The organism is Idiomarina sp. ST20R2A10, assembly GCF_051842345.1.
Classification (GTDB): Bacteria; Pseudomonadota; Gammaproteobacteria; order Enterobacterales; family Alteromonadaceae; genus Idiomarina; species Idiomarina loihiensis.
Map to the genome: position 1 here is coordinate 230,515 of NZ_JBNIEY010000002.1, position 115,343 is coordinate 345,857.

General features: G+C 47.9%; 99 protein-coding genes and 1 tRNA gene (2 of these 100 only partly in view). 46 read left to right on the top strand and 54 right to left on the bottom strand.

The window, feature by feature from the left end; all coding sequences use genetic code 11:
* On the bottom strand, nucleotides 1-623 hold the 5' portion of the coding sequence (locus ACP7H9_RS05285) for an AI-2E family transporter (RefSeq protein ID WP_011235395.1). The gene continues 424 nt to the left of window position 1, outside the view; only the first 623 of its 1,047 coding nucleotides appear in the window; it begins with the start codon at nucleotides 621-623; the stop codon falls past the left edge of the window.
* A gap of 111 nt (nucleotides 624-734) precedes the next feature.
* Between ACP7H9_RS05285 and ACP7H9_RS05290 the strand changes: the two genes are divergently transcribed.
* The gene (locus ACP7H9_RS05290; protein WP_114981693.1) at nucleotides 735-2,423 is read left to right on the top strand and encodes an EAL domain-containing protein; all 1,689 of its coding nucleotides are present in this window, start codon (nucleotides 735-737) and stop codon (nucleotides 2,421-2,423) included.
* Nucleotides 2,423-4,687, top strand: coding sequence for an EAL domain-containing protein (locus ACP7H9_RS05295; RefSeq protein ID WP_034822209.1), 2,265 nt, complete (start codon nucleotides 2,423-2,425; stop codon nucleotides 4,685-4,687). Before ACP7H9_RS05290 ends, ACP7H9_RS05295 begins: the two co-directional genes overlap by 1 nt.
* Here ACP7H9_RS05295 and ACP7H9_RS05300 read toward each other — a convergent pair.
* The 3 genes from ACP7H9_RS05300 to ACP7H9_RS05310 form a co-directional block, all read right to left on the bottom strand.
* Entirely contained in the window at nucleotides 4,680-5,249 is a 570-nt protein-coding gene (locus ACP7H9_RS05300; RefSeq protein ID WP_034822207.1) for a gamma-glutamylcyclotransferase, read from the bottom strand. The two genes, ACP7H9_RS05295 and ACP7H9_RS05300, sit on opposite strands and share 8 nt — an antisense overlap.
* Before the next feature lie 85 nt (nucleotides 5,250-5,334).
* Entirely contained in the window at nucleotides 5,335-6,888 is a 1,554-nt protein-coding gene (locus ACP7H9_RS05305) for a methyl-accepting chemotaxis protein (RefSeq protein WP_114981691.1), read from the bottom strand.
* 146 nt (nucleotides 6,889-7,034) lie between these two features.
* On the bottom strand, nucleotides 7,035-8,954 hold the full coding sequence (locus ACP7H9_RS05310; protein WP_114981690.1) for a hypothetical protein: 1,920 nt from the start codon (nucleotides 8,952-8,954) through the stop codon (nucleotides 7,035-7,037).
* 168 nt (nucleotides 8,955-9,122) lie between these two features.
* On the opposite strand from ACP7H9_RS05310, the gene ACP7H9_RS05315 reads away from it, so the two are divergent.
* The 3 genes from ACP7H9_RS05315 to ACP7H9_RS05325 all read left to right on the top strand — a co-directional run bounded on the left by ACP7H9_RS05315 (nucleotide 9,123) and on the right by ACP7H9_RS05325 (nucleotide 12,665).
* Nucleotides 9,123-9,611 carry an Mpo1 family 2-hydroxy fatty acid dioxygenase gene (locus ACP7H9_RS05315; RefSeq protein ID WP_034822170.1) on the top strand — a complete coding sequence of 163 codons (489 nt, stop codon included), beginning with the start codon at nucleotides 9,123-9,125 and terminating at the stop codon, nucleotides 9,609-9,611.
* The gene (locus ACP7H9_RS05320) at nucleotides 9,608-10,879 is read left to right on the top strand and encodes a mechanosensitive ion channel family protein (protein ID WP_439222316.1); all 1,272 of its coding nucleotides are present in this window, start codon (nucleotides 9,608-9,610) and stop codon (nucleotides 10,877-10,879) included. Before ACP7H9_RS05315 ends, ACP7H9_RS05320 begins: the two co-directional genes overlap by 4 nt.
* Nucleotides 10,880-10,970: 91 nt before the next feature.
* The gene (locus tag ACP7H9_RS05325; RefSeq protein WP_439222317.1) at nucleotides 10,971-12,665 is read left to right on the top strand and encodes an alkaline phosphatase D family protein; all 1,695 of its coding nucleotides are present in this window, start codon (nucleotides 10,971-10,973) and stop codon (nucleotides 12,663-12,665) included.
* A gap of 66 nt (nucleotides 12,666-12,731) precedes the next feature.
* Here the strand turns inward: ACP7H9_RS05325 and ACP7H9_RS05330 are convergent, their stop codons facing one another.
* Nucleotides 12,732-15,089, bottom strand: coding sequence for a TonB-dependent receptor (locus ACP7H9_RS05330; RefSeq protein WP_439222318.1), 2,358 nt, complete (start codon nucleotides 15,087-15,089; stop codon nucleotides 12,732-12,734).
* A 190-nt stretch (nucleotides 15,090-15,279) separates the two neighbouring features.
* Between ACP7H9_RS05330 and ACP7H9_RS05335 the strand changes: the two genes are divergently transcribed.
* Together ACP7H9_RS05335 and kynU are read left to right on the top strand one after the other, a co-directional pair.
* Entirely contained in the window at nucleotides 15,280-16,119 is an 840-nt protein-coding gene (locus ACP7H9_RS05335) for an alpha/beta hydrolase family protein (RefSeq protein WP_439222319.1), read from the top strand.
* Nucleotides 16,116-17,363 carry a kynureninase gene (kynU, locus tag ACP7H9_RS05340; protein WP_439222320.1) on the top strand — a complete coding sequence of 416 codons (1,248 nt, stop codon included), beginning with the start codon at nucleotides 16,116-16,118 and terminating at the stop codon, nucleotides 17,361-17,363. Before ACP7H9_RS05335 ends, kynU begins: the two co-directional genes overlap by 4 nt.
* Nucleotides 17,364-17,433: 70 nt before the next feature.
* On the opposite strand, the gene ACP7H9_RS05345 is transcribed toward kynU, so the two are convergent.
* Nucleotides 17,434-18,843 (bottom strand): YdgA family protein, encoded by a 1,410-nt coding sequence (locus ACP7H9_RS05345; RefSeq protein WP_286824584.1) that lies wholly within the window; start codon nucleotides 18,841-18,843, stop codon nucleotides 17,434-17,436.
* A gap of 187 nt (nucleotides 18,844-19,030) precedes the next feature.
* Between ACP7H9_RS05345 and ACP7H9_RS05350 the strand changes: the two genes are divergently transcribed.
* Nucleotides 19,031-19,570, top strand: a complete 540-nt coding sequence (locus tag ACP7H9_RS05350) for a DUF3750 domain-containing protein (RefSeq protein ID WP_286824586.1) — start codon at nucleotides 19,031-19,033, stop codon at nucleotides 19,568-19,570.
* Nucleotides 19,571-19,641: 71 nt separating this feature from the next.
* Nucleotides 19,642-21,825 carry an OsmC domain/YcaO domain-containing protein gene (locus ACP7H9_RS05355; protein ID WP_286830534.1) on the top strand — a complete coding sequence of 728 codons (2,184 nt, stop codon included), beginning with the start codon at nucleotides 19,642-19,644 and terminating at the stop codon, nucleotides 21,823-21,825.
* A 2-nt stretch (nucleotides 21,826-21,827) separates the two neighbouring features.
* Here ACP7H9_RS05355 and ACP7H9_RS05360 read toward each other — a convergent pair whose 3' ends face one another.
* From ACP7H9_RS05360 to ACP7H9_RS05395, 8 genes are all read right to left on the bottom strand, one after another.
* Nucleotides 21,828-22,778 carry a VWA domain-containing protein gene (locus tag ACP7H9_RS05360; protein WP_272989076.1) on the bottom strand — a complete coding sequence of 317 codons (951 nt, stop codon included), beginning with the start codon at nucleotides 22,776-22,778 and terminating at the stop codon, nucleotides 21,828-21,830.
* Nucleotides 22,778-23,836 (bottom strand): VWA domain-containing protein, encoded by a 1,059-nt coding sequence (locus ACP7H9_RS05365; RefSeq protein ID WP_439222321.1) that lies wholly within the window; start codon nucleotides 23,834-23,836, stop codon nucleotides 22,778-22,780. Before ACP7H9_RS05365 ends, ACP7H9_RS05360 begins: the two co-directional genes overlap by 1 nt.
* Nucleotides 23,837-23,849: 13 nt before the next feature.
* Complete coding sequence (locus ACP7H9_RS05370; protein ID WP_011235411.1) at nucleotides 23,850-24,620, bottom strand: MotA/TolQ/ExbB proton channel family protein; 771 nt, start codon at nucleotides 24,618-24,620, stop codon at nucleotides 23,850-23,852.
* Between the two features lie 137 nt (nucleotides 24,621-24,757).
* Nucleotides 24,758-26,740: a PEGA domain-containing protein gene (locus ACP7H9_RS05375; RefSeq protein ID WP_166635844.1), complete on the bottom strand. Its 1,983-nt coding sequence runs from the start codon at nucleotides 26,738-26,740 to the stop codon at nucleotides 24,758-24,760.
* Nucleotides 26,741-26,780: 40 nt separating this feature from the next.
* The gene (locus ACP7H9_RS05380) at nucleotides 26,781-28,214 is read right to left on the bottom strand and encodes a tetratricopeptide repeat protein (RefSeq protein ID WP_439222322.1); all 1,434 of its coding nucleotides are present in this window, start codon (nucleotides 28,212-28,214) and stop codon (nucleotides 26,781-26,783) included.
* A 21-nt stretch (nucleotides 28,215-28,235) separates the two neighbouring features.
* A complete protein-coding gene (locus ACP7H9_RS05385) occupies nucleotides 28,236-29,519 on the bottom strand; it encodes a hypothetical protein (protein WP_439222323.1) in 1,284 nt (427 codons plus the stop codon).
* 20 nt (nucleotides 29,520-29,539) lie between these two features.
* Nucleotides 29,540-30,079, bottom strand: a complete 540-nt coding sequence (locus tag ACP7H9_RS05390; RefSeq protein ID WP_227016321.1) for a hypothetical protein — start codon at nucleotides 30,077-30,079, stop codon at nucleotides 29,540-29,542.
* Nucleotides 30,080-30,206: 127 nt separating this feature from the next.
* A complete protein-coding gene (locus ACP7H9_RS05395; RefSeq protein WP_243734116.1) occupies nucleotides 30,207-30,593 on the bottom strand; it encodes a LysR substrate-binding domain-containing protein in 387 nt (128 codons plus the stop codon).
* A gap of 72 nt (nucleotides 30,594-30,665) precedes the next feature.
* Here ACP7H9_RS05395 and ACP7H9_RS05400 point away from each other — a divergent pair, with 72 nt between their 5' ends.
* Nucleotides 30,666-31,283, top strand: coding sequence for a DMT family transporter (locus ACP7H9_RS05400; RefSeq protein ID WP_235598947.1), 618 nt, complete (start codon nucleotides 30,666-30,668; stop codon nucleotides 31,281-31,283).
* A gap of 252 nt (nucleotides 31,284-31,535) precedes the next feature.
* Complete coding sequence (locus ACP7H9_RS05405) at nucleotides 31,536-32,477, top strand: NYN domain-containing protein (RefSeq protein ID WP_034822182.1); 942 nt, start codon at nucleotides 31,536-31,538, stop codon at nucleotides 32,475-32,477.
* Nucleotides 32,478-32,576: 99 nt separating this feature from the next.
* On the opposite strand, the gene ACP7H9_RS05410 is transcribed toward ACP7H9_RS05405, so the two are convergent.
* The 7 genes from ACP7H9_RS05410 to ACP7H9_RS05440 form a co-directional block, all read right to left on the bottom strand.
* Nucleotides 32,577-32,652, bottom strand: a tRNA-Ile gene (locus tag ACP7H9_RS05410).
* A gap of 45 nt (nucleotides 32,653-32,697) precedes the next feature.
* Entirely contained in the window at nucleotides 32,698-34,116 is a 1,419-nt protein-coding gene (locus ACP7H9_RS05415) for a sensor histidine kinase (RefSeq protein WP_034822135.1), read from the bottom strand.
* Nucleotides 34,117-34,134: 18 nt separating this feature from the next.
* Nucleotides 34,135-34,911 (bottom strand): amidohydrolase family protein, encoded by a 777-nt coding sequence (locus tag ACP7H9_RS05420; protein WP_011235426.1) that lies wholly within the window; start codon nucleotides 34,909-34,911, stop codon nucleotides 34,135-34,137.
* A gap of 25 nt (nucleotides 34,912-34,936) precedes the next feature.
* Nucleotides 34,937-36,766 carry an RNA polymerase sigma factor RpoD gene (gene rpoD / locus ACP7H9_RS05425; RefSeq protein WP_034822133.1) on the bottom strand — a complete coding sequence of 610 codons (1,830 nt, stop codon included), beginning with the start codon at nucleotides 36,764-36,766 and terminating at the stop codon, nucleotides 34,937-34,939.
* 102 nt (nucleotides 36,767-36,868) lie between these two features.
* Entirely contained in the window at nucleotides 36,869-38,614 is a 1,746-nt protein-coding gene (dnaG, locus tag ACP7H9_RS05430; protein WP_114981667.1) for a DNA primase, read from the bottom strand.
* A 139-nt stretch (nucleotides 38,615-38,753) separates the two neighbouring features.
* On the bottom strand, nucleotides 38,754-38,969 hold the full coding sequence (gene rpsU / locus ACP7H9_RS05435; RefSeq protein ID WP_011235429.1) for a 30S ribosomal protein S21: 216 nt from the start codon (nucleotides 38,967-38,969) through the stop codon (nucleotides 38,754-38,756).
* Nucleotides 38,970-39,025: 56 nt separating this feature from the next.
* Nucleotides 39,026-39,784, bottom strand: a complete 759-nt coding sequence (locus tag ACP7H9_RS05440) for a glycosyltransferase (protein WP_114981666.1) — start codon at nucleotides 39,782-39,784, stop codon at nucleotides 39,026-39,028.
* A gap of 210 nt (nucleotides 39,785-39,994) precedes the next feature.
* Between ACP7H9_RS05440 and ACP7H9_RS05445 the strand changes: the two genes are divergently transcribed.
* On the top strand, nucleotides 39,995-41,323 hold the full coding sequence (locus ACP7H9_RS05445) for a serine/threonine protein kinase (protein ID WP_286823218.1): 1,329 nt from the start codon (nucleotides 39,995-39,997) through the stop codon (nucleotides 41,321-41,323).
* Here ACP7H9_RS05445 and tgt read toward each other — a convergent pair.
* From tgt to metK, 11 genes are all read right to left on the bottom strand, one after another.
* Nucleotides 41,299-42,414: a tRNA guanosine(34) transglycosylase Tgt gene (gene tgt / locus ACP7H9_RS05450; RefSeq protein ID WP_016341397.1), complete on the bottom strand. Its 1,116-nt coding sequence runs from the start codon at nucleotides 42,412-42,414 to the stop codon at nucleotides 41,299-41,301. The genes ACP7H9_RS05445 and tgt overlap by 25 nt on opposite strands.
* A gap of 31 nt (nucleotides 42,415-42,445) precedes the next feature.
* On the bottom strand, nucleotides 42,446-43,501 hold the full coding sequence (gene queA / locus ACP7H9_RS05455; protein ID WP_286830538.1) for a tRNA preQ1(34) S-adenosylmethionine ribosyltransferase-isomerase QueA: 1,056 nt from the start codon (nucleotides 43,499-43,501) through the stop codon (nucleotides 42,446-42,448).
* Nucleotides 43,502-43,594: 93 nt separating this feature from the next.
* A complete protein-coding gene (locus ACP7H9_RS05460; protein ID WP_286823180.1) occupies nucleotides 43,595-44,866 on the bottom strand; it encodes an inorganic phosphate transporter in 1,272 nt (423 codons plus the stop codon).
* Between the two features lie 14 nt (nucleotides 44,867-44,880).
* Complete coding sequence (locus ACP7H9_RS05465) at nucleotides 44,881-45,561, bottom strand: TIGR00153 family protein (protein ID WP_011235435.1); 681 nt, start codon at nucleotides 45,559-45,561, stop codon at nucleotides 44,881-44,883.
* Between the two features lie 91 nt (nucleotides 45,562-45,652).
* Nucleotides 45,653-47,575: a methyl-accepting chemotaxis protein gene (locus ACP7H9_RS05470; RefSeq protein ID WP_439222324.1), complete on the bottom strand. Its 1,923-nt coding sequence runs from the start codon at nucleotides 47,573-47,575 to the stop codon at nucleotides 45,653-45,655.
* Between the two features lie 118 nt (nucleotides 47,576-47,693).
* Complete coding sequence (locus ACP7H9_RS05475; RefSeq protein ID WP_439222325.1) at nucleotides 47,694-48,479, bottom strand: DUF481 domain-containing protein; 786 nt, start codon at nucleotides 48,477-48,479, stop codon at nucleotides 47,694-47,696.
* Nucleotides 48,480-48,516: 37 nt separating this feature from the next.
* Nucleotides 48,517-49,581: a class II fructose-bisphosphate aldolase gene (gene fba / locus ACP7H9_RS05480; protein WP_034822116.1), complete on the bottom strand. Its 1,065-nt coding sequence runs from the start codon at nucleotides 49,579-49,581 to the stop codon at nucleotides 48,517-48,519.
* Nucleotides 49,582-49,611: 30 nt separating this feature from the next.
* Entirely contained in the window at nucleotides 49,612-50,793 is a 1,182-nt protein-coding gene (locus tag ACP7H9_RS05485; RefSeq protein WP_439222326.1) for a phosphoglycerate kinase, read from the bottom strand.
* 18 nt (nucleotides 50,794-50,811) lie between these two features.
* The gene (epd, locus tag ACP7H9_RS05490; RefSeq protein ID WP_439222327.1) at nucleotides 50,812-51,837 is read right to left on the bottom strand and encodes an erythrose-4-phosphate dehydrogenase; all 1,026 of its coding nucleotides are present in this window, start codon (nucleotides 51,835-51,837) and stop codon (nucleotides 50,812-50,814) included.
* Nucleotides 51,838-53,838, bottom strand: coding sequence for a transketolase (gene tkt, locus ACP7H9_RS05495; protein WP_439222328.1), 2,001 nt, complete (start codon nucleotides 53,836-53,838; stop codon nucleotides 51,838-51,840).
* A gap of 91 nt (nucleotides 53,839-53,929) precedes the next feature.
* The gene (metK, locus tag ACP7H9_RS05500) at nucleotides 53,930-55,075 is read right to left on the bottom strand and encodes a methionine adenosyltransferase (protein WP_011235442.1); all 1,146 of its coding nucleotides are present in this window, start codon (nucleotides 55,073-55,075) and stop codon (nucleotides 53,930-53,932) included.
* 115 nt (nucleotides 55,076-55,190) lie between these two features.
* Between metK and ACP7H9_RS05505 the strand changes: the two genes are divergently transcribed.
* Genes ACP7H9_RS05505 through ACP7H9_RS05530 form a run of 6 tightly spaced genes read left to right on the top strand, consistent with a single transcriptional unit; the run spans nucleotide 55,191 to nucleotide 59,235 of the window.
* On the top strand, nucleotides 55,191-55,922 hold the full coding sequence (locus tag ACP7H9_RS05505; RefSeq protein WP_439222329.1) for a 16S rRNA (uracil(1498)-N(3))-methyltransferase: 732 nt from the start codon (nucleotides 55,191-55,193) through the stop codon (nucleotides 55,920-55,922).
* Nucleotides 55,923-55,932: 10 nt separating this feature from the next.
* Nucleotides 55,933-56,877 carry a glutathione synthase gene (gshB, locus tag ACP7H9_RS05510; protein ID WP_034822102.1) on the top strand — a complete coding sequence of 315 codons (945 nt, stop codon included), beginning with the start codon at nucleotides 55,933-55,935 and terminating at the stop codon, nucleotides 56,875-56,877.
* 60 nt (nucleotides 56,878-56,937) lie between these two features.
* Nucleotides 56,938-57,495 (top strand): YqgE/AlgH family protein, encoded by a 558-nt coding sequence (locus ACP7H9_RS05515; RefSeq protein WP_034822099.1) that lies wholly within the window; start codon nucleotides 56,938-56,940, stop codon nucleotides 57,493-57,495.
* A complete protein-coding gene (ruvX, locus tag ACP7H9_RS05520; RefSeq protein WP_034822096.1) occupies nucleotides 57,492-57,926 on the top strand; it encodes a Holliday junction resolvase RuvX in 435 nt (144 codons plus the stop codon). Before ACP7H9_RS05515 ends, ruvX begins: the two co-directional genes overlap by 4 nt.
* A gap of 37 nt (nucleotides 57,927-57,963) precedes the next feature.
* Nucleotides 57,964-58,254 carry a hypothetical protein gene (locus tag ACP7H9_RS05525; RefSeq protein WP_034822093.1) on the top strand — a complete coding sequence of 97 codons (291 nt, stop codon included), beginning with the start codon at nucleotides 57,964-57,966 and terminating at the stop codon, nucleotides 58,252-58,254.
* A gap of 21 nt (nucleotides 58,255-58,275) precedes the next feature.
* Nucleotides 58,276-59,235 carry a hypothetical protein gene (locus tag ACP7H9_RS05530; protein ID WP_034822090.1) on the top strand — a complete coding sequence of 320 codons (960 nt, stop codon included), beginning with the start codon at nucleotides 58,276-58,278 and terminating at the stop codon, nucleotides 59,233-59,235.
* On the opposite strand, the gene ACP7H9_RS05535 is transcribed toward ACP7H9_RS05530, so the two are convergent.
* On the bottom strand, nucleotides 59,236-60,621 hold the full coding sequence (locus ACP7H9_RS05535; protein ID WP_011235449.1) for a PhoH family protein: 1,386 nt from the start codon (nucleotides 60,619-60,621) through the stop codon (nucleotides 59,236-59,238).
* A gap of 149 nt (nucleotides 60,622-60,770) precedes the next feature.
* On the opposite strand from ACP7H9_RS05535, the gene rapA reads away from it, so the two are divergent.
* The 3 genes from rapA to ACP7H9_RS05550 are packed head-to-tail and all read left to right on the top strand — an operon-like array spanning nucleotide 60,771 to nucleotide 64,917.
* The gene (gene rapA / locus ACP7H9_RS05540) at nucleotides 60,771-63,431 is read left to right on the top strand and encodes an RNA polymerase-associated protein RapA (protein WP_034822082.1); all 2,661 of its coding nucleotides are present in this window, start codon (nucleotides 60,771-60,773) and stop codon (nucleotides 63,429-63,431) included.
* Nucleotides 63,431-64,087, top strand: coding sequence for a pseudouridine synthase (locus ACP7H9_RS05545; RefSeq protein WP_034822079.1), 657 nt, complete (start codon nucleotides 63,431-63,433; stop codon nucleotides 64,085-64,087). The genes rapA and ACP7H9_RS05545 overlap by 1 nt, the downstream gene beginning before the upstream one ends.
* A gap of 44 nt (nucleotides 64,088-64,131) precedes the next feature.
* Nucleotides 64,132-64,917: a DUF3530 family protein gene (locus ACP7H9_RS05550; protein WP_034822076.1), complete on the top strand. Its 786-nt coding sequence runs from the start codon at nucleotides 64,132-64,134 to the stop codon at nucleotides 64,915-64,917.
* 24 nt (nucleotides 64,918-64,941) lie between these two features.
* Here ACP7H9_RS05550 and djlA read toward each other — a convergent pair whose 3' ends face one another.
* Genes djlA through ACP7H9_RS05565 form a run of 3 tightly spaced genes read right to left on the bottom strand, consistent with a single transcriptional unit; the run spans nucleotide 64,942 to nucleotide 67,452 of the window.
* Complete coding sequence (gene djlA, locus ACP7H9_RS05555; RefSeq protein WP_286823187.1) at nucleotides 64,942-65,772, bottom strand: co-chaperone DjlA; 831 nt, start codon at nucleotides 65,770-65,772, stop codon at nucleotides 64,942-64,944.
* 1 nt (nucleotide 65,773) lies between these two features.
* Nucleotides 65,774-66,451 (bottom strand): N-acetylmuramate alpha-1-phosphate uridylyltransferase MurU, encoded by a 678-nt coding sequence (murU, locus tag ACP7H9_RS05560; RefSeq protein WP_034822071.1) that lies wholly within the window; start codon nucleotides 66,449-66,451, stop codon nucleotides 65,774-65,776.
* Nucleotides 66,448-67,452, bottom strand: a complete 1,005-nt coding sequence (locus ACP7H9_RS05565) for an aminoglycoside phosphotransferase family protein (RefSeq protein WP_034822179.1) — start codon at nucleotides 67,450-67,452, stop codon at nucleotides 66,448-66,450. Before ACP7H9_RS05565 ends, murU begins: the two co-directional genes overlap by 4 nt.
* Before the next feature lie 137 nt (nucleotides 67,453-67,589).
* On the opposite strand from ACP7H9_RS05565, the gene ACP7H9_RS05570 reads away from it, so the two are divergent.
* From ACP7H9_RS05570 to ACP7H9_RS05600, 7 genes are read left to right on the top strand one after another with little or no spacing between them, the layout of a single operon-like run.
* The gene (locus tag ACP7H9_RS05570) at nucleotides 67,590-69,863 is read left to right on the top strand and encodes an LPS-assembly protein LptD (protein ID WP_034822068.1); all 2,274 of its coding nucleotides are present in this window, start codon (nucleotides 67,590-67,592) and stop codon (nucleotides 69,861-69,863) included.
* A gap of 11 nt (nucleotides 69,864-69,874) precedes the next feature.
* Entirely contained in the window at nucleotides 69,875-71,173 is a 1,299-nt protein-coding gene (surA, locus tag ACP7H9_RS05575) for a peptidylprolyl isomerase SurA (RefSeq protein WP_110014315.1), read from the top strand.
* Entirely contained in the window at nucleotides 71,170-72,162 is a 993-nt protein-coding gene (gene pdxA / locus ACP7H9_RS05580; protein WP_034822059.1) for a 4-hydroxythreonine-4-phosphate dehydrogenase PdxA, read from the top strand. The genes surA and pdxA overlap by 4 nt, the downstream gene beginning before the upstream one ends.
* Entirely contained in the window at nucleotides 72,155-73,021 is an 867-nt protein-coding gene (rsmA, locus tag ACP7H9_RS05585; RefSeq protein WP_114981656.1) for a 16S rRNA (adenine(1518)-N(6)/adenine(1519)-N(6))-dimethyltransferase RsmA, read from the top strand. The genes pdxA and rsmA overlap by 8 nt, the downstream gene beginning before the upstream one ends.
* A complete protein-coding gene (gene apaG, locus ACP7H9_RS05590) occupies nucleotides 73,008-73,382 on the top strand; it encodes a Co2+/Mg2+ efflux protein ApaG (protein ID WP_034822053.1) in 375 nt (124 codons plus the stop codon). Before rsmA ends, apaG begins: the two co-directional genes overlap by 14 nt.
* Nucleotides 73,383-73,384: 2 nt before the next feature.
* Nucleotides 73,385-74,203, top strand: a complete 819-nt coding sequence (locus ACP7H9_RS05595; protein ID WP_439222330.1) for a symmetrical bis(5'-nucleosyl)-tetraphosphatase — start codon at nucleotides 73,385-73,387, stop codon at nucleotides 74,201-74,203.
* Between the two features lie 33 nt (nucleotides 74,204-74,236).
* Complete coding sequence (locus tag ACP7H9_RS05600) at nucleotides 74,237-76,237, top strand: methyl-accepting chemotaxis protein (protein ID WP_153849754.1); 2,001 nt, start codon at nucleotides 74,237-74,239, stop codon at nucleotides 76,235-76,237.
* A 93-nt stretch (nucleotides 76,238-76,330) separates the two neighbouring features.
* Here ACP7H9_RS05600 and tyrS read toward each other — a convergent pair whose 3' ends face one another.
* On the bottom strand, nucleotides 76,331-77,536 hold the full coding sequence (gene tyrS / locus ACP7H9_RS05605; protein ID WP_011235463.1) for a tyrosine--tRNA ligase: 1,206 nt from the start codon (nucleotides 77,534-77,536) through the stop codon (nucleotides 76,331-76,333).
* Between the two features lie 245 nt (nucleotides 77,537-77,781).
* On the opposite strand from tyrS, the gene ACP7H9_RS05610 reads away from it, so the two are divergent.
* Both ACP7H9_RS05610 and ACP7H9_RS05615 read left to right on the top strand, forming a co-directional pair.
* Complete coding sequence (locus ACP7H9_RS05610; RefSeq protein WP_439222338.1) at nucleotides 77,782-79,065, top strand: OapA family protein; 1,284 nt, start codon at nucleotides 77,782-77,784, stop codon at nucleotides 79,063-79,065.
* Nucleotides 79,065-80,174, top strand: a complete 1,110-nt coding sequence (locus ACP7H9_RS05615; RefSeq protein ID WP_439222331.1) for an anhydro-N-acetylmuramic acid kinase — start codon at nucleotides 79,065-79,067, stop codon at nucleotides 80,172-80,174. The genes ACP7H9_RS05610 and ACP7H9_RS05615 overlap by 1 nt, the downstream gene beginning before the upstream one ends.
* 8 nt (nucleotides 80,175-80,182) lie before the next feature.
* Here the strand turns inward: ACP7H9_RS05615 and pepQ are convergent, their stop codons facing one another.
* From pepQ to ACP7H9_RS05630, 3 genes are all read right to left on the bottom strand, one after another.
* Nucleotides 80,183-81,496: a Xaa-Pro dipeptidase gene (gene pepQ / locus ACP7H9_RS05620; protein WP_439222332.1), complete on the bottom strand. Its 1,314-nt coding sequence runs from the start codon at nucleotides 81,494-81,496 to the stop codon at nucleotides 80,183-80,185.
* 84 nt (nucleotides 81,497-81,580) lie between these two features.
* Nucleotides 81,581-81,931: an iron-sulfur cluster insertion protein ErpA gene (gene erpA, locus ACP7H9_RS05625; protein WP_011235467.1), complete on the bottom strand. Its 351-nt coding sequence runs from the start codon at nucleotides 81,929-81,931 to the stop codon at nucleotides 81,581-81,583.
* A 56-nt stretch (nucleotides 81,932-81,987) separates the two neighbouring features.
* The gene (locus tag ACP7H9_RS05630) at nucleotides 81,988-82,734 is read right to left on the bottom strand and encodes a DUF6776 family protein (RefSeq protein WP_439222333.1); all 747 of its coding nucleotides are present in this window, start codon (nucleotides 82,732-82,734) and stop codon (nucleotides 81,988-81,990) included.
* Between the two features lie 95 nt (nucleotides 82,735-82,829).
* Here ACP7H9_RS05630 and ACP7H9_RS05635 point away from each other — a divergent pair, with 95 nt between their 5' ends.
* From ACP7H9_RS05635 to hemL, 4 genes are all read left to right on the top strand, one after another.
* Nucleotides 82,830-84,524, top strand: a complete 1,695-nt coding sequence (locus ACP7H9_RS05635) for a chloride channel protein (protein ID WP_439222334.1) — start codon at nucleotides 82,830-82,832, stop codon at nucleotides 84,522-84,524.
* Nucleotides 84,521-84,952 (top strand): protoporphyrinogen oxidase HemJ, encoded by a 432-nt coding sequence (gene hemJ / locus ACP7H9_RS05640; RefSeq protein ID WP_011235470.1) that lies wholly within the window; start codon nucleotides 84,521-84,523, stop codon nucleotides 84,950-84,952. Before ACP7H9_RS05635 ends, hemJ begins: the two co-directional genes overlap by 4 nt.
* A 70-nt stretch (nucleotides 84,953-85,022) precedes the next feature.
* Complete coding sequence (locus ACP7H9_RS05645; RefSeq protein WP_110014307.1) at nucleotides 85,023-86,036, top strand: aspartate carbamoyltransferase; 1,014 nt, start codon at nucleotides 85,023-85,025, stop codon at nucleotides 86,034-86,036.
* A 15-nt stretch (nucleotides 86,037-86,051) separates the two neighbouring features.
* The gene (gene hemL, locus ACP7H9_RS05650) at nucleotides 86,052-87,335 is read left to right on the top strand and encodes a glutamate-1-semialdehyde 2,1-aminomutase (RefSeq protein WP_110014306.1); all 1,284 of its coding nucleotides are present in this window, start codon (nucleotides 86,052-86,054) and stop codon (nucleotides 87,333-87,335) included.
* Nucleotides 87,336-87,373: 38 nt separating this feature from the next.
* Here hemL and mrcB read toward each other — a convergent pair whose 3' ends face one another.
* The 3 genes from mrcB to pepB are packed head-to-tail and all read right to left on the bottom strand — an operon-like array spanning nucleotide 87,374 to nucleotide 93,408.
* Complete coding sequence (gene mrcB, locus ACP7H9_RS05655) at nucleotides 87,374-89,641, bottom strand: penicillin-binding protein 1B (protein WP_273025406.1); 2,268 nt, start codon at nucleotides 89,639-89,641, stop codon at nucleotides 87,374-87,376.
* The gene (hrpB, locus tag ACP7H9_RS05660) at nucleotides 89,641-92,103 is read right to left on the bottom strand and encodes an ATP-dependent helicase HrpB (protein ID WP_439222335.1); all 2,463 of its coding nucleotides are present in this window, start codon (nucleotides 92,101-92,103) and stop codon (nucleotides 89,641-89,643) included. The genes mrcB and hrpB overlap by 1 nt, the downstream gene beginning before the upstream one ends.
* 6 nt (nucleotides 92,104-92,109) lie before the next feature.
* Nucleotides 92,110-93,408, bottom strand: coding sequence for an aminopeptidase PepB (pepB, locus tag ACP7H9_RS05665; protein WP_034822021.1), 1,299 nt, complete (start codon nucleotides 93,406-93,408; stop codon nucleotides 92,110-92,112).
* Between the two features lie 56 nt (nucleotides 93,409-93,464).
* Between pepB and sfsA the strand changes: the two genes are divergently transcribed.
* The 7 genes from sfsA (at nucleotide 93,465) to panC (ending at nucleotide 99,246) form a co-directional block, all read left to right on the top strand.
* Nucleotides 93,465-94,169 carry a DNA/RNA nuclease SfsA gene (gene sfsA, locus ACP7H9_RS05670; protein WP_153849759.1) on the top strand — a complete coding sequence of 235 codons (705 nt, stop codon included), beginning with the start codon at nucleotides 93,465-93,467 and terminating at the stop codon, nucleotides 94,167-94,169.
* Between the two features lie 142 nt (nucleotides 94,170-94,311).
* Complete coding sequence (gene dksA / locus ACP7H9_RS05675; protein WP_439222339.1) at nucleotides 94,312-94,764, top strand: RNA polymerase-binding protein DksA; 453 nt, start codon at nucleotides 94,312-94,314, stop codon at nucleotides 94,762-94,764.
* A gap of 6 nt (nucleotides 94,765-94,770) precedes the next feature.
* Nucleotides 94,771-95,622 (top strand): tRNA glutamyl-Q(34) synthetase GluQRS, encoded by an 852-nt coding sequence (gluQRS, locus tag ACP7H9_RS05680; protein WP_439222336.1) that lies wholly within the window; start codon nucleotides 94,771-94,773, stop codon nucleotides 95,620-95,622.
* A 150-nt stretch (nucleotides 95,623-95,772) separates the two neighbouring features.
* Nucleotides 95,773-97,092 (top strand): polynucleotide adenylyltransferase PcnB, encoded by a 1,320-nt coding sequence (gene pcnB, locus ACP7H9_RS05685; RefSeq protein WP_034822013.1) that lies wholly within the window; start codon nucleotides 95,773-95,775, stop codon nucleotides 97,090-97,092.
* Nucleotides 97,079-97,585, top strand: coding sequence for a 2-amino-4-hydroxy-6-hydroxymethyldihydropteridine diphosphokinase (gene folK / locus ACP7H9_RS05690; RefSeq protein WP_034822010.1), 507 nt, complete (start codon nucleotides 97,079-97,081; stop codon nucleotides 97,583-97,585). The genes pcnB and folK overlap by 14 nt, the downstream gene beginning before the upstream one ends.
* An 18-nt stretch (nucleotides 97,586-97,603) precedes the next feature.
* Nucleotides 97,604-98,404, top strand: a complete 801-nt coding sequence (gene panB / locus ACP7H9_RS05695) for a 3-methyl-2-oxobutanoate hydroxymethyltransferase (protein ID WP_011235481.1) — start codon at nucleotides 97,604-97,606, stop codon at nucleotides 98,402-98,404.
* On the top strand, nucleotides 98,401-99,246 hold the full coding sequence (panC, locus tag ACP7H9_RS05700; protein ID WP_011235482.1) for a pantoate--beta-alanine ligase: 846 nt from the start codon (nucleotides 98,401-98,403) through the stop codon (nucleotides 99,244-99,246). Before panB ends, panC begins: the two co-directional genes overlap by 4 nt.
* On the opposite strand, the gene panP is transcribed toward panC, so the two are convergent.
* Genes panP through mpl form a run of 6 tightly spaced genes read right to left on the bottom strand, consistent with a single transcriptional unit; the run spans nucleotide 99,239 to nucleotide 105,258 of the window.
* Complete coding sequence (panP, locus tag ACP7H9_RS05705) at nucleotides 99,239-100,888, bottom strand: pyridoxal-dependent aspartate 1-decarboxylase PanP (protein WP_114981648.1); 1,650 nt, start codon at nucleotides 100,886-100,888, stop codon at nucleotides 99,239-99,241. The two genes, panC and panP, sit on opposite strands and share 8 nt — an antisense overlap.
* Nucleotides 100,889-101,563 carry a tRNA (guanine(46)-N(7))-methyltransferase TrmB gene (gene trmB, locus ACP7H9_RS05710; RefSeq protein WP_114981647.1) on the bottom strand — a complete coding sequence of 225 codons (675 nt, stop codon included), beginning with the start codon at nucleotides 101,561-101,563 and terminating at the stop codon, nucleotides 100,889-100,891.
* Nucleotides 101,563-102,342 carry an ABC transporter permease gene (locus ACP7H9_RS05715; RefSeq protein WP_034822007.1) on the bottom strand — a complete coding sequence of 260 codons (780 nt, stop codon included), beginning with the start codon at nucleotides 102,340-102,342 and terminating at the stop codon, nucleotides 101,563-101,565. Before ACP7H9_RS05715 ends, trmB begins: the two co-directional genes overlap by 1 nt.
* A complete protein-coding gene (locus ACP7H9_RS05720) occupies nucleotides 102,339-103,268 on the bottom strand; it encodes an ABC transporter ATP-binding protein (RefSeq protein WP_011235486.1) in 930 nt (309 codons plus the stop codon). Before ACP7H9_RS05720 ends, ACP7H9_RS05715 begins: the two co-directional genes overlap by 4 nt.
* An 8-nt stretch (nucleotides 103,269-103,276) precedes the next feature.
* Complete coding sequence (locus ACP7H9_RS05725; protein ID WP_114981646.1) at nucleotides 103,277-103,897, bottom strand: flavin prenyltransferase UbiX; 621 nt, start codon at nucleotides 103,895-103,897, stop codon at nucleotides 103,277-103,279.
* A 23-nt stretch (nucleotides 103,898-103,920) separates the two neighbouring features.
* Complete coding sequence (gene mpl / locus ACP7H9_RS05730; RefSeq protein ID WP_439222337.1) at nucleotides 103,921-105,258, bottom strand: UDP-N-acetylmuramate:L-alanyl-gamma-D-glutamyl-meso-diaminopimelate ligase; 1,338 nt, start codon at nucleotides 105,256-105,258, stop codon at nucleotides 103,921-103,923.
* A gap of 150 nt (nucleotides 105,259-105,408) precedes the next feature.
* Here mpl and ACP7H9_RS05735 point away from each other — a divergent pair, with 150 nt between their 5' ends.
* From ACP7H9_RS05735 to ACP7H9_RS05755, 5 genes are all read left to right on the top strand, one after another.
* Complete coding sequence (locus tag ACP7H9_RS05735; protein WP_011235489.1) at nucleotides 105,409-106,392, top strand: class 1 fructose-bisphosphatase; 984 nt, start codon at nucleotides 105,409-105,411, stop codon at nucleotides 106,390-106,392.
* Nucleotides 106,393-106,488: 96 nt separating this feature from the next.
* Entirely contained in the window at nucleotides 106,489-107,019 is a 531-nt protein-coding gene (gene ppa / locus ACP7H9_RS05740; protein WP_011235490.1) for an inorganic diphosphatase, read from the top strand.
* A 27-nt stretch (nucleotides 107,020-107,046) separates the two neighbouring features.
* Nucleotides 107,047-107,742 (top strand): ABC transporter ATP-binding protein, encoded by a 696-nt coding sequence (locus ACP7H9_RS05745; protein WP_110014324.1) that lies wholly within the window; start codon nucleotides 107,047-107,049, stop codon nucleotides 107,740-107,742.
* Nucleotides 107,739-109,016: an ABC transporter permease gene (locus ACP7H9_RS05750; RefSeq protein ID WP_110014296.1), complete on the top strand. Its 1,278-nt coding sequence runs from the start codon at nucleotides 107,739-107,741 to the stop codon at nucleotides 109,014-109,016. The genes ACP7H9_RS05745 and ACP7H9_RS05750 overlap by 4 nt, the downstream gene beginning before the upstream one ends.
* A complete protein-coding gene (locus ACP7H9_RS05755; RefSeq protein ID WP_011235493.1) occupies nucleotides 109,013-109,486 on the top strand; it encodes a DUF3299 domain-containing protein in 474 nt (157 codons plus the stop codon). The genes ACP7H9_RS05750 and ACP7H9_RS05755 overlap by 4 nt, the downstream gene beginning before the upstream one ends.
* On the opposite strand, the gene ACP7H9_RS05760 is transcribed toward ACP7H9_RS05755, so the two are convergent.
* From ACP7H9_RS05760 to ACP7H9_RS05780, 5 genes are all read right to left on the bottom strand, one after another.
* Entirely contained in the window at nucleotides 109,483-111,696 is a 2,214-nt protein-coding gene (locus tag ACP7H9_RS05760) for a bifunctional diguanylate cyclase/phosphodiesterase (protein WP_114981644.1), read from the bottom strand. The genes ACP7H9_RS05755 and ACP7H9_RS05760 overlap by 4 nt on opposite strands.
* A gap of 96 nt (nucleotides 111,697-111,792) precedes the next feature.
* Complete coding sequence (locus tag ACP7H9_RS05765) at nucleotides 111,793-112,482, bottom strand: TIGR04219 family outer membrane beta-barrel protein (protein WP_011235495.1); 690 nt, start codon at nucleotides 112,480-112,482, stop codon at nucleotides 111,793-111,795.
* Between the two features lie 27 nt (nucleotides 112,483-112,509).
* A complete protein-coding gene (locus ACP7H9_RS05770) occupies nucleotides 112,510-112,923 on the bottom strand; it encodes a copper chaperone PCu(A)C (RefSeq protein WP_114981643.1) in 414 nt (137 codons plus the stop codon).
* 46 nt (nucleotides 112,924-112,969) lie between these two features.
* Nucleotides 112,970-113,287 (bottom strand): hypothetical protein, encoded by a 318-nt coding sequence (locus ACP7H9_RS05775; protein WP_011235497.1) that lies wholly within the window; start codon nucleotides 113,285-113,287, stop codon nucleotides 112,970-112,972.
* A gap of 171 nt (nucleotides 113,288-113,458) precedes the next feature.
* On the bottom strand, nucleotides 113,459-115,343 hold the 3' portion of the coding sequence (locus ACP7H9_RS05780; protein WP_114981642.1) for a TonB-dependent receptor plug domain-containing protein. It continues 515 nt past the right edge of the window; only the last 1,885 of its 2,400 coding nucleotides appear in the window; its start codon lies off the right edge, out of view — the gene reads right to left on this strand; the stop codon is at nucleotides 113,459-113,461.

Here is a 115,343-nt window from a genome sequence, read left to right on the forward strand (position 1 = left end):
GTTGCCCGAGTTACCTCTGCAAATTTAGTAAACAGCTTACGTTCTCGTTCATCGCCCAAAGGCAGCGCTTTTACTAAAAGGTCAATCAGCAAGTGACCGTCCCGCAAAAGGAAAAAGGTCAAATAAATCATTAGCGAAAGGCTAATGATAAAAGAGAATGTATTTTGACCGATGCTTAACGCTTCTTCTGCCAAAAATTTACTACCACTAACGGCTCCTGATGATATTTTCTCCCGTACATCGCTGGCTTTAATATCAAACTGAGCAAGCAAGTCACTAATAACCGGAAACGCCTTTTGAATATCATCAAAGAGCTTACCGGGGTTAATTTTGCCTTCGTCCAGCCGCTGATAAAAACTAACCCCCTCCTGCACAAAGGAATATGAAATACCCAGCGCCGGAATCACCACAATAACCAATGCAATCAGCAAGGTTACAAGAGCTGCCCGGTTGGGCTTGTCTCCAAACGTCTTTTTCAGTTTTTGTTGTAGCGGGTAAAAAATAACAGTCACCACACAAGCCCAAAAAATAGCTCCCCAAAACGGTATAAGTACCCAGGCGAAGGCGATACTGACTAAAATCAATGTCAGTAAAAATGACCGCCGTTCTAAAGATTCCCGCATAGCTGGTTCCTTGATGTTAATGATTCTCGGCTTAAATACTTGACAGAAGTTAAGATTGATAACAACCTCAAGATAGCTAACTGCCTAATTTATCACAACTGATAAGAATAAATGCCTAAATTGGAAGACCCAAACAGCTTTACCAGCTGGCTCAAAGAAAGTGTCGTCAACTTCACCGAGATGAACGCCGAAAAACAGGTGTTCATGGGCTTCGTGTTGGCGATACTGATTGCGGCTATTATCAGGGTCATTGAGATAACGGGCGGGCTTCCGAGCCTTTACGAGCACCTACTTTACTTTCCATTGATTTTTGCCGGTTTACTGCTGGGGTCACGCATTGGTGCCCTGGCTGGTTTCATGTGTGGCCTATTACTCAGCCCCTTTTCTTTTTCCGAGTCGCTGATAAGCGGCAACGAAATTGTCGGCGGCTGGATGCTTCGCATGGTTGCTTATACTCTTGTGGCCACTATGGCGGGAATGGTTGCCAAAGTCATAAAAGAATTAAGTGGTGCCGAACAAACGGCCAAATTCAAATACCAGGGAACCGACCTTCCCAATATCAACGCCCTGCTAAGACAGTTAGAAAGCATTGGCCATGGAAAAGGCAGTTCACCCGATGACCTGGTCGATATTTTCAACTTCCGCTTACAGAATATGGACAAAATTCAGCAGCAAGTAGGAACTGAAAAAGCCAACGAACTTGTTAAGCAAATGGCTGTTCAACTAAAAAAACTCCTGGGGGATCAGGTTCACGTCGGTCAGACGTCAAGAAACGAATTGGTTGGGGTTCGCTCTGAAGCTGAAGAAAACTCAAAAGAACTTCAACAAAAAATAGAGAGCTTTTTGGAGCAACCCATAGTCATTGACGGTGTTTCTTATCAAATGGACAGCACCGCTGGTGTGCTTCGGGTTAAAAAAGAACAGCTGAAAGAAGATCACCAAAAAGTTTTTGACGAAGCCCAGTCACACGCCTTTAACGCTTTCCAAAAGAAACAACAGTTCTCGTTTCTGGAACAAGACGAGGCCATCGACCAGATTGAAGAAGTCACTTTTTCGCGTCAGTTTAACGAAGCAATGAAGAATAACGACATTCAGCTTTACTACCAGCCTCGGCTCAATACTAATTCCGGCTACTTCTCTGTACTGGAAGTGTCTGCGAAATGGGTACACCCTAAACGCGGTAGCATGAGTGTGGAAGAGTTTAAGCCAATGATAGAAGAGGCTTCTTTAACTCAGCAATTTACGTCATGGATTATTCAACGCACATTTAAAGACCTGCGGGTATGGCAAAAACAAAAAGTGACTGTACGCGTCGCTATTAACGTGACCATTAATGACATTGTCGACCCGCTTGTACTTAATGTGTTAGCGCACGAGCTGCAGGAAACCAAATTTCCAGCACAAAATATTAATATCGAGGTCAGTGAACGAGCCTTAATGTCACTTTCCGACAAATCGAAACGCTATCTGGAACGTCTACGCAGCATTGGCTGTAATGTTATTGCCTCGCATTTTGGGGAAGGCCGCTCCACTATACAGTCACTTTTTGTGCTGCCTGTAGATGCGGTAAAACTGTCTGAGGAATTAGTGCAAAAAGCCACGTCTCACAGCGATCAAAAACGAGAGTTAGCCTCTATGGTCAAAATGGCCAGAGCGCGAGGTTTAACAACCATAGCTACGGGCATCAATGATCGCGCTAAGCTACTACTGTTAAAGCAAATAGGGTGTGAAGAATTACAAGGCTCTATTCTCAGTAAGTCATTGAAGAAATCAGAAATACCCTGGGCACGGATACGATAATGAGAAATGAAAGAGAGTTAACACTGCATAGAGCATCGCGTAAACGATTTTTCAAACGACCGGAAGTTATTCTGGCGCTCAGCTATATAATAGCCGCTATCATCTGGGAAATAGGCGCTAACGCCTTAATTCCTAAGTTACCGGTGGAAGCCGACACGAAAAGCACCTTAATTCAATGGGAGCCCTGGGCGTTTGTCGCACTATCCATCATTTTTCTGTTTTTCTTTATTCGCCGCATTTGGTTTTTACGGTTTAAAAAGTCTCGTGAGTTACTGCATAGCTATCTCGGTAACAGCCCAACCGTACACTACGAGCTTAGGGCTCTCGATTCCGGCTTCTGCGTCGACTGGGTAAGCACAAACTGCGAACGCATTCTGGGATACTCAACAGAAGAGGTAATGGCACCGGGCTGGTGGCTGAACAACATTCATCCTAACGACGTAAAAACAGTAAAGAAAACAGCTCTACGCGGCTTTGAAGAAGAACAATTTGTTTGTGAATATCGCTTTCGTCACCAACAGGGGCATTACGTTTGGGTTAGAGACGAGGTTCGCCGTAGCAGTCAGAAACCGCTGCGCTTTCAGGGATCCTGGACGAATATTTCTGCCGACTACTATGATACCACCAGCATTAATTCCGGGAAGAACTCAGAGCATGACGTGTTGTCAGGCATTGCGCTTTTGGACGGGCGCCGTCGGGTAATAGCGATTGATACACCATTTACCGACATTTCCGGCTTGAACGAATCAGCCTGTCTGAATTCAAGACTCGAGGAACTCCTATCAGCAACGGAAATTGATGATATTGACGGAGGCTTCCCCTGTAACCAGAGTATTTTGATAGTGGGTCGCGATATAGATAATCAGCGTTACTCTGCCATTTTAACCGTTCGTGAAGCCCCGGCTAGTTTCCCCGGGGAAGCGGCCTACATTGCGACCTTAAGCGATGTCACCCGAATGAAATTGCAGCAGCGGCAATTGCAGAAGCTGGCCTTTTTTAACGACTTAACTGGCTTACCTAACAGCAACTCGCTGGCACTGGATTTAACCCGGTTATTAGATGAATTGCCCAGCGACAGATTGGCTGCCGTCATTGTAATGAACGTTAATCATTTCCATCAGGTGAATGACCAGTATGGCCATCATATTGGCGATAAAATTTTACAGCGCCTGGCGCTTAGACTGAAAAAAGCCGTTCCCTTCGGTACCAAACTTTATAACCTCGGTGGTGATGAATTTGCCGTCGTTTTGAATCATATTGTTGAATACATCGATATTCAGAACATTATTCTGGAAATTCAGGCCGCGTACGAACCGCCATTCATATTGTCGGACAGCCAGCGGCAGGTGCAACTGGCAGCCAGCATTGGCGCCAGCGTTTACCCACTCGACGGCTACGATGCCGAAAAGCTTCTGGCTCAGGCCAATTTGGCAATGAACTCTGCTAAAGACGAGCACAATGAGAGCAGCACTTACTTTAAACAAGAGCTGGAAACCCGCTCTTACGATGAAATTCAATTAGAAGAAGACGTCCGCAGTGTGTTGCAAACCGGGCAAATGCAGTTGGTGTATCAACCCGTTCTTAATATGCAGCATCAGGTGGTCGGCGTTGAGGCTCTGCTGCGCTGGGAGCACCCCGACCTTGGCTCATTAAAACCCGACCAGTTCCTGCCACAATTTGATGCCAATGGCATGCTGGACACCCTGGGAGTATGGGTGGTTGAACAGGTTATCGAGCAAATTGATCTCTGGCAGGAGCAAAACACCGTTCCGGGAAAAATCGGTATTAATTTGGCAACCGAGCAAATTTCACAGAAGCTTTATCAGACAGTCAGCCAGTTTGTTAAAAAGACCCCAAAGCTAGCGGCAAAACTGGAATTTGATTTAAGTGAAAGCAGCTTACAAGAACCCCTGCCGCACACTCTGGAAATTATTGAGAAGTTACATCAGCTTGGTATAACTCTGGTTATTGACCGGTTCGGTAAAGGCGTTGCCAGCATGCTGCATTTGAAAACCATGCCGGTGAGCAAAATTAAAATAGAAAGAGAGTTTATTCGCGATCTTGATACTAACGAACGCTCGCGCAATTTGGTGCGTGCGGTTATTCGCATGACCTCAGAGCTGGGGTTGGAAGTACAAGCGGTAGGCGTAGAAAACCAAGCACAGTTAGATACACTCGCCGAATTTGGTTGCCACTACTGGCAGGGTAAGCTTTACATGTTACCGCAAACCGCCGACACCGTATTTACTCAGGACACTAACTAGCCCGGTCTGCCATTAAGGCCTCATAAACCTCAGTAATATGAGGGTCGTTGACGCCCAGTTGCTGTAGCGCCAACTGCAACTTGACCAGGTATTCGGCATTGGGCCCGCTGGGGCCGGACGAACGAGCGATATGGCTGGCAATTTCCGACGCCGTAGCCTCGCCAAGAAACGCTTCATTGTCTTCTGTCGCAATATAAACAAGGCCTTCTTGTTGGCTGCCGTCACGAAAACTCATCGGCGTAGTAAATCTTAAATAACCGTTTTTTTCACGATGATCTAAATGCTCGAACACATCGGGTGAGACTTTGTAGGCCATTCCCGTGCATTCTTCACCCGGAGTTTCTGTTAAAGTCAGTACCCTGCCCGGAGCTTCTGGTGTGCCTCTATGGTCGTGCGACCCTTGCCAGAAACGTCGTGACCAACCTTGTATTGAGGCAGCCGCCCGTTCCAGATACGGAAAGTCGACTTTATAAATCAGTGAGCCATAACCAAATAACCAGACAGCCTCCAGGCCACTTAAGTCCTGCCGCTCTTTATTCATTGCAATGGTATCGTGTGACATACTGCTCAGTTGCCTATTCTCGCTTGGTGCTTTGTAGCCTGACGTTTACGTCAGGAACTATATCTCACCTGACATGAATGTCAGGCTACAGCGGCTTGTAGCCGATACGGAAGCCGCCCCAATGTTTTCCATTTACATAAACGGGTACCGATAAGTCGTGCATAACCTCGCCGGTATCGCGTTTGTAGGTCTGTAACAATAACGTTTGCGTGTGAGCTCCGCAACGTGCCCCGGTTTTGTCATTAAATAGCCGACGCGAGCGGTTGCCGACCAGGTCTTTCTTCGGATCACCTGTTAACGGCTTATTAAACGCATCGTTGTGCCGCGCTACATAGCCTTTCGGGTCAGTGGCTATAGCGTAAATAATGTGTTCATGTCGTTTCAGAGTAGGCTCCTGAATAGCGGGTAATATACTCTCGAAAAACTCCGTGTATGGTGTCTTGTATTTTACCGGCTCGGTTCCGGGAACCGCTTGATAATCCCGGGAGAACAGTTGAGAGGACGTCAGCTCGCCTTGCTCAATAGCCTGATCTAAACGTTGCCCAATTTGTTTAGCGGCGTCGGTTGCGGCCTGGTAAATCACTTTATGTTCAGCATCGGCATCATTTTCAACCAAGTGCGCGAACAATTGCTCCGACTGCAATTCCAGTTGCTCGGCCTGCCCGCTTACGTCATCCAGTTGCTGGTATTGTTCAGATAAGTCTGAGTTTACAGAATGCAGAAGCTCACCATTACGGGAAAGATCCTCTGCGTTCTCACCCATTAACCCGGTAATTTTTTGCAGTTGCTGCTCCACGGTTTCGGCTTGTTCTACAATGCTGGCCAGTTGTTCAATAATGCCCTCGGTTGTTTCCGACTGCTGTTCAATGTGCTTTGACAGTTGCTCAATATTATTGACCGCAACCGTGGTTTCATTATGAATCGCTTCCACCAAATTACTCACTTCTACGGTTGCATCCGAAGTTCGTCCGGCCAGCGTTCTGACTTCATCGGCTACAACCGCAAAGCCACGACCATGTTCACCGGCACGCGCCGACTCTATCGATGCATTCAGCGCCAGCAAGTTGGTTTGCTCTGCAATACTGTCAATAACCTGGGTCACTTTACGAATATCATCGGCTTTAGCCTGCAGACCTCTGACCGCTTCCGCACTTTCTCGGCTGTCCGCCACTACCAGAGCTATCTTCTGAGTGAGTTGCTTTATTCTCTCGCGGCCTTCGTGGCTTATCTGCTTGGTTTGCTCTGCAGCAACAGCCACTTCCGATGAAAAGCTTTCTATTCCCTTCGCCCGTTCGCTCACTCGTGACGAGTTATCCACACTTTCTTTCAAACGCTCGACAATATCTGCCAAAACGGATTTAAAACGGCTTATCGCAAAACTAAGCTCTGCCGTTGCTATTGCATTTTTACCGGAGTTTTCGGCCAGCTGATCCGTGCCGTCTCCCTCAGAGGGCTCTTCATCATCCGCTATTCCGGCGGCGCTAAAATAACGGGCATAAAACCAGCTCAGGGCAATAAATAATAAGCTTTGCAGACATAACTGCAGCCACAACCAGGGCACAAAAGCAAGGACAAGGACACCGGCGGCTATTGCCAAAGCCGTTATCAATAAAGGAGGTTTCACATCAACTGTGGACATTTATCTGCTTCCGTAAGGCGTAAAAAACGCAACGTACCATGTATAATTATCGAACAGTTTCCATGAAACTTTATGCTGCTGCACTACGACCTTGGTAGCAGGTGCAGACGGGCAACGCACCCGCCTGCGGTTTTTAAGGTTGGAAATTAACGATTTTTGTCGGTATCAGAGTCGTTGTCTGAGCCCAATTCTTCCTGCTGACGAAGGTAACCAGCGGCCTCTTCATCAGAAGTCTTCGACTGCGATTGCTGCAATCTGTCCTGGTCTGTTGGAATGGCGCGGGTCTGCTCATTTAACTGATGTATCTGTGAGGCATTGCCCAAATCGCGATTACTGGTTATAGAAGCAATAGACTCGCGGTCTTTCAGGAAGTCGATAACATCCTTACGGATAGACGCCATTTCGTCATCCGATTTATGCATTTCCAGAATATGTCGCGGATGCTCCAGATTTTTCATTCCGGTTGCAGCAAAAGTTGTCGACACAATACGTGACACGATAACCCAGGGAGTAATACTACTGCGAACCAGCGTATTTTCTGAGCGAGTACTGTCGTGAATACCGGTACCGGTTGAAATTTTAGACTCAGTAAAGGTTCCTTCGCACTTAAAGTAAATAAGCATGGATTCAAACTGAATTTCCGCATAAAACAGATGCGCGATATTAGCGGCTAAACCCGCAAATGCCCGCAGGACATAGCCAATAAGATAAAAATGAACGGCAGTCATGACTACGCCTGCTAAGGTCATTAAGTCGCTATAGGGAGTCTCTTCAGTCAGCCTATAGTTCATGCTATCAAGAAGTTTGACCACATCGACTGTTGCATAGGCTAAGAAAAACGTAAAAACCACACCGATAATGAACAAGCTATTACCCAGCAACAAGCTGACCAAGCGCGATTTATCAAATAACCCGCCCAGTCCCATAGGTTTTACCTGAGGCTGAATTTCCTGAATCATCTCCCCGCTAAAGGCTCCTTTGCCGTCAACGTGTTCCTGCAAGTTAGGATCCAATTCACGATACACACGGTTTGGCACTTCGCGATAACGACGGTTTGCCATGACCAGATTGTCCAGGTTGATAAAAATCTCTTTAGGGTGCACCGACTCCTGCCAGTTTTCCCGTAATTCAGAGACTTCAGAAACCGGATTCGCATGGGCTAAACGTCTTTTCAGCAACACCACAGTGACAGCCGTGCAAACTAAAGCGCCAACAAAAATGCCAAATAAGTACCAACCTGCATGAAAGTCCGGCAAAGCGGCATAATACTGCTCAACCGTTGCCGCCGTTACGTCTGTTGCAGCCATCCACCAGCTCACTACCAGCCCTACCACAACAGGCAATAACAAGGCGAAAGCAATAATCTTGACCAAATCACCACTGCCCATAGAGTCAATAGTCTGCTCTGCCCCGCGGGATATCGCCTTACCAGCGGCCTTCCATACGTGCATGATGTAAAGCGTCAATAAAACAGTGTAGACAGGGAAAGCCAGCACGCCTGCATCTCCGGCAAAACCAGCCAGGGACACAAAGGCAGCAAAGCCAAACGCAACCATTGCCGTAAGAGTACGCACCCAGGCGCCTAACAGGCGTTGCGCCATATTACGAATGGGATAAGGCATAAACAGTAATTTTGGAAATACCGTGTGAGCTATTCGCGCCAGTAAGCCTTTGGGCTCTATAAAGGTGCTGTTTTTACGGCCCATAAGCATTTCTTCCAGAGCCTGATCGTTATAAGCAACATAACGCGACTCTTCCTGCGCGGTACTGCGCTCAGACTTACTAAAGTTAGGAGCCAGTGACGTAGGGTGATTACGGCCAACAAAGTAACGCAGCATTGCCATAATGCCGCCGCTCAGTACTTTAATGCCGACTGCCAGAAGCGAAATACCGAAAATAGCCAGCACCCACCCCATAATCGGATCTTGCTTTACGGAACCAGCACCTGCTACCAGCAAATATACACCAAACAGCGATTGCACAACCCCACGAATACTGGTTACCAAGCCCTCTGTTTTAAACGGATTTTTTAATCCAAGATCAATCGAACCGTAATCAAACGCCACCGAACTTCCCCTACTCTATATGCCTATAAAAAATAAAGGCTTTAGGTTAGCGGTAAGTTAACTGCTGAGCAATAGAAAAATAAAAGCCTGAAAGCATTGAGCTCCATTGACATCAAGCCATGTGCGTAGCAATCTAAGCCTCTATTTTGCTATCAAGCGGCACAGACTATGAAAACCATCGTTGATCACCTGGCACAGTATGCGGCTTATCATCGGAACCGTAAGAATGTCATGACTCATCTTGTCGGTATTCCACTGATTGTTGTCGGCATCATTAGTTTATTATCACGGCCTGCGCTACCCTTGGACTACTTTTTGATTACCCCCGCCAACTTAGTTGTTCTGGCGGCGGTTATTTTTTATATCCGTCTGGATATCAAGTTAGGTTTGCTCATGACCATTTTGCTATGGCTGTCGCTGTCAGTTGGCCGCGACATAGCCGCATTACCAACCAGCTTATGGCTTAGCTGGAGCATTGGTCTGTTTGTTGTCGGCTGGGTATTTCAATTTATCGGCCATTATTTTGAAGGCCGCAAACCGGCTTTTGTTGATGATATTATGGGCTTAGCCATTGGCCCCTTATTCGTCGTAGCAGAAGTCGTATTTATGTTGGGCTTTAGAAAGGACTTAAAAGCAGCGGTGGAACAAAAATTATGATGGAACTGGATTACCCGCAGTGGTTTCATGATTGGGCGGCAACCCAACCCTGGGCCTATACAATTGGAGCCTGCTTTTTCCTTGTTATAGCGGTTTGGTTGTCTCAGCTTGTGACCAAACACGTTTTACTGCGTGGTATTTCCCGTCTGCTGTCTCAAACCCAGTTAGGCAGTGACCCGGGTATAGGCATTCGCGTTATTGTCAGCCGCCTGGCTCAGGTTGTTCCTGCGTTAGTGCTGTCCGGCGGTATTTATCTGGTACCGGATTTACCGGAAACCGCCACCACCATCATACGCAACATCAGTATTGCGTACCTCATCCTGACTCTGGCGCGTTCGTTTAGCGCGGCCATGACTAGCGTTAACGAAATATACAGTCGTCAGCCTGACGCGCATACAAAGCCAATAAAGGGTTATCTGCAAATTGCGAAAATAGTGGTCTATGTGGTGGCGACTATTCTCATTATTGCCTCATTGCTGGACCGCTCTCCGGTTATTCTGCTATCAGGAATTGGTGCCATGGGTGCGGTTGCCATGCTGGTATTTCAGGACACCATTCTGTCACTGGTTGCCAGTATTCAGCTCTCATCTAATGACATGCTTCGTGTCGGCGACTGGATTGAAATGCCCCAGCTAAACGCTGACGGCGATGTCATTGATGTGGCACTGCATACGGTTAGGGTTCAAAACTGGGATAAAACCATTACGAACATTCCCACCAAACGTCTTATTTCCGAGTCGTTTAAAAACTGGCGGGGCATGCAGGAAAGCGGTGGACGCCGTATAAAACGAGCGTTATACATTGACCAGAACAGTATTCACTTTTTGTCCGTTGAGCAGAAGAAAAAGCTGAAACGTTTCTCGCTACTTAGCGAGTATCTGGAACAAAAAGAAAAAGATATATCTGAATGGAACGCGGGTCTGGAAAAGAAAGGCTTCGACCCTATAAACGGACGTCAGGTAACCAATATTGGTACCTTTCGCGCCTACGTGAAACAGTACCTCAAGCAGCGACCCGACATACACGAAGGAATGACACTGATGGTTCGTCAGTTAAACCCGGGGCCTCAGGGTTTGCCCATTGAAGTGTACTGCTTTAGTAACGATACCGCGTGGGAAATCTACGAAGGTATTCAGTCCGACATTTTTGATCACTTGTTTGCCATACTGCCACAATTTGACTTACAGGTTTTTCAGGAAACCTCAGGGCAGGACGTTCGTTCGGCGGTACAAGCGCTGGAGCTTAAACCCAAAAGTGATGATGAATAAGTTAAGACTGAACTAACACTTTACTGTCATTAAGTCTTCATGTTTACGGAGTAATTTCTTTTACTCTGGGAAAAATGCATGGAGTAAAACAGTGAAGCAATTTAACCGACGTGACTTTTTAAAGCTATTTGCAGCAACGGGCGCAGCAGTCACCGTATCAACCGCATTACAGGGCTGTGCAAGTGTTGGCAAAACCAGTGAGCGCAGCTCCGTCAAGTTTGACCATGGCGTAGCCAGTGGCGATCCAACTTCAAACGCCATTTTGTTGTGGACGCGCGCCGTGCCGGAAAATAGTACAGAAAAACAAGTAGCGCTGGGCTGGGAACTGGCCGCCGATGAAAACTTTTCAAGTATCATTCGTTCTGGAACAGCCACAACAAGCGCCAGCAGAGACTACACAGTTAAAGTCGACGTTACTCAATTATCGCCAAACCAGCGTTACTACTATCGTTTTTTAGGTAAGAACAGCAAAAGCCCCTCTGGCAAAACGCAAACGCTTCCTGAATCTGGCTTAAAACCGCTGAAGTTTGCGGTTTTCTCCTGCTCTAACTACCCCGCCGGTTACTTTAACCCATACTCCGAAGCAGCAAAGGACGATTCTATTGATGCGGTCATTCATTTAGGTGACTACATTTACGAGTATGGCGCAGGCGGTTACGCCACCCAAGGTTCGCAAGAAATTGGCCGCGGCTTACCCGACAACAATAATACAGAACTTTTTACCCTGACTGATTATCGTCGCCGCTACGCGCTTTACCGCACCGACGAAGGGTTACAGGCACTGCACGCACATGCCCCTTTTATTGCAGTGTGGGATGACCATGAAATTAGCAATGACACCTGGAAAAACGGTGCAGAAAACCACCAGGAAGATGAAGGCAGCTTTATTGAAAGGCGCGCAGCCGCAGTTCAGGCGTATTATGAGTGGCTGCCTATTCGTCCGCCACAGGGCGAAGCCAACCTCACTATTTATCGTGATTTCAAATTCGGTGACTTAGTTGATTTGATCATGCTGGATACCCGCGTTATCGGACGTGATAAACAGCTGAATTATGACGACTACCGCGATGCAGAAAGCGGTCAGTTCAATACCCAAAAATTCCAGCAGGACATGTCTTCTGACCGCAGCATCATGGGCAAAAAGCAGTTACAGTGGCTGGTTAATAAACTGAATAACAGCTCAGCGCGCTGGCAAGTTTTAGGTCAACAATTGCTTATGGGGAAAATGAACTTTCCTTCGGCCGCATTCGCGGCAGATGACCGCAGTAAAGTCACACCACTGCTGTTACAAATAGCAGAGCTTAAAAAGCGCCTGCAGAACGGCGAAGAGTTAACAGCCCAGCAAAAGGCAATGGTCACTCAGGTTACTCCCTATAACCTTGATGCATGGGACGGTTACCCCATTGAACGAGAAATGCTCTACCGGGCGGCGCAAAAAGCCAATAAACAGCTGGTGGTTATTGCCGGTGACACTCATAACGCGTGGCACAGCGAGCTGCGCAGTTCAGATGGAGCTCACATTGGGGTGGAGTTTGCCACGTCTTCGGTATCATCTCCCGGAATGGAAACTTACCTAAGTCTGGACACAAAAACTGCAGAACAGCTGGCAAAAGCACTCCCTACGCTTATAGAAGACTTAAAATATACCAACCTGCATCAGCGTGGTTATATGAATCTCTTTGCATCCGAGGACGCGGTAGAAGCGGAATGGGTGTTCGTGGACACGATTCGCAGCAAAGACTATCGGGTAGTGAATAAGCACAGAGCGCGCTACACGGGAAGTTAGTTTCTAGCTCGTAAAATAAAAAAGGGAACCATGACACAGGTTCCCTTTTCTCGTTTTAGCACAGTTTTACATGCCAAACTTCTTGGTAAACTCTAAATAAAACAAACGCGGTGGACCAGAAATAAAGGTTGGGTTACCAAAGCTTCCGCCCGTATTCCCGGCATCAACCAGGTATTCTTTGTCGAATAAGTTGGTTGCTTTCAACGCCAGACTCCAGTCGGCAGAGTCATTATAAAGACCCAGCGACGCATTCACTAAAGAGACTGAATCCTGGCTAATATCGAGACCCGCTACCGGCGCATTTTCTGGCTCAAAGAACACTTCAGACCGATAGGTGCCGACTACAGAGCCACGCAATGCGTATTGGCTGGAAAGCGCTGCTTCGTATATCACCCCAAGGCTTGAAGTCCATTCAGGCTGAAGACGGAAGCGGTTACCGGCTAAACTGCCGTTGGTGCTGTCGTCATCAATTTTGGCATCCAGGTACGCCAGGTGCCCAAACAGCTCAATGCCTGCGCCTAAATTCGCATTAATTTCAGTTTCGACACCAAAGTTCGTCGCAGAGCCTGCGTTTGCGGTGTAAAAGTTGCCCGAATCGTCCTGCAGCGTTACCTGAAAGTCTGAATAGTCCTGATAAAACACAGACGCAGAATAACGTACACGGTTTTCCGTTAAGTTTCCTTTAAGGCCGGTTTCATAGTTCCAGATAACTTCCGCCGGAATTAAACCAAAATCTCCCGCCGCTTCACCATCTGCATCAAGAGTCGAGCTCACATCAACAACTTCAGAGCGCCGGCCTTTTGAAATTGTAGCGAACCAATTGTTATTGTCGTTCAACTTATAAAGAATATTAAAGCGAGGCAACCATGCGTCTGAACTGTTACTAGCAGTGAACACTTCTCCATCCGTTGAAACAGTCGGCAACAAGGTTTGTGTTGGAAGGCCCAGCAAAGGCAGCAATTGGCTGTTCGGCATGGTCGCAGCAAAGCCACTTTCACGATCTTCTGAAACATAGCGGATACCCGCAGCAACTTCGGTTTTATCGTTTAACTGGTAAGTAAAATCGACAAAAGCCGACCAGGACTCATTGTCACCAAAGTTTGTAAACTCGCCTGCGTATGGAATTTCCTGCAAAGCGCCACCTGTTAATACCGGCGTTAACTGATTAACCGAACCATCAGCATTAATACAAGGTAAGCCACTTGGCAAAGCACCAGCACAGTTCAGGAAAATAGATTCTTCTGTGCTAAACGGCACACGTTGGCTGCCGTCTTCTGTGAAGTAATTTATGCCCCACAGCATTAAGAGGTTATCGCCGGCGTAATTAAAGCGAAACTCCTGACTGAACTGGTCACCTTCTGCATCTTCCCCAAACTCCAGGAACCATGCCTGGGTGCCGTCTGCGTCGAACACTTCCAGTGAGTCGAAGCTGCGATAACCACTCACCGAGGTAAAGCTTAAGCGCGGGCTAATAGTCCAGTCTACGGTTAAATTAATGTCATCGACGGTTCTGTCCAGACCCAGCTTTTCACGGCCTAATACCGAGGCCGAGTAAGGGCTACCTGTCATTTCAACAAAACTGTAGGGGCTGGTGTCGCCGCCGGTCGGCGCGAAAATGCCATTCTTAAAGGAGGTTCCGGTATCTTCGTTTTTCTCATAGCTGTAAATTAAGTCAGCGGTCACCACATCGCTGGGCTGAAAGCGAAGAGAACCACGCAAGGCTTGCCTGTCAACGCCGTTCATGTCGTCCTGACCCGGCGCAATGTTCTCAATAAACCCGTCGCGTTCGCGGTAACTGAACGCCAGCCGTCCGCTGACTAACTCGCTACCACCATTAATGAAACCACCCAGTCGTTTCTGAGATTCATTTCCTGCACCAGCGCTTAGCTCGGCGGAGAAGCCAGGCTCTGGCTTACGAGTTATGACACTAATGGCGCCAACCGATGCAGCCGTACCAAATAACGTTGCCTGCGGGCCTTTAACCACCTCAACACGCTCTATATCAAACAGTTCAAAGTAGGAGCCACGTGAGCGTGAGACATCCACTCCGTTGTAATAAACCGACACCCGCGGAGATGCCTGAGCCGAACCGCTGTCCGAGGTAATGCCACGAATAACAAAACCAGGGTTGTTCGGGCTTTGTTCCTGAATAACCAAACCCGGAGTCAGATCGGAAATCATATCCAGTTCGTTTAAGCCCAGCTCGTCCAGACGGCTTCCTTCAAACGCACTGATACTGGCAGGCACATCATTAATAGACTGCACACGCTTTTGTGCAGTCACTTCAATTCGCTCAAGTTCATCTGAGGTGTCCTGTTGCGCAAAAGCAACCGGCGCACTTAACGCACAAAGCGCAGCAACAACAGAGTTTAATACTTTATTTATTGGGAACGGTAATGCCGATGTTTTCTTATAAGTAGTCATAACCCTTAAAACCTTAATGTGAGTGGTTAACGCGTTAACGCCGGGCTAATGTACTGAGGTCAGTTGACGATACGATGACGAATAAATGACGCATTTGTTGCTAATCTGTCAATTTTGTTGAGCCGCCTTATAAATACTTGTATGGTCTCTAGTCCTTTATATTTAAAAACATTAAAGCGGGTGGTATTACTTGATAAAGCTTCCTCCAAAACTGGCAGTCTGCGGGCTTATTATTTTCTGCCTGACTTATTCTCATGCCTCTGCTGGTGACAATTCTTTGCAGCAAGTGTCTTTCCAGTCAGTGCTCGAACTGCCTTCCGGCAGCCCCGATAACAGCTACAGTTACGGCTCTCACCCCTCCCAGTTTATTCAGTATTGGAATGCACCAAAGCAGCCAGACACGGCCGCTAATGTGATTTTTATTCACGGTGGTTGCTGGCTAAAAGAATACGATATTACTCACACCAACCCGGCAAGCAGCGCAATGAGAACAGCCGGCTTTAATGTCTGGTCTGTTGAATATCGCCGTTTGGGCGAGCAAGGCGGAGAGTGGCCAGCGAGTCTCAATGACGTGAAAACCGCAATTCGCTTTATACAGCAAAAGCTCAATAACCAGCCGGTAGCGGTTATGGGCCACTCTGCCGGTGGGCACCTCGCACTTCTGGCTACCACCCGGAATACGCCCTCGGCTGAAAGTATAAACGCAGTTATTGGTCTGGCCGCCATTACTAATATGGTCAGTTACACTCAGGCGCAAGGCAGTTGTAACCGCGCCGCCAGCAACTTAATGAAAACAGCTTACACCAGCGAAGAGGACTACCGTACTGCCAGCCCCAAAGCACAAAAGCTCCACGCCAACACCTGGCTGATGCAGGGTACCAAAGACAAAATTGTCCCCATGAGCCAAACCGCCGATCTCGACGTAAAAACAGAACAACTTGAAGGCGCAGGTCATTTTGACTTGATACACCCGAATTCCTCCGCGTGGGAAGCCATTATTCAGCGACTGAACAAAGAGCTAAAACCATGAACCTTACTGACATAAAAGAACTCGACAGCATTGACCCCTTTGCCCTGCACCGTGAACAATTTCAGTTGCCGGTTAATAAGGTTTATCTGGATGGTAACTCGTTGGGTGCCATGACCAAAGGAACGGCAACCCGCTTACAGCAGGTTATTCAGCAGCAGTGGTCGCAGGATCTTATCAGTAGCTGGAACGAACATGACTGGATTAATCTGCCGCAAAGCGTCGGCGAGAAAATTGCCAGCCTTATTGGCGCACAGCCGGAGCAAACCATTTGCTGTGACTCAATATCGGTCAACTTATTTAAGGCACTGGCAGCGGCACTGTCACTGGCTCAAAGCCATGACTCTGAGCGCAACATAGTGCTATCCACCAAAGATAACTTCCCGACAGACTTATACATGGTGCAGGGAATTTCACAGTTTGTTGGTGAACACCGTTGTCAGCTAAAGCTGGTTGATGAAAACGAGCTGGAGCAACAGATTGACGATAAAACCGCAATAGTTTTAGCAACTGAATTGAATTTCAGAACCGGAAGACGGCTTGACGCTAAACAACTTATTACCAGCGCACACAGCCACGGAGCCCTGGTTATTTTGGATTTAGCCCACAGCGCAGGGGCAATGCCCGTGCACCTGGACGACTGGAAAGCAGACTTTGCGGTTGGCTGTACTTACAAATATCTAAATGGCGGCCCCGGCGCGCCAGCCTTTATTTATGCCGCAAAACGCCATCATCAGAATATGAGTCAGCCTTTAAGCGGCTGGTTCGGACATGCCCGCCCGTTTGATTTCACACCAGACTACGAGCCCGCTACCGGCATTCAACAAATGCTAACCGGCACTCCTTCCATTCTCGCTATGGCCGCAATCGACTCGGCGCTCGAAGCTTTTGAGAATGTGGACCTGGAAAAGTTAAGAGAAAAGTCTTTACAGCTGGCTGAGGTTTTTCATCAATTATTAGAAGACGCGGCACTGGGTAGCAGCCTACAGCTTATTTCTCCACAGCAACGTGAACAGCGAGGCAGTCAGTTGTCGTATCGTTACGAGCACGCTTATGGGTTATGTCAGGCACTTATTCAAAGAGGCGTAATAGCTGACTTTCGTGCCCCAAATTATATCCGCTTTGGGTTTACCCCTCTTTATAACAGCTTTGAAGATATCTGGAAGGCCATTGAGCAGTTGCGGCAAGTTATTGAAGCCAAAGAACATCTCGATTCTCGTTGGCAAAGTCGTAATACCGTAACCTGAAACAAAAAAGCCTCAGCCGATGTATTCGGCTGAGGCTTTTCATTACCATCTTTTTATCACCAAACAATAATTACATCATTTTCGCGATTGGAATTTTCTGACCGTTCAGTACACCTTCACCGTTTTCCATCTGGAATTCGCTGCGGTACTCGTCGTCTTCTTCCTTCAGCAAACCTTGTTGTATGTACATATCAATCATCATTGGTGCTTGTTGTTCAGCCATTTTCTGCAGTTCAGCTTCATCGGCACCAGGCATTTGCATACGCATTGTTGACAACATCTGCTGTTCAGCAACCCATTTCAACAACGGCTTATCAATAGCAATGGATGAGTCAACAATCAGGCTGGAAAGCCAGAATTGCGTGTCTTCCATATTGTCCGGCATTTGGTTTACACCCGCCAATTTAGCGCTTAGATCACCTTTAAATTCGCCCGGCTCCATTTTCCCGCTAAATTCACTAATAACGAACTCAGGCTCTGCCTGCAGTAACTTAGGTAGGTTTTCCTTTACCAGCTTTTGCGTCGCAACTTCTATTTCGTCGGGGTTCTGGTCATAAATCTTTTGCATCATTTGGTTATAAGCAAGCAAGAACTCAGAATCGATGTTATTAAAAGCCATCTTTAACTTCAGATCGTCAAGGTCAAAGTCTTCGGCTTTCAGCGACTCTACAGAATAGTTCATATCAATATTCATGCTTTCTTTGTCGTCGCTGAAATAACTAACGAATTCAATTCCAAGATCTTTCAATTCAAATAGGTCGACATCATCCGGCTGGCCTACAATGATTTTATCAAGCTTCATAGACATTTCGCCTTCATAAAGCTCGCCCTTCACAATTTCCAGCATGTTGCCTTTAGCTTCAGTGCTTATTTCAAACTCACCAATGCTGATAGCCTGGCCCTCAATAAGACCTTCTGCGCCTTCCAGTTTTCCTTCGTAACTGAACTCATCCGAAGAAATGGAACCTTCACCTTCATAGCCAGTAAAGGTCAGTGACGTTTGCTCATCATTCGGTTTAGAACTGAACGCGACAATTTCATCGTCATAACTAACACCACCAAAAAAACCTGCTGAACCCGTCAGGTGATAAAAAGGCGTGTTCTCTTCCCATTCAATATACTCACGTAACCCATCGTCCTTTGCATGAGCTTCAAACGAAGCCATACCCAGACCAGGAGAAAATTGAGTCAGAACCGGACCGTGCTGAACATCAATAACCACTTCAAAAGACAAGTCATCAGGTGCTGACCCTTCCGGGTAAATAGAACCGAAATCTACGCCCAGCGATATTGTTGCAGTTGAACCGAACCAGCCACTATCAAATGAGACCATACGAGCGTTATAAGCGGGTAATTGATTTATCACTTCAACATGTTGCTTTAACGCACCCTCAACTTGAGGGCCAACGAATTTAGGGCCTATGAGAGCGCCTGCAACTACGACGATACCGACGCCGCCAAGGAGTCCTTTCTTATTCATATTATACCTTTCATTTATAGGGCTGGATTGTAATTATAATGTTGTAAATCATACAGAAATTTTTTATCAACGGCAAAATTTTTGAGTGTAAAGCCCTCGTAAATCAAACACGAGTTATGATGTGAGCTTTTATGTAAGCTATAGAGTAGTAAGTAACAAGCTTTTGTTTAAAACAGGTGTAGCCAATATGACCAGAGTATTAATTTCTACAGCTATGGCGTTGCTTTTGCTTGGGTGTTCGTCAGGAGACTGGCGCGATGCGTCCAGAGACCCCGCTGGTATCGCGCCTGATCCTGAAATTGAAAAGCAAGCCATAATAGAAGCCTATGCAGCCGATGCCTTTGGCTGGCGTGGCTGGTTTGCGGTTCATACCTGGTTGGCGGTAAAACCTGAGAATGCCAGTGAGTATACCGTATACGAAGTTGTGGGCTGGGGTGTGGAGCACGGGCGCCCGGCACTGCGCATTTATGAAACAGCAACACCTGACCGCTATTGGTATGGTGCCGAACCCGAAAAAATACTCTCCGTATCGGGAGCTCAGGCCGCTGCTATGATCACACGAATTGAAGAAGCGGCGTCGCGCTACCCCTGGGCAAATGAATACGAAGTGCTCCCCGGCCCCAACAGCAATACCTTTCCGGCCTGGATAGCCATACAAGTTCCGGAACTTGGCCTGAAACTACCTTTCAGTGCCATTGGTAGCGGTTACGCGGATAATGATCAATAAGTAAAAAAATGGGATAATGGTAACTATTGCTCGCTGACAGCAGTCAACTTATCAACCGCGGTGCCCCCTAAATGGAAATCAATGTAAACTTTCTCGACAATATGCGCCTTGAGGCGAAATTCGATGACTTCACGGTTATTTCGGATCAGCCTATTCGATACAAAGGCGATGGCTCCGCCCCCGGTCCTTTTGACTACTTTCTGGCGTCTTCCGTTATGTGTGCGGCACACTTTATTCGCCTTTATTGCGACGCCCGTGATATTCCAACCGAGAATATCCGTATTTCACAAAACAACGTTGTCGACCCCGAAGACCGCTATAAGCAGCTGTTTAAAATTCAGGTTGAGTTACCGGCCGATATTTCCGAGAAAGACCGCAAAGCCATTATTCGGGCAGCCGAGCGTTGCGCCGTTAAGCGCGTTATAGAAAACGACTTAGAGTTTGACGTCGAAGCCGTCGAAAGCATTACTCAGGACGCTCAGGCGTTACTGACCATACGCCCGGACAGCGACAGCCAAACCTTTATTGAAGGCAAAGACTTACCGCTGGAACAAACAATTGCCAACATGACCGCCATACTGGCGGACTTAGGCATGAAGATAGAAATATCCTCCTGGCGCAATATTGTCCCGCATGTCTGGTCGCTGCATATTCGCGATGCCGCCTCTCCTATGTGCTTTACCAACGGCAAAGGCGCAACTAAGGAAAGCGCGTTGTGCTCTGCACTGGGCGAGTTTATTGAGCGCTTAAGCTGTAACTTCTTTTATAACGACCAATACTTTGGCGAAGAAATAGCAAACGCCGAATTCGTACACTACCCCAACGAAAAATGGTTTAAATCCGGCGCGAACGACGAGCTACCCGCGGAGATCCTCGATGAGTACTGCCGTGAGCTTTATGACCCGGAAGGTGAACTGCGTGGTTCACACTTAATTGATACTAACTCAGGCCGTGCTGACCGCGGTATTGTGTCCTTGCCATTTGTGCGCCATTCCGACGGCGAGACGGTCTATTTCCCGTCGAACTTAATTGAAAACCTGTATTTAAGTAACGGCATGAGTGCGGGTAATACATTGCCCGAAGCTCAGGTTCAGTGCTTGTCGGAAATTTTTGAACGCGCCGTTAAAAAGCACATTATTGAAGACGAAATTGCCCTACCCGATGTGCCCCAAGCGGTGCTTAACAAGTACCCGAATATTCTGGAAGGAATAAAAGCCTTAGAAGAACAAGGCTACCCGGTGTTAGTTAAAGACGCATCATCGGGCGGTCAGTTCCCGGTGGCCTGCGTTACCTTAATGAACCCACGCACCGGCGGTGTTTTTGCTTCTTTTGGTGCGCACCCAAGCTTTGAAGTGGCGCTGGAGCGCAGCCTGACCGAGTTATTGCAAGGCCGCAGCTTTGAAGGTTTAAACGACCTGCCGGCACCAACTTTCAACTCCATGGCCGTAACCGAGCCAAATAACTTTGTTGAGCACTTTATTGATTCGTCGGGTGTGGTGTCCTGGCGTTTCTTTAGCGCTAAGTCCGACATTGAATTCGTTGAGTGGGACTTCAGCGGCTCTAACCAGGAAGAAGCCGATACGCTGTTTGGTATTTTGCAGGACATGGGCAAAGAAGCTTACATAGCCGTGCATGAAGATTTAGGCGCGCCGGTATGCCGTATTCTGGTGCCGGGCTATTCGGAAGTTTACCCCGTGGAAGACCTTATTTGGGACAACACCAATATTGCTCTGCAATACCGCGAAGACATTCTCAACCTGCACCGCTTAACCGATGAGCAGCTAGAAGACTTAGTTGAGCGCCTGGAAGACAGTCAGCTTGATAACTACATGGATATCATCACCCTGATTGGCATTGAGTTTGATGAAAATACGGTTTGGGGTCAGCTCACCATTCTTGAATTGAAACTGCTCATTTACCTCGCGCTGCAACGCCATGACGACGCTTTCGAATATGTAGAAATGTTCCTGCAATTCAACGACAACACGGTTGAGCGTACGCTATTCTACCGTGCCATTGAGGCCGTACTGGAAATTACTCTGGACGAAGAGCTAGAGTTGGATGACTACCGCTACAACTTAGGCCGTATGTATGGCGAAGAGACCATAGAAGCCGTTATAGGCTCTGTTAAAGGCACTACGCGCTTCCACGGTCTAACGCCAACAAATATGCAGCTTGAAGGTCTGGACAGACATTTACGCTTAATAGAAAGCTACAAGAAACTGCACGCGGCACGGGCTGAACGGCAGGTTTAAAACTAAAAGTTCAGCCCGACAAAGGCTCCGCGGTTACGTTTAGCAACAGCCTGCATGAAGGCAGCAAAGGTTTCCGCGTTGCCTTGCGCGCGGCTAAAGCCTATTCCATGAATACGCATTACCGGCTTGCCATCGGCTCCCTGGTTCTGACTGGTTATCTGCCGAACTATGGCGTCTAAGTCACTGGCCCGGTAGTCGTCACCAAAAACGTACAAGCTGGTTGTGCCTTTGGTTTTTTTATATAGTTTAATGGCTTTCAGAATACCCAGCTCAGGCGCACTTTTACCGCCGGTAAAGTTTGGCATTTGTTGCATGGCCATTTGTCTGAACCGTTTGCTGTCCGGTAACCAGTCACCCGCTTTACTGCTGAACATAAAGTCACCGTCGGCGGCCATAATCTGAAAGCCCTTCATTTTCGGGTGACTTTCTATAATGTCGTTAACGACGCTAATGACCCGGCTCCAGCCCCGGCCTCCCGACATGGAGCCGGAATTATCAATAACAAACACCACGTACTCAGCGTCGGTTGGGATACCGCCTACGTCATCATCCGGTGTGTCAGTGCTGTTCGGCGTGTTTAGCATTGCCGTGGCTTGGCGTATTTCAGCCCTTAACGACGAGGCTTTATCCTGCAACTGTTGCAGGGTTTTCTGTGCCCGCGGAATAGAGCTTTCTAAATTCTTCTCCTGCTCAGTGACTGATGCGGTCTTTTGCTCGGCGGCAGACAGTTCATCTTGTTTGTCTGATAAAGCGCCCTGAAGCTCCTCCACCGACTGCTGCGCCAGCAATACTTCTGCAACTAAGGTACTGAGGTTAGCCGGCCCACGTTCAGTGTCTTCAGTACCGTTTTTCGCTAACAACACCAGCATAATCACCGCACCAAAGGCACAGGAAATAATGTCCAGAAAAGCCAGGTTAAACACCTCTATTGGCGCACGCTGAATTTTTCTCATTATGGCCACTCCGGAGCGGGTGATAAGAAAGTACCGCCGCTAACCCGCGACCAGTTCCAGTAAAGCGGAGAAGCGTAGGGGTCACCCTCTATCGGCAGCAGTATAATATTGTAGCGAACACCTTTAGGCGCAAGATCAACCGTCTTTACCATCAGCGCCTGACGGCAGTCTGAGGAAATAGATTTCTTCGTCGAAATAAAATTACGACAGGTGAGAGGCAGGCCGTCTCCCAATGTTGGCAGGCCATCCGTTACTATGTATACGTCAGTAATATTCGGGTTCGTCTCAAATAACGTACTAATGCCCAGCTGAAGGTTAGTGCCGCCCTCTGGCACAACCGCGCCTAAGTCCTTCACAATAGAATTCATAGAGCCGCTGACAGAGGCGGTACTGACATCTCTCTGCCCTAGGCGTTTTGCCGTATCGGAAAAGGTCACCACACTCACTTTTGAGGTTTGCGGAAGCCGTGCCAGCAACCATTGAGCAACCCGGCGCGTCCTTATCCATTTAGCAGTAGACACTTTGTCGCCGTCGCTCAAAGCCAATTTGCTCAACACGTCGATTAAGTTATCACCCATCATAGAGGCGCTCTTATCTACCAGAATGCCTATTTGCTCGCCTTCCACTTTCATGCCGGTAATAAAGTTCTGCTCACCCGTACCCGAAAGCTCAACGTTGGCTGACTTCTCAACTTCTTTGGACAAGGCCGCTAACTGGTTTTCCAAATCGGCAACTACGGCCAGCTGAGTCGACAAGTCCTGCAAAGCTTTGGTTTGATCCTGGGTGGTGTCGTTTTTCGCTTCTTTAGAGTCTTCCTGCTTAGCCGACTCCAGCGCAATTTTGTCATTAATTTCGTCAATGGATTTTTTCAGGCGCTGCTGCTCATCCATTGACGCCGCCAGCTCCTGCTCAAGCTTTTCTTTTTCTTCTGAAGGGTCGGGCGTAAAAGCTTTAAAATCTATCAGGATAAAAATAAGGATAACGGCGCCCAGCCCGCATGCCATGACATCCAGAAAAGATAGATTAAAGCCGTCGCCAGCCTGGCGTGTTCGTCGCATCTGAGTCGCTCAATTAACTGTGTAAATGAGACAGCAAGTGTTTCTCGCAGGACTCTTGCGTGCGGATCACCATCTTGTCCTGACGGCTGTTCAGCAAGTGCATAAACAACATCAGAATCAAAGAAATGAACAGCGCAACCAACGTTGAGTTAAAAGCCACCCCCAGCGATGCAGTCATACCCGCAATGTCACCATCCAGTGCTTTGTCAGCCTGCGCCAGCGCCGAGCCAATACCGCGAACCGTACCCACGAAACCAATAGACGGAATAGCCCAGATAATGTAGCGGATCATGTTGTTGCCGCTTTCTAACTGAATGGCAATATTGTCTACCGACGACTCAATAGTGTCAGCCGCATGCTGAACGTTTTTGGTGTTCTTAAAACGACGAATACAGTTAATCCAGGTGCTGTATGCGGGGGTTTCTTTATAAGCCGAGCTTTCTAAATCATTTAATGCCGCATCAACGTCCAGCGCTTCAGATTTGTCGTAGCTTTCCAGTAAGTCGCGCGAGTAAATTTCTTCTTCGTCAATTAACCGCCACAGCTTATACAGCATAAGGAATAAGCAGAACAACATGAGCGAAATACACACCTGCTGTTCAACATCTTTGAAGATAACCGAAAATGCAGTTAAGGCTTCGGTGCCTTTCTCTGCCATTGCCACTTCGGCGGCCGGGCGAATAAGTCCTGCATACAGCAAATGTATAAGAGTAAAAATGGCCAGTAGCACACCACCACTGACAAAAAAGTTAGGGCTCATTGAAAGCGTATTATTTTTAGACATTATGCATTCCGGGCGTTAAATGTTGGTGGGGAAGTCTTGTGGTGCATCCAAAGACACAAAATAAGCCGTCGCGCTGCCGGCCAAAGCCAGCAGTATGACGCCCAAAATCACGCGTTTTTTCATGATGTTTCTCCTCATCATTCATGATACCGGGCTATTCTAAAGCCGATATCCTCTGCCGAAGCACTTTCGCCGTCGCGAACGCTGGCACGAATATTCTTCATGCGTCCGGTTTTATAAGACGCACCTTTGACCACATTCCCATTGCCGCGAGCCGCGCCCAGGTAATCGGTGTAAACCCGGTCAAGATCGGGCGGGTTCAAAGTATAACTGTCGTGCACCCATTCTTTCACGTTACCGTCTAAATCAAAAAAGCCGCCGCGCTCTGCTTTAAAGCTGCCTACCGGTGCTTTACCGGCAAAACCGTCATTGTAACCACGTAAAATGAAAGTTTGCTGACCTTTTGCAGACTCATCGGCAAAGTTGCCCTGCTTGTCACGCAGGTGATCCTGGCTGCCCCACACGTAAATAGTGGAGTCGGCTCTGCGATTAATTTTGGCAATGTATTCCCACTCGGCTTCAGTCGGCAAGCGGTAACCACGCGAGCTAGCATCGGTTCCCACCACTTTACCGTTACTGACTTTATAAAAAGGCTGCAGGCCTTCCTGTTCGCTCAGCCAGTTGGTAAATAACGCAGCTTCATCCCAGGACACATTCGTAACCGGCATTTTGGTTTTACTACCCGAGCCTTTAAACGCGGCAAACTGCGCTTCGGTAATTTCGTGGCGCGATATCCATACGTCCCGTGAGAAATCCACTTTCACCTGATGCTCATTACGTCCGCGGTTTGGCTCATTAACCGGCGATCCCATAGTGAATTTTTTCGGCGACAGACGGTTCATTTCAATGCCTAAAGTACTGACAAACAACGGTCTGCCTTCTTTTCTTCTGGCATCAAACTCACGCAGCATCTCGGCTTTTACGTTCACCAGCCGATCGCTGCTTGGCTGAAACTCCTGCTTAACCGTACGGTAACCGGTTTTACGAAACTCAACGTCAGAAGGCAAAGCTTGCAAAGTGGTCCGAAGCGGCGTTACGCCCTGCTTTTGTCCGTTAATGTAAACGTCGCTGGGTTCGTTGGAGGTAAAAGCTACGTCGCCCATTTCCAGGTCTAAGTTAAAGGTCAGCTGCTGATTTTCGGCCGGCCCCAGCTTAATTGTCCGGCTTTGCTTAATGTAGCCGGCCTTTTCGTAACGAATAACATGTTCTTTATTGGCATCGACGCTAATTGGACTTTTTGCCGGCGCGCCGTTAACCAGTAACGCGCCGCCCTTCGGGTTCACTGAGACATTAACAGTTGCCTGCACTGGCTGAAGACGGTAATTACGCTTCGGTTCTTTATTGCGCACGGTTAAAGACACGGTGTCCGTTACCGGTTCATACCCCGGATAATTCACCACCACAGGGTAGTCGCCACCCACTTTAGCAACAGTTACCGGCGTTGAACCCACCTCTTTGCCATCAAGAGTAACCGACGCGCCAGCCGGGCTGGAGTTAATAGAAATAGTGCCACTAATAGGGGTTAGCCGAATTTGCTCTTCAACCTTACCGTCTATTAACGCCTCAATAGCCACTGATGCAGGCTCGTAAGCCGGATGAGAGACCGACACCGTATAAGTTCCGGGAGCAAATTCACCCTCAAAGGTAGAAGCGGTTTCTCGCTGCTCACCGTTAACTGACCAGACAATATTATCTGCGCCCGGCTCTGTTGTTATCGTCACTTTTGCAGGTTTAGGCTCCAGCTCAACTTCAATGGTTGAAGGGCTGTTGTCGTTTACCTGCACTTCTTTGGTTTGGTACTTGTCGGCCGAAACCGCCACGAGGCCACCAGAGCCTACCGCGTAATATTTATTGTCGATGAAAAAGCCAATACCCGATTTAACCGCAAACCGCTGAGTTTGCGCAGCTTCTGTTGGCTTTACGGTAAAACTGTAGCCTTTGGTTAAAAACAACCAGCCAAAGTAAATAAACAGCAATGCAAGAATACTGACCGAGAAGCCAATAGCCATTAACCGCCGTTTACGTCGTCCTTTCTCAATGGCTTCGTCAAGTGTGGCCACGAAGTCTCTCCTGTTTTTTATTATCTTGCGCTAAATTATGCTAAACGCGTTCGTTACACTGAACGTTAATAACAATTGGCGTGCCCGACTTCTCCACCACAACATCGACAATGATTGAGCGGTAGCCGTCGCGGCGGCCTTCTAATTGGTATTTACCCGGCTTTAACTGGATGGTTTTCTCTCTTACCTCACCCACAACACCAACGCCCAGTACTTTTATATAAGTGCGGTTGTCGGAGCGAATGGTCACATCTATGGGCTGATTTTCGTTTTCAATAAGCTGCTCAACCTGGTTTATTTTTTCACCCAGCTTTGCGCTCAATTGCGTGAGCCCACTGTATTTGGACACCGCATTCACGGCATTTTGGCGAATGTTGTTGTCAGCAAGCCGGCCCGGTCTTTCAATATAAACATCCAGCGCACTGCTGGCGGCTAATATTTCTTCCGCGCTTTGTTTAGCCTGCTGCACAACCCGGCTGTCCGGATAATCGACCAAACCCTTTTCTGCCAGCATCTGTACCGTCTGCCATTCGTCGGCACCGGCAAACACCTGAATGCGTTTTTCTAACGACTTCACACCCTGACTTTTTAGTTCAGCGTCAATTTGCGCCTGCAGGGTTGCCAGTTCCGGCCGGTTGTTGTCTATAGCCGAAGCTTTGGCTAATGCCTCCTGGGCGCGATCAAAGTCCTTGCTATCAATGGCATTGACCGCCGTTGCCAAGGCACGGGAAAAACGTTGTTGTTTAATTTGCTGTTCCACTTTCGCTAAGGCTGCCTTTGCTTCCTGCTGTTGCGGATCAAGCTTCAGAATTTGTTGATAAGCAGCACGCTGCTTCTCTATATTGCCTTCTACACCGCCTACTCTGGCCTGTTCATACAAATCAGCGACTTCATGGTAGGTATCTATACGTTTCTGCAACGCCAGCGCGTCGCTAAAATCGCCTTTTACCTTTAAAGCCTGAGCATTCAACTGGGCGGCGTCATCAATGTCGTCTGCAGTAAAGGCTTTTGCTGCGTCTGCATAAGGTTGTTTATAAGCCTTTTCAAACGCGCTTTGGTAGTTTGCAATATCCGTATTAAGTTGCTCGATAGTGGTTTGCGCCTGGCCGTAATTACTGGCGCCATAGTCATTAAAAGCCTGAGCTATGTCGGCCTGAAAAGCCTCAACTTTGGCGGGCTGCCACGTCGATATATACTGGGTAGCAACAAGCTCAGAAACGCGCTGATTGGTCTCATTTAAGGCCGTTTGCAGCGCTTTTCTGTCTATTGCCTGGTTAGCGGAACTTATCTTCGGCTCGCTTTTCTCTTGTTTTTCCGCGACTACCGGCGTGTTACCCGAAACCGGAAAATAAGCGAGCAACGTAACGACAACGCCAATCAGCAAACAGGCAAAAACAGAGGCAATTACACCGGTTACTATGACTTTTTTCTTTTTAGCACGGTTTTCTGCTATTTGCTGATCAACAGACGACATCGTTACCTTTCCTTAGGTGAATTAAAGCTGAGTTAACGGCGTTGATTCGAGATCATAAATCTCTTTCAGCTTTTCGCGTAATTGCGCGTATTGCTCACCAGCGGTACCGGTTAATTCAATGTTCTGGTCATTAAGTTCTACCACCTGCGGCGTTACTTTTATGTCCAGGTTTTGTCCCATTTCATCAAGCAATGCGCGTTGAGTGCCTAATTCACGGTTGGTTTTTATTGCTTCGCTTAAGCTGTAAACCGCGCCTAAGCCTGCCGCAGCACTGGCAACCTGACCCGCTGTAGAGCCTGAGTTTTTACCCAGCAGAATAGCAGCCGTAGCTAAAATACCAGCGCCAACCTGCGCGCGGGTTCTTTCTGCTTTCTTCTGTCGAATATCAATAGCAACCGGTAAAGTTTCTTCCTGATAAGCGCGGTACGCGTCATGAGTGGTTGCATAAAACGTGTCGTAGCTGTCCTGCAACGAGTCAACAAACTGCTGGTCTTTCGCTTTAATCACATTAACCCGCTGATACATAGGGTCCGATTCAGCCGGCGCGCCGTTCAGCGTAATAGTTGAACGGCTCGAAAAGATACTACTGGACTCACCCAGATAACCACCAAAGGCTTCAGGACTGTACATTGCGGCATAGCGCATATCTGAAACCGCCTGAATGGTTTTCTTCTCTTCTTCAGATTTTTTAATTAGCAAGTCATAAACATAACCCGCAATGCTTTCAAAAATTGGACCGTAAGGGTTCTCGCCCTTTCTTAACGCGTCACGGTAAAAGCCTGCGCCTACCTGATACTCAAACTCTTCCTCGCCCCAAATTTGGTTACTGGCGTCCATAACACGAACACCAATTTCAACGGTTTCGGTGTCTGAGTAATTAATTTTTCCCAATACGTAGACATCGGCACTGACGTTAGCATCGGGAGTGACATTAACTGCACCAAAGGCTTTAGTATCAGAAAGTGCTTCGCGGGTATTTACCGCGAAACGGTTCGCTTCTAAACGACGTACCTGTGGCCAAATGTCTTCTTCAACTATGGCTTCATCATCAATATTGCCGGAACTGTCTTTCGGCAAGCCCGGGTCAAACACCGGAATAGCCACATTAAGGTAAATATCAGAGTTGTAACTGTAGCTACGCTCTTCTTTGCCCAAGGCTTTAGAGTCTGACGGACCATTCATGCTTGGACCAACGCTGGTAACATTAGTTTGGGTTGACTGGCAGCCGGCTAATGTAAACATTGCTGAAAGCGTCATAACGACTGAAAATCGCTTTAGTTTTTTTAGTTGAGCTAGTGTATTCATGGTTCTTCTTCCGTTAATTATTAACATCCATACTCGGCCATTAAGCCTTTAAAATGCTCTTTCTCAGCTTCTGTTGTTGCCGAAGCCATGCCTTCTTTCACAGCGTCGCACACAGCCGAACTGCCACTACCCGTGTTGCCACGCTGATGATCTTTGGTGTCCACCGAACTTTCCGATGCCGTAGATGTAGATTGTTGTTGCTGTTCACTGGAGTTTGCGCCGCTATTACCCGAGCTGCCATCAGAGCCCGAAGCACCACCTGCAGCACCAGAACCGCTGCCACTGGCAGCATCAGCAAGGCTACCGGAAGCCGACGCAGTGGCCTCTTCCATACACTCTGCCGAGTCATCTAAAGAGGCAAAAAGCGCAGCTTCTTCAAGCGCAATGCGTTCTTGCAGAGTGAGCGTGCTGGGGTCGACGTCGTCGAACTCTATGTAAGCGCAATCGGAATAGCTTTTTTCCTGTGCTTCAGCCACACCACTACCCAAGCACAACACCGCCAGAAAACACACGGGCACGTAGGCAAAGAAGTTAATGAGTGATGAACTGATTTTATCCACGGTAGGAACCTATAAAATGACTTGAGGGCAGTACTCAGATAACGTTAAGTTAAGGTTATTATATTCCCGAATGTAAATAAACTGTAAATGTAAATTTTTTGTGGGGAAGCCGTTCGTTTGCTGCTATTTACAGCACACCATCATTACCCTGGAAGCGCTGTAACATAAAGTCAATCAACAGCCTTACCCGGTAAGGTATATTGTCTCTGTCGCGGTAGAGCATTTCACACCCGCGAGCCTGGTTGCTCCAGTCCGGTAAAATGTGTTGAATTTTGCCCGACTCGAGCAGAGGTTGTGCGTGGTAGTCGGGAATAAAGCCAACGCCTATGCCACCGGCTATCACTTCAGTAAGCAAACTCATGTCATCCACTTTTAAGCGTATGTTGTCGGTAGCCGTATAAGCCTGCTTTTCACCCGAGTGAATATGTTGCAGACTCCAGGTCAGCATAGGCGAACACAGCACCGTGGGTAACCCGGCTAAGTCGGCGGGAGCCCTTATGTGGGATACGTCCAAATTTGCCGGAGCGCAAATAGCAAAACGAATATTGGTTAACTGTCGGCCAATCCAGTGAGTTGCGCTTTGATTATGGCGCTAAGCCCGTTAACCACATCGCTAATTGGTTCTTTATTACAGCGTAAGCTGCTGACCCGCGGCGCCGTATTCAGCCTGGTGGTGTGCTTGTCGGGCGTGTTGCTTGTGCTGACCAACGGCGAACTGAAACGCTTACTCAGTTTTGAATTCAACCACGGCGACCAGATCATCTTTTTAGGTATGCTGTGCTGGAGCCTGTACACCTATTTAACGCAAGGCATTAGCCGCTGGATGCCCATGATCCCCTATACCTTTATTGGCATGTTAGCCGGCCTTGGCGTTATTTCTGTAGTAGCGGCGTTTAGCGCGGAAGCCCACCCTGTTCAGGAAAGCCTGGCAATAAGCCAAATTGTCTTAGCCGACTTACTCTTTATTGGTGTTTTTGGCACCGTGGGTGGCTACCTTTTATGGATTTCCGGCGTCAAACAGCTTGGTGCAGCAAATGCCTCTTTGTTTTTTAACTTCGTGCCCATTTTCGCTGCACTTACGGCCGTAACTTTTGGCCAGAACGTTACCGGTTTGCAGCTGCTTGGTATGGCGGTTGTCATTTCAGGACTGCTACTGCCCCGACTAACTCATTGGCGACAGCAGCGTTTTGCGCGGATGGGGTGAGATGTGTTTTAGCGTGACAGTAGTGCTTCTAATTAAGTGACCACATTTAGTTGACCACTACAATTCACAGATTTTTTTAAATTCGAAGATCGCTAGAAAGATTTTACGTAAAACACCTTGCAGATTGTCAACTAATAGTATAACTTTATACAACAACTTACCCATCTTCCACGCGTGGCGACATACAGACCCCTGGAGTTGGGCGAAAGAACCGACCTTTGCGTCGGTTTTTTCATTTCAGGGATGGAAAGTTTGAGAACAAGAATTTATATCGATGGCTACAATTTGTATTTTGGCTGTTTAAAGGGGACTCCCTATAAATGGCTTAACCCAGTCTCGTTATCTGAAAAACTTCTCACTCGCTCAGGCGCTCCGAATTCGAAGTTAGACCCGCTTGCAGTTAAATTTTTCACAGCTGAAATTAGTCAACGAGCAGCTGCTGACTCCAATTCTCTTAATGATCAACGTGCTTATCACTTAGCTCTCAAGCTCCACTTGGGTGACCGTCTGGAAACCTTCAAAGGTAGCTACTCAATTGATAAAACAAAATTCCCTAAAGTAGAGTACGGTAACGACGGTAGGGAGTTAGAGCCACGCGCTTCTGAACGCATTAAAATCTGGAAAATGGAAGAAAAACAAAGTGATGTTCACCTTGCGCTTGAAGCTGTTTACGACGCGATGATGGAACCAGAGCTAGAACAAGTCGTTTTTGTAACGAACGACACAGACTTTGTACCTGCTCTAAAGAAAATTCGAGAATACAACAAACTAAACCGTCATCGTCAAATACAAATAGGTGTTGTTATTCCTATAAAACGGTACGAAGACTACCGTAAACCCAATAATAGCTTAAGCACCCTATCCGATTGGACTATTCATTTTATAGATGAATGTGAGCTTGCTCAGTCTCAGATGCCTTGCCGCGTTCGAGGCGCAAGAAAATCGGCAATAAGGCCTTTTAGCTGGTTCAAGCACCCCGAAGAAATTGAAAAAATTATATCAATTTTAAGTGATAAAACCCTAGAAGCAAGTCCTGCTAAAGCTTGGAAGTGGCTTGAAAAACCACTTTATCCATCGGAAGATCTTGAGAATATTAACGGCTTACCCTGCGACCAGCTAGACAATAAAGATTCGCTAAAAATCATTCTACAGCACGTTCAAGCCTATGCGGCCTATAAACGCTCACGACTCTAATTGACAGTGTTAGTTAAATCGACATTAATCTTGTAGTTAAACCATCGACTCACCAACTAATTTTCATTAGTAATAACTAATACTGAAAGCCTTTAAAAATGGTGGCCCCTCCCAGATTTGAACTGGGGACCAACCGATTATGAGTCGGGTGCTCTAACCACTGAGCTAAGGGGCCATTTTTGATTGGAAGCTGTGAAGCGGCGCAAATTATACGAACTTTTTAGGCTTTTGTCATGGGTATCAGCACGTTAAATCGTGAAGTTTTATCAACTTTTTCATAACTGATGTCGCCACCCTGGCTGTGCAGTGTGTCCCGCACTACCTTAAGCCCTATGCCATACTGGGTTGGTGCCAGCTCGTCGGCGTGGAAAAGTAAATGCTTGTTTTTCTCTTCTATGCCCGTGCTTTCGTCGCTAACGGCAATTTTTATAAAGTTTTCTTCAGCAGTTGCCTGCAACATAATTTCGGAATTTACCGGCACAAAGCTCATTATATGGCGTATTAAATAGTCCATTGCAAAACGCACAAGTAAGGGGTCAGCCTCTAGCTTCAGCCCTTTTTCTGCTATGGCGGTTAGCGTAATATCTTTTTCGTTACTATGGCCTTCGTGGTAGTCGGCCAGGTTCTGCAGAAAGTCTTCTACATCCAGTGACACGGCTTTGCCATTGCCCATTTCTGAGGTAACTTTCTCAAACGAATTAAACAGTTCGGTTAGCTGCGAAACCTTGCCCTTAATGTCGTCTTCACTCATTTTTGAGAGCTTGCGCTGCATGTCTTCCAAATCGGCTAATACCAGCGCTGTCATTGAGCGCGCAATGCGCCCTACCAGGGTTTTCTGGTTAGCCATAATAACTTTGTTCATCTGCTGGCTAAGCTCACGCTCTTTGGCCTGAATTTTCTGACGCGCCTGGTACAACAACAGCAATAATGGCTGAATTTCTGGTATCTCGGTGGTAACGGTAACGGCCTGAGAGCTGTCTTCGGCCTGCACCACAATGCGGTCACGTTCAGAGTGCCAGTTGCGGTTAAACACCGACTCGCACACCACCAATATGCCACCAATAATGGCCAGCAAAACAAAGAGTACGCTGACAATAATAGAGAAGTCTGCCGGTACCAGCTGCACTTCTTTTTTCAGCCAAATGCCCAGGTTGTAATGGTTGGTCTCGGGGCAGGCGGCGACCACGGTTGCCACACGGTCATTCGACTGTACCGAAACTACCTCGCGTTGCTGCTCTAAAGAGCGCTGTACTGCGGAACGAACAATAGGAACATCGTCATTACTAATGCCAATTTCCGAGGCGCTACTGCCGCTGGTTGGGAATGCGAAGCCCATAAAGCCTTGGGCTGTGTGCCAGAAACCACCTTTAACGCCCTTAGTGTCAGCTATAGCGTCGCTGAGCGCCTGATGCATTAAGTCGGGGTTGGCTACTTGTTGTTGCGGTGATTCAGAAGCAGGGAACAGGCTATTTACCGCTAATTGCACATTCTGGCAGGAGCGACTCATGGCATTTTGATTGCGCTGCAGGGTTTCGCCTGCAGAAAACCAGAACGCAACTAGCAAACCGCCGACAGCCACTGCAATTAACGCAATAGCCAGACGGCGGTTATGTTTAGTGTGAGATGAGAGAGACTGCACTTACCTCACTCTCTATTTTTAAGGTAAATTGTAAAAACTGCGGGCATTTTGATAAAAGACTTTATCAACTGCCTCTTCGCTATCCAGAGCATTCACAATATTGGTGATATCTGAAGGCTCGAATGAACGATTACTGCGTGTGCCCGGTAAATCGGTACCAAACATCAACGCGTCCGGGTTCGTTTCATTCAGGGTTTTAATGGCCTCTTCAATATTCACTTCAGTACGACCAAAACCACTGGCTTTAATTTTTACGCCACCTTCGGCTAAACGACGAACCTGAGACAAGCCCGACTTCGCCATACCTAGGTGGTCAACACTGAGTTTCGGCAGTTTAAGCAGAGTAGGAACCATGTCGTCCAGCTCGCGGCTGTCAACATAGATTTCCAGGTGCCATCCGGCTAAGTCCCAAATGCGCTTACCAAAATCAACAATACCTTCAATATCACGATGCACACCGCGCTTCAAGTTAACGCGCACACCGCGAATGCCGTGCTCTTTCAACTGCTGAATTTTTTCATCGCTAACAGTTCCCGGCAACTGGGTAACACCCACAAAGTTGTTGCCCAGGTTCTCCAGCGCGGCTTTCAGGTAGCGCTGTTCAAAACCCTGGAACGAACCTGACACAATGACTCCGCCTTCAATAGGCATGCCACGTACCAGGTTACGATAGTCATCAATGTAAAAAGGCTCAGGGATATGACCTTGGTTTTCAATTAGCGGAAACTCGTCATCATAAATGTGTAAATGCGAGTCAATAATACGTTTCGGCCAATTGTCACGGTTGTTACCCATGCTGCCTCCTTTGTCAGAGAATATCTTACTCATCCAAGAACGATTTAAGCTGCTCTGAGCGGCTTGGATGGCGAAGCTTTCTTAATGCTTTGGCTTCAATTTGACGAATTCGTTCACGCGTCACATCAAACTGCTTGCCCACTTCTTCTAAAGTATGGTCGGTATTCATATCAATACCAAAGCGCATACGCAATACTTTCGCTTCACGTGCCGTTAAACCACCAAGCACATCGCGAACCGAGTTACGCAGGCTTTCTGATGTTGCCGAGTCAATTGGCAAGTCCAGCGTGCTGTCTTCAATAAAGTCACCCAGATGCGAATCTTCATCGTCGCCAATTGGGGTTTCCATTGAAATAGGTTCTTTCGCTATTTTCAGTACTTTGCGAATTTTGTCTTCCGGCATCATCATGCGCTCTGCCAGTTCTTCCGGCAGTGGCTCGCGGCCCATTTCCTGCAACATTTGGCGAGAAATACGGTTCAGCTTATTGATGGTTTCAATCATATGAACCGGGATACGAATAGTACGCGCCTGGTCCGCAATTGAACGGGTAATTGCCTGACGGATCCACCAGGTTGCATAAGTTGAGAACTTATAACCACGGCGGTATTCGAATTTGTCCACGGCTTTCATCAAACCAATGTTACCTTCCTGAATTAAGTCCAGGAACTGTAAGCCGCGGTTGGTGTATTTTTTCGCAATGGAGATAACCAAACGCAGGTTAGCTTCAACCATTTCTTTTTTCGCACGGCGCGCTTTGGCTTCGCCAATGGACATGCGACGGTTAATTTCTTTAACTTTACCAATGGTTAAGCCAGTTTCGCGTTCAACATCAACCAGCTTGTTTACACAGCGTTCAATTTCGCCGCGCACTTCTTTCAATGTGTCGGAGTAGCTTGCACCAGAGTCAATTTCTTTATCAACCCAGGCCATGTTGTTTTCATGGGTAGCAAAAGCTTTCATGAAGTTGCGTTTAGGCATTTCGCCCTGTTCAACGCTTATCTTCATAATAATACGTTCCTGCACACGAACACGCTGCATCATGGCACGCATGTCTTTAACCAAACGGTCAAATTGCTTAGGAACCAAACGGAACTGTTTGAATAAGTCGCTTAACTTATCGATTTCAACACGAGCACCGGCACCATCACGGCCATGCTTAGCAATCGCCTGACGTGTAGCTTCGTATTGTTCGCGCAGTGCATTAAATTTGCTGCGTGCAAATTCCGGATCAATACCAGTATCCGCTTCTTCCTCGTCTTCGTCATCATCGTCGTCTGATTTTTCCAGCTCTTCGGTTGGAAGTTCAGAACCAACGTTAGTAGCGGCTACAGGCGCTTCGTCTACTTCGTCTGGGTCGATGAATCCGGAAATAATGTCGGTTAAGCGCAGCTCTTCGGCTTCGTAAGAGTCCCACTGCTCAAGCAAGAAGTTAATGGCTTCCGGGTATTCTGCAACAGAGCACTGAACCTGGTTAATGCCTTCTTCAATACGCTTGGCAATGTCAATTTCGCCTTCACGAGTCAGTAGCTCAACGGTCCCCATTTCACGCATGTACATGCGCACTGGGTCAGTTGTGCGGCCAATTTCGCCATCGACAGAGGCTAATGCTTGCGCAGCTTCTTCGGCAGCGTCTTCATCTGCAGCACTTTCTGCCATCATCAGATCATCGGCATCGGGTGCGCTTTCAAACACGCGAATACCCATGTCGTTGATCATGCGAATAATGTCTTCAACCTGATCGGAATCAACAATTTCCTGCGGTAAATGGTCATTGACCTCAGCAAATGTCAAAAACCCTTGTTCTTTGCCTTTCGCAATAAGGACCTTAAGTTGCGATTGCCGATTCTGCTGCATACAGACGTTCCACCTGTGACTGTGAATGTAGAGTATCCAAAATGACCAAATAGTATATCAGAATACTGATTTTGAAGCTAGCGTAAGGCGTACCCTGATGTACTATCTTGCCTTACTTAAATACTGAATCAGCGTCTGATATTCCTGACGCTCAACTCGTGTTAATGCACCTTCCTGCTCTTTCTTTAAAAGTGCGTTCGCGCGCTGCTCAAAATATTGGTCAATTAGATAAATAAATATATCGTTAAATTCTTGCTCAACGTTATCTTCGTCAAGCTGATGTTGCCATAACGCGAGTTTCTGCAAAGGCTGGTAATACTCGGTATCGCGCCAGCCTTCTAACACCTGCGCCGTGGTCATTTGGCGTTCTGCACACTGCTTGTGCAAAGCTATTAGTAAATCAATGCCGCTAACCTGCAGTTCTCGTAGTTCCTCACGAACCGGAACCGATTGCGCCAGTTGCGGGTATTGCAGTAACAAAGCAATGGCTTTGCGTAACGGCGTCATTTTTACGCTTTCTTTTGGTCGCGACTGACGTTGCGGCTTTTCAAACTGACGCTCCAGTTGCGACGTTTCGCGGCGAAGCTTTTCTGCTAACCGCTGCATTAAGGTGTCGCGATAATATTCACTCGCCACTTTCTCAATTAAGGGTTTTGCAATATTCAGTAATTGAGAGCGTCCGGCATCGCTACTAACGTCAATGTCGGCCTGTAAATGCTCGAAGAAATATTCAGTGAATGGTGTCGCCTTTTTTAATTCACGCTCAAAGGCTTCGGCACCGTGCTCGCGCACAACTGAATCTGGGTCTTCACCTTCCGGCAAGAACAGAAACGCCATATCCAGGCCGTCGCGCAACAGTGGCAACGCATTTTCTAATGCACGCCAGGCAGCGTCGCGGCCTGCGCGGTCACCGTCGTAACAACAAACAATTCTGCCACTAGTACGGAATAAACGCTGTAATTGTTCACTGGTAGTAGCCGTACCCAACGACGCAACGGCGTAGTGAATGCCCGCTTCGGACAAAGCCACCACGTCCATATACCCTTCGACAATACAAACCTGTTCTGGTTTCCTTACGGCCTGTTGCATATGCCAGTAACCGTATAACTCACTGCCTTTGTGAAACAGGCGGGTTTCCGGAGAGTTTAAGTACTTAGGTCCGTCGCCATCAATAATGCGACCACCAAAGCCCACCACCCGGCCACGCCGGTCATGAATAGGAAACATGACCCTGTCACGAAAAAAGTCGTAATGCCGGCCTTTCTCGTTACGGTTAATAAGCTTTAATTCCAGTAACTGCTGGCGTTGCGGGGCCGAGCTACCAAATGTGCTTAGCAGGCCGTCCCAGGCGTCGGGTGCATAGCCAATTTGAAAACGTTTTACCGTTTCGCCGCTTAAACCCCGACCTTTTAAGTAGTCTATAACCCGATTTGAGTTTTCATGGTGCTTTAACTGATGCTGGAAAAAACGAGCTGTTTTACTCATAAGCTCCGAGTCGTCCTGCATCTGTTGTTGTTTCTTTTGTGCTAGCTGAGGGTTCTCCGGTTGTTCCCGAGGAACCTCCACTCCCATAATGCCGGCCAGTTCTTCCACCGCGTCGGGGAAGTTTAAACCGTCAAATTCCATTAGAAAATCAATAGCGTTACCGTGCACCCCACAGCCAAAGCAATGGTAAAACTGCTTGTCTTGGCTAACGGTAAACGACGGCGTTTTCTCATTATGGAACGGGCAACAGGCCTGATGGTTTCTACCGGCCTTTTTCAACGGTACGCGGCTATCAACTATTTCAACAATGTCTGCTCGTTCGAGCAAGTCATGGATAAAGCTTTTGGGGATCAGGCCTGCCATATTGTTTCAATACCGAAGTTGCGAAAACAAGAAAGTTGCGAAAACAAAAAGTAGCAGAAACACGAAAGCCGCGACGATATAGTCACGGCTTTCAGCACTTTACGGAAAAGTGAACACTCAAATTGTCGTAGGTATGGTCTTAGTAAAGACGAGTACGACGAGCGTTATCACGAGACAGTTTTTTCGCGTGACGCTTTACCGCAGCAGCTTTCTTGCGCTTACGCTCTGAAGTCGGCTTTTCATAGTGCTCGCGACGACGAACTTCAGAGAGAACACCTGCTTTTTCACAAGAGCGCTTAAAGCGACGCAAAGCTACGTCAAACGGCTCGTTTTCTTTCACTTTAACGACTGGCATTAAAAAATCACCTCGGGTAAATTATCTGTTTCGGTTAAAAATTAACCACTACGGGTTCAATTGGTGCTGAATTGTACCGACTCAGATTCGCCTTGTAAAGTGTTATCCGAAGCATCCCATCCAGGGTCATTATCGCTAAGCAGTTCGCGGACTGGCGTAGAGTGCAGGAAAAGCGTACTGACTAAATCCTGTAAATTATTTGGTTTTTCTTTGTACGACAAACCGAGTTGCCATAACTGTGGGCCGACCGACCTAATACTTCGGGTTATCAATTGCTGAAGCAAAATGGTTTCGTCGTCTGTTTTGACTCTGACTTCAGCTTCTAAGCCTCTGCTGTCCTCGATATTAACCGGCGAGGTGCCAAAGTAATTAAATGCGATGCCTTTATTGGAAATATCCACAATTTTACCGGTAAGAGGCTCACCGAGTTTATCTTTTAGCTGCAGCTGGAGTCTTGCATCGCAATTTACGCCAACCCTTGGTGACGACCGCAGAATTTCCACACTGGCATTTCTGGGGTAACTGACAAACAAAAGTTTTTGTGGGTATTGAGTAATGTGGAGAATGTCGACCACGCCGGTTACCTGCTCGCCTTTTGGAGAGACCGTTTTTATTGCAACATTCTTTTCTGTAGCCAGCATTGGCAAGATATCTTGCCAGCAATACTGTCTGGAAAGTTCCAGAATAAGATAATCGGGATGCTGTTGACCCACCAGCGTCATATTTAAGCGTTTATAGCTCTGCTTATCTTTAATCTGGACTTCGACGGACTGCCTGAATCCACTGTTTGCCAAAACATCGCTGTTCTCCCGCATCAGTGTTAACCCCTGCTTTATTATTTTTATGAAACTCATCATAGCTTATATCTAAGGTTTTTTAAGCCACAGACTAATTATTTTTATTTGATGTCAATTGACGTCATTTAATGCATACACTGTAAGCTCTTCCTCAAAACCTGTTGTTTGGTGTTTGTCATCGTTAGACTGGATTTGAGCTTAAGTAGTAAGGATACGAGTTTGGCTGAAGTGCATCCGGACAACAATTTTCCCTATCCAATACCAGCGCGTTACCAGTCAATAAAATTGCTGGGACAAGGTGGTAGTGGCCTGGTCTATAAAGCCTACGACCAGCGTTTAAAACGCACGGTTGCGATTAAGTTTGCCCGCTCGCCCTCTATTGTCAGCCGCCACAGGCTGGTAAATGAAGCGCGTTTGTTATCCAGTGTTGACCACCCTGCTCTTTGCCGCGTGTTTGATGTTGGCGAACCGGAAGTTTCTTCCTCTTCACTGTTTATGGTGCTTGAGTACATTGAAGGCAAACCTTTAAGCAAGCAACGCAGCTGCCTGTCTGTTTATGACGCCGCCAAAGTGGTTAAATCTCTTACTGACGGGGTTTGTCGTATGCACGAGGCCGGTTACGCTCACAACGATATTACCGCCCAGAACATTATGATCCGCTCAGCAGACAATGCTGAAGGCGAGAGCAATAATTCCGCGGTTCTGGTAGATTTGAGCATTGCGGCACCGAGTTCACCCACAACCATTAAGCGCGATATATACCAACTGGGCGCGTTACTTTTGTCGTTACTGACCAACATGAAGCCGGAGCAGTTTTTTCTGCGTCCAATAGCGCACCGTAACCGACTTCCTGCCGAACTCAGTCGCATAATAAAGAAGGCACTCTCCGCAGAACCGAACGAGGGCTTTCAACATTGCCGTGAGCTTCAGCAGGAGCTTGATGGCTGGCTCCGAAACTATCAGTTAAGAAAACGTTTCTTCTGGCTGGGGGCTGGTGGTGCTGCCATTTTGGTTATTATTTTTGTCTTGTTCATTTTTTTGCGGGAGCAGACAAACCGACATTTGCTGGATGGTTACTCGGTTGAACAGAACCAATACGCACATGCGCTTGTTTTTGCTCATTATTCACGACATCTTGCCAACGGCGGCCAGCTTCAACAGGCAGCGGAGCAGGCTGAGTTAGCGCTTACCCACTTCGACGACGCTGTAGCAAGCAGTCCTGAGCTGCTGAAGTACCACTCTGAACGCGCTCATTTTGTGCTAAGTTCAGACAACATTTTTACCCGCTCACAACGCACGACTATGCTGCTTAATGCCATTAATGAACTGGGTAACCCGGATATCTATGAAGAAAAAGCGGCTGCCCATTATTTGCGGGCAGAAATGTATTTAGGTCTCGCTGAACTTAATAGCGAACAACCACATTTAGTTGAACGATGGAAAGCATCTGCGCTGAGTTCAGTAGAAGCAGCGATCAAGCACCAGCCTGATGTCGATCGCTACCAGCAATTACGTACTGAAATCGATAAGTCTCAGTCCAGTGCCGGGACGGATTGATCTCTTAAGCGGTAAAACTCTTTTACATAGTCATCAAAAGTACCGGCATCCAGTGCGTCGCGCATATCACTCATTACTTTTTGATAAAAGCGCAGGTTATGAATGGTATTCAGGCGTGACCCCAACATCTCATTGGTACGATCCAAATGGTGCAAATACGCCCGCGAATAATTTTTGCAGGTGTAGCAGTCGCAGTTTTCATCCAGCGGAGAGGTGTCTGTACGGTGCACTGCATTACGAATTTTTACTACGCCAGTGCTAATAAATAAGTGACCATTACGCGCGTTACGCGTTGGCATAACGCAGTCGAACATATCAATGCCGCGACGCACGGCTTCAACTAAGTCTTCCGGCTTGCCCACACCCATTAAATAGCGAGGTTTTTGCTCGGGCATTTGCGGCGCAGTGTGCTCTAAAATGCGCATCATATCTTCTTTCGGCTCACCTACCGACAAACCACCAATAGCGTAACCGTCGAACCCGATATCGGTCAGACCTTTCAGAGAAATATCGCGCAGCTCTTCGTACATGCCGCCCTGAATAATACCGAACAACGCGGCTTTGCTCTCACCGTGTTCTTGTTTAGAGCGTTCGGCCCAGCGCAACGAAAGCTCCATTGAACTGCGTGCTTCTGCCTGCGTGGCAGGAAACGGCGTGCATTCATCAAATATCATGACAATATCTGAACCCAGCTCGCGTTGAACCTGCATAGACTTTTCCGGGGTCAGCAGTATTTTCTCACCGTTAATGGGCGAACGGAAAGTCACGCCCTCTTCGGTAATTTTACGAAGCTCACCCAGACTGAACACCTGAAAACCGCCGGAGTCGGTCAGAATAGGCTTGTCCCAGTTCATAAAGTCGTGCAAGTCGCCATGCTGCTGGATAATTTGCGTCCCCGGACGCAGCATTAGGTGAAAGGTATTACCCAGGCAGATTTGTGCGCCGGTGTCTTTTACCTCTTCTGGTGTCATACCTTTTACGGTACCCAGAGTACCTACCGGCATAAACGCTGGCGTTTCTACGGTTCCACGTTCAAATACCATGCGCCCACGACGCGCGCGACCACTGGTTTTGTCTAATTCAAATTTCATTGTCATAAGTATTCACTTCAGTGTATTAAGTTTAGCGCTGTAACAGCATGGCGTCGCCGTAGCTAAAAACGCGATAGCGCTCTTTAATGGCTTCATTATAAGCCTTCATAATTAAATCACGACCAACAAATGCCGAAACCAGCATAATGAGCGTGGACTCGGGCAGGTGAAAGTTGGTTATCATGCTATCGACCACTTTAAATTCATAACCCGGATAAATAAAAATATCGGTGTCATCAAAAAACGGTTCAATGTCTTCTGACTCTGAAGCCTGAGCAGCTGACTCGAGCGAGCGAACGGAGGTTGTACCAACCGCCACCACCCGGCCGCCCTCAGCCTTGGTTTGCTTAATGGCATGACAGGTTTCAGCACTGACTTTGGCGTACTCACTGTGCATTACATGGTCGTTAATGTCTTCAACACGAACCGGCTGGAAGGTTCCGGCGCCTACGTGCAGAGTCACATAGGCAAAGTTCACGCCTTTATCGCGCAGCTGTTGCAGTATCTCGTCGTCAAAATGCAGACCGGCGGTAGGGGCAGCAACAGCACCCGGCTCGCGGTTATAAACGGTTTGGTAACGCTCTTTATCAGAGCTTTCATCCGGACGGTCAATGTACGGCGGCAAAGGCATATGCCCGTATTGCTCAAGCAGTTCCAGTACCGTCTTGTCATGTTCAAACTTCAGTTCAAAGAGTGCGTCGTGGCGCGCCAGCATGGTTATCTTTACGTGGCCTTCCAACAGCAATTCAGCACCCGCTTTGGGAGCGCGGTTAGCACGGACATGCGCAAGCACCCTATGGTCATCCAGTAGTCGCTCGACCAGAACCTCGACTTTACCACCGGACACTTTTTCGCCCAGCAAACGCGCAGGAATAACCCGGGTGTCATTAAACACCAACAAGTCACCGGCGTTTATCTCATCCACAATATTTTTAAAGTGTTTATGCTCAATGCTGTTTTCACTGGCTTTTACCGAGAGCAACCTACTGGCACTACGTTGCTCCTGCGGATAGCGGGCAATAAGCTCATCGGGTAGCTCAAATGAAAAGTCACTGACTTTTAAAGTAGAATGATTGGTATCTGACATATCCGTGCTGTAATTGCGAGATGTAGTGAAGCGCGGATTTTACTGGAAAGTAGGCAGCCTGTCACTGTTGCAGGCTGCCCGTTTATCGCAAGTTTATGCTACGCCGAAAATTGCTTTTAAAATGTAGAAGAAAATAATCGACATAATGGCACCCGCCGGCAAGGTAACCACCCACGAAATAACGATGTTGCGAACAACACCAAGATTCAGAGCGGCAATACCGCGCGCCATGCCGACACCCAATACCGCGCCGACTAGCGTTTGAGTCGTTGATATGGGTAGCCCGGTACCTGAGGCAAGAACCACGGTTGACGCAGCAGCAAGTTCCGCCGCAAAACCACGACTGGGGGTTAAGTGCGTAATACCATTACCAATGGTGGCAATAACACGTTTACCCAGCATAGCCAGACCAGCAACAATACCAACCGCACCTAAAGGCAGAACCCACCAGGCCAATGTCGCTTTACTGCCAATATCACCACCGCTGGTTACCACACTCACCACTGCAGCAAGAGGACCAATAGCGTTAGCCACGTCATTTGAGCCATGCGCGAAAGCCATCGCACAGGCAGTGACCACCATCAGTACTGCAAAGACTTTCTCTACGTTGGTGTAGTGCATGTCTTTGTCGTCTGAGGGGTTAAATTTAAGACGTCCAATGGCAAACTTTCCGATAGCAAACACCAGTACCGCAATACCTAATGCCCACAGGAAACCTTCAATGCTGCCAAGATTCAGCCCTACGTGCTTAAGACCTTTTTTGATGGTGACCAGCGACAACACAAAGCCCGCTAACCCCATATAGTAAGGAACATAACGCTTGGCCATTGCTAACGGATTAGAGCGGTCAAAAATGAGCTTCTGTGCACTCATAAATATGAGGTAAGCAATGAACCCGGATATGGCCGGAGTGACGACCCAGCTTCCAACCACCCCCCCGACTTTTGCCCACTGTACCGACTCCATGCTAACGCCGACAGCAGAGAAACCAACAATGGCACCAATAATGGAGTGAGTGGTTGATACCGGCCAGCCAAGATAAGAGGCAATTAAGAGCCAGAACCCGGCAGCTAATAACGCTGAAATCATACCGAACACAAGCAGTTCTGGCTGATTGACAAAGTAAGCCGAGTCAATAATCCCCTTCCGAATGGTTGAGGTAACCTCACCACCCGCCAGGTAAGCCCCCGCAAACTCAAAAACCATTGCGATAACAATCGCCTGCTTTATGGTCAGCGCCTTGGATCCAACGGAGGTACCCATAGCATTGGCAACATCATTTGCGCCGATACCCCAGGCCATAAAGAAACCGAAAACCGCGGCCATCCCGATAAGCAGGACGCTATAGCTAGAAATAATATCCATAAATCAGACTCCGCTTAGACGCGCGCTAGCATTAGTTCGAAACGTGCACCGACTCGTTCAGCCAGGTCGGCTAAGTCGCCAACCCAGTCAAGAATACGGTATAAGAACATCGCATCTACAGGGTTCATATCGAGCTCGATTTTACGTAGATCCTGACGCAGTTTAATTTGAAGTTGATCGGTGTCGGCTTCAATGGCATCAAGTTCTATAATGAAGTTATCGACAAGGTCTCGTTCGCGTCCTTTAAAACCAGTTTCCAGCAAGTCATCAAACTCGCCGATGGTTTCGCGGGCTTTATCGGTCGCATCCAGACAACGGTTTAAGTAAGCATCAAAATCTTTAATCAGTGGTTCCGGGATAATCAACTCACGCCCCGTAACCAGACCGGAGATGTCTTTGGCTTTATTGGCAATTTTGTCCTGCTGAGAAACCAGCTCAAGCAAGTCCGCTCGCTCTACAGGCATAAATAAGCCACTGGGAAGGTTCAAACGGATTTTACGCTTCATATCATCCGCGGTTGATTCGTGTTTTACGATGGTTGCACGAGCCACTTCTGCGCTTTTCCAATCCTTCGAATAAACCGCTTTAAAGAAATCTTTAAGCGCATAAGCGCAGCGGTGCACTTCGTCCATGTGCTCAATCATCGGTTTAATAGGGGACTTTGCAAATACCCCAAGAAATGAGTTCACTGACATAACATTATCCGATTTTTTTCAGCCGATGTTAGCTGCGGCGAATGTTAGCGAAATCTAAAGGTAAAGGGAACCGTAAGATTTGATTAATTCATCACTCGCTGAACGCCCGTTCTATTTGAGTTCGCTGAGTATCCACTTCAGCTTCCACTTGTCTTAACAACTGGTGTGCGTTGTCCATTTCGTTGACTAATTGCTGTAACTGCACTGAGAATCCGTTAACTTTGTCTGTTTGCTGCTCCGCCAACCGAAATGAAGTTTTAGCTTCCTCGGTTGAAGCCTGCGCCTGAGCAGAAACCTCATTTGCAGTTTCTACCAGGCGTTCAACGAATTGCTGTTGCGAATGACTTGCCTCAGCAATGTCCTGGTAGCCTTTTTCAATGGAAAGCGATGCGTCCGTCAGTTGGTTCAGAGAGTCGTTAATACCACCAAGAGAGGACTGTGTTTTCTGCGCCAACTGCCGGACTTCGTCAGCCACCACTGCAAAACCGCGCCCTTGCTCTCCCGCTCTGGCAGCTTCAATGGCGGCATTCAGCGCCAGTAAATTGGTTTGATCGGCAATGCCTGAAATAATGGACAGCGCGTCTTTTACCTCATTTACCGAATGGTCCAGCTCTTCGGCGGAGCGTTTGGCCGTTTCAATCGCTTTTTCATTCAGCTCTGAGGCGTCTCTTAATTTAAGAATATGTTGGCGACTCTGTTTCATTGAGTCTTGGGTATCTAGCGCATTCTTTTCCAGAGTATTGGTGCACTGGTTTAATTCTTCAGTTAATTCGCTCAGTTCAGTAATACCGTGAATAGTATCCGATGCGGATGACTGCGTATCGGCAGAGGATTGCACAATCTGCTGTAACTCTTGTATTACCCGCTTCAACGCTTCATTAACTACCGTCATTTGCTGAGACTTTTCCTCGTCGCTACGCTGAGTCTGTTCAAGTATGCCGTTAAAGAACCGGGCAATCTCCGCCATCTCGGTGTCACGATCGGCGTTAGGTAAATAGTTGAGTTCCTGCTTAACCAACAAAGTCTCCATGGCATTGCGTAAGCTTCGCAGAGGCGTCAGAACCATGCGTTTAAGTAACACAAAGTTCAGTATGGCAAACACCAACAGCACCGCCACCAAGGCCACAAGACTCAGCTTTATCTGCATCAGGCTGGCTTGCTGATCTTTCAAGAGACTCTGCTCTACCTTTACAGCCAGTGACTGAATGTTGGCAATGTCATCGGAAATCGAAGCAAAGGCTTCACGTCTCGACTGAATAAGCTGTAATGTAGAGGACAGCTCTTTTGGGTACCGCTGAATTAAGCTGTTCATTTCTGAAATGATTTTCGGCCCCAGCTCTTTGGCTTCTCGCGGTACAAGCATCATTGACTGGTCGGGCAGCTCTTCTTTTACACCTAGCTTGGGTAATTGCTGCAGCCGGGCAATTTCTTTTTGCATAGCGGTAAGCACTTGCTCCAGTGCCTGCTCCTCGGCCTCACCATTAGATAAACGTTCCCGCGTATGTACCAGGTCGGCAATTAATAATACTAAGTCGCTACCGATACTTTGGTAAGTCTCCGCAGCTACTGGGTTATTGCTACTGCCTTTTTGCACGTAGTCAAACAAACGAGATAACTCATTAAATAAAGACCGCTCGGCATTCACCAGCAAAGCGGCCTCCTGGCCGGAGAGTTTACCTATGGCGCGATAGTCATCAGAGATTCGGCTACGGATATTATCCAGCTGTTCCTGCATAACCGAAGTGGAGGTTAAGTTCAGCGTATCGAGCTGGGCGTTCACTTCATTGACCGAGGCCTCGGCTTGGTTCAATAGCAGCGCATTACCTGACTGCAGGTATCCACTGAGCTCGGTTACCACTTCAACCATAAGTTTCTCTTTTATCGATGAGTAAATATTCTGCTGTTGTTCAAAGTGCTGTAATTGACTATTAGCCCAAATAAGCACTGACAAAAACACCAACGACAAGCCCAGCAAAGAAAAGGAAGAAACACGACTAAAGGTTGAAACGCGCATAAATAAGCCCAGTTAATATCACTGCGACAGCTTAAGACGTTTTTATGACAGCTTAATGAAAAAAGCCGCGGCAATTGCCACGGCTCTGAGGTTTTCTGAGGTATAACGCTAAGTTTTCTTAGAAAGAATAAACCAGCGTAACAGCTGTTTCAGTATCAAGTTTCTCGATACTTTCATCAGCAACCTGAGAGTTATGATTTGCTCCCAGTGACACCTTCATAGCCAGCGAACTGTTGATGTTTGCTGAGACTGACAACTCGGCTTTACTCTTCGTATTGTCTTCACCAACTTCAGAAGAAAGTAAGGCGCTGAAACGTGAGTTTTCACTGATTTTCCAGTTTAAGCTACCAGCTACACGCAGAATCATTGAGCCATTAGATTCAACCGGCGGCTCACCTTCAACCTGCACAGGTTTGGTGCGTGAGTAACCCGGACCAATTTCATAGTCGGCGTAAATGTCTTGATCATAACGATAACGAGCACCATAACCCGTTGCGACAGTAGCCTGATAGTTAAAACCACTGAATTCATCTTCTTCATAGGAACCGAAGACAAATAATGAGTCACGGCTATCTGGTGCAAACTTGTAGTTACTCTGAGCCGATATAAACATACGGTCAGCGGTTTCTACGCTCTCACCAGTATCCTGGTTCTCCTGCTCAGAGGTGTAATAATCGAAAACACCTTTATGGCGCCAGTTCTGCACGTCCCGCGATGCGGTAAACTTGCCTTTCAGACTTTCTGTTTCAGTGTTACCTGAGGTGTAAAGCAGGCCGAATTCGGCGCTGGCTTCCCACTCTTCTACGGTTTCAGTATCGATGTCGTCAGCATCGTCAAACATAAACGTTTGCGCACTTGCTACAACGGGTAAAAACAAACTAGCGAATAATAAAGAAAGTCGCACACTAACCTCGTATCTATATCTTTTATAAAGTTCTTAATTACTTAACTATGGCGTCTAATTCGCCGTTTTCGTAACGCTGAAACATTGTTTCTAAATTAATTGGCTTTATTTTACTCGCCATACCCGCACAACCAAAGGCTTCATAGCGCGCGCGACAAATGTCTTCCATCGCTTTGGTTGCCGCGGTAAAGAATTTGCGCGGATCAAAGTTTGACGGATTCTCGGCCAAATGACGACGAATAGCACCCGTTGAAGCCAAACGTAAATCGGTATCGATGTTCACTTTACGCACACCATGTTTGATACCTTCCTGAATTTGCTCAACTGGCACACCATAGGTTTCCGGAATTTCGCCGCCAAATTCGTTAATAATTTTCAGCCATTCCTGCGGTACAGATGATGAGCCATGCATAACTAAGTGTGTACCCGGAATGCGACGATGAATCTCTTTAATGCGGTCAATGGCTAAAATATCGCCTGTTGGTGGACGAGTAAACTTGTAAGCACCGTGTGATGTACCACAAGCAATAGCCAGCGCGTCAACGTTTGTTGCTTTAACAAATTCCGCCGCTTCTTCAGGGTCAGTCAGTAGCTGTTCGTGTGACAACTTACCTTCAGCACCAACACCGTCTTCTTCACCAGCTTCACCGGTTTCCAGTGAGCCCAGACAACCCAGCTCACCTTCAACAGAAACACCACAAGCGTGTGCCATTTCTACGGTTTGTCTGGTTACTTTTACATTGTAATCGTACTCTGCAGGCGTTTTGCCATCGTCCAGCAATGAGCCATCCATCATTACCGAGCTAAAGCCCAGTTGGATAGAACGCTGACATACCGCCGGAGAAGTACCGTGATCCTGGTGAACAACCACCGGAATATGGGGCCATTCTTCAACCGCAGCCTGAATTAAGTGGCGCAGGAATGGTGCACCGGCGTACTTACGAGCACCAGCTGAGGCCTGCACGATAACCGGGCTGTCAGTGGCATCGGCGGCTTGCATAATTGCGCGCATTTGCTCTAAGTTGTTGACGTTAAACGCCGGTACGCCGTAATCGTGTTCTGCGGCATGGTCTAATAACTGTCGTAATGACACCAGGGCCATAAAAATACTCCTTAATTAAAAAACTTGTGTTCAGGCGTCGTTAGCCCGTTCTTGTAAAATAGCAACGGCTGGTAATGTTTTACCTTCGAGGAATTCAAGGAATGCCCCACCACCTGTCGAGATATAACTAATCTTATCAGCGATAGCGTATTGATCAATTGCTGCTAAAGTGTCGCCACCTCCGGCAATTGAAAACGCATCGCTTTGCGCAATCGCTTCGGCTATGGTTTTTGTACCATGCCCAAATTGCTCAAATTCAAACACACCTACCGGCCCGTTCCAGACAATGGTTCCTGCATTTTTCAGCATAGACGCTAATTGCTCTGCGGTGTCAGGGCCAATATCAAAAATCATATCGTCGTCAGCAACAGCATTAACGGCTTTAGTTTCTGCCTTGGCTTCTGCGCTGAACTCTTTACCTGTTACTACATCGACAGGTAATGGAATGTCGCCGCCTTTAGCTTTTGCCTGCGCCATTAAACGGTTAGCTTCGTCGGTTAAGTCCGCTTCGTAAAGCGACTTACCCACATTATGGCCTGCCGCCGCAACAAAAGTGTTCGCAATACCGCCGCCCACAATTAACTGGTCAACAACACCGGACAAGGACTCTAATACCGTCAGTTTTGTCGATACTTTAGAACCACCGACAATAGCCACTAACGGGCGCTTCGGATTTTCCAGTGCTTTGCCTAAAGCGTCTAATTCGCCGGCCAGCAAAGGCCCTGCGCAGGCAACGGGGGCGTATTTAGCCACACCATGAGTGGATGCCTGAGCGCGATGTGCGGTACCAAACGCGTCCATTACATAGACATCACATAAGCTGGCTAATTTTTTAGCAAGCTCGTCATTATTCTTCTTTTCGCCAACATTAAAGCGGACATTCTCAAAAACTACCAGTTCTCCGGCCTTTAGTTCAATACCGTCGAGGTAGTCTTTACATAAGCGTACCGGGCAATCCAGCACTTCTTGTAAGTAATCAACAACAGGTTGCAGCGAAAACTCTTCGTCGTACTCGCCTTCGGTTGGGCGACCCAAATGAGACATAACCATGACTTTAGCGCCAGCTTTCAACGCTTGCTGAATGCTGGGCAGTGCGGCTTTTAAACGCGCGTCGGAAGTGACTTTTCCGTTTTTAACCGGAACGTTTAAATCTTCCCGAATAAGTACTCGCTTGTTACTTAAATCCAAATCAGTCATAGCAATGACAGACATGCGATATCCTCTCTAAGCTTAATGTTCTGTTTGTTCAGCCATCGTTTTTGCTGTGTCCAGCAAGCGATTCGCAAAACCCCATTCGTTGTCACACCAGCACAGCAGCTTAACCAGCCGCTTGTGACTAACACGGGTTTGCGTGCCATCAACAATGGATGAATGTGGGTCATGGTTAAAATCTATTGAAACTAAAGGCTCTTCGGTGTAATCCAGTATACCCGCCAGCTGCCGCTCGCTCTGCTCACGTAAAACCTGATTAATTTGCTCAATAGTGGCGTCGCTGTTTAGCGTAACGCTTAAATCCATAGCGGTCACATTGGTGGTGGGCACGCGCACGGCTATGGCCTCGAACCGCCCTTCTAAGTGCGGTAGTATTCGTTCAATACCGCGCGCCAAACGGGTATCCACCGGAATAATGGAACGCCCGGCGGCGCGGGTTCGTCTTAAATCCGGATGGTATGCATCAATAACCTGCTGGTCGTGCATAGCCGAATGAATGGTGGTAATAGCACCGGAGTCTATCTCGAATGCATCGTCCAGTACTTTAATGACCGGCACAATGCAGTTTGTTGTGCAAGAGCCGTTCGATACCACTTTATGGTCAACGGTGAGCTCTTTTTCATTCACGCCATAAATTGCGGTGAAATCGACGTCCGGCTTGCCGGGATGAGAAAACAGCACACGTTTTACGCCTTGTTGCAGATAAAGCTGACCGTCGGCCTGACTGCCGAATACACCGGTACAATCAACGACAAAATCAACCTTATGGGCGCGCCAGTCAATGGCTTCAATCTCGGTCTGGTGAGTTAAAGCAATATTGTCTCCGGCAACTGTCAGCGCATCACCCGACTGCGTTACTTTTTCTCCAAAACGACCGTGGCTTGAGTCGTATTTGAGCAAATGCGCTATCGCTTCCGACGCCGCAGGTTCGTTAATAAGCACTACCTGCACACTGTCGCGATAGCCGTTTTCGTACAGCGCGCGCAAAAAGCTCCGGCCAATGCGGCCGAAACCATTAATTGCAATACGAGCCGGTTCGCTCATTTAAGCTCCCAACAAGCGTTTGGCGGCAGCCACGGTATTTTCTGTGGTAATGCCAAAGTGTTTGTATAAGTCGCCGGCCGGAGCAGATTCACCAAAGGTTGTCATGCCAACGACTTCACCGTTAAGCCCAACGTATTTGTACCAGAAGTCGGCAATACCGGCTTCAACGGCAACGCGGCGAGTAACGCTCGATGGCAACACCGACTCTTTGTATTCAGCATCCTGAATATCAAACACATTGGTCGACGGTATAGAAACAACGCGTACCTTGTGCCCCTCATCAGTCAATTGCTCAAAGGCGTTAACGGCTAAATCAACTTCAGAACCTGTCGCAATTAAAATAACGTCCGGCTCGCCGTCACAATCTTTCAGCACATAACCACCGCGGGCAATGTTCGTTAACTGGTCGTCATTGCGCTCTTGCTGTTGCATGCCCTGACGGCTGAACACTAACGCCGATGGGGTTTTACTGCTTTGTACTGCGGCTCCCCAGGCTACGGCTGTTTCAACCTGGTCACACGGACGCCAGCACTGTAAATTCGGGGTTTGACGTAAGTTAGCCAGTTGCTCGACCGGCTGGTGCGTCGGCCCGTCTTCACCCAAGCCTATAGAGTCGTGAGTGTAAACAAAAATGCTGGGCTGCTTCATAAGCGCAGACATACGCACAGCGTTGCGCGCGTATTCCATAAACATCAGGAAGGTAGCACCGTAAGCTTTAAAGCCACCGTGCAAAGTAACGCCGTTCATAATGGCGGACATGCCAAATTCACGAACACCGTAGAACACGTAGTTACCGCTCGCGTCATTGGCCGTAATGCCTTTTGCATTGTTCCATAAGGTTAAGTTAGAGCCGGCCAGGTCGGCAGAGCCACCTAACAGTTCAGGTAATTTAGGACCAAACTCATTCAGTACGTTCAGTGAGGCTTTACGAGTTGCTACCGCTTCTGGGCTGCTCTGTAACTGCTTCGCGTAATTGTGCACAGTGTTCTCAAACCCTTCCGGCAGTTCGCCATTTAAGCGACGCTTCAGTTCTTGTGCCAGTTGCGGATATTCCTGCTCGTACGCCACCCAACGCTTATTCCAGGAAGACTCAACTGCTGCGCCTTTATCCACCGCCGACCATTTTTGGTATACGTCAGCCGGTACTTCAAAGGCTTGATGCGGCCAGTTCAGTTGCTTACGCGCAGCAACAATCTCGTCGTCACCCAGAGGTGCTCCGTGGCAGCTTTCAGAACCCTGTTTGTTCGGTGCGCCATAACCAATTACCGTTTTGCAGATAATCAGAGTCGGTTTATCTTCATTCGCACGGGCTTCATCAATCGCACGGGTTATGGCAGCTGAATCGTGTCCGTCAACTTTATTAATTACATGCCAGCCGTAAGACTCAAAACGTTTTGCGGTATCGTCGGTGAACCAGCCTTCAACTTCGCCGTCAATGGAAATGCCGTTGTCATCGTAAAAGGCAATGAGTTTGCCTAAACCTAAGGTGCCTGCCAGTGAACAAGCTTCGTGAGAGATGCCTTCCATTAAGCAGCCATCGCCCAGAAATGTGTAGGTATAGTGGTCAACAATTTCATGATTATCGCGGTTAAATTGCGCAGCCAGTACCTTCTCAGCCAGCGCCATACCTACGGCATTTGCAAGTCCTTGTCCCAGCGGTCCGGTAGTGGTTTCAATACCAGGGGTATAGCCGTATTCAGGGTGACCCGGGGTTTTTGAGTCTAACTGACGGAATTGTTTAATGTCTTCAATGCTCAGATCATAACCAGACAGGTGCAATAAGGAGTAAATTAGCATTGACCCGTGTCCGTTCGATAACACAAAACGGTCGCGATCGGCCCAGTTGGGGTTGTGAGGGTTATGTTTTAAATAGTCACGCCAGAGAACTTCTGCGATATCCGCCATACCCATGGGTGCCCCGGGGTGGCCTGATTTGGCTTTCTGAACCGCATCCATACTAAGCGCACGGATGGCATTGGCGAGATATTGACGTTCTGACATGAAAAACCCCCTGGAAGATGAAGAGCAACTTGCGATGCGCGTATTCTCCACATTTCAGGGGGTACAAGCAAATTTATAGGCAATATTTTGTTTAAATATCAGCCTGTAAATCGGCGGCTTTGTCGGTTTGTTCCCACGGCAGGTTGTCTCGGCCAAAATGCCCGTATGCCGCTGTCTGTTTATAGATTGGGCGTTCCAGGTCAAGCATTTTGATTAATCCATATGGCCGCAAGTCAAAATGACGACGCACCAGCGCAATTAATTGCTCTTCTGAGTGCTTAGACGTACCGAAGGTATCGATGCTAATAGAAGTTGGTTCTGCTACACCAATGGCGTAAGAAATTTGCAGCTCACAACGTTCAGCCAGACCAGCAGCGACCAGGTTCTTAGCAACATAACGCGCTGCATAAGCCGCACTGCGGTCAACTTTTGACGGGTCTTTACCCGAGAATGCACCACCACCGTGACGCGCCATGCCGCCATAGGTATCGACAATAATCTTACGTCCGGTCAACCCGCAGTCACCCATAGGCCCGCCGACCACGAAACGACCGGTTGGGTTAATGTGAAACTGCGTGTCTTTTGAAACCCACTGCTCCGGCAATACAGGCTTGATAATTTCTTCCATCACCGCTTCGCGCAGCGTTTCCTGAGTAATGTCTTCTCGGTGCTGAGTGGAGAGCACGACCGTATCAATGGCGACTGGCTTACCGTTTTCATAAACGAAGGTCAGCTGACTTTTCGCGTCCGGTCGCAACCAGTCCAGTGTGCCGTTATTGCGTACTTCCGACTGACGCTGCATAACGCGGTGCGCGTATGTAATAGGAGCCGGCATTAAAACTGAGGTTTCATTTGAAGCATAACCAAACATTAAGCCCTGATCACCTGCACCCTGCTCTTCCGGATTAGCACGGTCAACGCCCTGGTTGATATCACCACTTTGCTTACCAATAGCGTTTAAGACAGCACACGATGCTCCGTCAAACCCCATGTCAGAGTGCCGGTAACCAATATCTTTTACGGTTTGACGCGCCAAGTCTTCAACATCAACCCAGGCCTTTGTCGAAATTTCACCACCAACCAGTACCATGCCGGTTTTCACGTAAGTTTCACAAGCAACACGGGCTTTAGGATCTTTTGCTAAAATTGCGTCTAAAACTGCATCGGATATCTGGTCGGCAATTTTGTCCGGATGCCCTTCGGACACTGACTCTGAGGTAAACAGGTGACGTGACATATGCCCACTATTCCTTAATTTTAATGAAATCGTTTAATACTGGTTGCATAATGTAACCGATCACTCTGTTTTTTTCTACTTCTGGACGTCTAAAAGTCCGAATAAGGCTGACGACATGCGAGTACCGCGGATTTATCACCCCGCCTCTATAACCTTACAAAATGAAACCGAATTGAGTCCGGATGCTTTCCAGCACCTGATCAAAGTCTTGCGTTTGAACGTAGGTGATAGCATTGTTTTATTTAACGGTGACGGTCAGAACTACGAGGCAAAGATTACCTCAGTTCAAAAAAAGTCAGCGCAGTTTATTGCAACCAGCAGTCAGGCTAACGCATCTGAGTCACCGGTCAATATTCATTTAGCGCAGGTCGTTTCGCGCGGTGACCGCATGGACTTTGTACTGCAAAAGTCGGTAGAGCTGGGGGTAACCGAAATTACCCCGCTGTTCAGTGAGCGCTGTGGCGTGAAATTAAGTGGCGACAGGCTGGAAAAGAAACAGCTGCAATGGCAGAAAATTGTCCATTCTGCCTGCGAGCAATGTGGCCGTAGCGTGGTTCCACAAGTGAAGCCAGCACAGCAACTCACTGATTTTATTGCAAGCAGCTTTGAAGGGTTGCGCCTGACCTTAGACCCAACCGCCACCCAGCCGTTGTCGTCATTTCAGCAGGCCGAGAAGGGAATACAATTATTGATTGGTCCTGAGGGCGGGTTCACTGATACTGAAGTCAGTGCCGCCGGACAACAGGGGTTTAAACCCATGCGTTTAGGACCAAGAATATTAAGAACAGAAACCGCCGCGCTTTCAGCGCTAACCGCCGTGCAGTATCAGTTTGGCGACTTAAGCTAAAGGAGTTTACATGAAGAAGTTAGCTATGGTGATGGACCCTATCGCCACCGTTAAAACCGAAAAAGACACCAGTTTTCGTTTATTGTTGGAAGCTCAGGCACGTGGTTATCAGTGTTTCTATCTGGAAATGGGCGACTTAGTTATTGATAACGGTCAACCAATGGCCTTTGCACGGGAAGTTCGCGTTCAAGATCAAAAGACGGACTTTTACAGCTTAAGCGACAGTGAATACCGTCCGCTGGAGGATTTTGACGTCATTATGATGCGTAAAGATCCGCCTTTTGACAGCGAGTTTTTATACGCCACGCAGATTCTGGAACTGGCCGAGCAACGCGGTAGTCTGGTGGTGAATAAACCGCAGAGCCTGCGTGACTGCAACGAAAAACTCTTTACTTCGTGGTTCGCGGATTCTATTGCCGACACGCTAGTGAGTTCCAGAGCGGATGTCATTAAAGCTTTCCATAAAAAGCATGGTGAGGTGATTTTAAAACCGCTGGACGGTATGGGAGGCGCTTCAATTTTTAAAGTGGGCGCCGATGGCAGTAACTTAGGCGTTATTATTGAAACTCTGACTGAGAAAGGTCAGCGCTACGCCATGGTGCAAAAGTACTTGCCAGAGATTAAAGACGGCGACAAGCGCATTTTAATTATTGATGGTGAGCCTGTGCCTTATTCTTTAGCGCGTATTCCCAGCGCCGGAGAAACCCGTGGAAACCTTGCCGCCGGAGGCAGCGGGCGCGCTCAGCCTTTATCTGACAGTGACTGGGCTCTGGCTCGTAAAGTCGCACCGGAACTGAAAAAACGTGGGCTCATTATTGTTGGCCTGGACGTTATTGGTGATCGCATTACGGAAATAAATGTGACCAGCCCAACTTGTATGCGCGAAATTGAAAACGCCTACGACATTAATATTGCTGAACAGGTCTTTAAGGCAATAGAAGCAAAACTGAATTGAAATTCAACTATGCGCCCCCATGTTGTAAGTAGAGATTATCGTTAAGGAGTCGGTGAATCGATGAACAGTTTGCAGAACCATTTATTGATAGCAACACCTATGCTGAACGATCCAATGTTTAAACGGACCGTGACCTATATCTGCGAGCACAATGAAGAAGGCGCTATGGGCTTAGTTATTAATCAGCCGGCCGATTTAAGCGTAACCTCGCTGCTGGATAAACTGGAAATTGTTTACCCGGAAAATAACCAGCACTTACAGGGCAGCGTTTATCAGGGCGGGCCTGTAGGCCGTGAGCGTGGCTTTGTGATCCACCCTCCGCAGGACAATTGGCGCGCAAGCCAGAAGATGAGTGACGATATTATGGTGACCACCTCGCGCGATATTCTGGAAGCTCTTGGATCATCGGCTGCGCCACCGCAGTTTCTTCTGACTTTAGGCTACGCAGGTTGGGAGGCCGGACAACTGGAAGAGGAGCTAGGGGAAAATTCCTGGTTGGCTATTCCGGCAGACCCGGAGCTGCTGTTCAATACTCCACCCTCCGAACGTTGGCGAAAAGCCACCGAGCAACTGGGGTTTGACGTGTGGCAACTGGGGCCGGATGTAGGACACGCATGAGCACAGTAATAGGCTTTGATTTTGGCACCAAAAGTATTGGCGTTGCAGTGGGCCAGACCATAACAGCAACCGCATCGCCTTTAGCAGCTATTAAGGCCAAAGAAGGCATTCCCGACTGGCAACTGATTGAAAAGCTGTTTGCCGAATGGCAGCCCGAACAGTTGGTAGTGGGTCTGCCCTTAAATATGGATGGCACCGAACAGCCGCTAACTCAAAGAGCCAAAAAGTTTGGTAACCGTTTACATGGGCGCTTCGGTTTACCCGTAGCATTTCAGGACGAACGCCTGACTTCGACCTCGGCACGAGAAAGCCTGTTTGCTGAAGGAGGCTTTCGTAAACTGAAAAAAGGTGCGGTTGATAGTCAGGCTGCATTAATTATTGTTGAAGATTTTATGAACGGTTATTTGCCAAAAAGCGATAATTCGTTATAGTGTCGTCAGTAATAAGTTAAAGCGATAGGAGCTGGCCTTGTTTGGTAATGAAGAACCCTATTCAGTAACCGGTAACACCATTTTACTGAAAGATGAAAATAAAAAACTGCTTTTAATTACTGGTCCTCGTTACCAAAACATATTGGTTTCGCGCGGCTCTGTAGAATTAACGGACATGTCGGCTGAGCGTCGCCCGGGTTTCCGGATTGTAACTCTGCAGGAAGTCTTTAAAAAAGATAAAACCTACTTTTTTGTTCGTGCCGGTGGCGTCGAGTATCAAGTTGACCTTAAATTTGAAGACAGTCCTATTACAGAAATGAAGTTCTAGAAATTAACGGGAGTAACCAGAATGACACATAAACTCTGTGCTGTTGTCTGGTTACTCTTTGTCATCCCCTCTGTCGCCTACAGCCAAAACTTTTTCCAGCTTAATGAAACCGATAACGAACAACTTGTTTTTTCTTACCAGTGGCGCGATTTCGATGACCGTCAACAGTCATTCAGTTTCCAGGTCGATAAAAAAGAGTTCCTACAGCCACTAAAACGTTACCGCGGGTTTAATCGTGAACGCAGTCAACGCGAACTGGCACATCAACTCAACCGTTACATTAAGCAACAGCAGTGGCAAGGCATTCAGGCTCGTTTAACTCCGCGCCAGCAGTCCGTTGAGTTAGTTACGGCAAACGCCAGAACAGCACAAAAACAGCAACAGTTTAACGACTACAAAAGGCGTTTGCGTGATTACTATAACGAACGTTGGCATGACTATCTGGATGCAAACTTCTACCGTCAGTTGACCCTGCCTCCCGGAGAGCAGGGTATTATTCCCGACCACCCGGCTATAGCCAGTGAAGTTACTCCAACTCTAAGACCGTTAATACAGGCCATTGGTGAACAGCTGGGTACGAATACCCAAAGAAATTACATCAACTATGTCGCCAGTTTTATTCAGCAAATACCGTACAACGACTTAAACAGCAAACTGGATAGCCGGGGCGATGGCTTTGTCCCTCCAAACCAGTTGCTTTATTACAATCAGGGGGACTGCGACAGCAAAGTCACCTTAATGACCTCGGTTATAAAGCAAATTATCGAAACGCCCAAAATGGCCATTATTTATTTGCCTGAGCACGCAGTTTTTGGCATTGCTATTAGCAGGCAACCCGGGGATACGGCAGTTAAACACCAAGGGAGTAATTACGTGCTGGTTGATGTAACTGGCCCCGCAGCAATGCCGATGGGCCAGGTTAGCGAAAAGACTAAATTTCAGGTAGAAACTCAGCAGTACACCGTGGTACCACTCAACTGACTACAGGTGCTCTTCCGCAAATTTAGCAAGTGGACTTCGCACCACACCGTTTAAGTTGATGGTTGCACTACCCGGATAGTCTTTAAACCGCTCAACGATGTAAGTCAGCCCCGAGGTTACCGCGGTTAAATAGTAACTATCAATTTGCGCCAGGTTACCCGACACCACTAATTTGGTGTTCTCGCCACAGCGGGTAATAAGCGTTTTTAGCTGAGACGCGGTTAAATTCTGAGCTTCATCCAGAATAACAATGGCATTTTGTATGCTACGCCCGCGCATAAAGTTCAGCGATTTAAACTGAATGTTGGCCTTTTTCATTATGTAATTCAGGCTCGATTCCATGCTCTCATCCTGCTTATGCAGAGCTTCCAGAGAGTCTGTTATGGCCGACAGCCAGGGTGCCATTTTTTCTTCTTCGGTGCCGGGCAAATAACCAATAGATTCGGCAATTTCAGGCGTATTGCGGGTAACGATAATTTTCTCATAAATGCCCTGCTCCACCACCATTTGCAATGCTGCTGAAAGGGCGAGAAACGTCTTACCACTACCGGCCGGGCCGGTGAGAGTCACCATATCCATACTGGTATCCAGTAAAGCGTGCAATGCCATAGCCTGATAAATATTCTTCGGGTGAACCCCCCAGGCTCCATAAGACATCATCCGTTCTACGCTTAAATCCATCAGCGTTACAGTTTCGCTGTCGTATTCTTCCACCCGTGCCGCAAAATTATTAGTTGAGTCAATAATGTATTCATTAGCAAAAACCTGAGGCAGCAGTTCGCGACTCACCGTGTGGTAAGCATCGCGGCCTTCCTGCTGCGTTTGGACTTCACCCACCTGCGACCAGAAGTCACCTTCAAACTTATAAAACCCTTTGGTCAGCAAGCGAATGTCGTCAATAAGCTGGTCGGTGCGATAATCATCAACGTACTTCATACCTGCGCCTTTGGCTTTCAGGCGCATATTGATGTCTTTGGTAACCAGCACCACGCCAGCCGGCGAGCGCTCCCGTTGAATTTCCAGTGCCGCCTGAATAATGCGGTGGTCGTTCTCTGCCAGCGACAACACTGACTCGGTCTGCTCCAGCTGATAGTCGGGGAAAATGGCCAGGGTTCCGTTCGCCGTATGCTCGCCTTGCACCCTGTTTAACGGAACACCAGCAACAATTTCTTCCGGTGTGGCCTCTTTCAAAACCTCCTCGAGCGAGCGAATGGCGACCCGTGCTTCGCGGCTCACATCTCTATTGCGATCTTTTATATTGTCGAGCTCTTCCAGAACCACCATGGGGATAACCACGTTGTGTTCATCGAAGTTGAGAAAAGCGAGAGGGTCGTGCAGAAGAATGTTGGTATCCAGGATAAAGAACTTGCCAGCGTTTGTTGTCATTAGCGCGTACCTTTGCATGTGATTATTCTTTTCTTACAGCTTAGCCTAAAATTCATGACACAACGGTTACAGAAATAAATTTTTCCTCGGAATTGGCGAGCGAATTAAGTACCATTGCGACCTTGGTAAATGGCGCGCGGGAGTGTGTAGTGAGCGAGTTTAGAGTTGGACAGCGTTACCTTAGTGAAACTGAAACCGAATTAGGGCTAGGCATGATCACCCAGGCCGAAGGGCGTCACTTAACCGTGATGTTCCCCGCAACCGGTGAAGTGCGACTGTATTCAGCTCAGGAAGCCCCTCTGGCCCGTTATCAACTGCAAGTACAGCAACAGGGCAAACACGCCGATGGCTGGAGCTTCACAATTCAGGAGCTGACAGAGTCACAGGGTATTGTGACCTACCATGGTTTACGCGATGACAACCAGGAGCCGGTTGTGGTTCCGGAAACCCAGTTATCACATCAGGTGGACAGTAATCCGGCATTAACCCGTTTACTGGCCGGCCAGGCCGACCGCCTGGATATGTATCAGCTGCGCTGCGAAGCCAGTGAACACCTGGCGCATCATCAGGCCAGTGAGGTTGCCGGTTTATTAGGTGTTCGTACCCATTTGCTGCCGCACCAGTTGTATATTGCCAAAACTGTTGCCGACCGTTACCACCCGCGAGTGCTTTTAGCCGATGAAGTGGGCTTAGGTAAAACCATTGAAGCCGGCATGATCATCAAGCGCCGCCTGAATACCGGCCGCTCGCAGCGGGTCTTAATTGTGGTACCGGAATCTTTAATGCATCAGTGGCTGGTTGAGTTACGCCGCCGCTTTGCGCTGAACTTTACTCTGTTTGATGATGAGCGTTGCGAGCAGGCGGAAGCCGACAGTGAAAATCCGTTTTTAACTGAACAGCACATTATTATCAGTAGCCGCTTTATGCACGAGTCGCGCTGGAGTCAGGCGTTGCTTGAGGCGGAATTCGATCTGCTGATAATTGATGAAGCACACCATTTACAGCCCGAGGCACCGGAATTTAGTGCGGTTAAAAGCCTTTGCGAAGCGGTTCCCGGCTTGTTGCTGTTAACGGCAACCCCGGAGCAAGAAGGTGCCGAAGGTCATTTCCAGCGACTGCAGCTACTGGACCCGGACAGGTTCTCCGACTTTGCCAGTTTCCAGCAAGAGCAAACACAGTATAAAGAATTAGCAGAACAAGCCGAGTCTGTTACTGACCCGGCAGAACTCGATGACCTGCTGGATAAACATGGTACTGGCCGCGTTATGTTCCGTAACCGTAGGGCCGATATTGGCGGTTTTCCTGAACGCCATTTTCATCCGGTAGAACTGGATGAATGCGAACCCGATGAAGACATGCCCTGGTGGATGGAAGATCCGCGCATTGACTGGTTATTGAATCACATTAAACAGAACCGCTCGGAAAAAGCACTGCTGATATGCAAAACGGCAGAGCAAGTACTGGATTTGTCGGAAGCCTTGCGCGTACTGGCGGGGGTACAGGCGGCAACCTTCCATGAAGGTATGACGCTGACCGAACGTGACCGCTCCGCCGCCTTTTTTGCCAGCGAAGAAGACGGCAGCCCTATTCTGCTGTGCTCAGAAATTGGCAGTGAAGGTCGTAACTTTCAGTTTGTTCATCAACTGATTCTGTTCGACTTGCCAACGAACCCTGACCTGCTGGAACAGCGTATTGGCCGCTTAGACCGCATTGGCCAGCAGCAAAATATTGATATTTACCTGCCTTACTGCAAAGGCTCGGCGGAAGCCATATTGCTGCCATGGTACGAGCAGGGTATGAACGCCTTCTCTCAATGTAATGCGATAGGCCGTAAACTGTACGATGCTTTTGGTAAGGACATTGAGCAGGCTGTTGCTGAGCAGAAGCCACTCAGTGACGAATTGCTGGAGCAGACGAAAGAACTGCACAAAACCTGGCTGGAACGGAACCGTGAAGGGCAGGACAAGTTGCAGGCACTAAACGCCTGTCGTCCTGAAACTGCTGAAAAAATCATAGAACAAATTCATAGCGACAGCGATACCGACACTCTGGCAGACTTTATGATTGCCTTCTTTGACCGTTTTGGCGTGACTAACGAAGTGCTGGATGAAGAGCGCTGGTTTATTCGCCCGGGTGAGCATATGCGTGTCGGCAGCCTGCCGGGACTGCCGGATGATGGCATCACCATAACCTTTGACAGGGTGACCGCACTGAACTTTGAAGATACTGACTTTTTAAGTTGGGATCACCCCATGGTGCAGGCTGCGCTTGAACTGCTGACTGCAGATGACTTTGGCAGCACCTGCGTTGCAGAGCTGAAAAACCCGGCTATTCCGGCTGGCAGCTGGTTCCTGGAACTGGACTTTGCCAGCATAGTACCGGCGCCTAAAGCCGCGGCATTGCAGGAGTTCTGCCCATTGCAGAGTTTACGTCTGTTGTTTAATGGTCAGGGTCAGGAGCTGTCCGCTAAAGTGTCACGCGAGCTGCTGGACCAACAATCCAGCTTTATTGATAAAAAGACCGCGCGACAGATATTGCGTCAGTTACGTGACCCGGCGCAAAAGATTATTCAGTCCGGCCAGCAACAGGCTCGTGAGTGGCAGCAAAAGCAGCTGGATGAAGTAAAGCAAAATGCGCTGGCTGCACTGCAACACGAACGCACGCGCTTGCTGGAATTACGACAGAAAAACCCGTCGGTGCGCAGCAGTGAAATAGAGGCGATAAATTGGCGCGAAGAGCAAATTACGGCGGCGCTGGAGAGCCCGCAGTTATCGCTTCAGGCAGTGCGTATCCTGGTGAATAACCATTAATGACGCTGCTCCATTATCAGCCGCCGACAACGCCATTTCTTCAGGTTATCTATGAGGACAGCCAGTTGTTGGTGGTTGATAAGCAAAGCGGGCTGCTCAGTGTTCCGGGCAAGCGACCAGAACATAAAGACTCGGTTTATACCCGCGTACAGCGCGTACACCCAGAAATAAGAGTGGTCCACCGGCTGGATATGGCAACTTCCGGAGTTCTTTTACTGGCAAAAACTAAAGCCGCGCAAAGTCACCTGAACCGGCAGTTTCAGAATCGCACAACCAGTAAAAGGTATATTGCCCGAGTTTGGGGCAAACCACCTTCTCCGCAAGGGGAAATAGAGTTGCCGTTGTCCTGCGACTGGCCGAATCGCCCGCGCCAGCACATGGATTTTTTCACCGGCAAACCCAGCACGACCTTTTATCGTGTAACGGATTTTGATAACGGTTGTAGCCGCCTTGAACTGACACCTCATACCGGACGCTCACATCAGCTCAGAGTTCATATGCAGGCCCTTGGCTGCCCGATACTTGGAGATAAATTCTATGCACACAGCGATGCTTTCGCTGCTGCTGAGCGTTTATTACTGCATGCGGAATACCTTGGCGTAACCCATCCGCAAACCGAACAACCTATAGAGTTTTTCAGCCCCGTTCAGTTTTAGCAATTTGCACTCAAGCTAGCGCCGCTTCAGCCGATACAGGCTGCATGAAGCGCTATCTATTAATTCTGCTGGCGGTTGTTTTCATCAACCCCGCAGTAAGCCAGGACGACCTAGAACGTTATTTGCCGCAAGACCAGCTCCATTGGTTAACCGGAAATGACGGCGAACGCTATTTGGCGTTAAAGAAAGAGTACTTGCAGGCCTTTGAGCGCGGGCAAATGGTGCTTTTACCAGATTGGTACTACCATCCACTGCAGTCTTTTTATATTCGCCCGGTTTATGAAAACGCACCGGATTTTGGCTGGACCACCTGGGCTTTAACCCCGCCCGACAACGACATACGTACAGACAATTTGCAGACACCTGCTACGACAACGCATTTCCCTGAGGCTGCAGACGAAGAGGTCTTTACGGCACCAGTGAATGCTTTGCAGCAACGCATGACTCTGCTGCTGAACGAAACCCTGGACCGCCCGGGCTTTTCTGTATGGGTAGTAGAAGGAATTACCGCAGACATAGCCCTGCGTTTGCTGGAAAGTGAGCCTTCAATAATGCCCGATGCTATTGTATTGGTTAACGCTTATGTGCCTCAGTTTCAGTATAACCGCACTCTTGCTGAACGCATTAGCCAGTCGCAACTGCCGGTTCTCGATATTCGCAGTGCGGAAGCTAACCGTTGGGTGAGTGAACACTGGGCCTTGCGTAAAAAACTAGCGAATAAATACCAGCACCCAGCGTACCGCCAGCGTCAGCTGGTTAATTCCGGTAACACCGGGCAGCGTGAATTAATCTCTACTATAAAAGGCTGGCTGGAATTTCACGGCTTTTAACCTTTCCAGTTTTAACACCCTTTTTTAACGGACGCCGCGCTTTTCTTTGATCTTCTCATAAGCCGCCTGAATGTCCTGAGCACGTTGATGAGCCTGCTTCATTACCTCTTCCGGTAACCCCTTAGAAGCCAGCTTGTCCGGATGATGCCGAGCCATTAATTTACGATACGCTTTCTTAATTTCGGCGTTACTGTTTTGAGCTGTTACGCCAAGCACTTCATAAGCGTTATTTATTTCATCCTGGCTGGTGGTTTTTCGCTGTTGCTGATGCTGCTGCCGACGATGCTGATGAAAACGAAAAGCCGCTTTTTCCATCATCAACCACTGGTCCAGCTGAAAACGAGTAAACCCAAGGTGCTTAGCCACGTTAACCAAAACTTCATGCTCTGACTTTTCCAACACACCGTCATTTAACGCAAGACCAATCAGCTGCTCCATAAAAAGCTGCAGAACATCGCGGTTACCGTAAAAGGAGGCACTAAAATCCTTCATGACTTGTTGCAGAGGAAACGTCGGTTCTTTACCTTCGCGAAAGGCTTCCTGTGCTTCGCGGGTCGCGTCCTGATTTAAATTCAAACGACGCATTAGCTCCTGAGCCTGAGAAATATCGCTAGTGGTGACTTTACCTTTTGCCTTAGCAACGTGGCCCATTACTGCGAACAGTGTGTAAATAAAATTAGCGTCCCCGGCGGCTTGCTCTGCCCCATACAAAAAACGCCCCCAGGCGCCTTTTTGGGAAAAGTCCTGAGCCATGCCCCGATCAAACCAGTGACCAATGAGCGCCCCCAGAATAGCACCCGGCCATTTCATAAACGCAAAGCCAGCCAGTGCGCCGACTACCTTTCCCCAAACCATGTTATTTCTCCAGCCGCTGGTTAACTTGATGCAGGCGTTCCGGTGTACCTACGTCTGTCCAAAATCCATCCTGATGGCTTGCTGCCAGTTGCTTCTTATTAATTGCCCTGTCGAAAAAAGGCTTTAATGCCCGTTTCCCCTCAGGGTATGGCGCCAACAGTTCTTTGCGATACAGACCAACACCGGAAAAAGTTTTACGGGCATCATTCTCATTTTCCCCATTAACCAACAATCCATTTTCAATAGCAAAGTCACCATTTGAATGATGAATCGGATTATCCACCATAATTAAATGTCCCAGCAGCCCTTTTTCCAGATCCGTTGGTAAATCCCGGTAATCCCAGTCTGTCCAGATATCACCATTAATAACCCAAAACGGGTCATCTCCGAGCAGTGGCAAGGCTTTAATAATACCCCCTGCAGTCTCAAGTCCACCCTCAGGTTCCGCAGAGAATGAAACCTGCAGACCCCACTGGCTGCCGTCCCCGACAAAATCTTCAATTTGCTCACCATGCCAGGCATGATTAATAACCACTTCATTAACACCTGCGTTTGCCAGCTTTTCCAGGTGATAACCCAACAAGGGTTTTCCCGCTACCGGCAACAAAGGCTTTGGCTGATTATCCGTTAACGGGCGCATTCTACTGCCCCGTCCGGCAGCTAAAATCATCGCTCTCATAGGCTGTCCTTCCAGGCTGGGATAATGCGCTCACGCAACCAGCGGTTGTAATTTGAAAGCTGCGGATAGTTAGCACTTACTCGCTGCAAATACCCGAGGGTTCTGGGCACATCCTGTAAATAGCCGGGCTTATGATCGCGATGCGCCAACCGGGCAAAAATACCTGCCGCTTTGGTGTGCCGCTGCAGCCCCATCCAGTCAAACCAGTGTTGCCATTGTTGTGGTTCAACCTGCGCCGCTAAGCAGTCAGACTCAACCAGATGTTGCCTTAACCCTTCACTCAATTCGTTGACCAATTCCTCTGGCCACTCAATATAGCAGTCGCGTAGTAACGACACCGCGTCATAGGTCACCGGACCCAGCACCGCATCCTGAAAGTCGATAATACCAATACGGTCATCGTCCAGCAGCATTAAGTTACGTGAATGAAAGTCCCGATGCACTCCCACCTGCGGTTGCTGCAATGCGTTATCAATCATTTGTTGGCTAAACTGACTCCAAACTTCATCGTCCCCGGTATGCCAGTCTAAGTTCAGGTGATGTTTTAATAACCAGTCCTTAAATAAAGAAAGTTCACGTTCCAACAAAGCGGTATCGAAAGCGGGCAGCTCACCCTGCTCAGTCCGGCGTACCGACATAATGTTAGGCAGCGCGGTAAGTGCCTGCTGGTAGTATTGCCGCGCATTTCGTGGATGCAGTTTACTCAGCAACAGTATCTGACCAAAATCGGATTGCAGCATAAAGCCCTGTTCTAAATCCGCCGCAATAATCTCTGGCACAGTAACGCCGGCTTCAGAATAGGCTTGTGCAACGGCCAAAAAAGGCTTCATTGGTTCTTTTTCGGGAGGACAGTCGACCGCTATCAGGCTTTCCTGGCCATTAGTTGCCCGAAAATAGCGACGGAAACTGGCATCACCGGATACAACTTCTAAAGTTGGTTGTGAAACACCTGTCTGGGCTTCACACCAAGCCTGCAGAGCCACTTCTCGTTTGTCTTCCAAAATATCCTCCACCAAATTTGTCGCAAAGCCTTAAAACTAGCAGTGTACCAAATAGCGAAACAAACAAAATTGCTTTATTATACCCTCGCGCTGCAAAACAGAATAAATGCATTTAACAACAACGACGGAAGATTAAATTGCTGCAACGGTTTATTACTTCGCTAATGCTACTGCCCTTTCCCGGCAGCGCGCTAGCGGCTTTACAAAATCAAGACGCACCACAACACATGACTTGCACCGTGCCTCAGTCTACTGAGAGTACGATTACCGCCGTCCAGTTGCAGGAAACCGATGCAGGAACTATTGGTGTTGAATCGCGTAGCGCCGAAATTCTGGCCAATGAAAAAGCGTATTTTACCGGTAACGTCATCATTCAGCGTAACGGACAGTGGCTTTCAACTTCAAAAGCCACTATCGATCAGCAGCGGGGTGAGATTATCGCCTCAGACGGCATTACTTTTAATGACGGCTATTTAAGCGTTACGGGTGATTCGTTATCGCTAGACTTAAACGATGACGAGGCCAAACTCTACAACAGTGATTACCGACTGCGAAATCATAACGCGCGTGGCCACGCAGAGTTGCTTTCATTGTCCCGGCAGGAAGTTTTATTACAGGACTCAAGCTTCACCACCTGCCCGGGCGAGACTCCGGCCTGGCAATTACGCGCAGAACGTATTCAGATAAATGAAACCAGCGACTTCGGTGAAGCCTGGCACGCCCGATTTGAGTTATTCGACGTACCGGTGCTTTACTTACCGTATTTTAATTTTCCATTGAGTGACGCGCGTAAAACCGGTTTGCTCTACCCCACGTTCGACTCATCATCAAACAGTGGTTTTGAAGTAGAAGTTCCCTACTACTTTAATATTGCTCCCAATATGGATGCGACAATAGCTCCGGTTTATATGTCCGAGCGCGGCACCATGATGAAAGGCGAGTATCGCTATTTATTTGAGCAAAATGCCGGACAATTCAATTTAGAATATTTAGGCAATGACGACACTCGCATCGCAAATAAAAAACGCTACCTTTGGCACGTTCAGCATTCGGCGCAAATAAACCAGGACTTGAGTTTTTACCTGGATGCGACCGAAATTAGTGACGACAACTACCTGAATGACTTTGGTAGTGATTTTGCAGGCCGGGCTGACACTCACTTATATCGCGTAGCCCAGCTTGATTACGACAACGAAAACTGGACCGCACAATTACGTACCGAAGACTACGAGCTTATTGGCGACTACCGCAGCCCCTATCGCACACTGCCGCAGCTTAGTATCGATTACAACACTGGCGACTTCACCGGCTTTAGCGCCAGCTTATACAACGAACTAACCTATTTTCAGAATCAGGATCAGACCCGCGAATACGCGACCCGGGCACATATAGAGCCGAGCATTCAGTACCGTTTTGAGAAGCCTGCTTTTGATACAGAAGCCGAGCTTTCTTATCTTTATACGCGCTATTGGCAGGAAAGCCCGGACAACAAGATTGCTGAGGAAGTTTCACGTGCGCTTCCCCGCGCTCGTGTAAGGGCTCGTTTGCATCTCGAGCGAGCCATTGAACTGGGTGACAGCCAGTACCGTCAAACCCTGTCGCCGCAAATTCAGTATTTGTATGTGCCCTATGAAAACCAACAGAACATCGGCATTTATGATACCTCTTTATTGCAGGACGATTACCACGGGCTGTTCCGTAGCCGCCGTTTTTCGGGGTTGGATCGCATCGCCGAGGCTAACCAGATAACGTACGGTGTCAGCAGCAGCTTATTCACTCAGAATGAACGCGAAGTGCTGCGAGCCAGTATTGGGCAAATTTACAATATTAATGACAGTCGTACGCAACTGTTTGCCAGCGATGAAGAAACCACAACCTCCAGTAACAGTGAGTGGGTTGCCGACATTAACTGGGCTGTTGATGAGAACTGGTCAATACGCAGCTCAATTCAATACGATACGGAACTTAACACCACCCGTAAGAGTCAGACCGCGGTAGAGTTCCGTAAAGATGAATCAAACTTGATACAGGTCAGTCATCGCACCGCAACCAACATTCTGAACAACGATATTGAACAAGTTGGAACGCAGGCAGTTTGGTCAGCAAGTTCGCGCTGGCAAGTCGCATCAAATGTCTTTTACGATCTCACACATGATCGTTTAAATGATGCTATGGTGGGCATTCAATACAGCAGTTGCTGCTGGGCCTTACGGGTTAGCGCGTACAGACGCATAAACCGTGATCTTGAGCCGGCTTTTAGTGCGACTCAGATAAACGGCGAAACTCAATTTGACAATGGCATTAGTATACAATTTATTATCAGCGGTTTAGCTTCTGATAGCAGTGGTCTAATTAACATGCTTGAGAAAAGTACGTACGGTTACCGCCGTCCTTTTTATCTCAGTAACTAGTGGTAGGTATAATGAAAAAAATTGCATCGTTTTGTTCAGCAGCTGTGCTGATTGCATCGTCTTTTTTGCTGAATAACACCGTTCAGGCTCAGCAAATACTGGATCGCGTTGTCGTCGTAGTCGATGACGGCGTAGTGCTGCAAAGCCAGATTGACCAACTTATCCAACAAGTTAAGAACGGTCAGAACTTCAACTCGAGTAACGCGCCTTCAGACGAAGTTCTGGAAACTCAGGCTATAGAACGCCTGATTCTGCAGGAAATTCAGTTGCAAATGGCTAACCGCATGGGTATCGAGATTGACGACAACCAGTTAGAGCAAGCCATCAACGAAATAGCAAATAACCAAGACCTTACAACAGCTGAGCTTCGGGAAAACATGGTCAGTAGTGGTATGAGCTGGGCAGCCTACCGCGAAAATATTCGTAACGAATTGGTTATCCAGCAAGTTCAACGAGCAGCTGTACAGCAACGCGTTTCTATCACACCGCAAGAAATTAATAACCTGGTGAAACTCATAGAGAGCAACCAGGAAGTTCAGACAGAGTATCGTTTGGCTCAAATTCTGATTTCCGCTGACTCAAACTCATCACAAGCCGAACTTGAAAAAGCCAAAGAGCGTGCCAACACAGTTTTGAATTTACTGGACAAAGGTAGTGACTTTGCTGACTTGGCGGTACGTTCCTCCTCCGGTTCTGCGGCATTGGATGGCGGTGACCTGGGCTGGATGACAGTTAATGGCATGCCGACCTTGTTTGCGGAAGCGGTAGATGGGAAGTCTGTAGGTGACGTTGTCGGCCCAATCCGCAGTGGTATCGGCTTTCATATTTTGAAAGTACAGGACAAGCGCGGAGAGCAAACAGTCGAAGTACAAGAAGTTAAAGCACGTCATATTTTAATCAAGCCTTCCGTTATTTTGTCAGACAACAAAGCGAAAGAGATGCTCAATCAATACCGTGAGCAAATTGCCAATGGCGAAAAGACTTTTGCTGAACTTGCACGTGAACATTCAGCTGACCCTGGTTCGGCCTCTCGTGGCGGCGATTTGGGCTGGGCTCGTCCCAATAAATACGCACCAGAATTCAAGCAAAAAGTAGAAAGCATTGAACAAGACACAATAAGTGAACCGTTCAGCACACAGTTTGGCTGGCACATTGTAGAAGTTACCGGTCGCAGAACTCTGGATGCCACTGAAGAAAACAAGCAAGAACGCGCATACCAAATGCTGTTTAGCCGTAAATTCCGCGAAGAGCTTGATAACTGGCAGCAAGAAATTCGCGACCAGGCGTTTATCAGAAGAGTTGCTGAGTGAGTATACCAACTCTTGTATTTACACCGGGTGAGCCGGCAGGTATTGGCCCGGACTTAATTATAAAAATAGCGCAGCAGCCCTGGTCGGCTGCTGTCGTTGTCTGTGCAGATAAAAATTTACTAAAACAACGCGCCGAGCAATTGAACCTTCCTATTACCTTGCACAGGTATAGAAAAGGTGAAGAACTGCCGCAACATGAACCCGGACATCTTTGGGTAGAACATATTCCAGTGTGCGAAGACGTGACTCCTGGCGAGTTATGTACAGCCAACGGTCATTATGTGGTTGATTGCTTAAAAAGAGCCTCTGACGGTAATCTCTCAGGCGAGTTCGATGCCATTGTTACCGGCCCTGTACACAAAGGTGTGATTAATCAAGCCGGCGTGGCGTTTTCAGGACACACTGAATTTTTAGCTCATGAAGCGAACTGCAATGATGTCGTTATGATGTTGGCTACAGAAGGCCTGCGTGTGGCGCTGGTCACGACTCACATTCCGCTGGCCTATGTGGCAAAAGCCGTTACCGCGGAGCGTCTGACCAACATTATTACCATACTGCATAACGACCTGACTAAGAAATTCGGCGAGTCGTCGCCCAAAATATTGGTTTGCGGATTAAACCCTCATGCGGGAGAGTCGGGACATTTAGGCAGGGAAGAAATAGACATTATTATTCCGGTTCTGGAACAACTTAAAAAGCAAGGCATGAACTTGCACGGCCCGTATCCCGCAGATACCATTTTTCAGCCAAAGTACCTTGAAGATGCCAGTGCGGTAGTTGCTATGTATCACGATCAGGGTCTTCCGGTGCTAAAATATAAAGGTTTCGGGCAGGCCGTAAACATTACACTCGGGTTACCTTATATCCGGACTTCTGTTGATCACGGTACAGCACTTGAGCTGGCCGGGTCTGGCAAGATTAGCGACGGTAGTTGCCGCCTGGCAATGCAGACCGCTATAGATATGGCAAGAGCAGCGTATTATGAGTAAAAACCAAGGTGGGAATAAACACCAGGGCGGAAGTAAAACCCACTTGGGCCACCGGGCACGTAAACGGTTTGGCCAGAACTTCCTGAATGACGACTATATTATTGAGCAGATTGTTGATGCCATTAACCCTTTGCCCGGTGAAAACCTAATAGAAATTGGCCCGGGGTTAGCAGCACTAACTGAGCCGACAGTAGATCGCAGTGGCCATTTAAAAGTTATCGAAATTGACCGTGACTTAGTTGAAAGGCTTCAGCATCACCCTTTTTTAAGTTCAAAACTGGAAGTGATTCAAGCCGATGCGCTAAGCATAGATTTTAGTCAGTTTGCCAAAGAGAGTCCGGCACGAGTGTTCGGTAACCTGCCCTATAACATCTCCACGCCGCTTATCTTTCATCTGCTGAAGTTTGCCGATGATGTAAAAGATATGCACTTTATGCTGCAAAAAGAAGTGGTTGATCGCTTAGCAGCAGAGCCCGGCTCAAAAAGTTATGGCAGAATCAGCGTCGGTGTACAGCAAGCCTGTAAAGTCACTCCGGTGGTTGCTGTCCCGCCATCAGCGTTTACGCCGCCACCGAAAGTAGAATCATCGGTGGTTCGGTTAGAACCCTATGCCGAAAGCCCTCACCCAGTTAAAGATAAAGCGCAACTGCATAGCTTATGTTTGACAGCGTTTAACCAACGCCGTAAAACAATAAGAAACAACCTTAAACAGTTGGTTCCTGCGGAGCAGCTGGAAGCCCTTGGTATTGACCCGGGCGCAAGGCCGGAGACGCTCTCTGTAGACGATTACTGCAGGATATCCGACTGGCTCACTGAACACTCGCTCACAAAACAAGCGGAAAAGAATGACAGTCAGTAAAATTGAAATTGATGTAAAAACGCAATATTTAGCGGCGCAGTCAAACCCTGATGCCGGACAATATGTGTTTTCTTACACCATAACCATAACCAATGAGTCCAGCCAGTTAGTGCAGTTGCTTGCCCGCGAATGGCGAATTACCGACGCTGACAGTAAAATAACCCGAGTGGCTGGAGATGGCGTTGTAGGACAACAGCCTAAACTGGCTGCCGGTGAATCATTCAGTTATACCAGCGGTACCGTTCTGGCTACGCCTATAGGCACTATGGAAGGGCATTACCTAATGATAGATGAACAGGGCTCGCAGTTTAAAGCACCTATTCCTTCGTTCCGGCTGGCCATCCCTAATATTATTCATTAATTATGAGCAATTACGTTGTCGGTGATATCCAGGGTTGCTTCCGCGAACTTGAAGCTCTGCTTACCCAAGTCAGTTTTAACCCTGCAAACGACTCTTTATGGTGTGTAGGTGATATTGTCGCGCGCGGCCCCAGTTCGCGCGATGCGTTGCGTTTTTTCTATGAAAACAGTAACTCGGTACACAGCGTATTAGGTAATCACGATTTAAACTTAATGGCAGTGTTGCTGGGTTATCGGCAGCCTAACCCAAAAGACAAACTCAATGCGTTATTAGAAGACAGTGATCGCTATGACTGGTTAGAGTGGTTGCGTCACCAACCTTTGATGCATCAGCTAGAAGAGCACAATGCGGTAATAACTCACGCTGGTATTTACCCATGGTGGACACTCAAACAAGCCAGTCAATACGCACAGGAAGTGACAAAAGTTCTTACTGGCAATGAGTTTAAAAACTTTATGCAGCAGTTATTTGGCAACTCGCCGGAAAAATGGGACTCAAGTCTGCAAGGTTTTGACCGATACCGTTTTATAGTGAACGCGTTTACCCGAATGCGTTACTGTAATCCGGAAGGTGAACTGGATTTTTCCCAAAAAGATAATCCATATGAACGTTCATCGCAGGATTCGTATAAGCCATGGTTTAACTTTTGGTCAGAATCCGAGAATCGAGTATTATTCGGGCATTGGGCTGCGCTAATGGGCGAAACCCGGCGTCAGGATGTGATAGCGCTGGATACTGGCTGTGTCTGGGGTCAGTATATGACGTTATATAGCGTTGAGAATAAAACCTTCTTTCATGAACCGGCTTTGACCGGAAAGTGACAATAATAATTATGCAGTGCTGAGGAAAGTTTCATGAAAATTACTGTTGCCATGCGAGTTATCGGTGGTTTTGCCATCATTACTTTGCTGTTACTCATCATTAGCTTAAGCTCGTTGTTTAATATCAACAGCATAGGTTCGTCAGTTGATAAACTCAACGATGAGGCGGTTCCGGCACTGAATCAAGTCTCGGCTATTAAAGTCGATATTCTCGAGCTGGGTACAGTTCAGTTAGAAACTTTTTATGATGAAAGTTTAGAACAGGTAGAAGCCCACAAAAAAGAATTCAATGAATCGAACAAATTGCTTTTTGCCTCTCTTGATAAACTTAAAGAACTTATTCAGGGTAACGGTCAAAGCGACGAAATTAGCGCTTTGGAAAAAGACTCGCGCCAATACGTCAATCTGATCGAGCTTTTGTTCAATCAGCACAGCGAGTATCTGCAACTACAAAATGTTACCGCCTCTCAGTTAGATGAAATTGCATTCAATATCGATGATGCGGCTATTATGCTACTGGATACCATGGATGCCTCTAACAACGAAGTCATCTCGCGTGAAGCCAGTAATATTGAGTCGTCACTGTCCAGCCTTATCACCTTAATGTATGACTTGAACAAAGCTAATAAATTAGACAGCGCTCAAATCATTCGCAGTGAAATCGATATTAATATTGACAGTATCCGCCCTCGTCTTGAAGCTTTAGACAACGAGGCAACTGGTGGCACAGAAGCCATGGTTGATGACGCGATTGGAACAGTTCGTGACGCACTCGACAGCCTTCAGGGCGCAGGTTCCTATCCGGACAATGTCATTCGCCGCCAACAGCTGCGTTTAGATTCTGAAGACTCTCTGGATAAATCAGAAATTCAACTGAATAAACTGATGTCTGATGCTGACAGCCTGCAAACTGCGGTTCGTGGAATAGCAGACGGTACTCGTGTTTCAGTAACAGACTCTATCTCTACCAGTAGCTGGCTCAATAGTATCATCACCATTATTTCTATTGCTCTGGCTGTGCTTATTTCATGGTACACCGTACGTAGCATCAGCCGTCCATTGTCACGCGTTAACCACATGCTGAACATTATGGCGGATGGTAACTTAACCGAACGTGTTGACTATAACGCTCAGGACGAATTTGGTGAGCTCGCCTCAAACACCAATAAACTGACCGGTAATTTACGTAAACTTATTGAAGGTATTGCGAACCGCGCCACTCAGCTGGCTACGGCCGCGGAGCAATCTTCCAATGTTTCTGACGAGACAACTAACGCCATTGACGAACAACGCCGTCAGATTGAGCAAGTAGCCACGGCCACTCAGGAAATGAACAGTACGGCCAGCGAAATGGCCGACGGTGCAGAACAGGCCTTACGCGAAATTCAGCACTCTGATGATGAAGCCAAACGTGTTCGTCAAATTTCAGACAAAAACCGTGCGACTATCGAAGGCCTGGCTAGTGAAATTAAAGGCGCCTCGGAAGTTATCGATCAGTTGTCAGAAAACAGCAAAAACATTGGTGGCATTCTGGATGTTATTCGCGGTATTGCCGACCAGACCAACTTGCTTGCACTGAACGCAGCCATTGAAGCGGCACGTGCCGGTGAGCAAGGTCGCGGATTTGCGGTTGTTGCTGATGAGGTTCGTACTCTGGCCAGCCGTACTCAAGAGTCCACCGAAGAAATTCAGGACATGATTGAGAATCTGCAGAATGACTCTCAGCGAGCGGTTACCGTAATGAATAAAGGCCGCGAGCAGGCTGAGCTCAGTGTGCAGCAGTCCGATGAAGCAGCTCAGGCACTTCAATCTATTACTGAGTCAGTGCATCAGGCGTCTGACAGCAGTAACCATATTGCTAATGCAGCGAAAGAGCAAAGCAGTACTGCGCAGGATATCAGCGAGCGTCTTGAGTCTATTGTTTCCATTGCCGAACAAACGGCTTCTGGTTCCAAACAAACAGCTCAAGCGTCTAACGAAGTCGCTAAACTGGCCGATGAGCTCCAGGACTCAATTAAGAGTTTCAGAGTCTAAAGCAAAAACCTCTGAACTGCAGAAACAAAAAAGGCGCCCTTTAAAGGCGCCTTTTTATATTTCACGGTTTTATTGCCTCAATAATTAACGCTGTTACGCCGTTAAGTTAATTTTAGCGAAGCGACGTTTACCCACCTGATAAACTCCAGAGTCCTTTTCTGTGCACAGGTAACGCGAATCGCTGAATTTCTCGCCATCCACTTTAACGGCATTTTGTTTTATCATTCGTAACGCTTCCGAGGTGGACTCAACCAAGCCTGCTTCTTTTAGCACATTACCTATTGCCATTCCCTCAGCTCCGACTTGCACCGTCTTTTCCGGAATATCGTCCGGTAAAGCATTTTTCTGGAAACGCTGGATAAAATCCTGTTCGGCTTTCTCAGCGTCGTCTTCCGAGTGAAAGCGAGCGATGATTTCTTTTGCCAGCAAAACTTTCACATCACGTGGGTTTTTGCCGTCGGCTACAGCCGCTTTCAGCTCGTCAATTTCAGTAATGGAACGAAAGCTGAGTAACTGGAAGTAACGCCACATGAGCTCATCTGACACCGACATAATTTTACCAAACATGTCATTTGCCGGTTCCGTAATGCCAATATAGTTATTCAGCGATTTTGACATTTTCTGCACACCGTCCAGCCCTTCCAGTAACGGCGTCATAATGACAGTTTGTGGACGCTGCCCTTCTTCTTTTTGCAGTTCGCGCCCCATGAGCAGGTTGAAGCGCTGGTCGGTTCCGCCAAGCTCAACGTCAGCTTTTAATTCAACCGAATCCCAGCCCTGAACCAATGGGTATAAAAACTCGTGAATAGCTATCGACTGATTGTTCTGGTAGCGTTTTTTAAAATCATCACGTTCTAACATACGGGCTACAGTCTGGCGCGCAGCCAGTTTAATCATATCGGCCGCCCCCATTTTCGACATCCATTCGGAGTTAAAACGGATTTCGGTTTTAGCCGGATCGAGAATTTTAAAAACCTGTTCTTTATAAGTTTCAGCGTTAGCAATAACCTGTTCCGTGGTCAGCGGCTTTCTGGTCACATTCTTACCTGTAGGGTCACCTATCATGCCGGTGAAATCACCTATAAGGAAAACCACTTTATGACCAAAGTCCTGAAATACTCTCAGCTTGTTGATTAAAACAGTGTGTCCCAAGTGTAAATCAGGTGCCGTTGGGTCAAAGCCAGCTTTCACTGTCAGTGGCTTACCACTGGCCAACTTCTCAGCCAGTTCCTGCTCGAGTAAAACTTCTTCGGCACCGCGAGTAATCTCGGCAATAGCTTCCGCCACTTCGGTTTTCATCCTCATCTCCAACTGTAAAAACTCATAAACCAGCCATTTTACGCCATTATTACCACTGTTTTAAGCTCAATGATCTGGTATTCTTCATTTTTTCGTATTATCCTCGAAACCATAAGGTTATTCCGTGGTCGTAAACAGGTGCGGTAATCCCCGTGTTTGCTGACACATGTTTACTGGATAATCACAATAAAGAAAGTGAAGTGCGCTATAATATGACATTAAAATCTGTCACCAAAATTCAGCGGATGTTTCTGCAACTTCCGCATTCTCATAAAATTCTGATCAGTGCGATCAGCGTTGCCCTCTTGCTATTACTGATCATTCCGTCGGAACCTGCCACGGCATCTAAGAACAGTACTTCAGCCGAGCAGTTGATGCCAGGTAAACGTTACCAGCTCGATTTAGCTTTTGAGCAACCCAGCTCAGATGAGAGTACTGAAAACTCAGAGCTAACATGGCAAACCTATCAGATTAAATCGGGTGACAGCTTAGCTAAAATATTTGGCAAAGTAGGCTTTAGTGCCCAGCAACTGTATCGCGTTACCGAGTCCGGCGATGAAGCCAAATATCTTCGTAAAGTTCACCCTGGCGATTTGCTTCGCTTTGCGACTGACAGTGACGATAACCTGGTGCAGCTAGCGCACCAGATAAACGATACAGAAACGCTTATTATCACTCGTCAAAACGACAGCTTTGTTGCTGAAATCGAAACTAAAAAAGTTGAAGTTCGTACAGAATTCACTCATGCCGTTATTGACTCCAGCTTCTGGAATGCCGGTATCGACTCGGGTTTGACTGACAACCAAATTATGCGCATTGCCAATATTTTTGGCTGGGATATCGACTTTGCCTTAGACTTGCGTAAAAACGACGAATTTAGCGTACTTTATGAAACGCACTATGTAGATGGCGAGTTTGTTGGCTACGGCAAAATTTTAGCGGCAGAGTTTGTAAACCGCGATGAGAACTTCCAGGCCATTCTTCACGATAATGGACAATATTATACGCCGAACGGTCGCGCCATGCGCAAAACCTTCCTGCGTTCACCGGTTAACTTTACCTACATAAGCTCGAGCTTCAACCCTCGCCGCTTACATCCGGTTACCGGAAGAGTGCGCCCGCACAATGGTATAGATTACGCAGCCTCTACTGGCACGCCAGTAATGTCTTCTGGTGATGGTAAAGTTATCGCGGCTGGTTATACCTCGTTGAATGGTAATTATATTTTTGTGCAACACGGCGAACGCTACGTGACTAAGTATTTACACCTTAGCCGTAAGCACGTGAAAACAGGCGACCGTGTTAAACAGGGTCAGGTAATTGGTCGCGTTGGCGCGACAGGCCGGGTAACGGGTCCACACTTACACTACGAATTCCTTGTTGACGGCGTACATCGTAACCCTCGTACGGTGGAATTGCCGGAAGCCAAGTCGCTAGGTGAATCAGAATTACCGGCTTTCCGTCAACACGCGGATCAGGTAATGGCCATACTAAACGACAACAGACGCGTTTACCTGGCGATGCAGTAATGTTTCAGCGTTATATTGGACTGATGTCGGGCACCAGTATGGATGCGGTTGACGCGGCATTGGTCCAGATAGATGCGCAAGGCACGCCCAGACTTGAAGCTCATCACTCTTTGTCTTTCCCCCCGGAATTGCGTACTCGCTTATTGGCTTTAAGCCACACAGACAACTGGCAGGCCGATGAACTGGCCGGTTTAGACATTGCTTTTTCCGAGCTCAGTGCCAAAGTCGTAGAGCGGCTTCTTGAAAAAGTCAGTATCGCAGCAAAAGACATTACCGCCATAGCCAGTCACGGACAAACCGTTCGCCACAAGCCCAACTCAATACCAGCCTACACCTGTCAAATTGGCGACCCTACACGGTTAGCTTTGGGTACGGGTATTGATGTGATTTACGATTTTCGTCGCAAAGACATCGCCGCAGGTGGTCAGGGTGCGCCATTGGTTCCGGCTTTTCATAAGCAAGTTTTTTCCCGCAAGAATCAAAGCATTGCGGTGATTAATTTAGGTGGTATTGCCAATGTCACCTGGCTTGGCCATAACGGCAACATACTGGGCTTCGATACAGGACCTGCCAACACCTTGCTCGACCAATGGGTTCAGCATAATGACTCAAGTAAAAGCTTCGATGAAAATGCTCAGTTTGCGAGAGCAGGCAAACTTCAGCCTGACCTGCTAAAGCGTTTATTGCAGCATCCGTTTTTTGCTAAGCCAGCTCCCAAAAGTACGGGTCGCGAGGAGTTCAACTTAAAATGGCTGCAACAACAATTGGCCGGGCAGGATATATCCCCGGCTGATATACAGCGCACTTTGACCGAACTTACCGCTATTAGCATCAAAGATGCACTGACAACCCTGCCACAACAACCCGATACGGCTTATTTTTGTGGCGGAGGCACCCGAAACCCATTATTGATGGAGCGCTTAACTCAACTTTTAGCGCCGATTAAATGCGATACTACAGCGAGTTTAGGCGTTGACCCGCAATGGGTTGAGGCAATCGCTTTTGCCTGGCTAGGCTGGTGTTACGAGCATAAAAAACCGGGCAACCAGCCTGAAGTTACAGGAGCCAGTCACCCGGTTGTTTTAGGCGCTAAAGTCGTACATCAATAGACTCTTTATTAGGCACCCAGTTCTTTAAACGCATCACGCGTCAGGTTTTCATTGCCATCGGCTCCAACCACGATGCTGTCTTCAATACGTACACCGCCGTATGGACGCAGCTCATCAACTTTCTCCCAGTTAATATCTGCGCTGTCTTTGTGCTCTTCCAGTAGCTGATCGACCACATATAAGCCCGGCTCAATTGTGAAGACGTGGCCAACTTCAATGTCTCGTAATAAGCGTAAAAACGGATGACGCTCACTGCGCTCGTAGCTGTTACCTTTGTCGTCCTTCAGGAAACCGCCAACATCATGTACCTGCAAACCAATAAAGTGGCCTAATCCGTGTGGCATAAAGGCACTGGTGTAACCTTTGTCATAAATGCTTTGTGCATCACCTTTAATAAACTCAAAGTCACTTAAAATTTGCGCGACTTTCAGATGCATCGACACATGCAGGTCGTAATAGCTCACACCGGGCTTAATCTCGCTCAACAGCTCTTGTTGTGCTTTATCCATAGCTTCTACCAGATTCGCGTAGAAACCTTCTTCATAAGCGTATGAGCGGGTTATATCGGAGCAATAACCACGGTAGCGTGCGCCAGCATCTATTAAGAACGAACGTATTTGCTTAGGCGGAACAGTGTCGTATACGTCGTAATGCAAAATTGCCGAGTGACTGTTCAGCGCAACGATACTATTGTAGGGCACCTGCGACTCACGAAAGTCGATAGCGCCAAGATAAGCATGATGTATTTCCAACTCGCTCTTACCGGCAAAAAAGGCTTCTTTTGCTGCAACATGGGCTTTTGCCGCTAAGCGGTTGGCTTCGCGCAAATTATCCACTTCCCATTGAGTTTTTATTGAGCGGTGAAAGTGCAAATGATCAATCAATGCCTGCGGGTTACGTGCTTTTACTTTCCAGTCACTGACTGGCTGTGCAAAGTCTTCACCAATAAAAGCGGACTGCTCCAAGTCGCTGCCTAAGTCTTCAGTCAGCATACTTAAATCATCAATAATTTTTAAATCAACATGCTGCTGCCATTCTTCTTCCGGCACATTCACCGGAGCATGCCAAAAGTCCCGAGCCTGGAATAGGTAAACCGTAGGACGTTGACTGCCCTTGCGATAAAAAATAGCACTTTTGGGGCTTTCTGTGACCGGAACCCAATATTTAAATAGCGGATTAACCCGGTACGGCGGCGCGTTATCATCGAGAAAATCAACTCGTGGCTGGCCCGAGTAAACCAGTACCGATTCAAAATTGTTGTCCTCTAACGCTTTATCAAAGCGGCTACAAATTGTCTTGATGTGTTCTGCGTACGCGCTCATAAAAAAACCTCACAAAAAATTGTGAGGTTATTCTAGCGGAAAAGCCGAAAACTTTCAGCTGTTCCCGAGGGAAGGAACTAAAGCCTAAACGGAAAAACTCGAACCACAACCACAGGTTGTTGTGGCATTAGGGTTGTCGACAAAAAAGCGTGAACCCTGCAGTCCTTCTTCGTAGCTGACCACGCCCCCCATTAAATACTGTAAACTCATTGGATCAACCAGCAGGGTGACGCCGTTTTTTTCTATTTCCATATCACCCGGGTTTTTCTTTTCATCAAAGGTAAAACCATATTGGAAGCCCGAACAACCGCCTCCGGTTACGTAAACACGCAACTTCAAGTTTGGGTTTTCTTCTTCAGCAATCAGCTTACCCACTTTGCTTGCCGCTTGTTCAGTGAACTCAATCGGCATTGCCTGCTCTGCTGCACTGCTCATGATTTCTCTACCTTGGTTGAACTCTACTGCTATTTTCTCTTACCTGAGTATTTTGGTCAAGTATCGCCGTCACTACGCACACCGGGGTTGGCATCTCCGCGGCTAATTTCTTTCCAGAAAAAGGTTCGGTCCAGTGTCCCTCTACCACCTTTGGTTAGCTGCACTTTTACTTCCACCCGTTCTGGCACAAGCCCTTCAGGCATAAAGAAGTCGCCTTCGTACAAAGAGAAATAGCGCATAGAAAAGCTCCGTTCATCTTGCGCTATATTGGCAAGTTTCAGTAAGTCATAACGCTCTTTCTTACCATCAATGCGGCCAACAAGCTCAACAGTGACCGTGCCCTGGACAAAGTTACGACGCTGCTCAATTTGCAATACCGCCAGAGAGAAATGGAAATGATTTTCTGAACGGTTCTTAGTAACCGTTAAAGAGTCTATCGTAACGCCGCTTTCCTGTAGCTCCGGCGCCATAATCTTCTGATAAAACGCTAAGTCTCGGCGTAAACCATAATTATCGTTCTGTAACGCACTCAACTCGTCCTGCAAACTTTGGTTTGCCGAGCGCTCAATGTCTAGCTCAACTTGCAGCACATGGCGTTGATACTCCATCTGCTCAATACGCTGATAAAGCTGCTCAAGTTGTTGCGACTGTTTGGAAACTTCTTCTTTCAAGGCTTTTGCATGCCAAACTCCGGCTAGGTAAGCCAGGTAAACAACCAAAACAGCAACACAGATCAACAACACAAATACCGGGAAAGCTCCCCAGCGCTGTTGCCAGTATTTCAGGTTAAAATAGGGCTTCATAACTTCCAGCTCATTTCCATCAAGCGTTTATGCTGATATGTTATTGATAAATATGCAAGCTCATCCCACGGTTTAAGGTAAGGATCTTATTTTAAATGGCCTCTAACTCGGTATTCCGACAGCAACTGCGCAAACAGCTGGCGACCCCATCGACCACTATCGCCATTTGTTTAATGGGTCTTGCCGGCGGTATTCTTGCAGCCCTTATGATTGCCGGATTCCGTTTGGCGATTGAGCAAGGCGCTTATCTTGTCGGCAATGGTAGCTATTGGCAACAGCCTTTACCAACTACTTACCGCTTTTTACTCCCCATTATTGCTGCCGCCATTGTTTATGTTCTGTTTCGTCTATCGGGATCTAAACACGTGCGAATGGGTATTCCCTACGTTATCCATCGTATGAAACAGCATTACGGCATGCTGCCCTGGCGCAGTACCGTGAATCAGTTCTTTGGGGGAATAATTGCTCTGGTTGCAGGCTTCAGTGTTGGCCGCGAAGGGCCTGCCGTTCATTTAGGTGCAGCGGCAGCTACCTGGCTTGGTTTTCATTTCGACGCCCCTAAAAACGCCATACGAACCCTTGCCGCCTGTGGTATAGCCGCAGCTATCGCGGCCTCTTTTAATACACCTTTGGCCGCTATGGTTCTAGTAATGGAAGTGGTACTGCGGGAATACAAAGTTCACGTTTTTATACCGGTTATGCTGTCGGCGGTGGCTGGTTCGCTCATTACCGAAGAAATTTTTGGTGTCGCTTCTGAGCTGGCCGTGCTCTCAGCCCAGGATATCCCCACCACACAGTTACCCTGGGTGATGCTACTGGGCGTTGTACTGGGTTTTGTCGGGGTTTTGTTCAAAAAGCTCATGCTGGATGTCATGGAAACCGTACAAGACATGTCATTGCTTACCCGTTTGCTCTTTGCCGGCCTTATAACGGCAATGCTGGCCGTCATAATTCCCAGCAGCTTAGGTCCGGGGCTTACAGCCATTGAGCAGGTATTGAATCATCAGGGTGAAATGTCGCTGCTGACCACCTTGCTCATAGCAAAGCTTTTTGCCTCAGCTATTGCTTTGGGCATGGGTATACCCGGCGGTTTAATTGGTGCCGTGTTCGGTATTGGAGCCATTATTGCAGCGGTATTTGTCGGTGCAGTTAACGGTTTGGATATTCAACAGCCACTGTCCTTCGACAGCTTCATTCTGTTGGGAATGGCAGGCATTTTAGCGGCCTGTATTCACGCACCAATGGCAGCTCTGCTCGCTATTGTCGAGTTGTCTCGCAGTGTGGAAATTATTATCCCCGCTATGCTAGTGATTGTACCTGCTTATCTCATTTCCAGTCAGTTACTGAAATCCAAATCCATTTTCATCTCCCAGCTAGAGTTGCAGGGTTTGCCTTACCAGCTGGCTCCGGTGCATGTCGCATTACAGAAAACCGGTGTTGAAAACGTCATGGAAACAGATTTCAAATTGCTGCTTGAGCCCACTCAGAACGAACTGGTTGACTCACTTGAATCTGCGCAGGCGAAAACCGTTATTGTCATGTCAGTCGATGAAGATAATCAGGCACTTTATCGTCTGGTAACTTATGATATAAACGCCGGGGACAGTCCCAGCCTGAGTTACACTCCTATCAAAGGAGTTCGGGTCACATCGACTCTGGCCGAAGTGTATGATGAAATTGGACCCAAGCGTCGGGGGGCTGTGTACATTTATGAGACCGATGATGGCCAGCCCTGTGGCATTGTTACCTGGGAACTTGTTCGTAAAGCCCTACAGAGAGAACTCGCATGACATGGATACTTTGGGTTAAAGCCCTGCATATTGCTTTTATGGTGGCCTGGTTTGCCGGCATCTTCTACTTACCACGTTTGTTTGTTTATCACGCAATGAACGCCAAGCCTGCCGTGGACGAGCAACTCTGTATAATGGAAAGGCGTTTACTGTATTTCGTCACCCCCTTTGCCATTCTTACCCTCGTTTTCGGTGTGGTGCTTATTTTTGCCTACGGCTCAGCGTGGTTTGCTGCCAGTGGCTGGATGCACACTAAACTGGTACTGGTGTTACTACTTTTTGTGTATCACGGTTACTGTTTCAAACTATTGAAAGACTTTAAAACCGGCACCAACCGCCGCAGCCACCGGTTTTACCGAGTGTTTAACGAGCTCCCGGTACTGGCACTTTTCGCTATTATCATTTTAGCGGTAGTTAAGCCTTATTAGATTCTCTTGTGCCGCATGATTTGCTATAGTGTGCGCCCAGTGACATTCTGCGGCAGAGGCGCACCCAAAGATGAATTTCACCGGCTCCAACATTCTTTCTGTAAATCAGTTCAATCGCGACAGCATTGACTACATATTCTCCGTTGCGGACAAGATGCAACCTTACGCCCGGCGTAAAACACGCACTCGAGTTCTTGACGGCGCTATCCTTGGTAATCTTTTCTTCGAACCTTCGACTCGTACCCGGGTAAGCTTCGGCACGGCGTTCAACCTGTTAGGGGGCGAAGTCCGCGAAACCACCGGCATGGAAAGCTCGGCCATTGCAAAGGGTGAATCGCTGTACGACACCGCTCGCGTATTAAGCAGCTACAGCGACGTTATTGCCATGCGCCACCCCAAGTCGGGCTCAGTAAAAGAGTTTGCTGAAGGCAGTCGGGTACCGGTCATTAACGGCGGTGACGGCGCAAACGAGCATCCGACTCAGGCACTGCTGGACCTTTACACTATCCAGAAAGAACTGGCGTACCATCAGCAGAGCATTGATAACATGCACATTTGCATGATTGGCGACTTGAAGTACGGACGTACAGTACATTCACTGTCCACTTTACTCTCTATGTACAAGAACATTAAGTTCACTTTAATTTCGCCACGTGAACTTTCTATGCCGAGCTCCGTATTAGATACGCTGGAAAACGCAGGTCACCGTGTAACGGTTACAGAAAAAGTCGACGGTATTGTCGACGCTGATATTGTCTATCAGACTCGAATTCAGCAAGAACGTTTTGCCAGCCCGGAAGACGCTGATCAGTATCGCGGTAAGTTTCGTTTAAATCAGGACATTTACACTAAACACTACAAACCCAATACGGTCATCATGCATCCTTTGCCGCGGGATTCGCGCGCCGAAGCTAATGAATTGGATAACGACTTAAACCAAAACCCCAACCTGGCTATTTTCCGTCAGGCTGACAACGGAGTTCTCATTCGTATGGCTCTGTTTGCATTAACACTTGGGGTCGTTGATCAGGTTGATAAACACCAATGTGATGTCATCTGGTACAGCGAAAAAAGCCAACAGTAAAGAGGTAGTTACGACATGAGTCGCTCAGAAGAACTATACACTAAAGCACAAATCAGTATCCCTGGCGGCGTTAACTCGCCGGTTCGGGCTTTTAACGGCGTTGGTGGCAGCCCCATCTTCTTTGAGAGTGCTGAAGGCGCTTATATGATTGATGCAGACGGCAAACGTTATATCGATTACGTCGGCTCATGGGGCCCAATGATTTTGGGGCATAACCACCCGGCAGTGTTAGAAGCCACCCTGCAGGCCGCCAAGCGAGGCCTGAGCTTCGGCACACCGACGGAAGTTGAAATCACCATGGCGGAGACTATTCGCAAAATAGTCCCTTCTATTGAAAAAGTGCGTATGGTGAATTCCGGTACTGAAGCCACTATGACTGCCATTCGTCTGGCACGCGGCTATACCGGCCGGGATAAAATTCTGAAGTTTGAAGGTAACTACCACGGCCATGCCGACTCCTTGCTGGTTAAAGCTGGTTCAGGTGCTTTGACTCTGGGCGTTCCTAACTCTCCCGGCATTCCGGAAGACTTTGCGAAACATACCTTAACCGCGACTTACAACGATATTGAATCGGTGAAACAAATTTTCGCTGAAATGGGCGATGAAATTGCCTGCATTATTGTTGAGCCGGTAGCCGGTAACATGAACTGTATTCCACCGGTTGACGGTTTTCTGGAAGGCTTACGCAGCATTTGTGACGACCACGGTTCAGTTCTGATTTTTGACGAAGTTATGACCGGCTTCCGTGTAGCTCCGGGCGGCGCTCAGGATCGCTATAAGATTAAACCAGACCTCACGACTTTAGGTAAAGTGATTGGTGGTGGCATGCCGGTTGGCGCGTTTGGCGGTAAAAAAGAAATCATGGACTACATTGCACCGGTTGGCCCTGTGTATCAGGCAGGAACCTTATCGGGTAACCCAGTCGCCATGGCAGCAGGCTTGGCAGCGTTACAGCAGTTATCCACCCCAGGGCTTTACGACCAGCTTTACCAACGCGTTGACACACTGCTTGACGGTTTACAGGAGCGTGCTGACCGGGCTGGCGTGCCAATGACAACAAATCGCGCCGGTTCTATGTTTGGTTTCTTTTTTACTGAAGAGCCCGAAGTAACCACTTACGCTCAGGCCACACAGTGTAATATGGAGCACTTTAAGACGTTTTATCACGCCATGTTAGAGCAAGGCGTGTATCTTGCGCCATCGGCCTTTGAAGGCGGCTTTATGTCGGCAGCGCACAGCGAAGAAGACATTCAAAACACTCTGAATGCCGCTGAAAAAGCTTTTGCTAAGTTAGCGTAACACTACGGCTGTAGCGCCTGGCCTTGGCCCAGGCGCTTTTAGCCACCAAATAAACGTTCCCACCAGCTTTTCTCGCGGATAGTGCCTTCACAGGTAATATCCTCGGGGAGCCTGATTTCCTCAGCCGGTAATTTCCGACCATTGTTGCAGTCTTCAGGAATTCGCTGTCCCGTTGTCGGGTGAAAATTTTGCATTTGCAGAGGCTCCGGTACATCTAAAGCCATGCTCAACGGCGGTAAGTAATCATAAAAATCCGCCACAACTTTGAGAGCGCCGCTACTTCCGGTTAAGCCAACCGGCTGGTTATCATCACGACCTAACCAAACCGTAACCACGTGCTCACCATCTACTGCAACAAACCAGCTGTCGCGATAATCATTCGTTGTACCTGTCTTGCCACCAACTACCTGACCGGCTAAAGCACGTTGCAGACGACTTGCGGTACCCTCTGCCACCACTCCCCGTAAACCATAGCGAGTCAGATAAGACACATTTTTATCGAAAACCACATCTGCTTCAGACTTCTGACGCCGATACAGCACTTCGCCCTGATGGGTGGTGATAGACGACACCGCAGCTAAAGGCTGATAACGGCCATCATTCATAAGCGCACTGTACATTCGTGTCACCGCTACGGGAGACAACGATGCTGATCCTAAAGTCAACGATGGATAGGCTTGTAACGGCGTTGTCACACCTAATTCGCGTAAGTAACTCACTAACTGGTCTATACCCACTTCCATGCCCACCCGAACTGCCGGTAAGTTGCGCGACTGAACCAACGCATCGTACAACAGCAAACTACCATCAAACTCTTTATCGTAGTTTTGCGGCTTCCATTCTTTTCCCTTTTTATCCGATAAAGTAATGGGTTCATCTGCAACCGGCGTATGCAGACCAATGTCTGAATCCTGCATCGCGGCTGCGTATATAATAGGCTTCATTAATGAGCCTATTGGCCGCAGTGCCAACAACGCCCGGTTATAACCTATAGCCTGACTTAAGCGGCCACCAGCGAGCGCGCTAATAGTGCCGTTGCGGTAATCAGCAACGACCATTGCCCCTTCTAACTTCTCATCTTCGCCGTCAGCCATAAGCTGTTGTGCTAACGAGCGTTGTACTGCATTTTGTGCATCCACCTGCAAATGCGTGAAGATTTTCAGCCCAGTTTCCTGCCAGTCTTCCGGCAGAATAATACGCTTCATTTCCCGACGTACTAAGTCCATATAATGGGGGTAAGGATGCTCAACCAGACGGCGGCTTTCTTTAACGTCAAGCGCCTGTTCAACCGCAGCAACGTAGTTATCTTTACCGAGTAAATCCTGTTCAAACATGACTTTAAGCACGGTGTCCCTGCGGCTACGGGCACGCTCGGGGTAGCGTCTTGGATCATAATAAGAAGGCCCCTTTATCATCCCCACCATTAAAGCAATTTCGCTTGGGTTCAGCTCCTGTACCTGCTTACCAAAATAAAACTGACTGGCAAGTCCTATACCGTGAATAGCGTTGCTTCCGTCCTGGCCAAAGTACACTTCGTTCAGGTAGGTCTCTAATATGGTGTTTTTATCAAACCGGTAATCGATAACCAGCGACATCATGGCTTCGTGAAACTTACGCCATAACGTCTGGTCTCGGCTCAGGTAGAGGTTTTTGACCAGCTGCTGAGTCAGCGTAGAACCGCCCTGAACCGTCCTTCCCGCTTTCAGGTTGGCAGCCAACGCCCTTAAAATTGACCAGGGCGATACCCCCTGATGATGATAAAAATTTCTGTCTTCAACTTTTAATAGGGTTTCAATGAGTAAGTTAGGCACGACTTCCAGCCCAACTAACAAACGGTCTTCTTTACTTAAGGTACTAATGCGGCCTATTAGCTCAGGTTCCAGGCGAAAGCTTTCCAGCTCTCTGCCACTGGGCCAGCTCTTAATAGACTTAATACGGTCGCCGTGAAAGTTGATTTGCACTCTTTGCGCCATTTGCGGACCATCGGAAAAGTCGAAAGGTCGACGATGCACCATGACATTATTTTTACCCACCGAGTAGTAACCCGACTGCTCGGTATTACTATTACGCTGATAACCGACTCGCTCCAGAATGCCGACTAGCCGTTGCAGCCGCATAGGATGATTGTTTCTCAGCGTTACCTCATCCGCGTAAACCAAAGCAGGGGCCTGATAGCGCTTGTTACTAAAATGACGGGATAAACTGGCATCCAGATAAATGGCATAAAGCCCAATAACGGCGATAAGTACCAGCCCTATCTTAAAGCTTGTCCAGAATAGGTATTGAAACCATCGACTTTTTATCACTACTGCTGCCTTTTGGTTTTAAACGTTGCGGTTGCATTCAGAGGGTCTTCGGGCCACGGATGCTTAGGATAGCGACCGCGCATTTCTTTGCGCACGTCGGCGTAAGCATTTTGCCAGAAACTCGCGAGATCATTGGTTCGCTGTAACAAACGCCCTGCCGGCGACAGAAGATCAACGGTCACAACTTGTCGGTTATCGATAATTTTAGGCGACTCAGAGACACCAAACATTTCCTGTAATTTGACCTCAACCCGGGGGGTGTCGTCCAGATAATTTATAAACACTTTACGTTCTGTCGGAGTTTGCCACCATTCAGGACAGGCCGTATTAAGACGTTGCAGTTCTGAGTAGTCGAGAAAATAACACAAGGCCTCGTATGGATCCCACTGCTGCAATTGTTTTAGTGACAGGAAATTCGTCCAATACGGCGCCGCCCAGCGCTCCAGGCTATTAAGTAATCCTGCATCGCCCATGTCGTAGGCGCTCAGCTCTCCGGCTTGTTGCAACCAGTAGACCCGCCGTTGTAGCTGTTTCGCGCGTTGACTCCAGTTGAGTTTATCCAGTCCTTTATCGCGCAACCACAGGCAGAAGGCTTCGGCTTTTTGTTCATTGGAAACCTGTCCACTATTAGTAGTCTGGCTGAGTACCAAGGAGCCCAGTTGAGTACGAGTTATTTGTCGCAGTTGTTGCTGCTCACCTACCCATTCAGCTGTTTGCAAGGTCTGCAAAGGAATGCCTGCTTCTTTCAGTAACGCCCGGGCATCGTCCACAGGTAACAGGCAGCGGCTGCGGCCTATCGTGTCTTGCTCATGAAAGGTGACATCAAAAATAATTGCCCAGGCTGGCTGCTTAAGGCGACTGCTGTCGCCACTGACCCGACCACCACAAGCCAGTTGAAAGTCACCTCGGCTGACATCGTACTTTGCAACTCGGTCGGGGTAACCCTGCAGTAAGGCGACGGCAAGTCCTTCTGCACTGGCTTCTGCGGTTTCTGCAGCTTCTTTCAGCCCAAAATGGTTTAACCAATAGCGCCAGCGTTGTTGCCACAAAGGCGCCTGGTTTCGTTGTTGATAATGCTGCTGGGTACGTTCAGACAGATCGACTGATTTTATGCTAGTTTGCGGCTCTTCCAGTGTCGCCAGAACACGAGCCATAGCGGCTTGCTGCTCGTTCTTCAGCATTTTGGCTGCATCCGCCACCAGTAAAATTCTGGGATCAAAACCGCCGGACTCCAGCTGACGGGCTTTTGCGGTTAACTGCCCCTGCCTTATTAAGCCGGTACTGGCTAAAAAATCGGTCGCCGCGGCACAATGCCCCGGGTCAGGCTGAGAAAACCAGGCCAGTTGGCTCACCTCACTGCCCCAGCGCAACACATCCAGTACCAGTGCTGATAAATCCTGAGTAGCAACGTCCGGAGGCGCATAATCGGCAAAGCCATGCTCGTCGGAGCGCGCCCACAAACGAAAACATTGCCCCGCCTGCTGACGACCCGCACGCCCGGCACGCTGTGTTGCTGAAGCTTTAGCAATACGTTGCGTCGTTAACTGGCTTAATCCGTATTGAGGCAGGTACTGAGCCCGGCGCTCGCGACCACTGTCGACAACCACATCAATACCGTCCAGAGTTAAGCTGGTTTCGGCAATATTAGTTGCCAGAATAATGCGTTTTTCGTCCGATGCTTTTAATACTTGCCGCTGTTGCTGCAAGGGGATACGCCCATGCAGGGGTAAGATGAGTGTGCCCGGCGGCATTCGCTGACTCAGTTCAGTCGCAATCTTTTGTATTTCATAAACGCCCGGCAGGAAAACCAGAACACCTTTTTCGGCAGCAGCAAAGGCTTCGACAACCACTTTGGGTAATTCAGCCAGCCATTGAGTAACATGAGATGCTGGGCGATAGTGATACTCAACCGGATAACTGCGGCCTTCGCTGCGCAAAACCTGCACCTGATCACAGTAATTCTCTAGCCAGAGTTTCAGATTTTCTGCGGGCAAGGTGGCCGACATAATCAGCAGGTTTAAATCCGGACGCAATGGCAGGGCATCAATCACCAGCGCCAGACTTAAGTCACTGTGCAAATTGCGCTCGTGGAATTCATCGAAGATCAGCGTGCCAATGCCGCTAAGTTCAGGATCGTCCTGCAGCCATCGAACCAATACACCTTCCGTAATGATAAGTAACTTAGTTGCCTTACTGCGCTTGCTGTCGCCGCGCACCGTATAGCCGACCTGCTCACCCACCGGTTCTCCCAACTGCTTAGCCAAATAATGAGCAATATTCAGCGCAGCAACACGCCGGGGCTGCAGCATGACAATAAGGCCGTCATCGGCAATACCCTGCTGCAACAGAAATAACGGAAGTTGTGTTGATTTGCCGGCACCGGGCGGTGCCTCAATAACGACACGTGCTGCCGGAAAGGCTTTCGCCAGCTCTGGCAGCACGCTCTCAATTGGCAAGGTCATGCCAAATTAATCACCTTGTACGGTTGCGGCTATGGTGCGCACACCGGCGGCGGTAGCGCCTGTCGCCCACATAGAGGTCGCCGATTTTTGGTAAGCGCCAGCTAAATCGAAGTGCAGCCAGCCTTTGCCGCTGTTCGGCGCAAAGCGCAGTAAAAAGCCTGCGGCGTTGCTTGCACCACCGGCACCACCGCCTTTTTGCGGACGGCTGTTTGCCGTATCAGCAAAAGCTGACGGACAGTTTTCACTATGCCATGGGGCTAAAGGTAAGCGCCACAATAGCTCATTTTCTTTATCCGCATTAGCCAATGCTTTAGTGGCAGCCACTTCATCCACACTAAACAGCGCGTTGTATTCATTACCAACCGCCATTTGCGCGGCGCCGGTCAGCGTTGCCGCATCAATAATCTGTTTCGCACCAAACTCACCCGCTGCCTGTAAGCCATCGGCCAGCACCAGACGACCTTCGGCATCGGTATTAACAACTTCAACCGTCAGGCCGTTTTTATAGCGAATAATGTCGCCTAATTTGTACGCGCGACCATCAATCATGTTTTCGGCACAGCAAAGAATGAGCTTCACGCGCTTGTTCAGACCCCGGCGTATTGCCAGCGACAATGCACCGGATACGGTAGCTGCACCACCCATGTCGCACTTCATAGCGAGCATGCCTTCGCTCGGCTTAATACTGTAACCACCACTGTCGTAGGTAATACCCTTACCTATTAACGCAGTTTCTACTGGCGCATTGTCATCGCCGGTTGGGTTGTAATCTAATACCAATAAGCCTGGTGCGTGCTGACTGGCACGACCTACGGTGTAAATTCCCATCCAGCCAGCATCTTTCAGCGCTTCACCTTTTATAAATTCCGCGCTGATGGCGTCTGGTGCCAGAGCCTTAAAGTGTTCAGTTACCCGTTGCGCCAAACTTTCAGGGTAAATCTCTTCCGCTGACAAATTGGTCAGTTCGCGGCTGAAACGAGTCGCTTCACGCATGGCATCAAGTTCTTTGACTGCAGGCTCATCAGTTTTATTCCAGATAACCTGATTGGTCGACAAGGTTGAAGTAAAACCTTGTGACAGCGCCCACTGACGCTCCAGGTTCCAGTCACTGCCAGCAGCTTCAATGGTTACTGCTCCGGTATTGTCCAGAGTCCGGCCTGCTTTCTGGATACGTCGCAAGTTTTCAGCTTCATCTTCAACTAAGATGATTTGTGCTTTGTTGTCACCAAAGACTAAGTTTGATTTTGGATTCCAATAACTTGCGGGGGCTTCCTGAGTTAAATAGATTGCGAGTGCGCTGGACATTCTGTACCTCTCCCGATAATTTGCTGTCTGTTTATACTAGAGTTATGAGGTCTCTGATGCAATTTAACAAGCCCCTGCGCCAGGGAGTTTTGCAAAAAAGATACAAACGTTTTCTCGCCGACATTGATTTTGGTGACAACGAAACGACGACAACCCACTGCCCTAATACCGGAGCCATGACCGGGTGTGCAGAACCCGGCTTTACAGCCTGGTGCAGTGTTTCCGATAACCCCAAACGTAAATACTCACTGACCTGGGAGCTCGCGCAGAATAACAACGGTGAAATGATTGTAGTCAATACACAGCACGCTAACCGCATGGCCGGAGAATTACTACAAACCAACCTTGTACCTGAATTAAGCCAGTGGCAAGAGTTGAAACCAGAGCAACGCTACGGTAAGGAAAAAAGCCGCATCGACTGGTGGGGCGTAGACCAGCACAACCGTGAATGCTTTATTGAAGTAAAAAGCGTCACTTTAGCGGACGCAAGTCAAGGTTACTTCCCCGACGCAGTCAGCCAACGCGCTCACAAACACCTTAATGAACTGATGCAGGTTGTGGCCGATGGTCATCGCGCAGTGCAGCTTTACATGGTAATGCACGACGGTATCGAACGAGTTTCCCCCGCCGCACATATTGACAGCCAGTATGCTGAGCTGTGTAAAAAAGCAGCGTCAGTCGGAGTCGAGTTTTATGCAGTAAAGTGCCGCGCGTCGGCGAAAGAAATAAAACTGGAGAGACCAGTTCCCGTAAGCCTTTAAAACTCAATGCCTTCACAATTTCACCGCAGAAATTTAATCCGAATGACGTTGCCAACCGTAAACCTTTCTGGTATACGTAGCGTCCTTTTTTTAATGTACTGCTTTTTAAGCACTCTTTTATAGAGAATGTAGGAGATCCATGATGCCTCAAGGCAAGGATAAGAAAACCCATGGCATCCTGGCGATGGCCGGCCTGGAGCCGTATCAGGAAAAACAGGGCGAAGAGTACATGAACGATGCGCAACGTTCGCATTTTCGTCGTATTCTGGAAGAATGGCGTCGTCAATTACGTCACGAAGTTGATCGCACAGTGCATCATATGAAAGACGAAGCAGCGAACTTCCCTGATCCGGTAGACCGCGCTGCGCAGGAAGAAGAATTCAGTATCGAACTGCGTACACGTGACCGTGAGCGTAAGTTGATTAAGAAGATTGAAAAAACCTTACAAAAGATAGAAGAAGATGATTTTGGCTTTTGCGAATCGTGCGGAATTGAAATTGGTATCCGCCGTTTAGAAGCTCGCCCAACAGCTGACCAGTGCGTCGACTGTAAAACGCTGGCCGAGATGAAAGAGAAGCAAATGACCGGAGCCTAAAGGCTCATGTATCGTGGCCGTTTCGCTCCAACGCCTTCAGGGCCTTTGCACCTGGGATCATTAGTAGCTGCCGTTGGTAGCTACTTAGATGCTAAAGCGCATAGAGGTGAGTGGCTGGTTCGCATTGAAGATGTCGATAAACCGCGAGCCCTGCCCGGAGCGGCCGATACTATTTTAACGCAGTTGGAAGCCCATGGTTTAGAATGGGACGGTTCCGTTTTATACCAAAGCCAGCGCGATTCGGTTTACCAGCATCAGCTCAATCAGCTGGAAAACGCTCAACGTCTTTATCAATGCGACTGCAGTCGCCGGGCTATTCGTGCCCGCAGCGATCACTACGATGGCTACTGTCGTAACCGCCAGCCTCGTTCAACCCCTTACGCCCTGCGCTTCATTAATAATAACCCGGTTGATACATTTAATGACCGCGCACACGGCTTATTAGAAGATCACTCAGCCTCAGTCAGTGAAGACTTCGTACTGAAGCGTCGCGACGGATTGTATGCTTACCAGCTGGCTGTGGTCGTTGATGATATTGAACAGGGTATTACCGATATTGTGCGTGGCAGCGACTTGATAACTCCAAGCTTCTGGCAGCTGACTTTATGGCAGTATTTCACCGGAAAGCAGCCGAGAATGACGCACTTACCTCTGATAATGAATGACGATGGACTCAAATTGAGTAAGCAAAACCATGCACCGTCAATTGAGTCCAGCCAGGCAAGAAATAACCTTTTCACAGCGCTGGATTATCTGGGTATTAAACCAGAATCAGAGCTGCGACACAGCCCTGTCAGTGAAATATTGCAACAGGCGTTGCAAAGTTGGTGCAAAAAGTGGCATATAGCAGGTCGTTAACGGTACAATATGCAGACAACAACTGATTCTAAATAAAAACAATGGTAAGGGAGAACCACCATTATTAAGCGAATAAAAGCACTGGCAAAGCGCGCCTTTTCCAGTAAAGCGGCAGAGCCTGAATCCAGCCGGTTACCCAAATTACAAGTTATCTCACGGGACAAACATCCAGTATCCCGCAACGATATCAGTAAAAATGCAATAAAGGTTCTTTACCGCCTGCACAACAGTGGTTTTGAAGCCTATCTGGTTGGCGGCTGCATCCGCGATATTCTTCTGGGGCTTGAACCAAAAGATTTTGATGTCACCACTAATGCCACACCAGAGCAAATTAAGTCCCTATTTCGTAACTGTCGCCTAATTGGTCGTCGCTTCCGCCTGGCCCATGTGGTGTTTGGAAAAGAAGTTATTGAAGTTGCGACTTTCCGCGGCCACCACGGTGACAGCCCGCAGGAAGAAAATAAGAAAAACCGCACGGCAGACCAGGACGAGCACGGTCAGCTGGTTCGCGATAATGTCTATGGCAGCATAGAAGAAGACGCCGAGCGTCGCGACTTTACCGCCAATGCGCTGTATTACAATATCGCTGACTTCGCCATTTACGATTTTGCCAACGGCGTTGATGACATTAACGCTGGCATTTTGCGGATGATTGGTGACCCGGAAGTACGCTACCGTGAAGATCCGGTGCGCATGCTTCGCGCCGTTCGCTTTGCCACAAAACTGAATATGCAGATGGATAACTCGGTCAGCGGCCCATTAAAAGAACTAGCGCCGTTACTGATAAACATTCCACCGGCGCGTTTATTTGACGAATTTCTGAAAATGTTTATGTCGGGCAAAGCTGAAGCTAACTTCCTGATGATGACCAACTTCGGACTGTTTCAGCAGTTATTCCCAATGCTGAAAGATTACGTCGCTGACGAACAAAGCCCGGCCTACCAAATGATGCTGAAAGCCTTTAAAGACACCGACAGACGCATTGCAGAAGAGCAGCGTGTTACTCCGGCCTATTTAATTGCCGTGTTGTTGTGGTGGCCATTACAGGCTCGACGCGAACAACTTGAGAACGAAGGTGGTCTGCCACCTATGGACGCATTAAACGTTGCCGCCGCTGATGTTATTCACAGACAGTCGCAACGTGTTTCGTTGCCCAAGCGGTTCAGTCTGCCAGCCAGAGATATCTGGCAGTTACAGCGTCGTTTGAATATCACTAAAGGTGTGCGGGCTCAAAAAGTGCTTGAACATAAGCGGTTCCGCGCCGCTTACGACTTTTTATTGTTACGCTCTTATGCGGAAAATAGCGATAAAAAATTAGCCGGACTGGCAGAGCACTGGAGTAAAGCGCAGGACAACCCGGCGCAATTAAAGTCCTCAAAGCCGGAGGCGGGATCAGGCCGACGCAAACCGCGCCGTCGTCGTGGTCCACGCCGTAAGCCTCAGGAAAATAAAGGTAATGACGCAACATAAAGCCTTTATTGCGCTGGGTAGTAACCTGGGTAAGCCGGTGGACAATATTCTATCGGCTTTAAAGGCGCTGAATAATGATTCACGCTGGCAATTATTAGCTTATTCCTCTCTTTACGGTAGCAAACCTATGGGCCCGCAAGACCAGCCCGACTACGTTAATGCCGTTTGTTCCGTAAGCACCAGCTTACCGGCGGCCGAGCTTCTGCAAGCCTTACACGATATAGAAGATGCTTTTGGTCGTAAACGAGTCAGGCATTGGGGCGAGCGCACACTGGACCTTGACCTGCTGCTGTTTGATGAGCAACAACATCAATCGGACTCTCTCAGGGTTCCTCACCCGGGGTTATACGAACGCAGCTTTGTACTTTATCCTCTGGCCGAAATAGCCGCCGACAAACTTTTGCCTAATGGCAATACCGTAAAACAACAAACAGAGACTCTTACCGAAGAGGGTCTGGACGTGCTAATCTGTCGGTCTGATATAACCATCTAAAACTGCTGAAGGTGCGTCATGGCAACAACCAAAACCAGCATTGCAACTTTACAAAAAATGAAACGGGAAGGAACCAAAATCAGTTCCCTCACCGCCTATGATTCAAGTTTTGCTAAACTCATGACCGAGCAAGGCGTCGACTTTATTCTGGTGGGCGATTCACTGGGTAATGTTGTGCAGGGACGCGACTCAACTGTGCCGGTAACTGTCGATGATATGATTTACCACACTCAGTGTGTGCGTCGTGGTGCCAGCAATGCCTTTGTTATAGCAGACATGCCATTTATGACTTACAGTACGCCCGAACAAGCCTATGATGTGGCGGCAGCTTTAATGCAGGCAGGTGCCAACATGGTCAAACTGGAAGGTGGTCACTGGCTGGTTGAAACCATTGAAGGCTTGAAAACCCGGGGCATTCCGGTTTGCGCTCACCTTGGTTTACTGCCGCAATCGGTTAATGTTCTTGGTGGTTATAAAGTACAAGGCAAAGAGCAGCAACAGGCCGACGACACACTGAACCAGGCTTTGGCTCTCGAACAGGCCGGCGCGCAATTACTTGTTCTGGAATGCGTACCCGCGTCTCTGGGTAAACGTATTACCGAGCAGCTATCTATTCCTACTATTGGTATTGGCGCAGGTGCAGACACCGACGGACAAATTTTGGTTATGCACGATATGCTCGGCATGAACAGTGACTATCTGCCTAAATTTGCCAAAGACTTTTTGGCTCAGGGCGGCTCGCTTGCTGATGCATTCCGTTTATATTCGGAACAGGTGCGCTCAGGCGAGTTCCCGACAGCAGAGCATAGCTACAAATGAGAATTTTAAAATCACTTGCTGAGCTTCGCAGATGGCGTCAACAGCAGTCTGAAGTAGCTTTAGTACCGACTATGGGCAACCTGCACGATGGTCACCTGCAGCTGGTTAAAACAGCGTTAGAACGATGCGACAACGTGGTTGTCAGTATTTTTGTCAACCCGATGCAATTCGGTGCAAACGAGGATCTCGACAGTTACCCACGCACGCTGGAGGCCGACTGCCAGGCGCTGGACGCTTTAGGTGTTTCTGCGGTATTTACGCCTCAGGTAAATGATGTCTACCCGCGCGGTCTCGACAAACAGACTCGTATTGAAGTGCCCGGCATCAGTGACATTCTTTGCGGAGCCAGTCGCCCGGGGCATTTCACCGGCGTCGCAACTATTGTTTGTAAACTATTTAATATGGTGCAGCCACAGCTGGCTGTATTTGGCGAAAAAGATTATCAACAGCTTCAGGTTATTCGCTTAATGGTACAAGACCTAAGCCTGCCAGTAGAGGTTCTGGGAACAGCCACACAGCGTGAAACCAGTGGTCTTGCCATGAGCTCGCGTAACGGTTACTTATCCACAGAGCAAAAGCATCAAGCGGCGGAGCTTTATAAAACTCTGGAAGAAACCAAAGCTAAACTGAGTGTAAACACTGACTTTGGTGAGCTGGAAGCTGCAGCAAAAGAAAAGCTGACCCAGGCGGGGTTTGTGCCGGATTATTTCAGTATTCGTAACGCAGCAGATTTGCAGGAAGCGACGCCTGAAGACCACGAATGGGTCATTCTGGCAGCCGCTTTTATGGGCAAAACACGCTTAATTGATAACTTACGAGTTACCAACGCAGCGGCTAAATAAGCATACCCAGTTCGCGCATTTCAGTATGCAGAGCGCCACGCAAACTGGTGGCTTTTGCCGCAATTTTACGCTGTTCGCATAAAACTTCCTGCAGCATCTCATTGGTTGTTAATGGGTTTGCCAGCACCACGCGGAAAACCACCGTTGGTTCATGATGATATTGAGCCGGTGTTAACTTAGTCCGGGATACAAATGACTGTCCCGTCTCCCGCTGACGCTTCTGAATATATCGCGTCAGTGCGTTTAAGTGCGGAGTTAGCCGCGCCAGCTGCTCTGGCGTCGCTTTATCCAACACCGTTTTTACTTTGATTGGTACAAAACGATAGGTCAGAATACAAAGTTCAGGCTCAGTAATGACTTCAAAGTCATCCTGCTCAGAAATCAGCTTAGAGAAATAACGTGCTTTATCAATACTGTTATTAATCAGCAGCTCGTAACCACGACGTCCGATAACATGCATGGCCGAAAATACCATCATAGCCATGCCCGCGCGTGAACCTTCCATGGTATGCGAACCTAAATCTTTTGAGCCCTGACGAATAATATACTCGGCATGGTATTCTATGGACTTAACCAATGATGGGTTCTTAAATAACACCAGCCCAGCGCCCATAGGGACGTACATTTGCTTATGCGCATCAATAGTCACACTGTCGGCTCTCTCGATACCGGCCAGTAACGGACGATGCTGTTCAGACAATAACGTCGCACCACCCCACGCGGCGTCTACATGAAAGTGAGCATCCACTTCTTCTGCAACAGTCGCCATTTCGTCGAGCGGATCAATGTGGCCGGTTTCTGTTGTACCAGCGACACCAACCAGCGCAAGCACCTTACCGCCTTCTTTTGCAATTTTTTCGCAGGTTTTTCGTAATTCATCAATACGAATACGGTTATCACTGTCTGTTGCCACCGACACTAAATTTCGGCGACCAATACCAAGTACATCCGCAGCTTTACTTAATGAATAGTGCCCACGCTCGGACACCACTACAGTTAACTTTGAGTAGCCATAATGCTGAAGACCTGCGGCCAGTCCATCGGCTGAAATGCCCGCGAAATCACCATCTGCCTGTAACAACCGGTTGCGCGCTACCCACAGAGCCGTCATGTTGGCTATGGTTCCGCCCGAGCAAAAAGCTCCCAGCGAGTGCTGAGCGCTATGCATCCAGCGATTATAAAACGGCGCGTCCTGCTGATACACCAGATGATGCATCATGCCAATAACGTTACGCTCCAGCGGCGTAAAGGCTTTAGAGGTCTCAATTTTAACCAGATTCTGATTCAGCCCCACCATAAGCTTAGCTAAAGGCAGCAGGAAATACGGCAAGGCTGATGTCATATGGCCGATAAAACGCGGCGACGCCGTATGCACCGAATGAGCGACCAGCTTATCCAACAGAAATTCAGTATGGTCGGAAACAAAAGCGGGTTCTTCTGGTATCTGCGACTTATCGAAGTCACGCTCAATTTCCTGCAGCGGCTTTTCGCGGGCAACAATATGTTCCCCCAGAAAACCCATCAGGTTTTCTGAGAGATGCTTTTCGATTTTACCCAGCGTTGAATCAGGAGCCTCGGGTATCGTAAATATGCGATACAGCGATTCCTGATTTACTTCCGCTATGTCTGTTTTAGGGCTCAATCAAGACTCCTTAGATAAATTCGCGTGCAGTTGCCATAAAGCCTGACCGCTGTTCTTATATTTGCGCTCAAAAGGCGTTATTGGCTCAGCGTCATCGGACAACAGTGAGATATCGGCATAATGCCCGCTCACCTTAAGTGCCTGCGCCACTTCTAACAAGTATAGGCTCCAATTAGAACGCATATGCAATTCACCACCAAGCGCAACCACATCTTTCCATACCGGACTACCATGCCAGCGGCGTGCTAAATGAGCCGATTTAGGCCAGGGGTTAGGGTAAAAAATGCAATGCTGCCGGGGCTGCCATCCGGCTCTGTTCGCCAACCGCCAGAAGTCATTCAGGTCGGCTCTTACCACCCAGTACCGCTGACCATTCTCGCTGGTCTGATAGTGGCTGTGACGGTCAACCCGATGCGCCGATTTATCAACGCCGATAACCATAGCATCGGAATGAATTTCTGCCAGTTTTGCAGTACTTTCGCCCACGCCGCAGCAGGAATCCAGAATAATCGGCCCACCCCAGCTTTCAACTTGCGCGTTGATTTCGTCAAACGCCTGCTGGTTGTGCTCCTGAATAGGTTTCAGAAACTCACTTTCTAAATGGCGACGGACTGCTGCTTCAGTGTCTTCATGCGGTCCATTCTGGTTGGTTGTAACCGGTCTTGCCTGCTGCATCAGGAACGGATTCCTATGCCTTTATCGAGAATATAATAAGCCGCCGCAAAGAACAGCACATTGAAGCCCACCAGAACCGCTATGGCAAGACCTATACCCACGTCTGACTGGCCTAAGAAACCATAACGGAAGCCATTAACCATGTACAACACCGGGTTTGCCATAGATACTTTCTGCCAGAATTCCGGCAACAGACTGACCGAGTAAAACACACCGCCTAAGTAGGTTAGCGGCGTCAGTACGAATGTCGGTACGATAGAAATATCATCAAAGGTTTTGCCGTAAACAGCATTAATTAACCCGCCCAGACAGAAGAGTGTGGAGGTTAAAATGACGGTTAATATGACATAACCAATATGAGCAATTTGGATGTCTTCTACAAAGAAGAAAGACACACAAGTGACAATAACCGCGACGATCAAGGCTCTGGCCATACCGCCACCGACATAACCGGCAATAATAACTGCGGTAGGAACAGGGGACACCAGCATCTCTTCGATATTGCGCTGAAACTTAGCACTAAAAAAAGACGACGCGACATTGGAATAGGAGTTAGTAATAACGGACATCATAATAAGGCCCGGAACAATGAACTCCATGTAGCCGACGCCACTCATTTCACCAATTCGTTCGCCCACAATGCTACCGAAAATGACGAAGTACAGCGTCATGGTAATAGCCGGCGGCACCAGAGTTTGTATCCAAATACGAAGAAAGCGGGTGCACTCTTTTATCCAGATGGTTTTTAACGCAATAAAATTAGCTGCAGAATGGCTCATTTGGCTTCCTCCTGCTGACGCCCTTGCTCGACCATAGACACAAACAATTCCTCTAAACGGTTGGCTTTATTACGCATTGACAATACTTTTACTTTTTGGGCAGAAAGCTGCTCGAACACGGCGTTCAGCCCGGCATTTTTATCAACTTCCACTTCCAGTGTCTGCTCATCTGTCCAACGGTGATTAAAGTTCTCTATTTCTGCGCCGTTATGGCCCGGCTCTAAATCTAAGACAAAGGTTTCCCGGCTTAGCTGCGCCAGCAAGCGCTTCATTGACGTGTTTTCAATAATCCGGCCACTATCAATAATACCGATGTTACGGCACAGCGTTTCGGCCTCTTCCAGATAGTGGGTGGTCAGAATAATGGTAATACCCTGTTGGTTAATCTTGGTCAGGTAGTCCCACATAGAGCGGCGCAATTCGATATCAACGCCTGCCGTTGGCTCATCCAGAATCAGTAATTTAGGTTCGTGCAGTAATGCGCGGGCTATCATCAACCGGCGTTTCATGCCTCCAGACAAAGAGCGTGCCGGTTCATTGCGCTTATCCCATAACCCCAACTGTTTCAGGTATTTTTCAGAACGTTCCTTAGCCAGCGAGCGAGGAACACCATAGTAACCCGCCTGATTCACGACAATTTGCTGAACCGTTTCAAACTGATTGAAGTTAAATTCCTGCGGCACCAAACCAATCTGGCGTTTTAAATCGGTGAGCTGCGTGTCTAAGTCGTAACCAAAAACCTTCACCTGACCCGAGGTTTTATTTACCAGCGATGAAATAATTCCGATAGTGGTCGACTTCCCGGCTCCATTAGGGCCAAGCAGTGCATAGAAATCACCTTCTTCAACCTCTAAATCAATACCTTTTAAGGCTTCAAAACCACCACGGTATGTTTTGCGTAAGCCTGTAATTTCTAAAGCTTTCATAGACCTCTTTATGACTCCTTTCCATAGCCCCAGCGGCTGACTAAACGCTGCTCAAGGCCAAGATGATCCAACATTCTGGCCACCATAAAATCGATTAAATCATCAATGCTTTCTGGTTGATGATAGAAGCCCGGCGCTGCCGGCATTATCGTTACGCCCTGCTGACTGAGTTGCAGCATGTTCTGTAAGTGGATTGTCGAAAGCGGAGATTCTCTCGGAACCAATATCAATTGGCCGCGCTCCTTCAATACGACATCGGCGGCGCGCTCGATCAACGTATTACTACTGCCATGCGCAATTGACGACAAGGTACTGGTTGAACAAGGGCACACCACCATTTTCGCGGGCGCCGCTGAACCCGAAGCCACCGGCGAAAACCATTCTTCTTTGCCGTAAACTTTGAGTTGCTCAGCACCAACCGAAAAGTGTTCACACAGCATTGCCGCAGCTTTGTCAGGAGCAGCCGGAATTTGCATGTCCTGCTCCGTTGCCAGTACGACCCGGGCAGCACTGGAAATGAGCAACAGCACCTGTTGATCCTGATCAAGCAAACATTGTAACAAACGCAGCGCGTAAGGGGCACCCGAGGCACCGGTTATCGCAACAGTAATTCTATTGTCGGTTTTCATTGAACGGTTCCTGTGTCATCCAGTTATTGCAAGGCTTTAAGAAAGCGCTGGTGCAAACCATCAAAGCTGCCATTACTCATAATAAGTACGGCGTCTCCTGCTCTGACTTCGGCTAGCAACCCTGCCAGCAAGTCGTCGGTCGACTCAAACACATGCGCCTTGGGCATTTTTTCGGCCAATTGCCATTGTAGCCCTTCGGGCTGCAATACGAATACATTGTCTGCGTCTTCTAATGACTGAACCAAGGTGTCGCTGTGGACGCCCATTTTCATGGTATTTGAGCGCGGTTCAAGTACCGCAATAATGCGACTGTCAGGCTGATGCTGCCGCAAACCGGATACGGTTGTCTTAATCGCGCTTGGGTGGTGAGCAAAATCATCAAAGACTTTTACGCCGCGGTGCTCGCCCAGTAACTCCATACGTCGTTTGGGACTTCTAAAACGGTTTAACGCCTGCGCACTCTGCTCAGCTTTTATGCCAACATGAGCGGCGGCGATAATGGCCATCATGGCATTATTAACGTTATGAGTACCCAATACGTTCCAGCGAACCTGCGCAATACATTTGCCCTGATAATGCACTTCGAACTCCGTACCGTCAGCTTTAAGCAATTTAGCCTGCCAGTCGCCCTGCTCACCCATACGCACCACTGGGCTCCAGCAGCCTTGCTCCAGAACTTCATCCAGTGCTTTATCGCCCGCGGGTAGAATCACCTGACCGGTGTCGGGAACAACCCGCAGCAAATGCGCAAACTGTCGTTGGATAGCTGCTAAATCAGGGAAGATGTCTGCATGATCAAATTCCAGATTATTCAGAATTAACGTATCTGGTGCATAATGAACAAACTTGGATCGTTTATCAAAAAACGCCGTATCGTACTCATCGGCTTCAATCACAAAGAAGTTCGAATCGGTTAAACGTGCACTGACCGGAAAGTTCCCCGGTACGCCACCAATCATAAAACCGGGGGCGAATCCGTTGTCTTCTAAGATCCAGGCCAGCATACTCGCGGTGGTGGTTTTGCCGTGAGTTCCGGCAACCGCCAATACCCAGCGCTGGGTTAATACGTTGTCGTGCAGCCATTGCGCGCCGGACACATAGGGAATGCGCTCGCGTAAAACAGCTTCAACTTCGTCGTTACCACGGCTTAACGCGTTACCGATAATCACTATGTCGGGGCGTGGCTTTAAATTGTTATGCGAGTAGCCCTGCATCAATTCAATACCGAGATTTTCCAGTTGCGTGCTCATGGGCGGATAGACCTTAGCATCAGACCCGGTCACCCGATGGCCCAGTTGCTGTGCAATGGCGGCCACGCCTCCCATAAAAGTTCCGCAAATCCCAACAATATGAATGTGCATGTGCTCTCTAAATCCGTTCGCTTTAAAAATACCGAAAGTGTACCACCGTACTCACTGACAAGCAGGATTTTTACCAAAAAATAAGGTATCATTTGCGCTCTCTGAACAAACATTTGTTAGCACCCAATAACCAGAGCTGCAGGAACTTTCATGAAACGTTTATTACCAACACTGAGAGCGGATCAAACCAGTGAATCGCTTATCTCTGTTATTAACACCATTCAAATTGCAGCCAAGGAAATTTCTTTCCGTCTGCATCAGGGCGCATTAGCCGGTGTATTAGGCTCAACTCTGGACGAAAACATTCAGGGCGAAACGCAAAAGAAGCTCGATGTTGTCGCCAATCAGCTGTTAAAAACTCTGTTGCTTGAGTCACCTAACGTCCATGCTGTTGCTTCTGAAGAAGAAGATTCCATTGTTGAGAGCCCGAATTCAGGCCATTACCTGGTGGCATTTGACCCACTGGACGGTAGCTCTAACATCGACATAAACGGTGGTGTGGGTACTATTTTCTCTATTCTGCGTAAGCCTGAAGGCGAAGAGACCAGCGAGAACATGTTCCTGCAACCAGGTAAAGCTCAGGTTGCTGCCGGTTATGTTTTGTATGGTCCTGCAACTATGCTGGTTATGACGACCGGTAAAGCGGTGCGCATTTACACTCTGGATCAGACCGTTGGTGAATTCTTATTGACCCACGAGAAAGCGGAAATCCCGAAAGATACCAAAGAGTTTGCCATTAATATGTCGAACCGTCGTCACTGGGCTGACCCAATCCGCGCTTACATTAGCGACTTGCTGGAAGGCGAAGAAGGTCCGCGCGGCAAGAACTTTAATATGCGCTGGAATGCCGCGATGGTCTCTGATGTGCATCGGGTTATTTCGCGTGGTGGTTTATTCACTTACCCCTGGGATGCTCGTAAGCCGGAAAAACCCTTTAAGCTGCGTCTTTTATACGAAGCTGCGCCTATGGCTATGCTGGTGGAAAAAGCCGGCGGGAAAGCCACTGACGGTTACAGCCGTTTAATGGAAATTGTACCCGAGCATATTCACCAGCGCGTCTCGGTGGTTATGGGATCTGCCAATGAGGTAGATGTGTGTATGGATTACCATAAGCAACATCCAAAACCTTATTAGACTGATGTCGATAGTGCGCGGCTATTGCGTGAGTAGCCCGAGCCGCTATAATCGCGCAGTACCTTTTATTATTTTATTACTACAGCAGGAAGTACTATGAGCTTAGGAAACGTAACGGCTGGCGCAAACATGCCAGAAGAAGTTAACGTCATCATCGAGATTCCGGCAAACGCCGATCCGATTAAATACGAAGTTGATAAAGACACCGGTACATTGTGGGTTGACCGTTTTATGGCAACCGCTATGTTTTATCCGGCTAACTACGGTTTTGTTAACCAGACACTGTCTCTGGATGGTGACCCGGTTGACGTACTCGTCCCGACTCCGTATCCGCTGCAAGCTGGCTCTGTTATTAAATGCCGCCCGGTTGGCGTGTTAAAAATGACTGACGAGTCAGGTGAAGATGCGAAAGTTATCGCGGTTCCGGTCAGTAAGCTGACTAAAGAGTACGATCACATCAATGACGTTGATGACCTGCCTGAGTTGTTAAAAGCACAAATCACTCACTTCTTCGAGCGTTACAAAGAGCTGGAAAAAGGTAAGTGGGTTAAAGTTGACGGTTGGGGTGATGCCGCTGCAGCAAAAGAAGAAATTGTGTCTTCTTTTGAACGTGCGAAAAAGTCTTAATATAAAGTGGTAAGCAGCACCGACGTGATGAATGCCGTCAATCTAGAAAAACTGAGTTTTTCCTGGGCGGGACAAAAACCAACCCTGGATATTCCTGCCTGGCAGGTAAAACAGGGTGAAACGGTGCTGCTGCGCGGCCCCAGCGGTAGCGGTAAATCAACATTACTATCGCTGTTGGCCGGCATTAATACACCGGAACAAGGCCGGTTAGACCTGTTTGATACTGCATTCTCCAGTCTGTCCGGCAGACAACGAGACCATTATCGTGCTGACAATATTGGCTATATATTTCAGCAATTTAATTTGCTGCCCTATTTATCCGCCTTAGACAACACTTTACTCGCCTGTCAGTTCTCGAAAAAGCGCAGACAACGTTTAGCAGAGCAGGGAACATCGGCAGAAGCGACTGCGCTGGAAATGCTCAAACGCTTAGGTTTATCCTCAGAACAAATTCAGCAACAGGCTCATACCCTCAGCGTTGGTCAGCAACAACGGATAGCAGCTGCCAGAGCCTTACTGGGAGCACCTAAACTGCTGATAGCGGATGAACCAACCTCGGCGCTGGATGCTGAGCACCGGGATACCTTTATTCAATTATTACTCGAGCTGAGTAGCCAAAATAACACCACGGTTATTTTTGTGACTCATGACGCCGCTTTGTCTTCTTATTTTGATAAACACGTCGAGCTTAACGAACTTAATCGGGCGGGGGCTAAATCATGATCCGCCTTGCTATAAAAAGCCTATTGAACCGACGCGCGAGTGTGCTTTTAACTGTTATGGCGATTGCTGTCAGCGTTACCTTATTACTGGCAGTGGAGCGTGTCCGTGACCAGGTACAAAGTCATTTTGCCAATACAGTTTCTGGTACTGACTTAATTATTGGCGCCAGAACCGGACAGACACAGTTGTTGCTGTCTTCGGTATTTCATATTGGCAGCATGACCAACAATATGAGCTGGGAAAGCTTTGCCGATATTAGTAGCCGTCCTGAAGTCAGTTGGGCCGTGCCAATTTCGCTGGGTGACAGTGTCCAGGGATTGCCAGTTGTAGCGACAACCAATGCGTATTTCGAGCATTTTAAATATGCTGATAAGCAACCTTTAGAGTTTTCACAAGGCCAGCCTTTTGCCTCAAATGAAGACGTTGTATTAGGAGCTGATGCGGCAGAGAAGCTGTCAAAAGCCATTGGTGACGATATCATTATTGCCCACGGCAGTGGCGGCATTAGCTTTAGCGAACACGATGAGCACCCATTGACGGTTACTGGTGTTCTGCAGCGGACAGGAACCCCGGTTGATCAAGCGGTGCTGGTAACCTTGCACAGCCTCGAGATGATTCACAGCGGTGGGGCCGGGCACGACGAAGAACATAACCACAACCATGAACACGAACATAACGATGCTCATGCCGACGAGCACGAGCATCATGGCGAAGCCCCGGCTGAAAGCATCAGTGCCGCATTACTTGGCTTAAAGGCCAAGCCTCTGGCTTTGCGCCTACAACGTCAAATCAACACCTATGACAAAGAGCCTTTAACCGCTCTGCTACCGGGAATGACGCTGCAGGAGCTATGGAAAACCTTAAGAGTTTTCGAGCAGGCGTTAACCGCCATCTCGGCTATGGTGGTGCTGATTGGTCTGCTGGGTATGCTGACAATTATGCTTGCCAGTTTAAGGGAACGCCGTCGCGAAATGGCGGTCTTAAGAGCCGTGGGCGCAGGTCCGGGAACAATATTCGGCTTATTACTTAGTGAAGCCCTGCTACTTACCGTGGTCGGCGCTTTCTCTGGCTTACTCTTGCTATATGGCCTGCAATGGTCGTTGGCCGGCGTTATCCAGTCGCAGACAGGGTTAATCTTCACCAGCTCATGGCCCAGCATTAGTGAGTGGTGGCGCATAGTACTCGTGATTGGTGCAGGCTTTATGTTAAGTTTAATTCCCGCATGGCGTGCGTATCGCCAATCTCTTGCAGACGGACTTACGGTGAAAATATGAAGAAGTTATTTGCGGTTGCACTCTTAATGCTAACCCTTCCCGCATTCGCGGCTGCTGAAAAAATTGGCTGGAAGGATCTCATCCCTGAAGGATTTACTCCGCCTCCGGTCAAGCCTCAGTCATATTATGATGCCAACCCGGACGAAGACAAGCAGGTTAGCCTTGACGCGCCTGTAGTTGAATCTCTGGACGGCAAAAAAGTGCGGATTCCTGGCTACGTTGTGCAACTGGAAGGGAACGCTGATAACGTCACTGAATTTTTACTGGTTCCTTATTTTGGTGCGTGCATCCACGTTCCGCCACCACCGCCAAACCAAATTATTCACGTTGAATACCCGGAAGGTGTTCCCTACGAAAACACTTATGATGCTGTTTGGATAGAAGGCACCATTAAGGTAGAACGCAAAGAAGGTGACCTTGCGGTTGTAGGCTATCAGATGAAAGCCGATAGCGTAGAAGTCTATAACTAAGAATAACTCATTTGCTTTTGTAACAAGCAAATTAACTGGTCAGCGGGCATTGGTTTAGCAAAGAAAAAACCTTGCCCCTCGGTGCAGTCCAACCCTAAAAAGTAGTCCAGTTGCGACTGCTCCTCGATACCTTCAGCCAGCACTTTTAAACCTAAACGACGAGCCATGTCGACAATAGTCTCTATGATGATCTTGCCGCTCTTCTCATCTGAATTATTCACGAAGGTTTTGTCTATTTTAATTCGATCTAAGGGCAGCTTTTGTAAGTAACTGAGTGATGAAAAGCCGACACCAAAATCATCAATTGCCACCTGAATTCCTTGCTGCTTCAAACGCCTTAAAATGTCAGCAACCAGATCAGGGTCTTCCATCACAATACTTTCTGTAATTTCCAGCTCAATTCGCGTCGGATCGATTCCCCATTGTTCTATTTGCTTTTCTACCAGCTCAGGAAAGTCACGCTTTCGAAATTGTGGTACTGAAACATTTACCGCCACCCGAAGCTGGGGAAGACCAATTTCATCAAAGGCATTAATTTGACGACAGGCTTCTTCAATAACCCAGGGGCCTATTTCTACAATCAGCCCGGAGTATTCAGCCAAAGGAATGAACTCTGCAGGAGAAATAAAAGAACCGTCGCTTTGAGGCCAGCGCAGAAGTGCTTCTACACCTACAACTTTTTTTGTTTTCAGCTCAACTTGAGGCTGATACCAAACCTGCAGTTTTCTATTGGCAAAATCAGCGCGCAACCTACGAACCAGATGAAGCCGTCGTTGAGTGTCTTGTTCCATCGACGGCTCATAATAGTTATAACGGTCAAAAGAGTTATTTTTAGCATTTTTTAGAGCGATATAAACTTGCTTCAGCAATCCTTTGCCATTAACACTCTCAGGGTTTGTGGCTGAGGCAAAGCCACAAGTTACCCGCAATGGTATGTAATGTTCCCCGGCTCTAAAAGGTAAGGCAAAAAGCTCACTGAAAGCATTAGGCGTGACAATATTCGCAGGACCGTAAACGCCGAATACGTCGGCAGAAATCCGCGAAACAAAGACTTTATCGCCAAGTTGGTCCGTGAGACGCAGAGCCACAGCTCGCAACAGTAAGTTACCCACATCCTGCCCTAATCCATCGTTAACATCAGAAAAGTGGTCGATGTCGATGACAGCGATCATTTTATCCTTATCCGACTTTTCAGACAGAGCTTGAAGACACCGTGTAAACTCGGCTCGATTAGGAATGCCAGTTAAAGGGTCAAGGTACGCTGCAGTCCGCAGTTCTTCGAATAAATTTGCATTCTCGAAGCCAACCGCAATATTGGCTAAAAAGACTTCCAGCAACTCCTGATCATACCCAGCTACAGCATTTTGGGTTTCTATGTAGGCAGCCGCCTGATGCGCCTGGCCATCAATAAAGAAGACCGTCGCGGTGTCTGTATGAATATGGCGCTGTTCACTCAGGCATTTTATGACATTTTTTTCTATTTCTTCAGAGTTAAGAGTGGATAAACTCTTATTAATACTATCGGCGAAGTGCCCGGCAGCTCCTAGTACCAGAATATCATTGTTTTTATGAGGCGCTCTGGCACCAACAATCCCTTCAGCGCGTAAGCCAAGCAAAGAAGCAATTTGTGTGACTACACCTTCAGAAAAGTTAACAATGGAATGTTTTTCCATTAAGTTGGAAGCCGAGTGAATGATTTTACGCAAACCCCGACGATTTTCATTAATGGTGCAAAGTTGCTGATACGAGCGGACAGCAGAAAATACAGTGGTTAAAAGACGGCTTCTTGTAAGTTCTGTTTTTGTCTTGTAGTCGTTAATATCATAATTTTTTACAACACTCTCTTCGGGAGCATAACCCGGTTGCCCTGTTCGCAGCACAATCCGAATCTCGTCATTGCCTAACTGCTCCCTAATGGCCTGAGCCACTTTTAAACCGGCGTCATCGGTTTCCATTACAACATCAAGCAATACCATGGCGATGTCGTCATGTTCAGTCAGGCGATCAAGCGCTTCACTGCCACTATAAGCATGGAAGAACTCTAGCTGGCGGCCACTTATAATAACATCAGCAAGCGCCATTTTAGTGACCGCATGAATTTCCTGATCATCATCAACAATCAGAATTTTCCAGAAACCTTTACTGTACTCTGCCGGAGTAACTTCATCGTCGTCGTGAAGAAACAGCGGTTCATCTTGACTACTGACCATGCGTTGAGGCCATCCATCTATAAGAAATTACAAACATATAACAATTTAGCTTATATGCTGAACGACCTGCAAGCTTTGAATAGTCTAATTAATCGATTAAAAGTGAACTTCGACTCCAACAAACGGGCCTTTAAAGGTCACATCTGAATAAATATCATCGACATCATCAAGCTCTATCACCGAATGGCGATAACCTGCATTAAGGCTTACATCGACAGCTAAGTTATCAACTAAACGATATTCGATGCCAATTTGCGCATCCTGAACTTTACTGTCTTTCGCGCTAAGCGCACTGGCATCAGCAAAGAAGGTCCAGTCGGTAGCTGGTATTCCAACTCGCGCTGCTACATAGGCTGTAGGCACAACAACGGAAAAGTCCTGGCGGCCAATAGTATCGCTGCCTAGCACCCACAAACTGCCGTCGAAATCCATAGCATTGACGCCAACATCAAATGAAACTAAATCATTATCGAAAATTTCGTAGTAAAAAATGTAATCTCTATGACTAAAGTCATTTTTTCCGTAATCGCTGGTAACTTCCAAACTATTTTCCCGTACTTTAATATTTGGGATAAATGGAACCGGGTGCTCTAATGCGATGTAGTAACTGCTTTGACTTTCATTCTCGAAATTAGGTTCTATTACGTTAGAAGCAAAAGCATACTCGCCTTCACTGTCGGCATCCCAGAATTGTCCACCGGCATAAACACCAAAAACTGTATCAGCCAGCGCACTGGCAGGAGCAACCGCTAATACAACGGCTAACGCTAATGTCTTTTTATACATAACTTTTCCTATTAGATGTCGAGTTCTCTATTTTTTAACTAGAAATTGAACGGTTTGTTTGGAGCCTGACTGAAAATGTAAGGTCAGAGAAAAGCTTTCTTTGGCTTCAAGCGGAGATTTCAAGCCAAACAACATAAAGTGATACCCTCCTGGTTGAAACTTAATTGTTTCACCCGGAGCAATAGACAGCGATTTAACCTCTTCCATTTTCATTACATCGCCAGACATTGTGTGTCGATGTACTTCGGCTACTTTACTAACGTCTGAGCTAATGCGGGTAATTTCGACAGGGGTATCTTTCAGGTTTTCAAGTGTGGCATAAGCCGCGCCATTTTCGGTTCCCGGGATAGTCGCACGAGCCCAGGCATCGTCAATTTTTAATGTCTCGGCGGCGACTATAACCGGTAACAAACTCAATACAGCAATTATTGTTTTAAACATAGCCTAAGCCTTATTGGATTTAACTTAGGCTTTATATTACACGTGATTAACCCGTTCTAGAAACCTTTGGTTTGCGAAATATAAAGTAAAGAACCAGAACACAAAGAATCAGCGGCCAAAAGAAACCTATTCCACTGAGTATTAGCGCAATAAATGCTGCACCAGCGCCTAAGAGCACGCTACCGAATACCGTAACCACCACAAAAAATACCAGACCGACAAAAAATAAACTGATCAATAAAGTAACCGACAACTCAATCACCGAGCCAAGAGCCATTCCGAAAACTGAAAATATCTCTTCAGCGAAAAAGAACAGGCCAATAACAGATAAAACTAATAACCAACCAAAGCTGCGATTCGACATGACAATAACTCCAATAGTGAGCAATTTAACTATACTTAGTCTTTTGATTACAACTACCATGCCAACTATTTATCTTATATATTTCAGTTAGTTAAAATTTAAAACCTTAACCTGAAATAAAAAAACCGCCAATAAATGGCGGTTTTTACTAATATTAGCTCTCGGAGACAATTAAAATTTATATTCAACTTCCGAGTAGAAATAGCCACCATTGAAGCCGATAGGCGAGTTAGTTAATGGGTACTTAAAAATACCATTAAACTGATTTCCTTCTGAGCGCTCGTCAGGATACTCGTTGAACAGGTTCTGCGCTCCCACTCTCACAGCCAGAGCATCGTTCCACTGATAATTAACGGTGACGTCTGTTATCCAGTTAGGACCGTATGTCTCGGTTCCACTGCTGTAACCAATGGCATAGTTACCAAAATAACTGAACTGGACATTACTGGTCCATTTGCCCTTAGTATGGGTTAAACCAATTGACCCTGAATGATCAGGTGTGGAGCGCGTCATACGTATTTGCTCATCACTATCAAACAGAACATCGTCCAGCCCATCTAATAATTGCGGCAGGTTAATAGAGTCAATGTCCGTAGTATTATAACCATAAGCTAACTGCGCTTTAAGGTCGCCGTAGTCGCCGATACCGAAGGTTTTACTGGCTACAATATCTAGCCCTTTGGTTGTCGTATCAACAGCATTAAGAAAAAACCGCGCGTTTTCCGCCGCTGTACCGGCAAGCGCTTCTTCCACAGCCGGAGAATCACCAGGGGCAACATCGCCGGATAAAATTATCCGATCCTCAATTTCGATTTGAAATGCGTCAATGGTGATTGCCAGACCATCATAACCATTCCAGACCATACCCAGGCTAACGCTTTCAGATTCTTCCGGTTGAAGAGCACCAATACCCAGAGCCTGAGTTACCGGGCTAATATTATTAAAGGTTCCTGACTGTTCAGGCTCCAGCCCGTTGCCGCGATCAACAAACAGGGTAGAGATATTGCTAAAGTACAATTGTTGTACGCTAGGTGCTCTGAAACCTGTATTAATGGCACCACGTACCGCAACTCTGTCGGTTAAATCATAACGACCGGAAAGCTTCCAACTGGTGTTATTGCCAAAGTCTGAGTAATCTTCATATCGAACCGCAGCGCCCCACATAAAGTCGGTTGTGAGCTGGTTTTCTGCTTCAACATAAACACCCACATTATCGCGCGACTCATCTACTTCCGAATCAGGAGAAAATCCAGTGAAGCCCTGACTGCCACCGGGTCTATCTTCGTAGCCACCATTAATGTAAGAAGCTTCTTCACCGGCAATAACTTCATAAGAGTTTTCGCGGTAACTAATACCCATAGCCAGGGAAATTTCTGAGTTATTCGCAAATGGGATAAAGCGTTGGGCGTCTAAGGTAACATTGGATTCACTGTTTTCCAGCGTACCTGCATCAAATGAAGTTGGTGTAAGTTCCGGGCCTAAAGACGCATTTAATGAGTTCTCAACGTTATACTGAAACTTACTGAAGCCATAGCCACCGCTAAAATCTAACGTCCATTCGCCGACTAACCATTCGTAGCCAGCATAAATTGAGTGATCATTAACGTCAGGGGCTAAAATAGGTAAAAAGCCGTCCGGATACAATTCAGTTAATGTATTACTTTGAAGAGCCCGACGATAAAACGCACCTGATTCAGAAGTGCGATCACTGATCCCACCGAACGCATAAAAATTGCCTTCACCTATAGCGATGTCCATGTTCGCAAACAACGAAGCATTTTCGTATTCTGCGTCACCAACATGAAAACTCTGTCTGTCAAAGGTCTCTTCTCTTGGATCGGGATCGCCATTTGGTAGTTCTGGATACTGTTGGCGCGGATCGGGGCCAGCACGATTGGTTCTGTTTTTATGATGCAACTCGCCAGACAGAGTTAGTGCACCGTCGTTTCCAATAGCAAACCCGGAGCTGGCAGAAAGTTTCCATTGCTCGCCATCACCTTTATAGGTTTGGCCACCTTGTATACTGGCATTGCCGCCACTGGCATTGTCTTTCAAA

Bases quoted from the DNA above. Each gene is read 5' to 3' on its own strand.
- ACP7H9_RS05290 (WP_114981693.1), top strand. From the start codon at position 735: ATGCCTAAATTGGAAGACCCAAACAGCTTTACCAGCTGGCTCAAAGAA.
- ACP7H9_RS05295 (WP_034822209.1), top strand. From the start codon at position 2,423: ATGAGAAATGAAAGAGAGTTAACACTGCATAGAGCATCGCGTAAACGA.
- ACP7H9_RS05300 (WP_034822207.1), bottom strand. From the start codon at position 5,249: ATGTCACACGATACCATTGCAATGAATAAAGAGCGGCAGGACTTAAGT.
- ACP7H9_RS05305 (WP_114981691.1), bottom strand. From the start codon at position 6,888: ATGTCCACAGTTGATGTGAAACCTCCTTTATTGATAACGGCTTTGGCA.
- ACP7H9_RS05315 (WP_034822170.1), top strand. From the start codon at position 9,123: ATGAAAACCATCGTTGATCACCTGGCACAGTATGCGGCTTATCATCGG.
- ACP7H9_RS05320 (WP_439222316.1), top strand. From the start codon at position 9,608: ATGATGGAACTGGATTACCCGCAGTGGTTTCATGATTGGGCGGCAACC.
- ACP7H9_RS05330 (WP_439222318.1), bottom strand. From the start codon at position 15,089: ATGACTACTTATAAGAAAACATCGGCATTACCGTTCCCAATAAATAAA.
- kynU (WP_439222320.1), top strand. From the start codon at position 16,116: ATGAACCTTACTGACATAAAAGAACTCGACAGCATTGACCCCTTTGCC.
- ACP7H9_RS05345 (WP_286824584.1), bottom strand. From the start codon at position 18,843: ATGAATAAGAAAGGACTCCTTGGCGGCGTCGGTATCGTCGTAGTTGCA.
- ACP7H9_RS05350 (WP_286824586.1), top strand. From the start codon at position 19,031: ATGACCAGAGTATTAATTTCTACAGCTATGGCGTTGCTTTTGCTTGGG.
- ACP7H9_RS05355 (WP_286830534.1), top strand. From the start codon at position 19,642: ATGGAAATCAATGTAAACTTTCTCGACAATATGCGCCTTGAGGCGAAA.
- ACP7H9_RS05360 (WP_272989076.1), bottom strand. From the start codon at position 22,778: ATGAGAAAAATTCAGCGTGCGCCAATAGAGGTGTTTAACCTGGCTTTT.
- ACP7H9_RS05365 (WP_439222321.1), bottom strand. From the start codon at position 23,836: ATGCGACGAACACGCCAGGCTGGCGACGGCTTTAATCTATCTTTTCTG.
- ACP7H9_RS05370 (WP_011235411.1), bottom strand. From the start codon at position 24,620: ATGTCTAAAAATAATACGCTTTCAATGAGCCCTAACTTTTTTGTCAGT.
- ACP7H9_RS05380 (WP_439222322.1), bottom strand. From the start codon at position 28,214: ATGTCGTCTGTTGATCAGCAAATAGCAGAAAACCGTGCTAAAAAGAAA.
- ACP7H9_RS05385 (WP_439222323.1), bottom strand. From the start codon at position 29,519: ATGAATACACTAGCTCAACTAAAAAAACTAAAGCGATTTTCAGTCGTT.
- ACP7H9_RS05400 (WP_235598947.1), top strand. From the start codon at position 30,666: ATGGCGCTAAGCCCGTTAACCACATCGCTAATTGGTTCTTTATTACAG.
- ACP7H9_RS05420 (WP_011235426.1), bottom strand. From the start codon at position 34,911: ATGGGTAACAACCGTGACAATTGGCCGAAACGTATTATTGACTCGCAT.
- rpoD (WP_034822133.1), bottom strand. From the start codon at position 36,766: ATGCAGCAGAATCGGCAATCGCAACTTAAGGTCCTTATTGCGAAAGGC.
- dnaG (WP_114981667.1), bottom strand. From the start codon at position 38,614: ATGGCAGGCCTGATCCCCAAAAGCTTTATCCATGACTTGCTCGAACGA.
- rpsU (WP_011235429.1), bottom strand. From the start codon at position 38,969: ATGCCAGTCGTTAAAGTGAAAGAAAACGAGCCGTTTGACGTAGCTTTG.
- ACP7H9_RS05440 (WP_114981666.1), bottom strand. From the start codon at position 39,784: ATGCGGGAGAACAGCGATGTTTTGGCAAACAGTGGATTCAGGCAGTCC.
- tgt (WP_016341397.1), bottom strand. From the start codon at position 42,414: ATGAAATTTGAATTAGACAAAACCAGTGGTCGCGCGCGTCGTGGGCGC.
- queA (WP_286830538.1), bottom strand. From the start codon at position 43,501: ATGTCAGATACCAATCATTCTACTTTAAAAGTCAGTGACTTTTCATTT.
- ACP7H9_RS05460 (WP_286823180.1), bottom strand. From the start codon at position 44,866: ATGGATATTATTTCTAGCTATAGCGTCCTGCTTATCGGGATGGCCGCG.
- ACP7H9_RS05465 (WP_011235435.1), bottom strand. From the start codon at position 45,561: ATGTCAGTGAACTCATTTCTTGGGGTATTTGCAAAGTCCCCTATTAAA.
- ACP7H9_RS05470 (WP_439222324.1), bottom strand. From the start codon at position 47,575: ATGCGCGTTTCAACCTTTAGTCGTGTTTCTTCCTTTTCTTTGCTGGGC.
- fba (WP_034822116.1), bottom strand. From the start codon at position 49,581: ATGGCCCTGGTGTCATTACGACAGTTATTAGACCATGCCGCAGAACAC.
- ACP7H9_RS05485 (WP_439222326.1), bottom strand. From the start codon at position 50,793: ATGTCTGTCATTGCTATGACTGATTTGGATTTAAGTAACAAGCGAGTA.
- epd (WP_439222327.1), bottom strand. From the start codon at position 51,837: ATGAGCGAACCGGCTCGTATTGCAATTAATGGTTTCGGCCGCATTGGC.
- tkt (WP_439222328.1), bottom strand. From the start codon at position 53,838: ATGTCAGAACGTCAATATCTCGCCAATGCCATCCGTGCGCTTAGTATG.
- metK (WP_011235442.1), bottom strand. From the start codon at position 55,075: ATGTCACGTCACCTGTTTACCTCAGAGTCAGTGTCCGAAGGGCATCCG.
- ACP7H9_RS05505 (WP_439222329.1), top strand. From the start codon at position 55,191: ATGCGAGTACCGCGGATTTATCACCCCGCCTCTATAACCTTACAAAAT.
- gshB (WP_034822102.1), top strand. From the start codon at position 55,933: ATGAAGAAGTTAGCTATGGTGATGGACCCTATCGCCACCGTTAAAACC.
- ACP7H9_RS05515 (WP_034822099.1), top strand. From the start codon at position 56,938: ATGAACAGTTTGCAGAACCATTTATTGATAGCAACACCTATGCTGAAC.
- ruvX (WP_034822096.1), top strand. From the start codon at position 57,492: ATGAGCACAGTAATAGGCTTTGATTTTGGCACCAAAAGTATTGGCGTT.
- ACP7H9_RS05530 (WP_034822090.1), top strand. From the start codon at position 58,276: ATGACACATAAACTCTGTGCTGTTGTCTGGTTACTCTTTGTCATCCCC.
- ACP7H9_RS05535 (WP_011235449.1), bottom strand. From the start codon at position 60,621: ATGACAACAAACGCTGGCAAGTTCTTTATCCTGGATACCAACATTCTT.
- ACP7H9_RS05545 (WP_034822079.1), top strand. From the start codon at position 63,431: ATGACGCTGCTCCATTATCAGCCGCCGACAACGCCATTTCTTCAGGTT.
- ACP7H9_RS05550 (WP_034822076.1), top strand. From the start codon at position 64,132: ATGAAGCGCTATCTATTAATTCTGCTGGCGGTTGTTTTCATCAACCCC.
- djlA (WP_286823187.1), bottom strand. From the start codon at position 65,772: ATGGTTTGGGGAAAGGTAGTCGGCGCACTGGCTGGCTTTGCGTTTATG.
- murU (WP_034822071.1), bottom strand. From the start codon at position 66,451: ATGAGAGCGATGATTTTAGCTGCCGGACGGGGCAGTAGAATGCGCCCG.
- surA (WP_110014315.1), top strand. From the start codon at position 69,875: ATGAAAAAAATTGCATCGTTTTGTTCAGCAGCTGTGCTGATTGCATCG.
- rsmA (WP_114981656.1), top strand. From the start codon at position 72,155: ATGAGTAAAAACCAAGGTGGGAATAAACACCAGGGCGGAAGTAAAACC.
- apaG (WP_034822053.1), top strand. From the start codon at position 73,008: ATGACAGTCAGTAAAATTGAAATTGATGTAAAAACGCAATATTTAGCG.
- ACP7H9_RS05595 (WP_439222330.1), top strand. From the start codon at position 73,385: ATGAGCAATTACGTTGTCGGTGATATCCAGGGTTGCTTCCGCGAACTT.
- ACP7H9_RS05600 (WP_153849754.1), top strand. From the start codon at position 74,237: ATGAAAATTACTGTTGCCATGCGAGTTATCGGTGGTTTTGCCATCATT.
- tyrS (WP_011235463.1), bottom strand. From the start codon at position 77,536: ATGAAAACCGAAGTGGCGGAAGCTATTGCCGAGATTACTCGCGGTGCC.
- ACP7H9_RS05610 (WP_439222338.1), top strand. From the start codon at position 77,782: ATGTTTCTGCAACTTCCGCATTCTCATAAAATTCTGATCAGTGCGATC.
- ACP7H9_RS05615 (WP_439222331.1), top strand. From the start codon at position 79,065: ATGTTTCAGCGTTATATTGGACTGATGTCGGGCACCAGTATGGATGCG.
- pepQ (WP_439222332.1), bottom strand. From the start codon at position 81,496: ATGAGCGCGTACGCAGAACACATCAAGACAATTTGTAGCCGCTTTGAT.
- erpA (WP_011235467.1), bottom strand. From the start codon at position 81,931: ATGAGCAGTGCAGCAGAGCAGGCAATGCCGATTGAGTTCACTGAACAA.
- ACP7H9_RS05630 (WP_439222333.1), bottom strand. From the start codon at position 82,734: ATGAAGCCCTATTTTAACCTGAAATACTGGCAACAGCGCTGGGGAGCT.
- ACP7H9_RS05635 (WP_439222334.1), top strand. From the start codon at position 82,830: ATGGCCTCTAACTCGGTATTCCGACAGCAACTGCGCAAACAGCTGGCG.
- hemJ (WP_011235470.1), top strand. From the start codon at position 84,521: ATGACATGGATACTTTGGGTTAAAGCCCTGCATATTGCTTTTATGGTG.
- ACP7H9_RS05645 (WP_110014307.1), top strand. From the start codon at position 85,023: ATGAATTTCACCGGCTCCAACATTCTTTCTGTAAATCAGTTCAATCGC.
- hemL (WP_110014306.1), top strand. From the start codon at position 86,052: ATGAGTCGCTCAGAAGAACTATACACTAAAGCACAAATCAGTATCCCT.
- hrpB (WP_439222335.1), bottom strand. From the start codon at position 92,103: ATGACCTTGCCAATTGAGAGCGTGCTGCCAGAGCTGGCGAAAGCCTTT.
- pepB (WP_034822021.1), bottom strand. From the start codon at position 93,408: ATGTCCAGCGCACTCGCAATCTATTTAACTCAGGAAGCCCCCGCAAGT.
- sfsA (WP_153849759.1), top strand. From the start codon at position 93,465: ATGCAATTTAACAAGCCCCTGCGCCAGGGAGTTTTGCAAAAAAGATAC.
- dksA (WP_439222339.1), top strand. From the start codon at position 94,312: ATGCCTCAAGGCAAGGATAAGAAAACCCATGGCATCCTGGCGATGGCC.
- gluQRS (WP_439222336.1), top strand. From the start codon at position 94,771: ATGTATCGTGGCCGTTTCGCTCCAACGCCTTCAGGGCCTTTGCACCTG.
- folK (WP_034822010.1), top strand. From the start codon at position 97,079: ATGACGCAACATAAAGCCTTTATTGCGCTGGGTAGTAACCTGGGTAAG.
- panB (WP_011235481.1), top strand. From the start codon at position 97,604: ATGGCAACAACCAAAACCAGCATTGCAACTTTACAAAAAATGAAACGG.
- panC (WP_011235482.1), top strand. From the start codon at position 98,401: ATGAGAATTTTAAAATCACTTGCTGAGCTTCGCAGATGGCGTCAACAG.
- trmB (WP_114981647.1), bottom strand. From the start codon at position 101,563: ATGCAGCAGGCAAGACCGGTTACAACCAACCAGAATGGACCGCATGAA.
- ACP7H9_RS05715 (WP_034822007.1), bottom strand. From the start codon at position 102,342: ATGAGCCATTCTGCAGCTAATTTTATTGCGTTAAAAACCATCTGGATA.
- ACP7H9_RS05720 (WP_011235486.1), bottom strand. From the start codon at position 103,268: ATGAAAGCTTTAGAAATTACAGGCTTACGCAAAACATACCGTGGTGGT.
- ACP7H9_RS05725 (WP_114981646.1), bottom strand. From the start codon at position 103,897: ATGAAAACCGACAATAGAATTACTGTTGCGATAACCGGTGCCTCGGGT.
- mpl (WP_439222337.1), bottom strand. From the start codon at position 105,258: ATGCACATTCATATTGTTGGGATTTGCGGAACTTTTATGGGAGGCGTG.
- ACP7H9_RS05735 (WP_011235489.1), top strand. From the start codon at position 105,409: ATGAAACGTTTATTACCAACACTGAGAGCGGATCAAACCAGTGAATCG.
- ppa (WP_011235490.1), top strand. From the start codon at position 106,489: ATGAGCTTAGGAAACGTAACGGCTGGCGCAAACATGCCAGAAGAAGTT.
- ACP7H9_RS05745 (WP_110014324.1), top strand. From the start codon at position 107,047: ATGAATGCCGTCAATCTAGAAAAACTGAGTTTTTCCTGGGCGGGACAA.
- ACP7H9_RS05750 (WP_110014296.1), top strand. From the start codon at position 107,739: ATGATCCGCCTTGCTATAAAAAGCCTATTGAACCGACGCGCGAGTGTG.
- ACP7H9_RS05755 (WP_011235493.1), top strand. From the start codon at position 109,013: ATGAAGAAGTTATTTGCGGTTGCACTCTTAATGCTAACCCTTCCCGCA.
- ACP7H9_RS05760 (WP_114981644.1), bottom strand. From the start codon at position 111,696: ATGGTCAGTAGTCAAGATGAACCGCTGTTTCTTCACGACGACGATGAA.
- ACP7H9_RS05765 (WP_011235495.1), bottom strand. From the start codon at position 112,482: ATGTATAAAAAGACATTAGCGTTAGCCGTTGTATTAGCGGTTGCTCCT.
- ACP7H9_RS05770 (WP_114981643.1), bottom strand. From the start codon at position 112,923: ATGTTTAAAACAATAATTGCTGTATTGAGTTTGTTACCGGTTATAGTC.
- ACP7H9_RS05775 (WP_011235497.1), bottom strand. From the start codon at position 113,287: ATGTCGAATCGCAGCTTTGGTTGGTTATTAGTTTTATCTGTTATTGGC.